The sequence below is a fragment of the Mesorhizobium sp. AR07 genome (genome assembly GCF_024746815.1).
Taxonomy (GTDB): Bacteria; Pseudomonadota; Alphaproteobacteria; order Rhizobiales; family Rhizobiaceae; genus Mesorhizobium.
Map to the genome: position 1 here is coordinate 5,359,780 of NZ_CP080525.1, position 114,583 is coordinate 5,474,362.

The window sequence follows — 114,583 nt, forward strand, 5'->3', positions numbered from 1 at the left end:
GCAGGTGTTCATCCAGCCGGTGGCAATCGTCTACACGCGCCTGCATGGGGTGCCGCTCGGCCGCCGACATCGGCCGCTTGCCGCCTGGATAGGCGACGAGGACCTCATGCCGCATCTCAAGGCGCTGCTCGCGGAAGGGGCTCTCGACGTCGAGGTGCATTTCGGCGAGCCGATCGCCTTTTCCAAGGGCTCGAACCGCAAGGAAACGTCGAAGCTGATGGAAAGCCAGGTGCGCGCGATGATGCAGGCGGCACTCGCCGATCCACGCCCGAGCCGCTAAAGCAATTCCAGGAAAAGTGTGAAACGGTTTTCCGTCCGGAATTGCGTCAAAACAAAAAGAGCAGCGCGTCCGCCGGAACGCATGACGATGACAGCGGAGAATCGTCTGTTTTTTGTCACGGAAAGGCGTTAGAAGCCGCCGGATGGACTTGAATACGATAGAGCGTGACGACATCGCCGCTGCGGCCAACGAGATGGCCGCGCCGGTTGCTGCAACCAGGAAGGTCTTCATCAAGACCTATGGCTGCCAGATGAACGTCTATGATTCACAGCGCATGGCCGATGCGCTGGCCGCCGACGGCTATGCGGCCACCGATGCCATCGGCGAGGCCGATCTGGTGCTACTCAACACCTGCCACATCAGGGAAAAAGCGGCCGAAAAGGTCTATTCCGAGCTCGGCCGCATCCGCGATATGAAGGCAGAACGTGCTTTGGCCGGGCGCGAGATGCTGGTCGGCGTCGCCGGCTGCGTGGCGCAGGCCGAAGGCGCCGAGATCATCCGCCGCTCGCCGGCCGTCGATCTGGTCATCGGCCCGCAGACCTATCACCGGCTGCCCGATGTGCTGGCGCGGGTGCGCGGCGGCGAAAAGATCGTCGAGACCGACTACGCCATCGAGGACAAGTTCGAACACCTGCCGCAGCCCAAGCGCGCCGAGGTCATCAAGCGCGGCGTCACCGCCTTCCTCACCGTGCAGGAAGGCTGCGACAAGTTCTGCACCTTCTGCGTCGTGCCTTATACAAGGGGCTCCGAAGTGTCGCGGCCGGTGGCGCAGATCGTCGCGGAGGCGCAGCGTCTGGCCGAAGCCGGCGTGCGCGAGGTGACGCTGCTCGGCCAGAACGTCAATGCCTGGCACGGCCAGGGCGAAAATGGCGAGGAGTGGGGCCTTGGCCGACTGCTGTTCAGGCTGGCCGAAATCCCCGGATTGGCGCGGCTGCGCTACACCACCAGCCACCCGCGCGACATGGATGACGAACTCATCGACGCCCACCGCGATCTGCCGGCGCTGATGCCTTATCTGCATCTGCCGGTGCAATCGGGGTCCGACCGCATCCTCAAGGCGATGAACCGCCGGCATTCGGCGAAGGACTATCTGGCGCTGCTCGACCGCATTCGTGCCGCCCGGCCCGACATCGCGCTTTCCGGCGACTTCATCGTCGGCTTCCCCGGCGAGACCGAGGCGGATTTCGAGGCGACCCTGGAACTGGTGCGCCAGGTGAACTACGCCTCGGCCTTCTCGTTCAAATATTCGCCGCGTCCCGGCACGCCGGGCGCGGAGATGGCCGACCATGTGCCCGAAACGGTCAAGGATGAGCGCCTGCAGCGGCTCCAGGCCCTGCTTCTGAAGCAGCAGCAGGATTTCGGCACAAGCCTGGTCGGCAGCACCATCGACACGCTGATCGAGAAGCCCGGCCGCCAGGCTGGGCAGAAGGTCGGACGCTCACCTTGGCTGCAGCCGGTTATTGTTGATGAAAAGGCCGGCGAAATCGGTGACATTATCCAGGTGCGAATCACGAAGACGGGCTATAACAGCCTGTTCGCCGAATTGGCCTGAGGGTCTTGGCAGATGAGGAGAGACGGTTGAGCGCAGCAGAGCTGAAGAACCTGCCCCCGGTACCGGCGTCTGGGGCTTCTGACATGGCGCACATCGTTCTGACTTTCGACAACAACAAGCTTGCCAGCGCCCTTTACGGCCAGTTCGACGAGAATCTGGCCAGGCTCGAGCAGAAGCTCGGCGTCGACATCCGCTCGCGCGGCAACCAGCTGACCATCAAGGGCTCGGCGTCGGCCGCCGAGCAGGCGCGCCGCGCCCTGGATAATCTCTACGGCATTCTGCAGAAGGGCGTCGATATCGGCCAGTCCGACGTCGACGGCGCCGTGCGCATGGCGATCGCCGCCGACGATCAGCTGACCTTGCCGACGCTGGAGCGCAAGGGCAAGGTCTCGGCCGCCCAGATCGCCACCCGCAAGAAGACGATCTATGCCCGATCGCTCAACCAGGACGCCTATATGCGGGCGCTGGAGCGGTCGGAACTGGTGTTCGGCATCGGCCCGGCCGGCACCGGCAAGACCTATCTGGCGGTGGCGCATGCGGCGATGCTGCTCGAGCGCGGCATGGTCGAGCGCATCATTCTGTCGCGGCCGGCGGTCGAGGCCGGCGAACGGCTCGGCTTCCTGCCGGGTGACATGAAGGAGAAGGTCGATCCCTATCTGCGTCCTCTCTATGACGCGCTTTACGACATGATGCCGGCCGACAAGGTCGAGCGCGCCATTGCCGCCGAAGTGATCGAGATCGCGCCGCTCGCCTTCATGCGCGGCCGCACGCTGGCGCATGCCGCCGTCATCCTCGACGAGGCGCAGAACACCACGCCGATGCAGATGAAGATGTTCCTGACCCGTCTTGGCGAGAATTCGCGCATGATCGTCACCGGCGATCCGACGCAGATCGACCTGCCCTCGAACACCAAATCGGGCCTGGTCGAAGCCTTGCGTGTGCTGGACGGCGTGGCGGGCGCGGTGACCGTGCGCTTCAACGATGGCGATGTCGTTCGCCATCCGCTGGTGGCGGAAATCGTCAGGGCCTACGACCGGGATGCCAAGCTGGCGCGCGGCCTCGGCGCCGAGAATTGATCTTGACGATGCGGCCTCATGCCTGAGGACAACATATCCGGCGGCGAGGCACTTGCCGTTCCCGTCGACATCGATATTTCGGTCGAAGCCGGCGACTGGCCTGATGAGGCAAGCCTGACGCGGCTGGTCGATCGCGCCGTCGCGGCTGCTTTCGCCGAAACCGGCGTGACGGGACGTTCCGAACTCAGCCTCGTTTTTTCCGACGACGCCCATATCCGTACTCTCAACGCCGGCTGGCGCGGCAAGGACAAACCGACCAACGTCTTGTCTTTCCCGGCTTTTCCGCTTGTGCAAGGCGGCCCGCTGCCGCCGATGCTGGGCGATATCGTGCTGGCCGCCGAGACCGTTGCGCGCGAAGCGGCACTGGAAAACAAGCCTGTCGAGAACCATATCACCCATCTCGTCATCCACGGCCTGCTGCACCTGTTGGGCTACGATCACGAGACCGACGCCGAGGCCGAGGCGATGGAAGCCATCGAGCGCGCAGCGCTTGCAAGGCTTGCCATTCCCGATCCCTACGCGTAACTACGTCTGACCAATTGACCGGACGACGATGAACGACAAACCAGAGACTGCCGCCCGCCCCGACGCCGGCAGTGCAACCAAGGCTTCCGATACGTCGGAAGAGGGATCAAGTCCGAGTACCGTTACCTCTGGTGCTGCCAGCGCCGGCAGCGCCGGCAGCGAAACATCGCCTGCCGGTCCCTCCCTGTTCGACCGCGTGCTGGGCCTGTTCCGGCAACGCAACGGAACCAGCCTGCGCGAGGAAATCGCCGGCGCGCTTGCCGAAACGACTAGCGACGCCGGCGCCTTCTCGCCCGGCGAACGCGCCATGCTCAACAACATCCTGCGCTTGCGCGAGGTGCGCGTCGAGGACGTCATGGTACCGCGCGCCGACATCCAAGGGGTCGAGATCACGACGACGCTCGGCGACCTCCTGGGTACCTTCGAACAATCCGGCCATTCGCGCATGCCGGTCTATTCCGAGACGCTCGATGATCCGCGCGGCATGGTCCATATTCGCGACGTGCTGGCCCACATCACCAAGATCGCGCGCGTCAAGAAGGGCCGTGCGACAAGGAAAACCCCCGTCGCAACGGTTCTCGATCTTGCCCAGGTTGACCTCGCGCGCACCATTGGCGACCTCAACCTGATCCGCCCGGTGCTGTTCGTGCCGCCGTCCATGCTCGCCTCCGACCTGATGGGCCGCATGCAGACGACGCGCACGCAGATGGCGCTGGTCATCGATGAATATGGCGGCACCGACGGTCTAGCCTCGCTCGAGGACATCGTCGAGATGGTGGTCGGCGACATCGAGGACGAGCATGACGACGATGAGCCGATGATCGTCCAGAGCGGTGACGGCGTCTTCATCGTCGACGGCAAGGCCGAGATCGACGACGTCGCCAAGATGATCGGCGAGGATTTCGCGGCCGGCGAACACGGCGAATATGTCGACACCATCGGCGGCATGATCTTCAACACGCTCGGCCGGGTGCCAGCACGCGGCGAAGTGGTGCAGGCCATCCCTGGCTTCGAGTTCCATGTGCTCGATGCGGATCCGCGCCGCGTCAAGCGCGTGCGCATCGTTCAGAGCCAGAAGGCCGAGCGCCGCCGGCGCGCCGCACGCACCGAGCAGGCTTAAGCATGATGCCCGAAAAGTTGCAGACTTTTCGGACAAACATCATGCGACAACACCAGAGCATGATGCCGAAAAGTTGCAGACTTTTCGGATAGACATCATGCGACAAAACAAGAATCTAAGCGCTCGCGGATGACGGTCGAAGACCCCTTCAAGCATTCCACCCTGGGGTCCGGGGTGTTCTGCCGGGATCCATGGGCCGCGCTGGACTGGCTTGAGGCGGCCTTCGGTTTCGAGCGCAGCATGGTGGTCAGCGATGCCGAGGGCAGGCTCGTCCACGCCGAGATGCGGTTCGGCGACGGCTACATCATCGTCGATTCCGAATGGACCGACCACGTCGCCAGCCCGGCTTCGATCGCGGGCAAGAACACGCAATCGGTCTATATCAGGCTGAAGCATGGCCTGGACGCTCATTGTGAACACGCCAGGGCGAAGGGCGCCGAGATCATCCAGGAGCCTGCCGACCAGTTCTACGGCGAGCGCCAGTATCGCGCGCGTGATCCCGAGGGCCATGTCTGGACCTTCACCCAGACCATCCGCGCCGTTTCCCGTGAAGAGGCCGAGCAACTGAGCGGCCTGCGCATCGAGGGCTGGCACCGGTAGGGCGCTGGCAGCAGCTTGCATCACGGCCATCCATCCGGCGTTTGGAGCGCGGACCGCGGCCTGTTAAATCTTGCGTCCTGATTCGCGCGACTCGGAAGTATGCATGGAGCGCCTGGCCGGCCGGATAATTCTGCTTTGGGGTTGGCGGCGCGCGCTGGTGGCGTTTCTAGCTGGGGCGTTTGCCGTGCTTGGCCAGGCGCCTTACGACTTCTTCGCGGCCTGTTTCATTTCATTTCCCCTGCTGGTCTGGCTGCTCGACGGCGCAACCGGCGAAGCCACCGGCAGCCTGTTTCGGCGCCTGAGGCCGGCCTTCGCCATCGGCTGGTGGTTCGGCTTCGGCTATTTCCTCGCCGGCCTGTGGTGGATCGGCTCGGCGCTGCTGGTCGAGGCCGACAGCTTTGCCTGGGCGCTCCCCTTCGCTGTGGTCGGCATCCCCTTCGCGCTCGCCTTCTTTTACGGCTTTGCCGCAATGGTCGCCCGGCTGCTGTGGAGCAGCGACATCGGCCGCATCGCCGCCCTTGCCTTCGGCTTCGGGCTGGCGGAGTGGCTGCGAGGCTTCCTGTTCACCGGTTTTCCCTGGAATGCCGTCGGCTACGCGGCCATGCCCGTGCCGTTGCTGATGCAGAGCGTTTCGGTGACCGGCATGATCGGCATGAACGCGCTCGCGGTGTTCGTCTTCGCGCTGCCGGCGCTGCTGGCGGCGCGCCGGCATCTGCGCCTCGGCGCGGCGCTGTTCGTCATCCTCGCCGCCGCCCATGTCGGTTTCGGCTATGTCAGGCTTGCCGCTCCCGAAAAGCCGGCGACGCGCAGCCTGGATGTCCGCATCGTCCAGCCGGCCGTGGATCTGTCGGAAAAGTGGGACGCTTCGGTGCGCGACCGCATCTTCGCCACCTTGATGGGTCTATCGGCCAAGGCGCCGGTGTCAGGTCATGACAAGCCGCAACTGATCCTGTGGCCGGAAACCTCGGTGCCGTTCCTCTTCACCGAGCGCCCGGATGCGTTGACGGCGCTGGGCGACATGCTCGCACCCGGCCAGATGCTGATCGCCGGCGTCGTCCGCGAGGAGGGCGGCTCGACCGCGACTGCCGGCAGCCGCGACTACAACTCCGTGGTGGCGATCGACGACAAGGGCGAAATCGCTGACGCCGTCGACAAGGTTCATCTGGTGCCGTTCGGCGAGTATCTGCCTTTCGCCGATCTGCTCGGGCGTTTCGGCATCGGCCAGCTGGTTGCCGGGCCGATGAATTTTGCGGCCGGCAACGACCGGCACGCCATCATGCTGCCTGACGGCATCCGAGCGCTGCCATTTATCTGTTATGAGGTGATCTTTCCCGATCTCGTGGCAGTTGACGCAACGTCAGCACAGCTTATTGTGAACGTTACCAATGATGCATGGTTCGGCGACACGCCGGGCCCGTATCAGCATTTCAGGCAGGCCCAGATCCGTGCGGTGGAAAATGGATTGCCATTGTTGCGTGCCGCCAACAACGGCATCTCGGCCGTCGTCGACCCCAAAGGACGCATCGTCGATGCGCTGGCGATCGACTCACGCGGCGCCATCGATGCCCGTGTGCCGATTTCCGAAGAGGCGGTCATATCCCCCGGCCAGCGGCGCGTTAACGGAATGCTGATCATGTTGCTGTTTGCCATCGCCTCCGCACTCTTGAACGTAAGGCAAAGGCTACGGGTGAATTGACAGCCCGCACATTAGAAACTCATACTGTAAGCGCCTGAAATTTCTCGAAGTCGGTGGATCGTTCTGTTGGGGCAGTTGCCTCCGGCTTCGTTTGGGCAGGAAAAAAATAAAAAGCAGAGAAAAGCCGAAAAAATTCGGCGAGGAAAAAATGACAGAAGACAACAAGAAGAAACCGAATCCGATCGATATCCACGTCGGCAGTCGCATCCGGCTTCGCCGCAACATGCTGGGAATGAGCCAGGAGAAGCTGGGCGAAAATCTCGGCATCACATTTCAACAGATTCAGAAATATGAAAAGGGCACCAACCGTGTCGGTGCCAGCCGGCTGCAGGCGATCGCGTCCATACTCGGCGTGCCGGTCGCCTTCTTTTTCGAGGATGCGCCCGGCCAGGAGGCCGTGGCCGGCCGTGGCTTTGCCGAGGATGCGTCGATGGCTTTCGCCGTCGAATTCTGCGGCAGTCCCGAAGGTCTTCAGCTCAATCGGGCCTTTGTCAAGATCGCCGACGCCAAGGTGCGCCGCAGGATCATAGACCTCGTCAAGGCGCTCTCCGCCGACGATCCCGACTGATCCGCAATCCCGCTCGAACCGGCGGCACCCTGCCGCCGGTGGCACAAGATACCCAAGATAACTGCATCGACATTCATGCCAGAGCAGTGGCAACGCTTGACGAGCGGCGCTCTGCCCCGCTAACACGTGGCGCGCCAAAATCGGCAGCCTGCCGATCGTTTTTTCAAGAGGGGACACCCGTGACGCGGCAGAACTACTTCTTTACCTCGGAATCCGTTGCCGAGGGCCATCCCGACAAAGTCTGCGACCGGATCTCCGACGAGGTCGTCGATCTGGTCTATCGCGAGGCCAAGAAGACAGGCATGGACCCGTGGAAGGTCCGCGTCGCCTGCGAGACGCTGGCCACCACCAACCGCGTCGTCATCGCCGGCGAAGTGCGTGTTCCCGACACCCTGCTCAAGAAGGACAAGGCCGGCAACATTCTCAAGGATGCGGCCGGGCATTCGATCGTCAATCCGGCGAAGTTCAAGTCGGTCGCCCGCAAGGCGATCCGCGAAATCGGCTATGAGCAGGCCGGCTTCCACTGGAAGACGGCGAAGATCGAGGTCCTGCTGCACGGCCAGTCGCCCGATATCGGCCAGGGCGTCGACAACGCCTCCGACCGTCAGGGCGAGGAAGGTGCCGGCGACCAGGGCATCATGTTCGGCTATGCCTGCCGCGAGACGCCCGATCTGATGCCGGCGCCGATCTACTACAGCCACAAGATCCTCGAACTGCTGGCTGCCGCCCGTCACGAAGGCAGCGGCGAGGCCGGCAAGCTCGGACCGGACGCCAAGAGCCAGGTCACGGTCCGCTATATCGATGGCAAGGCCGCCGAAGCGACGCAGATCGTGCTGTCGACACAGCATCTCGATGCGAACTGGGATTCGAAGAAGGTCCGCAAGGTCGTCGAACCCTATATCCGCGAAGCGCTGGGCGACCTCAAGATCGCCGACAACTGCATGTGGTACATCAACCCGACCGGCAAGTTCGTCATCGGCGGGCCGGATGGCGACGCCGGGCTGACCGGACGCAAGATCATCGTCGACACCTATGGCGGTGCCGCACCCCATGGCGGCGGCGCCTTCTCCGGCAAGGACACGACCAAGGTCGACCGTTCGGCGGCCTATGCGGCGCGCTATCTCGCCAAGAACGTCGTGGCGGCGAAGCTCGCCGACCGCTGCACCATCCAGCTCTCCTACGCCATCGGCGTTGCCCAGCCGCTGTCGGTCTATGTCGACCTGCACGGCACCGGCAAGGTCGACGAGGCCAAGCTCGAGGAGGCGCTGCGCACCGTGATGGACCTGTCGCCGTCGGGCATCCGCCGCCATCTCGATCTCAACAAGCCGATCTACGCCAAGACGTCGTCCTACGGCCATTTCGGCCGCAAGGCCGGCCGGGACGGATCTTTCTCGTGGGAGAAGACCGATCTCGCCAAGGCGCTCAAGGACGCGGTCGCCGCCTGACAGCGGCGTCGCAAAGTCCGGCCCATGGACCCGAAGGACAGACCAAGCCGCGCGACCGAAGCATTCTTCGGTCGCCGGCGCGGCAAGACCATACGTCCGCAGCAGGCGGCCGCACTGGAAAGCGGTTTCGGGACATATCGGCTCGATCTGACGGCTGAACCGCCGGCGGATTTGAGCACGCTGTTTGAAGCGGATGTTTCGGCGGTTCGCCTGGAGATTGGCTTCGGCGGCGGCGAACATCTCCTGCATCGCGCGACCGAAGCGCCCTCGGTCGGCTTTATCGGCGTCGAGCCCTTCGTCAACGGCATGGCCAAGATGATGATGGCGGTGAGGGAGAAGCCACTCGCCAATCTCAGGGTCTATGACGACGACGCCACGCGGCTGCTCGACTGGCTGCCGCAAGCCTCGCTTGACGGCATCGATCTTCTCTATCCGGATCCCTGGCCAAAGAAGAAGCACTGGAAGCGGCGTTTCGTCAGCCCGGTCAATCTCGACCGTTTCGCGCGTGTGCTGAAGCCGGGTTCAAAATTCCGCTTCGCCTCCGACATCGACACCTATGTCAACTGGACCTTACTGCATTGCCATGCGCATGGCGCGTTCGCGTGGCAGGCCGCGGAGGCGGCGGACTGGCATCGACCTTACGACGGCTGGCCGGGCACGCGTTACGAGGCGAAAGCCATGCGTGAGGGACGGCGGCCGGCCTATCTCACCTTCATCAGAGCGTAAGCGCTCCCCGCTGCCTCCGGCATTGGCCGTGGCAACGGCGAGCGTCATCCGCTCGCCAAATTCTCAGAAACGGCCGATTCTGTTGAAGACGGCCGGATCCATGCCGAGCTTGCGCAGGTCGTCAGCGCGCGGCCTGCGGCTGGCTTCCACCGCACGCGAGGCGGCGACCGCGCTGCCAAACGTCGTGAAGAGATCGCCTATGGCGGATAAAATCCTGCGGTTGGTCATGGTCATGCCCTTTCGTAATCATCTTTGTGCAACGCAACATAGATGGGGATGCAATGTTGAGGCTCACAGAGGTGCCGTCGCATGGAGGCCATGCGCCTGGTGCAACGCTGGCGTGGCCACGGCTTTTGTCCGCTCAGGCAACGCGGGCTTGAAACACAGGCCGGGATCGTTTATATCAGCCTCAAATTCTTGGTCGGTATGACGAAGAGTGGGTCCACCCGGTCCCGCTCTTTTTTATTACCTGCCGATAGCTTCGAACAGGGATTCAATGACTGCAACGGCAAGCGAGGGCGACGACCGCATCATCCGCGAAAGCGGCATCGATGCGCGCATCGCGCTGATCGTCCAGCCGGTTCTGCGCGGCATCGGCTTCCGCCTTGTGCGGGTGCATCTGTCGGGCCAGAACGGGCTGACGCTGCAGATCATGGCCGAGCGCGAAGACGGCACCATGACCGTCGAGGATTGCGAAGAGGTCAGCCGCGCGGTGTCGCCGGCGCTCGACGTCGATGACCCGATCGAAAAGGCCTATCACCTCGAGGTCTCGTCGCCCGGCATCGACCGGCCGCTGGTCCGCAAATCTGATTTCGAGACCTGGACCGGCCATTTGGTCAAGATGGAGACATCGATCATCGTCGCCGACCGCAAGCGGTTCAAGGGCAAGATTGCCGAGGCCGGCGAACATGACGTGCTGATCGAGCGCGAAAAGGCTGCCTATGGCGAGGAGCCCACGGTGCGGGTCCCCTATGACGCGATTTCCGAAACGCGCCTGATCCTGACCGACGATCTCATTCGCGATGCCCTGTCGAAAGACAACAGGGCGCGCAAGGAAGCCAAGAAACGCCGCGGCGAACCCGACGACGATGCGCCAGAGGGTGCTGAAGAGGGTGCGGAAGCCGGCGCGGAAAACGAAACCGAACAGGAACTATGATTGAGCTGCCGGGCGCAAAGGTCCGGCAAACAGGCTCGGGAGAAAAACGATGGTTGTAAGCGCCAACAGGCTTGAACTGCTGCAGATCGCCGATGCGGTCGCGCGTGAAAAGTCGATCGACAAGTCGATCGTCATCGCTGCCATGGCTGATGCGATCCAGAAGGCGGCGCGCTCGCGTTACGGCCAGGAGACCAACATCCGCGCCGACATCAACCCGAACACCGGTGAGATGAAGCTGCAGCGGCTGATGGAAGTGGTCGAGAAGGTCGATGACTACGCCACGCAGATCGCCATTTCCTCGGCGCGCGAGCGCAATCCCGACGCCCAGCTCGGCGACTTCATCGCCGAACAGCTGCCGCCGATGGATTTCGGCCGCATCGCCGCCCAGTCGGCCAAGCAGGTCATCGTGCAGAAGGTGCGCGAGGCCGAGCGCGACCGCCAGTATGACGAGTACAAGGACCGCATCGGCGAGATCGTCAACGGCACCGTCAAGCGTGTCGAATACGGCAATGTCATCGTCGATCTCGGCCGTGGCGAAGCAATCATCCGTCGCGACGAACTGATCCCGCGCGAGAACTACAAATACGGCGACCGTGTCCGCGCCTACGTCTACGACGTGCGCCGCGAGCAGCGCGGCCCGCAGATATTCCTGTCGCGCACCCATCCGCAGTTCATGGCCAAGCTGTTCACCATGGAAGTGCCGGAAATCTATGACGGCATCATCGAGATCAAGGCGGTCGCCCGCGACCCGGGTTCGCGCGCCAAGATCGCCGTCATCTCGCGTGACAGTTCCATCGATCCGGTCGGCGCCTGCGTCGGCATGCGCGGCAGCCGCGTCCAGGCCGTCGTCGGCGAACTGCAGGGCGAGAAGATCGACATCATTCCGTGGTCGCCTTCGGCCGCCTCCTTCATCGTCAACGCGCTGCAGCCGGCGGAAGTCGCCAAGGTCGTGCTCGACGAGGATGCCGAACGCATCGAAGTCGTGGTTCCCGACGACCAGCTGTCGCTGGCCATCGGCCGCCGCGGCCAGAACGTGCGGCTTGCTTCGCAGCTGACCGGCTGGGATATCGACATCCTGACCGAAGCCGAAGAATCCGAGCGTCGCCAGAAGGAATTCGTCGAGCGTTCGTCGCTGTTCATGGAAGCCCTCGATGTCGACGAGATGGTCGGCCAGGTGCTGGCCTCGGAAGGCTTCACCAGCGTCGAGGAAGTCGCCTATGTCGATTCCGGCGAGATCGCCTCGATCGACGGCTTCGACGAGGATACCGCTTCGGAAATCCAGACCCGCGCCCGCGAGTATCTGGAGAAGATCGAAGCCGAGCACGACGACAAGCGCAAGGCGCTTGGCGTCTCGGACGAGCTGCGCGAAATCCCCGGCATCACCACCGCCATGATGGTGACGCTCGGCGAGGACGGCGTGAAGACGATCGAGGATTTCGCCGGCTATGCCGCCGACGACCTGACCGGCTGGAAGGAACGCAAGGACGGCGAGACCAAGGTATTCCCAGGCGTGCTGGCCAATCACGGCGTCGCACGCGCCGATGCCGAGCAGATGGTTCTGGCTGCCCGCCTCAAGGCCGGCTGGATCACCGAAGACGAGCTTGCGGCCGAAGAAGTCTCGGCTGACGAAGCCGTTGGTGCGTGAGGTGAAACCGCATCGCACCGAACCCGCCCCTGGACGAGATGAACGATCGCACCTGCATCGTTACACGCAAACAAGCCGAACCGGATGAACTGATCCGTTTCGTCGTCGGCCCGGATTCGGCCGTCGTTCCCGACATCAAGAGAAATCTGCCCGGCCGTGGTTGCTGGGTGAGCGCCGACCGCCTACATATCGACAAGGCTGCGGCGAAGAACCTTTTTGCCCGCGCCTTCAAGGCACAGGTGATCGTGCCGCCCGATCTCGGCGGCATGGTTGACGGGCTGCTTTCCAGATACGCTCTGGGCATGCTTGGTCTTTCCCGCAAGGCAGGCGCGATTGCGCTGGGCGCCACCAAGGTAGAGAGCGCGGTGCGCGGTGGATTGGCGCTTTTCGTGCTTCACGCGACCGAGGCGTCCGACGACGGCGTGCGCAAGATCAGCCAGGCGCGGCGGGCGACAGTCCATCTCGGCGGCCCCGCTATCCTTGCCTACAAACTTTTCTCCGAGGCCGAGTTGAGCTTGGCATTGGGGGGTACAAATGTGATACATGCTGCCGTTCTCGCGGGAGACGCGGGCAGGGCGGTCCAGAAGCGCATGGTTGCGCTCGACCGGTATCGGGGCGGTTCCCCGGACGATCTGGCAATGCTTGCGGCTGTTGCTGACGAAGATGATGCCGCAGAGGATATGGAATGAGCGATACGAAATCGGGTGACGACAATACGCTGAGTGTGACGCCGAAGAAGACCTTGACGCTGAAGCGCCCCGGTATGGAGCAGGGCACTGTGCGCCAGAACTTCTCGCACGGCCGCACCAAGCAGGTCGTCGTCGAAACCAAGAAGCGCAAGTTCTCGATGCCCGGCGACAAGCCGGAGCCGGTTGCCGCCCCCGTCTTCACACCGAAGCCGGCGGTCGTGGCAGCACCCGTCGTGCAGGAAGCGCCCAAGGCGCCCCCGCCCCCGCCGCCTCCGCCGCTTCCGGTCGAACGCAGCGGCATGGTGCTGAACGAACTGTCGCGCAGTGAAATGGAAGCCCGCCGCAGGGCGCTCGAAGGCTCGAAGGTGCGCGAGGTCGAGGACCGTCAGCGCGCCGCCGAGGACGCCAAGCGCCGCGCCGAGGACGAAGAGCGCCGCAAGCGCGAACGCGAGGAATCCGCGCGCCGTCAGGCCGAGGAAGAGGCGCGGTTGCAGACCGAGGCCGAGTCCCGTCGTCGCGCCGAGGAAGAGGCGCGCCGCCGCGCGCCGCTGGCCGCTGAATTGGCGACAGTCGACGACGAGGAAGAAGCCAAGCCGAAGCGGCCCGGCGTCGGTGCGCCGGTGCGCCGCCTGGTCACGCCCGAAGTGGCGCGCCCGGCCAAGCCGACCAAGAGCGAGGAAGACCGACGCCGTGGCAAGCTGACGCTGAATTCAGCATTGTCCGACGAAGACGCACGGGCTCGTTCGCTGTCGTCGATGCGTCGCCGCCAGGAAAAATTCAAGCGCGCGATGCACAATGAGCCGCGCGAGAAAGTCATGCGCGAAGTGATCCTGCCCGAGACCATCACCATTCAGGAACTGGCGCAACGCATGTCCGAGCGTGCGGTCGACCTGGTCAAGTTCTTCATGAAGCAGGGCCAGATCCTGAAGCCGGGCGATGTCATCGACGCCGATACGGCGGAGCTGGTTGCCACCGAATTCGGCCACACGGTCCGCCGCGTCGCCGAGTCCGACATCGAGGAAGGCCTCTTCAACATCGCCGACAATGCCGAGGACCTGGTGACGCGTCCGCCTGTCGTGACGATCATGGGCCACGTCGATCACGGCAAGACCTCGCTGCTCGACGCCATCCGCAACGCCAACGTCGTCTCCGGCGAAGCCGGTGGCATCACCCAGCATATCGGCGCCTACCAGGTCGAGAAGAACGGTCACAAGATCACCTTCATCGACACGCCCGGCCACGCCGCCTTCACGGCGATGCGTGCTCGCGGCGCCCAGGCGACCGACATCGCCATCCTGGTGGTGGCGGCCGACGACAGCGTCATGCCGCAGACCATCGAATCGATCAGCCATGCCAAGGCGGCCGGCGTTCCGATCATCGTGGCGATCAACAAGATCGACAAGCATGATGCCGATCCGCAGAAAGTGCGCTCTGAACTGCTGCGCCACGAGGTCTTCGTCGAATCCATGGGCGGTGAAGTGCTGGACGTCGAAGTGTCGGCGACCAAGGGCACCAATCTCGACAAGCTGCTCGAAGCGATCCTGCTGCAGGCCGAAATCCTCGACCTCAAGGCCAATCCGGATCGTACCGCCGAGGGCGTCGTCATCGAAGCCCAGCTCGACAAGGGCCGTGGCCCCGTCGCCACCGTGCTGGTGCAGACCGGCACACTGATGCCGGGCGACATCCTTGTTGCCGGCAACGAATGGGGCCGGGTGCGCGCGCTGGTCAACGATCGCGGCGGGCAGATCAAGGAAGCACCGCCGGCAATGCCGGTCGAAGTGCTTGGCCTGCAGGGAACCCCGCAGGCGGGTGATCGCTTCGCCGTGGTCAACAACGAAGCCCGTGCCCGCGAAATTACCGAATACCGCCAGCGCCTGGCGCGCGAGAAGGCGGTGGCCAAGCATGCCGGCCAGCGCGGTTCACTCGAGCAGATGATGTCGCAGTTGCAGACGAGCGGGCTGAAGGAATTCCCGCTGGTCATCAAGGGCGACGTGCAGGGCTCGATCGAGGCGATCAACGCGGCGCTGGACAAGCTCGGCACCGACGAAGTGCGTGCGCGCATTGTGCACGCCGGCGCCGGCGCCATCACCGAAAGCGACGTGTCGCTGGCGGAGACTTCGGGTGCGGCGATCATCGGCTTCAATGTCCGCGCCAACGTCCAGGCGCGCGCCGCGGCTGTGGCCGCGGGCATCGAGATCCGCTATTACTCGATCATCTACAATCTCGTGGATGACGTGAAGGCGGCTCTGTCGGGCCTGCTGTCGCCGGAGCGTCGCGAAACCTTCATCGGCAATGCCGAGATCCTCGAGATCTTCGACATCACCAAGGTCGGCAAGATCGCCGGCTGCCGTGTCACCGAAGGCAAGGTCGAGCGCGGTGCGGGCGTGCGCCTGATCCGCGACAACGTCGTCATCCACGAAGGCACGTTGAAGACCCTGAAGCGCTTCAAGGACGAAGTCTCGGAAGTCCCCGGCGGCCAGGAGTGCGGCATGGCCTTCCAGAACTACGAGGATATGCGCGTCGGCGACGTCATCGAGTGCTTCCGCGTCGAGATGGTGACCCGGACACTGTAGCGTTGGCATATGGAGCAAGAACGGAGCCTTGAGTTCAGCTTTGTTCTGTCTCCCGCCGATTTTTCGGCTGCCCACTCAAGGGCGCAGAGCGAACGTCGTCTCCGCGCCATGAGGAGCTTGAGTTACCATTTTCTCGTCGGCATTCCGCTCATGCTGGCCACAAATATTCTCGACGGTTCCGGTGCTCTGGCCGGAATCCTGGGAGTTGTTGGCATGATGATTATCGTCACAGGCATCATGACCAATCTCAGTCCCATTCTGGCGAGAAAGGGAGAGGTTGCTGATTTCGAGCCCGAGCCCACCTTGATCCGAGTGAGCACCACCGGCATATCAAAGCATGTCGCAGATTCAGAAACCCGCATTGGCTGGAGATCCGTAGACAAAATTACCCTGACCGAATTCGGCATCGGCTTCCTGATGCAAGAAGGCGGCTGGCTTATTCCGATGAGCGCGTTTGGGTCCGAGTCCAGTATGAAAGCCGGGTACGACAAGATCGTGTCAGTCATGGCCTCTGGACAGGCTGACCAAGATACAGAGCATTCCGAGCCACGGACGTTGCATTAGTGGCAAACCCGCGATCTTGGCTCCTAGTGGGTAGCCAAGCCGGGTCAACAGCGTTAAGTGGACGATTTATGGCGGTTCGATCCCGCGCGAAGGAAGAGTTTTCATGCCAAGATCAACAACTGCTGGTCCAACCCAGCGCATGCTGCGCGTCGGCGAACAGGTGCGCCATGCGCTTTCTGAAACCCTGCAGCGCGGCGACATCATCGATCCGTTGATAGAGAACGCCGTGGTTTCGGTTTCGGAAGTGCGCATGTCTACCGATCTGAGGGTCGCCACCGCTTTCGTCTCGCCACTCGGCGCCAAGGATACCGACGCGGTGGTCGAGGCGCTGAACAAGCATGCGAAATTCATCCGCGGCCGCGTTTCCGGCGCGCTGCGGCAGATGAAGTTCATGCCGGAGTTCCGCTTCAAGCTCGACACCTCCTTCGACAATTTCGCCAGGATCAACGACCTCTTGAAATCGCCCGAAGTGGCGCGCGATCTAGGCCCTGAAGATCAAAGCAAAGACGACAACAAGGACACCGAATAGTGGCGCGTCGCGGCAAGAAGAAAGGCCGGCCGATCTCGGGCTGGCTGGTCCTGGACAAGCCGGTCGGCATGGGCTCGACCGAAGCCGTCTCCAAGATCAAATGGCTGTTCCAGGCCGACAAGGCCGGCCATGCCGGCACGCTCGACCCGCTCGCCTCCGGCATGCTGCCGATCGCGCTTGGCGAGGCCACCAAGACCGTGCCCTACGTGCAGGACGGCGCCAAGATCTATCGCTTCATCGTTGCCTGGGGGCAGGAGCGTTCGACCGACGACCTCGAAGGTCCGGTGACGAAGGAGTCCGGCCTGCGTCCGTCGCAAGCCGAGGTGCTGGCGCTGCTGCCGAAATACACCGGCGTCATCATGCAGACGCCGCCGCAATTTTCGGCCATCAAGATCGCGGGCGAACGCGCCTACGACCTTGCACGCGACGGCGCGACGGTCGACATACCCCCGCGCGAGGTCGAGATCGGCCGGCTCGATATTGTCGAGCACAACGCCGACCATACGGTTTTCGAGGTCGAGTGCGGCAAGGGCACCTATGTGCGCTCGCTGGCCCGCGACATGGGCCGCGATCTCGGCTGCTTCGGTCACATTTCCGAACTGCGCCGGATCGAGGTCGAGCCGTTCACACCGGAGGATTTCGTCACCATCGCCGAGCTGGAAGCCGCTCGCTTCGGCGCGCCGGGTGAAGCCGACCCAGACGCGACGGACGCCGCTGAAGCGATAGAAGCGCCGATCGACTTCGACGCCATCGATGCGCTTCTGGTCGATACATCGGCGGCCCTCGACTGCCTGCCGCAGATCGCCATCAGCGACGATGCGGCGACGAAGATTCGCCTCGGCAATCCGGTCATCATTCGCGGCCGTGACGCACCGGTGGAAGCCGAAGAAGCCTGCGCCACGGCACGCGGCAAGCTGGTTGCCATCGGTGCCATCGAGCAAGGCATGTTCAAGCCCAAGCGGGTCTTTGCCGGGTGACGGCCAAAGCAATTGCAGGAAAAGTGAGAAACGGTTTTCCGTCCGGAATTGCGACAACGCAAGGTTCTAACCTCACGTCGACTTTACGCTTGAGGGGCATATGGCAAAGGCCGAGGCGGTGAAAAAGCGGGCGCCGGTGAAGACACGGCGGCCGCCGGTAGGCGCGTCGCCCGGCACGCTGATCGCCGACCCGACGGCGCGACGCTCGGAACTGCGGCTGACCCTGATCTCGCCGCAGAAGTTCAAGACCATCGAAAATGCCAGCATCGACGACCTCAACACCCATTGCGACAAGTGGCCGGTCATCTGGCTCGACTGCACCGGTCTCGCCAACATTTCGCTGATCGAGGAGATCGGCCGCATTTTCAGCCTGCATCCGCTGGCGCTGGAGGACGTCGTCAACACCGGCCAGCGGCCGAAGGTCGACTTCTTCGAGGACCATGCCTTCGTCGTCGTCAGGATGATCGACGATGTCACGTCACACCGCTATGAGCAGATCGCCGTCTTCTTCGGCAAGAACTTCGTCGTCACCTTCCAGGAACGTGAAGGCGATCCGTTCGATCCCGTGCGCAAGCGCATCGAAAGCTCGGCGCCCAACCGGCTGCGCGCGCGCGGCGCCGACTATCTCGCCTACGCGCTGATCGACGCCATCGTCGACAGCTATTTTCCGCCGATCGAAGCCGCCGGCGACGTGGTCGACGGCATCGAGGACGAAATGCTGCACACGACGCACAAGCATCAGATGCGGCAGCTGCATGAATTGCGTCGCGACACCAATGTGCTGAAGGGAGCGCTGTGGCCGATGCGCGATGCGCTGGCGACGCTGATCCGCAACGACGTGCCCTATGTGAAGGCCGAGACCAAGGTCTTCCTCAACGACACGCTCGACCATTCGCTCAGGTTGATCGAACTGGTCGAAACCCAGCGCGACATGCTGACCGGCCTGATCGAGATGCATCTGTCGCTGAGCCAGGCGCGTACCAACGAGGTCATCAGCTATCTCACCATCGTCTCGGTCATCTTCATGCCGCTCACCTTTCTGGTCGGTGTGTGGGGCATGAATTTCGACCCCGGGAGCTCACCATGGAACATGCCGGAGCTGAAGGCCTACTATGGCTATCCGGCATCGTTGCTGTTCATGGCGCTTGTCGCATTTGGGCTGATCGCCTTCTTCAAAGGGAAGAAATGGCTTTAACTGGGATAAAACCGGCCATTTCGACCTGAAAAGCCGGCTTGTGAATTGGGCTGGTGTTTTCCGGGGAATTGCACTATATGCGCCGCAGCATAGCGCTCAGACGCTTTGCTTGCACCGGCCCCTGCTGGACGACATCCCGGCTGAGGGCGACCCGTTTCCTCAAACAGATAAGGAAAAACACGATGTCGATTACTGCCGAGCGTAAACAGGAATTGATGGGTGAATTCGCAACCGCCAAGGGCGATACCGGGTCTCCGGAAGTCCAGGTGGCCATCCTTTCCGAGCGCATCAAGAACCTGACCGACCATTTCAAGGACCACAAGAAGGATAACCATTCCCGCCGTGGTCTACTCGCTCTCGTCTCTCAGCGCCGCAGCCTGCTTGATTATCTCAAGCGCAAGGACGACGCGCGCTACCAGACGTTGATCGAGAAGCTCGGTCTGCGCCGTTGACGAATTGACCGGCGGGCTTTCTTCGGAAGGCCCGCCGGTCGCGCATTCTGCCAGTCGTATCGACTGGCCAGACCCGGTTTCGAGCGTGCAGAGGGCCACTCGAAACCGCCCATGGACGGTCATGGGGCAGGATTGCAGGACGCTCGCGCGCTCGCCGCGCTGAAATCACCCGAGCTTCCCGTTGTCTTGCCCGTGGCTGCCCGAGAAAGGAAGCCAGGGAAAGGGCATCCGCGCACCGTGAAACGGCGCGGCCCTTTCCGCTTATTAAGGACAAGACATGTTCAATCACCACAAAGTGGAAATCGAATGGGGCGGCCGTCCGCTCATCCTCGAAACCGGCAAGATCGCGCGTCAGGCTGATGGCGCGGTGCTCGCGACCTACGGCGAGACCAAGGTTCTCGCCACCGTCGTTTCGATGAAGGAGCCGAAGCCCGGCCTCGATTTCTTCCCGCTGACCGTCAACTACCAGGAAAAGACCTACGCCGCCGGCAAGATTCCGGGCGGCTATTTCAAGCGTGAAGGCCGTCCGAGCGAGAAGGAAACGCTGGTTTCCCGCCTCATCGACCGCCCGATCCGCCCGCTCTTCGCCGCAGGCTACAAGAACGACACGCAGATCGTCGTCACCGTCGTCCAGCATGACCTCGAGAACGATCCCGACATCCTGTCGATCGTCGCCACCTCGGCGGCGCTGACCCTTTCGGGCGTTCCCTTCATGGGCCCGATCGGCGGCGCCCGCGTCGGCTACATCAACGGCGAATACGTGCTCAACCCGCATGTCGACGAGATGCAGGAATCCAAGCTCGACCTCGTCGTCGCCGGCACCACCGACGCCGTGCTGATGGTCGAGTCCGAAGCCAAGGAACTCGGCGAAGAGCTGATGCTCGGCGCCGTGATGTTCGGCCACAAGGGTTTCCAGCCGGTCATCGACGCCATCATCAAGCTGGCCGAAGTCGCCGCCAAGGAGCCGCGCGACTTCACCGCGCCGGACTATTCCGCGCTTGAAGCCGAGATGCTGAAGATCGTCGAAGGCGAACTTCGCGATGCCTACAAGAACACCGACAAGCAGAAGCGCTACGCCGCCGTCGACGCCGTCAAGGCCAAGGTCAAGGCCGCGTTTGCTCCGGCCGAAGGCGAAGACGCCAAGTACACGTCCGAGCAGATCGGCACCGTGTTCAAGGAACTTCAGGCCAAGGTCGTGCGCTGGAACATCCTCGACACCGGCTCGCGCATCGATGGTCGCGACCTCAAGACGGTCCGCAAGATCGTCTCCGAAGTCGGTGTCCTGCCACGCACGCACGGTTCGGCGCTGTTCACCCGCGGCGAGACCCAGGCGCTGGTCGTTGCCACGCTCGGCACCGGTGAGGACGAGCAGTACGTCGATTCGCTGACCGGCATGTACAAGGAGAAGTTCCTCCTTCATTACAACTTCCCTCCCTACTCCGTCGGCGAAACCGGCCGCATGGGCTCGCCGGGCCGCCGCGAAATCGGCCATGGCAAGCTCGCATGGCGCGCCATCCGCCCGATGCTGCCGAGCGCTGACCAGTTCCCCTACACGCTGCGCGTCGTCTCGGAGATCACCGAGTCCAACGGTTCGTCGTCGATGGCCACTGTGTGCGGCACCTCGCTGGCGCTGATGGATGCCGGCGTGCCGCTGGCCAAGCCCGTCGCCGGCATCGCCATGGGCCTGATCAAGGAAGGCGAGCGCTTCGCCGTGCTCTCCGACATTCTTGGCGACGAGGATCATCTCGGCGACATGGATTTCAAGGTCGCCGGCACCGCCAACGGCATCACCTCGCTGCAGATGGACATCAAGATCGATGGCATCACCGAGGAGATCATGCAGATCGCGCTCGGCCAGGCCAAGGACGGTCGTCTGCACATCCTCGGCGAGATGGGCCACGCGCTCTCCGGCGCGCGTTCGGAACTCGGTGAGTTCGCGCCGCGCATCGAAGTCATGCACATCCCGACCGACAAGATCCGCGACGTGATCGGTTCGGGCGGCAAGGTCATCCGCGAGATCGTCGAAAAGACCGGCGCCAAGATCAACATCGAGGACGACGGCACCGTCAAGATCGCTTCGTCGAACGCCAAGGAGATCGAGGCGGCGAAGAAGTGGATCCACACCATCGTCGCCGAGCCGGAAGTCGGCGAGATCTACGAAGGCACGGTCGTCAAGACCGCCGACTTCGGCGCTTTCGTCAACTTCTTCGGTCCGCGTGACGGCCTCGTCCACATTTCGCAGCTTGCCAACGACCGGGTCGCCAAGACCTCGGACGTCGTCAAGGAAGGCGACAAGGTCTGGGTCAAGCTGATGGGCTTCGACGAGCGCGGCAAGGTCCGCCTGTCGATGAAGGTCGTCGACCAGGCCACCGGCAAGGAACTCGCCCGTGACAAGAAGACCGAAGGCGAAGAAAACGCCGCCTGATCGGTCCGGGATCATAAATCGAAGCGGGCGCGACGTATGTCGCGCCCGCTTTCATTTGTCGCCCGTTTTCATTTTCAGATTGTCAAGACAGGCCTCGAGATCGAACAATGTCCACCGAGCCGCTGAAGACGCTTTTTCATCCCTTTGAGGCCGAGGCTGTTCCTTTGCCGGGAAAGGGCGCGCGCGCCCTGTTTCTCGGCGCCGAACCGGGTTTTCGCCTGTCCGAAGGCTTTGAAGCCGCGCTGCACCTCGCGCAAGGCTTCAGGCCGTCTTTTCGGGCGCTGCAGGCGTCTGGCTTCATCGTCACCGCGCAAGCGGAAGGCGACGACTTCGATATGGCACTCGTGCTTGCCGGTCGGCATCGCGGCTTGAACGAATTGCGCATCGCCGAGGCGCTCGAGCGCGTGGCTCCGGGTGGATTGGTCGTCGTTGCCGGCGGTAAGGATGAAGGCATCGCCAGCCTGCGCAAGCGCATTGACGAGCTTGTGCAGCTCGAGGGCCACCTGCCGAAATATCACGGCATCGCCTTCTGGTTTCGCCGTCCTGCCGATCTGGCCGCCGCGCAAGACCTGCGCGCCGCCAATCCCGATCTGCTGGTTGAAGGCCGGTTCCGCACCGCGCCCGGCATGTTTTCCTTCGACCGGATCGATACCGGCTCGAAATTGCTGGTCGAGAACCTGCCCAATGATCTGCGCGGCAGCGTTGCCGATTTCTGCGCCGGCTGGGGCTATGTGGCCGCCGAGATCGCGGCCCGATCACCGGGCATTTCGGCGCTTGACCTCCATGAGGCCGATTTCGCCTCGCTCGAAGCCGCGAAGCTCAATCTGGCGGGGGGTAGACAGTCGATCGCCAGGGACTACTTCTGGACTGACCTGCTGAAGGAACCGGTCGAGAAGCGCTACGACGCGATCGCCATGAACCCGCCCTTTCACCGCAGCCGCGCGGCCGAGCCCGAGATCGGCGCAGGCATGATCCGCGCGGCGGCCAAGGCGCTGAAACCCGGTGGGCGGCTGTTCATGGTGGCCAACCGCCAGCTTCCTTACGAGCCGGTGCTGTCGGCCGCTTTTTCGAGCCATGCCGAGTTCGCCCGCGACGGCATGTTCAAGGTGCTTGTCGCGCGCCGTTAAACCACTCGGCAGCGCGTTCAATGCAGATTGGCGACGCGTCGGACCTCGTCGGTGACATGCGCGTCGCCAACCCTGATCTTGAGCGGCGCTGGCCGGCCGAACAGGTAGCCCTGCACCACTTCGCAGCCGGCTGCCCGAAGCAGCGTCGCCTGGCTTTCGGTCTCGACGCCTTCGGCAATGATGCTGACGCCGAGCGCGCGCGAAAGCCCGACGATGGTCGAGACGACCGCGCCGGAACTGGAGTCTGTATCGAGGCGGCTGACGAAGGAGCGGTCGATCTTCAGCTTGCCGAACGAGAAGTCGATCAGATAGCTCAGATTGGAATAGCCGGTGCCGAAATCGTCGACGGCGACCGAGATGCCCATCTCCGCGAGCTGCTTCAGGATGGTGGCGGCGCGGTCGCGGTCCTGCATCATCGCCGTCTCGGTCACCTCCAGCTCCAGCCTCGACGGCTTGATGCCGGTGCTCGTCATGGTGTCGCGCACGATGCCGACGAAGTCCTTGGTCATGAACTGCACGGGCGAGATGTTGACGGCGACGAAGCAATCGTCGGGCAGATGGCGGGCGTCGCTGCAGGCCTTGCGCAACACCCATTCGCCGATCGGCCCGATCATGCCGGTTTCCTCGGCGATCGGGATGAACTCCATCGGCGGGATCATGCCGCGTTCGGGATGGCGCCAGCGGATCAGGGCTTCGTAGCCAACGATGCGGCCGGTCGGGAGATCGAGCTGCGGCTGGTAGTGAAGGTCGAAGTCACCGCGCTCGAAGGCGACGTGCAGCTCGGACTCGACCCACTGGCGGTGGTCGGCGACCCTGCCCATTTCGGCGTGGAAGACCGACCAGTTGCCGACGCCGCTGGCGCGCGCATTCTGCAGTGCCAGATTGGAGCGGCGCAGGATGAGGACGGGATCGATGCCGTCCTTTGGCATCGCCACGATGCCCACCGACAGGCTGACCGATTGCAGGCGCGTGCTGAGCTCATAGGGCTCCATCATCTCGTCGATGAGCCTCTCGATGGCGCTTTCCAGCGACCCGGGCACCTGATTGTCGGGGAGCAGAATCGCGAATTCGCCGGCGCCGATGCGTCCGATCATCGCGCGCTGCGGCACGCAAGTCTTCAACCGCTTGGTGAAGGCGCGGATCAGCTCGTCACCCTGGCTGTAGCCGATGGCGTCGTTGATCTGCTTGAACCGATCGATGTCGATGTCGATGAGGAACATCGGTTCGCCGGTCCGGCCGGTCGCGCATGCCGCCTCGGCAATCTTGCCGACCATCGCCGGGCGTGCCAGCAGGCCGGTCAGCTTGTCGAAATGGGTCTCCGTGTAGACGAAATCCGCCGATTCATCGACGCCGGCGAAGAAGGACATCGCGGCCAGCGACGCCGCCAGCGCGCAAAGGGCTGCCATCACCGCAGCCATCATGTCGATCGGTATGCCGGCAAAACCATCGCCGAGACCGTGCTTCAGGCCCCAGAGTCCGAGGACGAAACTGCCAAGGCCCGAGCTTGCTATGGTGAGCAGCCGGAACACCGGTGTTCGCTTCGGGTTGCTGACGGCGGGCATGGAAAGGTCCCCAGAGTACAGGGCCTTCTAACGGACATGTCCTTAAAATGCGTTTCCGTGAATGCGTCTAATTTTATGGGAAGGAAAGTATTTCTTGAGCTGACTACTCTCGCCCGCCATCGGTCTGCTTCAATTCATCAAGCGTCGGCATGGAAACGATGTGATAGCCGGAATCGACATAGTGGATTTCGCCGGTAACGCCGGAAGACAGATCGGACAACAGATAAAGCGCTGAGCCGCCGACCTCGTCGATGGTCACGGTGCGGCGCAGCGGCGAGTTGCGCTGCTGGTAGGAGAACATGTGACGCGCGTCGGAAATCCCGGCGCCGGCGAGCGTGCGCACCGGTCCCGCCGATATGCCGTTGACCCGGATGCCGCGTGGACCGTAGTCGTTGGCGAGGTAACGCACGCTGGCCTCCAGCCCGGCCTTGGCGACGCCCATGACATTGTAGTTCGGCATGACGCGGACCGACCCCGCATAGGTCAGCGTGATCATCGACCCGCCGTCCTGCATCAGGGCGGCAGCGTGGCGGGCGACCTCGGTGAAGGAATAGCAGGAGATCACCATGGTGCGGACGAAATTGTCCCGGCTGGTGTCGGCGTAGAGGCCTTTCAGCTCGTTCTTGTCGGAAAAGCCGATGGCGTGGACGATGAAGTCCAGTCCGCCCCAGGCGTTGCCCAGCGTCTCGAAGATGGCGGCGACCGAAGCACTGTCCTCGACGTCGCACGGCACGACCAGCGAGGCGCCGAGCTTGTCGGCGAGCGGCTTGACCCGGCGCCCGAAGGCGTCGCCCTGATAGGTGAAGGCGAGCTCCGCCCCATGTTCGGACAATTTCCGGGCGATGCCCCAGGCGATCGAATGGTCGTTGGCGACCCCCATGACAAGCCCGCGCTTGCCCTTCATCAATCCGTCCATGGCCCCCAATCCTTATGCAAAATACAAAAACGCTGGCCTTATGCGGAATAGCGCTGGAAAACGAGCGTTGCGTTGGTGCCGCCGAAACCGAACGAATTTGATAAAACAGTGTCGATCTTGGCGTTGTCGATGCGCTTTCGCACGATCGGCATGCCCTCGAATTCGGGGTCTAGGGTCTCGATATGGGCGCTTTCGCCGATGAAGCCGCCCTGCATCATCAGGATCGAGTAGATGGATTCCTGCACGCCGGCAGCACCCAGCGAATGGCCGGTCAGCGATTTCGTCGACGTGATGTAGGGCATCTTCTCGCCGAACACCTCGCGGATCGCGCCCATTTCCTTGGAATCGCCCACTGGCGTCGACGTGCCATGGGTGTTGATGTAGTCGACCGGCGTGGAAACCGTGGCCATCGCCTGGCGCATGCAGCGGACCGCGCCTTCGCCGGATGGCGCCACCATGTCATGGCCGTCCGAGGTTGCGCCGTAGCCGACGATCTCGGCGTAGATCTTGGCGCCGCGCGCCTTGGCATGCTCCAGCTCTTCCAGCACCAGCACGCCGGCGCCGCCGGCGATGACGAAGCCGTCGCGATTGGCGTCATACGCGCGGGAAGCTGTCGATGCCTTGTCGTTGAACTTCGACGACATGGCGCCCATGGCGTCGAACAGGTCCGACATCGTCCAGTCGAGGTCCTCGTGGCCGCCGGCAAAGACCATGTCCTGCTTGCCCCACTGGATCAGTTCGTAGCCATTGCCGATGCAATGCGCCGAGGTCGAGCAGGCCGACGAGATCGAGTAATTGACGCCGTGGATCTTGAACCAGGTGGCAAGCGTTGCCGATGCCGTCGACGACATCGCCTTCGGCACCGCGAACGGACCGATGCGCTTGGGACTGCCGTTCTTCAGCGTGATTTCGGCGGCTTCGACGATGGTGCGGGTGGATGGTCCGCCCGATCCCATGACGATGCCGGTGCGTTCATTGGTGATGTCGCTCTCGCCCAGCCCCGCATCCGCGATCGCCTGATCCATGGCGACGTGGTTCCAGGCCGCACCTTGCGATAGGAAGCGCATCGCACGGCGATCGATCATGGCGGAGGGATCGAGCGTCGGCGCGCCCCAGACCTGGCAGCGGAAGCCATGTTCGGCGAAGGAATCGGAGAAGCTGATGCCGGATCTGGCGTCATGCAGCGAGGTCTGCACCTCGTTGGCATTGTTGCCGATCGACGACACGATGCCGAGGCCTGTGACTACGACACGTCTCATTCGCAACTCCTTCCAGGGGGCCGCCGGGGATGCCGGTCAGCTGACCGCCGACTGCTTGGACAGACCGACCTTCAAATCCGTTGCCGCGTATATGGGTTCACCGTCCGCCTTCAGCCAGCCATCGGCGATGCCGAGCACCAGCCGGCCACGCATCACGCGTTTGAAGTCGATACCGTATTCCACTTTCTTTACCGCCGGCGTGACCATACCCTTGAATTTGACCTCACCGGTCGACAGAGCCATTCCCTTGCCGGGTTCGCCGAGCCAGCCAAGATAGAATCCCGTCAACTGCCACATGGCGTCGAGGCCGAGGCACCCCGGCATGATCGGATTGCCGATGAAATGGCAGGCAAAGAACCACAGGTCCGGCTTGATGTCGAATTCCGCGCGGATGAAGCCCTTGCCGTGGGCGCCGCCCGTCTCGCTGATCTCTGTGATGCGGTCGAACATCAGCATGGGCGGATAGGGCAGCTGCGCATTGCCCGGTCCGAACAGTTCGCCGCGGGCGCAGGCCAGCAATTCGTCGTAGTCGTAGCTGGATTTCGAACCCGCCATCAATCTCGTCCCCATATTGTCGCGGGCTATCGGGCGCCCTTGTCGTTGGTTTCCTAACACAATCTGTTTCAGGCCGGAAACCGGCGTTTGCGCTTAACCTGCCCGTCCGCCTGGGTCAATGCGCGCTATTGATCGCTTTCGGCCGACAGAATATATGTCGTTTGAGGTCCGGTTTCGGCAGACGTCCATTTTTTTGCCATTCTGGGCGTGTCTTGGGGCGGAACTGTGGGGTTCGACGAGAAGATGGACCTGGACGGCCGGAAGGAAAATGTCGCTGTGGACAAGCGGGTTCGTGAAGCCGGCCTGAGGCCGACGCGCCAGCGCATTGCGCTGGCCGACCTGCTTTTCGCCAAGGGCGACCGTCATCTGTCGGCCGAGGAACTGCACGAGGAGGCGGTCGCCGCCGGTGTGCCGGTGTCGCTCGCCACCGTCTACAATGCCCTTCACCAGTTCACCCAGGCGGGACTGCTGCGCATCCTCGCCGTCGAGGGTTCCAAGACCTACTTCGACACCAACACGTCCGATCACCACCATTTCTACATCGAAGGCGAAAACCGCATATTCGACATCGCCAGCGGTCCGGTGACGGTTGCCAACCTGCCGGAGCCGCCGGAGGGGATGGAGATCGCCAATGTCGACATCGTGGTGAGGCTGCGCCCCAAACGCCGCGAATGACCGGCGAGGCCAGAATAAACGGCAAGGCCAGAATAAACGGCAAGGGATGAAGCCCCTCGAACTGACAATCCGGCTCGAATGGGTCGTCGTGGCGGTGGCTGCCGTCGTCTTCTACGCCTCAACCGGCATCTCCTGGTGGCTCTTCGGATTGCTTATCCTGGCGCCGGACCTGTCGATGTCAGGCTATCTGGCGAGGCCGCGCGTCGGCGCCATTGCCTACAACGCCCTGCACATCCTGATCGTACCCGTGCTGCTGCTGCTCGCCGGACACCTGTCCGGCAACGCGACCGCGATGGCGGTTGCGTTGATCTGGATCGCCCACATCGCCATCGATCGTGCACTGGGCTACGGCCTGAAGCTGTCAACCGGCTTTCAGGATACCCATCTCGGCCGCATCGGGCGCTGAATTGCGACAGCCAATCTTGGACGGATCGCGGTCAAAAGGCTAAAAGACCAGTCCCAAAAATCAGTCCTTGACCCGTTCGCCGGGATAGGCGCCCCAGACAAGAGACTGGGCAAGCCAGCCGGTGTGGCCATCGAACGTCATTTCACACCACTGGCCGTCGCAGGATTTGATCGTGCCCATGACGCCGGGCTCGACCATCGCGATCACCCTTGCGTCCTTGTCAGGGCTGTAGAGGACATCGACCTGGGCGCCCTTGCCGCGCTGCCACGGTGCGACGATTGCCGTGCGCCGGCCCGACAGCAGCGACTGGTTGATCCAGCCTTCCGAACCGTCGGCATCGCGCACGCGGCGCCATGTGTCGAATTCCTGGATGACCTCCATCGGCAGGCCAGCCTTCATGTACATCCAGTCGACCGAATAGTTGGCGCCGGGGCCGACGCGCGAGTTGACGCGGCCGGATTTCAGGCTGACGAATCGCGGCAACGGCAAACCGCTCGGCCCGAGCGTGACGACGCTCTGGGCAGGTGCTGCCGCACCCTGCGCCGCGGCAAGCGGAGAATAAAGCAGAGCGCCGAGAAATGCTGCGCTGAGGGTCAGGCGAAGCGACGCGAAACCAGACACTTTCGTTCCTTTCGGCGCTTGCCTTGGCGCCCCTTTTTCTTTGTCTTCGGCGGCACCGCTTGTTACATGGGGGTATCGACACCGCGACCGGCTTTCAGTTTCGCCGGTCTTGGTTAAAGAGGTCTCAACGAGATCGGGGTACGAGGAAACAATGGCAGGCAAAAAGAAGCCTCTCGTCGTCATCACGCGAAAGCTGCCCGACCCGGTCGAGACCCGCATGCGCGAACTGTTCGATGCCCGGCTGAATGTCGAGGACAGGCCGATGACACAGCCGGAACTGGTTGCGGCGGTCAAGGAAGCCGACGTGCTGGTGCCGACGGTGACCGACCAGATTGATGCGGCGCTGATCGCCCAGGCCGGCGACAATCTCAAGCTGATCGCCAATTTCGGCAATGGCGTCGACAAGATCGATGTCGCGGCCGCAGCCAAGAAGGGCATCACTGTCACCAACACGCCCAATGTGCTGACCGAGGATACCGCCGACATGACCATGGCGCTGATGCTGGCGGTGCCGCGGCGGCTGGTGGAAGGCGCCAATGTGCTTACCGGTGACAAGAAATGGGCCGGCTGGTCGCCGACCTGGATGCTCGGCCGGCGCATCTGGGGCAAGCGGCTCGGCATTGTCGGCATGGGACGCATCGGCACCGCGGTCGCCAGGCGGGCCAAGGCCTTCGGCCTGTCGATCCACTACCACAACCGCCACCGCGTGTTGCCGGCGGTGGAAGACGGGCTGGAGGCGACCTACTGGGAAAGCCTCGACCAGATGCTGGCCCGCATGGACATCATTTCGGTCAATTGCCCGTCGACGCCGGCGACCTTCCATCTGCTTTCGGCGCGGCGGCTGGCGCTGCTGCAGCCCACGGCCTACGTCGTCAACACGGCGCGCGGCGACATCATCGACGAAGAAGCGCTGGTCAAGATGATCCAGGACGGCAAGCTCGCCGGCGCCGGCCTCGACGTCTACGAGCACGAGCCGGCACTGAACGGCAAGCTGCTGAAGCTCGCCGCCAAGGGCAAGGTCGTGCTCCTGCCGCATATGGGCTCGGCGACGCTCGAAGGCCGCATCGACATGGGCGAGAAGGTCATCATCAACATTCGCGCCTTCGTCGACGGCCATCGCCCGCCGGATCGCGTGCTGCCGTTCAGAGCATGATCCCGAAAAGTGGAGACCGGTTTTCGGAAAAGATCATGCTCAAACAAGAAATAGAACCTGACGCCGTCGCGGCGTAACGTTCTGCGGCGTTTCGAATGGAAGACCAGACTTACGCAAGCACCTTGCGCATGGTGATCGAGGTCGGCCTGATATAGCCCTCATGCGCCGTCCGTTCGGTCTCGTGAAAGCCGAGGCGGGCAAAGGCCGCGTGGTTTCCGGTCAGCTCGATCCGCGTTTGAAGCTCGAGGGCCGCCTTGCCGCGGCCACGGGCAAGATCTTCGACCGCCCGCATCAGCCGCCGGCCAAGGCCTTGTCCCTGGCAATCCGGCGCGACGGCGAGCTTGCCGACATAGAATTCCGCTACCCTTTCAAGGGCAAAGACGCAGCCGACGATCCTGTCGCCCTTGAGCGCAAGGAAACCGGTCTCCCGCAGCACCCTGTCGCGCAGTGTCTCGGCGGTCAGCAGGTGCGCCGAGGAGGGCGGGTCGATGACGCCGTCCATGGCGGCGAAGGCATCCATGATCAGCGCGAGCACGTCGTTCCAACGGTCGAAATCGGCCGGGATCCGCGTGATGGAAACAGCTTCGGTCCGGTCCACGGGATCAGTTTCTCTTGTAGCGGATGGTGTCGAAGCGCGCGGCCAGCGCATCATAGAGCAGCAGCCGGCCGACCAGCGGCTCGCCGATGCCGGTGATCAGCTTGATCGCCTCCATCGCCTGCAAAGTGCCGACGACGCCGGTCAGCGCACCGAGCACGCCGGCTTCGGCGCACGACGGCACCAGCCCAGGCGGCGGCGGTTCGGGAAACAGATCGCGATAGCCGGGGTTGGGCCTGCCGTCCTTGCCGTCTTCGAATGGCTTCAGCACTGTCACCGAACCATCGAAGCGTCCGACCGCGGCATGCACCAGCGGTTTCCTCTCGCTCGTGCAGGCATCGGCCACTGCATAGCGGGTTTCGAAATTGTCGGAACCGTCGACGACGACGTCATAGCGGGCGACGAGGGCAGGGGCGTTGTCCGTGGTCAGCCGGAATGTGTGTGTTTCGACTGATGTGTTGGGATTGATGCGGGCGATTGCCGCCTTGGCGCTGTCGGTTTTCAACATGCCGACAGTGTCGGTGCCGTGAATGACCTGGCGCTGCAGGTTGGAGAGCGAAACGATGTCGTCATCGACCACGCCGAGCGTGCCGACGCCGGCGGCGGCAAGATATTCAAGCACCGGCGCGCCCAGCCCGCCGGCGCCGATGACCAGAACCCGCGCCCGCTTCAGTCGCTGCTGGCCGGCGCCGCCGATCTCGGGCAGCACGATGTGGCGGGCATAGCGTTCGATCTCGTCGGCGGTCAGGGCGGCAGTGCTCATTGCCGGACCATATAGCGGCCGAAAAACCTTGTCAGGAGACAAAGATTTAGACCGTTGGCCCAACCGTACCGTGGTCGACCGTCAGGAATTGCGCACGCCCCTTCAGACTGGAAAAAAGCGCTGCATCGGTTCCCGTCATGAACGCCTGGCAGTTCAGCTCTTCCAGAATCGAGAACAAGGCTGCGCGCCTGCCGCTGTCGAGATGGGCGGCGATCTCGTCGAGCAGCAGGATCGGCGTCATGCCAGACATTTCGCCGGTCAGCCGGGCATGCGAGAGGACGATGCCGACCAGCAGCGCCTTCTGCTCGCCTGTCGAACAGAGTTCGGCCGGCATCCCCTTGGGACGATGCCGAACCACCAGATCCGACCGGTGCGGGCCATCCAGCGTGCGCCCGGCGGCACGATCGCGGTCACGACCCTCGGCAAGCGTGCGGCGAAACCGCTCCTCGACATCGACCGCCGGCGCAGCGGCAATTTCGGCCTCCAGGTCACCCGAAAGGCCGATATCGGCCTGCGGAAACGGACCCGTATCGGGCAACCTGTCGATCATCGCGGCCAGCAGGCGCACCATCTCGGCGCGTGCGGCGGCGATCGCGACGCCGGTTTCGGCCATTTGTGTCTCGATCGCGTCGAACCAGCGGTCGTCCCGAGAACCTTCGGTAAGCAGACGGTTACGACCGCGCATCGCCTTCTCGTAGTCGATCGCACGTTGCCCGTGGCCGGGGTCGATCGCCAGCACCAGCCGGTCGAGAAAGCGCCGGCGATCCGCGGCCGGTCCGGTGAACAACGCGTCCATCGCCGGTGTCAGCCAAACCACGCGCAGCCATTCCAGCATGTCCTCGGCCGAACGCGCCGAAGCCCCATTGATACGTACCCGCCTGCCGCCTTCCCCGGCGCCGTCGCCACCGGAAATGCCTGTGCCGATCTCGACCTGGCCGTCAGGTCCGTCGAGCCGGGCATGCAGGGCAAAGCCGCCGTCGCCGCCTGCTCGCGCGACATCGGCATAGGGCGCACGGCGCAAGCCACGTCCCGGCGTCAGAAAGGAGATCGCTTCGAGCAGATTGGTCTTGCCGGCGCCGTTGTCGCCGGAAAAAATCACGGCGCCCGGCGCCAGATCGATCGCCAGTCCCGCGTAATTGCGAAAATCAGTAAGTGTAAGCTTACTTATATGAGTTTGTGCCGGCAACCGCTATCCGCCTATAGGGCGGTTCGTCGTTTCACGGAAACGCAGAACCATCGTTCTCGCTGCCGGTCCCGTCGCGGAGCCGGATTGGTGACGCCGCGCCGGCTACACCCGCATCGGCATCAGCACATAAAGTGCGGTCTCGTCGGCCATGTCGTGGATCAGCGTCGGCGAGCCGGCGTCGGCCAGCATGAATTTGGCCTCCGTGCCGGTCAGCTGCGCGGCAACGTCGAGCAGGTATTTGGCGTTGAAGCCAATCTCGATCGGATCGGACGAATAGTCGGCGGCCAGTTCCTCGGTGGCGCTGCCGGAATCCGGATTGTTGACGGCAAGCGTCACCTGACCCTCGCTGATCGACAGCTTCACTGCGCGGCCGCGTTCGGAGGAGATGGTCGAGACGCGATCGACAGCGGCAGCGAAACTCTGGCGGTCGATGATCAGCTTCTTGTCATTGCCGGTTGGAATGACCCGCTGATAGTCCGGGAAGGTGCCGTCGATCAGTTTCGAGGTCAAAACCACGCTGCCGATGGTGAAGCGGATCTTGGTGTCCGACAATTCGGTGGTCACGGCAACGTCCGGATCGTCGACCAGCTTCTGCAGCTCGCTCACCGTCTTGCGCGGAATGATGATGCCCGGCATGCCCTCGGAACCCGCCGGCGCGTCGATCTCGGCGCGCGCCAGACGGTGGCCGTCGGTCGCCACCGAGCGCAGCTTCAGCTTGCCGCCGACCTCATGCGTGTGCAGGTAGATGCCGTTCAGGTAGTAGCGCGTCTCTTCGGTGGAGATGGCGAACTGGGTCTTCTCGATCAGGCCTTTCAGGGCAACCGAGTCGAGACGGAAGATATGCGAGAAGGAGCCGGCCGAAAGCTCGGGGAAGTCCGATTGCGGCAGGCATTGCAGGCGGAAGCTCGAACGGCCCGACGTCACCGTCATGGCGTTGCCGTCCTCGTCCGTCTTCAGCATCACCTCGGCGCCATCGGCGAGCTTGCGCACGATGTCGTAGAGCAGATGTGCGGGAACCGTGGTCGCCCCGCCGCGCTCCACCTTGGCGGGCGTTGCTTCCGTCACCTCCAGGTCGAGGTCGGTCGCCTTCATTTCGAGGCTGGCGCCCTCGGCGCTGAGCAGCACGTTGGACAGGATCGGTATGGTGTTGCGCCGCTCGACCACACGGTGGACGTGGTTGAGTGCCTTCAGGAGATTTGACCGTTCCAGGATAACACGCATGACGAAACAGGCTCGCTTGAATGAATGACGGGTCACCAGTGAGCGGCGCCCCGCGAAAGGTCTGAACAGGCTCAGAATCTGCGTAAACTGACAGGAAAAAACCAGCAAACGCAAGCCCGCGCCACCGGTTCGGGCCGGCTACGCGGGCTTTCTGGGGATAAAGGGCACGAAGTCCGCGAGCCGTTGTCGTAAAACCGAAATCCGTATCGCTTCCAGACCACGCGACGAGCCCATTCCGGGTTCAGGGCCGCACTGGCAAGCCCTTGAATTCCGGTGCTGTTCTGGTTTCCTCCCCCAGACCGGTCAGGCCTGGTCGTTGATCAACCGCCTCAACAGCTCGAGTTCCTGCGCCAGCGTGTTGTCGTTGCCGGAAAGGTCCTCGATCTTGCGCACGGCGTGCAGCACCGTGGTGTGATCGCGGCCGCCGAAACGCCGTCCGATCTCGGGCAGCGAGCGCGGCGTCATCACCTTCGACAGGTACATGGCGACCTGTCGCGGCTTGACGATGGTGCGCGTGCGCCGGTTGGACAGCAACTCGGTCTTCGACACGTTGTAGTGACGCGCGACGATGCGCTGGATGTCCTCGATACGGACCCGTTTCGGCTCGCCGGTGCGATAGATGTGGCCGAGGATCTCGTCGATCCGATCGATGGTGATCTGCGGTTCGAAGGATTGACGGAACAGCAGCTGATTGAATGCGCCTTCCAGTTCGCGTCCGCTGCCGGTCACGGTGCGGGCGACGTGATTGATGATTTCTTCTGAAATATTGAGCGACGCGTCATCGACCCTGGCCGTGGCAAGGCGCAATTTGAGCATGCCAAGGCGCATGGCGAAATCGGGCGCCGACATTTCAAGCGCCACGCCGCCATTGAGGCGCGAACGGACCCGCGGTTCGAGCGATTCCAGTTCCGACGGCGGCCGGTCGGCGGCAACGACGACCTGCTTGGCGCTGTCGAGCAACATGTTGATCAGGTGGCAGAATTCATGCTGGATCGACTTGCCCTGCAGGAACTGCATGTCGTCGATGATCAAGAGGTCGATATCGCGCAGCTGTTCCTTGAGCGTCAGCGCATTGTTGTCGCGGATGGCGGTGGCAAAGCGCCACATGAAATACTCGGCTGTGAGATAGACGACGCGCGACTTGGGATTCTGCTTCAGCGATTCCGCGGCAATTGCCTGCAACAGATGCGTCTTGCCGAGCCCGACGGTCGCGTGAAGGAAAAGCGGATTGAAGCGCACCGCGCTTGATTGCGATTCCGCCACTGCCTTGGCGGCGGCGAAGGCCACCCGGTTCGATGGTCCCTCGATGAAGGAGCCGAATGTGTAGCGCGGATCAAGCGGTGATCCCAGCACATTGTGCCGGAATTCGCTCTCGACCGGTGTACCCGGACGCGGAGCCGGTGCACGCTCTGCCCGGCCGGGGCTGACGGTGCCGGCGGCGAGCGCCGTCTGCGTCTGCCGCGTCATCTTGGCCCGCGTCGGGGCCACCTCCGGCTCGGCCTGGCTGCGCCCCTGGCGGGTCGCCGTGCGCACGACGATCTCGATCTTGAGGAGATCGGCATCCTCCTGCTTCCATAGTTCGGAGATGAGGTCGAGATAGTGACCGTTGATCCATGAGCGCAGGAAAGCGGTGGGCACCGAGATGCGGATGATCCCCTTGGAAGCCTCCGCGACCTTCATGCGGCCGAACCAGCTCGAATAGACTTCGGTTCCCAGGCGCGCCTTCAACTGGGTCTTGACCCGGTCGAACTTCTGTTCCGCGTCGCTGGAGACCGCCATGTCGTTTGCTCCGATCAAAGTTCCAGGAAATGGGAGGTCGCCCGTAAGCTCCCTTTCGATGCCGCTCTGCATGATCTTTTCCTTGTCCTTCCGTACCTGTTTTCCACCGGGGATGCGCCTCCTGCATCCGTGTTCCGGCAACTGCGTCTTCGCTGCGATGTCCGCTGCCGCCGCCGGCAAATGACCTCGCCCAATATCCGGGGGAACCGGTGCCGGCCCATGGAAGCCAGTCCGCGTTGGGTATGTCCGGGCAACACGACGCCGCCCGGCGAAAAGGGCGCCGGCGCGCTGTCTACCTGCCATGTTTAGTTACGCCAGTCCCCTGCGTATCGAAAAAGACAAACCAAACCCGTCCACGGACTTGATCCGTGTTGCAAATCCCGCCAAATTAAGCTGGCAAATTCAGGCTGGGTTGAGGGCCAGAGGCCCGCCCCTTTCGATAGACCCACATTACCGAAATCGCTGTGGATAGGGCAAGTCCACCTCTAACTGATTTTTAACGAATCTGGTTACTGGAGCGGGGTTCGAGTGGCGTGCCGTAACGGCACATTTTGAGAAAGCCATTGGGATTCAAACTCTTTTCCGGCGAATATGAAAGAGCCGGCGCGGCGCGAAACTTTTTCAAATAATTCGCTTGACAGCTACTTCTCCCCCATCGCCTCGGCTCGATGTGAACAAGCTGTGGATGACTATCCGCAACTATCTGAAAAATATAAATTATTTCTGAGGGGGGAGTTTTTTTGGTGAACCTTTTTCAGGGATACCGGCGATCAGCCGGCATGGCCGTGCCGGCAAAGCATTTCGAACAGCGAAATCCGCACTGGACACCCGTTTCCGGGCATTCTTTTTAAGTGCTTGCCGGCAAACGAAAAAACCCGGCACGATCGGCCGGGTTCGAAGAACGTCAATCCAGGAAATGTATGTTAGGCCGACAGGACCTTGACCCGCTGGGCCAGTCGCGACACCTTGCGGGACGCTGTGTTCTTGTGGATCACGCCCTTGGTTGCAGCGCGCATCAATTCCGGCTCCGCGATCTTGAAGGCAGCCTGTGCGGCAGCCTTGTCGCCGGAGGCAAGTGCCTCTTCGACCTGACGGATATAGGTGCGGACTCGCGAGCGGCGGTTCTTGTTGATCGCCGCGCGGCGTACGATCTTGCGCGTTGCCTTTTTGGCCGAGGATGTATTGGCCATGATGCCTCTCTTCTGATCTGGTCGGCGCATGCGGGATGCCGCAGGGCGCAAAAAACAAACGGGCAGCCACGGGGCCGCCTCGGTTGGTGCGGCTTATAGTTCAGCTTTTCCGGCGCGTCAACATTGCCTGGCCTTCTTTTTGGCGGCCATCGGTCTTCTTCTTCGCGGCCAAAGGATTGGCGTCAGCGGTTGCGGAAATTCGGCTTCCGTTTCTCGGCAAAGGCGGCCATGCCTTCCTTCTGGTCTTCCAGTGCAAACAGCGAGTGAAACAGTCGGCGCTCGAACCGCAATCCCTCGGCAAGGGTCGTCTCAAAGGCGCGGTTGACGGCCTCTTTTGCCATCATCACCGACGGCAGCGAGAAATCGGCGATCTTGGCTGCCGCCTTGAGCGCCTCCTCGACAAGCTCGCCGGCGGGCACGACCCGCGACACCAGGCCCGAACGCTCGGCTTCGGCCGCATCCATCATCCGCCCGGTCAGGCACATGTCCATCGCCTTCGACTTGCCGACGAAGCGGGTCAGCCGTTGCGACCCGCCCATGCCTGGAATGACGCCGAGCGTGATCTCCGGCTGGCCAAACTTTGCACTGTCGGCGGCGATGATGAAATCGCACATCATCGCCAGTTCGCAGCCGCCGCCGAGCGCATAGCCGGCCACCGCCGCGATGACAGGCTTTCGTGCCCGCGTAAACTCTTCCCAGCCGACGAAGAAGTCTTGGCTGTAGGCGTCGACATAGGAGATCGACTGCATCTCCTTGATGTCGGCGCCGGCGGCAAAAGCCTTTTCGGAACCGGTTATGACCATGGCGCCGATTCCGGCATCGGCACTGAAGCCGTTCACGGCTGCCACCAGTTCGGCCAGTATCTGGGAGTTCAGCGCGTTGAGCGCCTGCGGCCTGTTCAGCGTGATCAGCCCGACCTTGCCGCGCGTCTCGGTGATGATCGTCTCATAGGCCATGACTTGCTTCTCCTCGCTCCACCGTAATCTAGCTAGCTGTGGAGCCTCAACAGGTTGTCCGGGGTTAGATCGAGGCGACTGATGGGTGGTTTGGACTTTAGGCTGCCGTGTGGGCGATGCCAATTGTATCTGTGCAGCCAGACAGGCAGTTCGGCGGCGCGGTGATCTGAAGTCGGATAAGCGATGGCATAGGCCCATTCGCGCAGCGCCGTCTGGATGAAGCGCTCGGCCTTGCCATTGGTCTTGGGCGTGTAAGGCCTTGTCCTGACGTGCTTGAGACCGAGATCGCGGCAGGCCTTGGCGAAGGCCTTCGATCTGTAGCAGGAGCCGTTGTCGGTCATGACGCGGGCTATCGCGACGCCGAGGCTGGCGTAGTAGGCGACCGCCGCTTTGAGGAAGGCGATGGCGCTTTCTTTTTTCTCGTCGGGCAGGATCTGCGAGAAGGCGATGCGGGAGGCGTCGTCGATGCAGACATGGACGAACTCCCAACTGCTGCCGCGCGAGCTGGCATTGCCGGTGCGCTTGCCGGTAATGCGATGACCGATGCGCTCGAAACGACCGAGCTTCTTGATGTCGATATGGATCATCTCGCCGGGATGCTCGCGCTCGTAGCGTCGGATCGGCTCGGCCGGTTCGATATCCCTGAGCCGCGACAGTCCGGCACGCTTGAGAACGCGGCTAACGGTGGCGGGCGAGACGCCGACCTCATGGGCGATGTGCTTGCCGGTCCAACGTTGCCGCCGCAGCGCCATGATGCGCTCGGCGATCAACGCAGCGGTGGCCTGTGGCATATGGGCGGGCCGCGAGGAACGGTCGATCATGCCGGCCCGCCCTTCGGCCTTATAGCGCTCGACCCAACGCGCCACGATCTTGGCCGACACGCCGTAGACGCGCGCCGCATGGGCTTTGGAAAAAGCCCCTTCTATCACCGACAGCGCCATCTCCTCTCGACGCAGCGGCGTGAGACGGGCATTCTTGTGGATGTTCATTCGGACCCTCCGGTGAGTGCTGAAGCCTGGTAACTCCAGTCTCTCCGGTCCGGTCCGAATGGACAACCTCCCGAAAGCTCACAGCTAGCTTACCGCTGACACGTCCGGCAATAGAAGGTCGATCGGCCGCTCTGCACGATCCGCTCGATGTGGCCGCTGCAGCCGGGCTTCGAGCAGGGCTCACCTTCACGGTCGTAGACGGCGAAGGAATGCTGGAAGTAGCCCAGCGATCCGTCGGTCTGCATATAGTCCCTGAGCGAGGACCCGCCGGCCGCGATCGCATCTGATATCACTGAGCGAATGGCTTCGGCGAGACGTTCGCTTTGCGCCTCGGCCTTCTTTCCGGGCTTGGCGATCGTGCCTGCCTCGCGCAGCGGCGACAGGCTGGCGCGCCACAGCGCCTCCGACACGTAGATGTTGCCGAGCCCGGCGATCAGCCTCTGGTCGAGAAGCGCTGCCTTGAGCGGTGATCGCCGGCCTTTCATCAACGAGGCAAGCAGTGCGCCGTCCAATGTATTGCCGGTCGGCTCAACGCCCAATCCGGCCAGCATCGGATGCGCGTCCGGCGGCCCTTCGGCAAACAACATGAAGCCGAAGCGGCGCGGATCATTGAAGATCACGCGCGATCGTGCGCCGACCGGTGATAAGACATGGAAGACGACGTGGTCGTGGTTGGCGCTCTTCGAGCGGTCGTGCTGGAAGACCCCCGGCATGTCGCTGCCATCCGCCGTCTCGAGGCGGAATGAACCCGACATGCCGAGATGGCAGATCAGCACCGGACCGCCGTCAAGGTCCATCGTCAGATACTTGGCCCGGCGGCCGAGCGCGGTGATTGTCTTGCCGGTCAGCCGCTGCGAGAATTTCTCGGGAAAGGGAAAGCGCAGATCCGCTCGGCGCGCCTCGACACGGGTGATGGTGGCGCCTTCCAGAACCGGCTGGAGCCCACGCCGGACCGTTTCGACCTCCGGCAATTCAGGCATGACCGCCAATCGTTGTATGGAAAGAGGTGCCGTGACCGCCGCGTGCCAGCCCAAGATGCTCGGCCACGGTCTCGCCGATGTCGGCGAATGTTGTTCTCAAGCCTATGTCGCCGCCCTTGAAACCCGGCCCGGTGCCGATCACCGGAATGCGTTCACGCGTATGATCGGTACCGGGCCAGGTCGGATCGTTGCCGTGATCGGCTGTCAGGATGAGAAGATCGCCCTGCCGCAGCCTTGCAAAGGCCTCCGGCAGTCGCCGGTCGAAGGCCTCGAGCGCGGCAGCATAACCTGCAACGTCGCGGCGATGACCGAATTCGGTGTCGAAGTCGACGAAATTGGCGAAGACGAGGTCGCCGTCGCCGGCATCATCCATCGCGCCCAGCGCTTCGTCGAACATGGCCATGTTGCCCGCCGCCTTGCGCACTTGCGAAATTCCGCGATGGGCGAAGATGTCGCCGATCTTGCCGACGGCGATGACGCGGCTGCCACGCGCCGTCAGCCGATCGAGCAGCGTCGGCTCCGGCGGCGGCACGGCGTAGTCATGGCGGTTGTACGTCCGCACGAAGGTGGCGGTGGTTTCGCCGACGAACGGCCGCGCGATAACCCGTCCGATCCTTAGGGGATCGACCAGCCTGCGCACCACCTTGCAGAATTCATAAAGCCGCTCCAGGCCGAAATAGACTTCATGCGCGGCGATCTGCAGAACGGAATCGACCGACGTGTAGCAGATCGGCTTGCCGCTACGGATGTGCTCCTCGCCGAACCGCTCGATGACCTCGGTGCCCGGCGCATGACAGTTGCCGAGAATGCCCGGCACCTTGCCCTCGCGAATGATCGCCTCGGTCAGCTCGGCCGGAAAGGCCGGAACCGTATCCGGGAAATAGCCCCAGTCGAAGCGCACCGGCAGGCCGGCGATTTCCCAATGACCTGATGGCGTGTCCTTGCCGCTCGAAACCTCCTGAGCGGCACCATGGAAGGCCGTGGTGAGCAAATCCGTCCCGCTGCTGGCAAAGCCCAGTCCCGTCGCGGTTTCGGCAGCCTTGCCAAGCCCGAGCGAGGCCATATGGGGAACAAACAGCGGTCCGCTGCGAAGCCCTTCGCGATCCGCGCGGCCTTCGGCGCAGGCCTCGGCGATGTGCGCGAATGTGTTGGCGCCGGCGTCGCCATAGCGGTCGGCGTCTTCAGCGCCGCCGATGCCGAAAGAGTCCAGAACGAAGAGGAATGCGCGCGCCATGGAGTCTTTGTTGCCAGTTTGAACGAGCAGACATAGGGTTCCGCGACCGCATTGGCAATTCGGAAACCAAACCGCAACGGCTAAGCCGATATTCTGATGCATGTCGCCCAAAAGTGCACAACGGTTTTTGGGATAACGACATGCACAAACAACAAGTGCATGTCGCCCAAAAAGTGTGAAGCCGTTTTGGGCGACATGCACAATCTGAGGATATACCGCAACGGCGTTGGCATGGGCATGGATCGAGGAAAACAGACGGCGGTTTTGCCATGAGGGTTGCGCTGAAGGCGCCTGCTGCCCTCATGCTGGTGCAGGTCGCGCTCTGGTCCAATCCGGCGCATGCCGACTGGCGCGACGATATCGGCACGTTTCGCATCGGCATCGTTGCCGAGCCCGGCGCCGGCAACACCGTTCCCGGGCTGGCACGGTTGACCGACGCCTACACCAAGGCCTTGGGCATGAAGGTCGAGTTTGTCGTTGCCCGCGACTACGCCGCGCTGATCGAGGCGCAGGCCAATGCCCGCATCGAATACGCGATCTATTCCGCGACCGCCTATGCAACGGCGTCGCAACGCTGCGGATGTATCGAGCCGCTCGTGGCTCCGATCGATTCCGACGGCGCGATCGGCATCCGCTCCGTTCTGCTGACGCGGGACGGCAAGCTGCCTGACCTCGCGCCAATGGAGAGCCATCGCATTGTCATGGCGCCGTCCGACAGCGCCGGCGGTTCTCTCTTGCCACTGGCGGCGTTGACCGCGGAAGGCCGCAAGGTCGCGGAAGATGCGCCGTTTCTGGTCCATGCCGATTCGGCCGCGGCGGCGGAAACGATGCTGGTCGATGGCAAGGCCGATGGCCTGTTCGGTTGGGTGACGGCCGCTGCCGACGGTCAGCCGAAAGCATCGGGCACACAGGCGAGGCTCCAAGCGGCAGGGCTTTCGGGAGCGACACTCAGGGTCGTATGGACGTCGGGCCTGCTGAGATATGGCCCCCATGCCGTCCGCAGCGATCTCGACCCGGAAGCCAAGCGCCGGCTCACCGTGTTCCTCACCAATCTCAAGTCGATGACGCCAGACGTCTACGACCTCCTGGAATCGAAGCATTCCGGCGGCTTCGCTGTCGTCGCGCCAAAGGATTACGAGGTGGCTGCTTCTATGGTGCGCTTCGTCTCGGGCCGCGGCGCACCGCAATAAGGTGCGCGGCGATCTTGGGCAACGACATGCATAAAACCAAAGCTTGAAGCGCGTCGACTGAATCCGTTTCACCGCGACGCGCTTCGGACAGGCTCGGTGAACCGCTCAGAGCAATTCCAGGAAAAGTGTGAAACGGTTTTCCGTCCGGAATTGCGTTAAAACAAAGAGATAGAGCGGTTCGCCGTTTCCGTGAAACAGTGAACCGCTTGGCGGTCTCGGCTCAACAGTCCGTGCAAGTGACCGCCGCGCTTCTGCGCGGACGCAGATAGTAGGTTTCGCTCATATTTATGTTGTTGAAAGCCGTGGTCAATCCAAGCTTCTGTTGGCTTCCCGGCGACCAGCTGATGACCGGCGTGTAGCCGAGAGTGCTGTCGACGCGGATGAGGAAGGTGCCGGCGACCTTGAGTGTTGCTGGAACCGTGGTGGCGGTAGGGCCGGCGCTGGCGACGCCATTGACCAGCTTGCGCGACCACGCCACCTGCACCAGCGGCGTCGCGTCGCTCGTGACCTGTATTGCCGTGACGGTGATGCTCGGGGCCGAGCGGTTGTAGGGCTGAAGGGTGACTGCGCCGATCGCCATGATGGCGTCGATATCCGCCTTGGCGACGGATGTCTGCTGCGTGACGAGATCAGCCACCATGCTGCCGATACGACTGACCTTCTTGCTGGTCTCGATGGCTTGTGACGCTTCCATGGTCACGAAATACATGATCAGCAGAATAGGCATGATCAAGGCGAATTCGACCGCCGCGATACCACGGCGATCCGACCCGAATCGAATTGCCTTACGCCAAATTCCCGTAGTCCTGAGATGTGCCCCCGCACGCATCATGCCCATTGCCCTTTTTTCTTTTTTGCTGCTCGCGCATCCGCCTCGAACTCAATTGCCGAACGGCTCGTTCTGCCAGGTTATCGACGCGAAATGCAGAGTTTTGTTACCACCCATCGACTGAGCCAACAGATCGGTCATGATCGGCCATTTGTAGAAGACACGCAGCATGTTCTTCGATTCCGCCGGCCCCGGCGCAACAGTAAAGGACTGCGTGGCGTTGCCGTTCGTCAGGATGACTTGGCCCCCCTGAATCTTGAAGCCGGCCAAGGCCGCGTCGGCGAACGTGGTATATTGGCGAAGATCAACGTCCAGCTGAGTGGGACAATCCTGAGAGACGATGATCTCCAGCTTGTCGCAGATCATGTTCTTCAAATTGTCTCCGGCGACGTCGGCGGCCCTCAGCTGGCCGGTGCGCAGCTTGCGCGCGACGTCGTCGGTGATATTGGCCATCACTTCCTGGCCGGCAAATGCGATGCAGCTTTCCAGAATGGCAAAGACAAGCAGCGCGAATGGGATTGCAAGGATTGCGAATTCAATGGCCGTGCTGCCGCGCCGGTCGCGAAGGAAGCGGGAGAAAAACCTCGGGCGTCTCGCCTGGTGCTCGTCTGTGGGGCCGACTTCCTTGCTCATACCTGATCCTGCCGATCTCTATGCGGTCTCGGAAGGAGTATTAGCGCAAACCAATTGAGGTCCGGTTTGAATGATCGTTAAAGTCGGCGCAGGCGTCTTAACCAGCCGATAACCTGAACGGCATTCGACCGCGCTATCCTATCGGCTGACAACTCATCTCGGCTTCGGAGGATTTTTCCGCTTCGCTCTTGTAGGAGCTTTCGCAATAGGGCGTGCAGGACATGGTCTGTATTTCGGCACGCCGATAGATACGCACGGACGAAGCGGCCTGCCGCACCACTGTAACCTGCTCGTCGACGATCGGACTACCGTCCGTATCGAGCACGACGAGATTGGTGACGCCGAAGCCCTTGCCGGTCAGCACGACCGTCGAGGCGTCCTGTACGGAAGCGTCGGCGATTGCCGGGTTGCCGACCACGATCGTGTCGGCGGGGCGCGACAGTTTGACGATCTTGGCCTGGTTCATCGTGACCTCGATGCCGGCGCCGGCCATGGCGGGCGCGACGAAGGTCGCGGCGGCAAGAAGCGCGGCAATCAGGATTGACGATCTCGGCTGGGCCATTGAGGCGCTCCACGCAAGCAGACTGATCAACGGAACATGAAGGAGATTGGTGAACCAACGGTTAAGCGGTCACCCTGATGGAAGGCGCGAGGCCCGACATGATGCCCGTATGGTGCGGTCGGCTTGGGATCAGACCACCGCCAACCCGGTGTTTGGACCGGAGACATCGCGAACGGGTGTGCGGGGACATCGCGAACAGTTTTGCGCAATTTGCGCCAGGGGGTTCGGGATGCCCGTTCGGGAGACAACAGCGCGCTGTCTCCGGCCCAAACACCTGGGAAGGGGCCAGCCAGCACTTAGTCCGAAGTTAACCACGCAATATGCTCGAACTGGGAAAGGAATCAGTAAGGCTGTTTATTAAGCCGATCGAAAGAGCTTCTCCCTAGATTGGCAGTATCCGATCAACCATCACAGAAGTTGACGGAAGTGCTGTAACACGTGGAGTAGGAGCTCTCGAATGTCTAATCTCATCGCACGTTTTGTGAAGGACGAATCCGGCGCGACCGCTATCGAATATGGTCTGATCGCCGCTCTCATCGCGCTCGCTATCATCACTGGCGCTGGCGCGCTCGGCAATGCACTCAACACCAAGTTCCAGGCTATCGGAAACACCTTGAACAGCAGCGGCAGCTAATCTGCCGTATAGCTGAGCGCTCAGCGCTCGGATTGCGTTCTGGAGAAGGGCTGCCGTGTGGCGGCCCTTCTCTATTCCGCGGCCAATACCAGTCGTCTTTTCGTTCCGGGCCTCATCAATCGTTAATCGAACATACCTAGATTGAGCCCCGTGGAATTCGGACAATAGGCATAGCCCCGATGCTTGAAGCCCTGATCTTCGTCGTCTTTCCGTTCTGCATGCTGTTTGCCGCGATCTCCGACATGCTGTCGATGACGATCGCCAATCGCGTGCCGGTGCTGCTTGTCGTTGTTTTCGCGCTGGTCGCGCCGTGGACGGGTATGGGATGGGCGGCCTATGGCGGGCATTTTGCCGCCGGCGCCCTGGTCCTGGCCGTGACGTTCGGCCTGTTCGCAATGGGTGGCATGGGCGGGGGCGATGCCAAGCTTTTGGCCGCTACCGCGATGTGGATGGGTCTCAATGTGCATCTCGTCGAGTATCTTGTGGCCTCGACAATCATCGGCGGCCTGCTGACGATCGCCATCATACTTTACCGAAAATCGCTGATTGCGGCTGTTACCGGCCAAAATCCGTTTCTGCGCCATTTTGCCGACGAGGCGAACGGCGTTCCCTACGGCATCGCGCTTGGCCTTGGCGGGCTGCTGACCTATCCGGATTCGCCTTTGATGGTGTGGGCGCTGACAAGGCTGGCGACCTGAACGCGATCTGATTTCCGTTACCCTGACCGGCGTTGCCGCACCGGCCTAATCTAGCAGGCCGGAGTCGGCCATTTTGTCCGATCGGCGCATAGTCCGGCCAATTTATGTAAACCTTAAATTAATCACGATCGTAAGCATTGCATTAACCTTGTTTTGACGATTGCCGCTGCAAAGTCCGGCTTGGCTACGTGGTTTGCCAGGGCGAGGGTTCGGACAGATGCCAGCATCGCGATTGATAATTCTGAGCGTGGCGGTGGCCGCGGCGGGTGGCGCTGGCTATGTCGCGAAAAACATGGTGGCGCTGCCACCTCAGATCGTTGTCGATTCCGGCCCCAAAGGCCCGGCGGTGGCTCTGCAGGACGTGCTTGTGCTCTCGGGCGATGTTCCGATGGGCAACCCGCTCGAGAACAACATCGCCTGGCAATCCTGGCCCGCCGACGGCATCAACGCGAACTTCATCACCCGCACCGTCGAACCCGAAGCGCTGGAGAAGCTGAAGGGTTCCGTTGCCCGTGTGGCTATGTACGCCGGAGAGCCTCTGCGGCGTTCCAAGCTGATCGGCGAGGGGCAGAGCTTCATGTCGTCGATCCTGCCTTCCGGCATGCGGGCGGTCGCCACGGCCATCTCGGCCGACACCTCGGCCGGCGGCTTCATTCTTCCCAACGATTTCGTCGATGTCATCATGACCCGCAGGGGCGATGCCGCTGCCGGCGGCGCCGCCAGCTTCAACACCGAGACCATCCTCAAGAACATCCGCGTCCTGGCAATCGACCAGACCATTCAGGAGGACGAGCAAGGCAAGAAGACGAGGGTGGGCCAGACCGCCACGCTGGAACTGACACCGCGTCAGGCGGAGATCATCACGGTTGCCCAGCAGATGGCGGATCGCCTGACCTTGGCGCTGCGGGCGGTTGCGGACACCCAGGAAAAGAATCTGGGTGAGGCCGACTATCTCGTTTCCGGCAATGGCCGCAGGGGAACGGTAAGGCTGATCAAGTCGGGCGAAGTTTCCGAAGTAGGGGCAAGGAAATGAGGCTAAGTGGTAAACTGCCGGCAATCGTAGCCGCGGCATTCGGCCTGCTGCTCGTCGGAACGAATGTGCAAGGCGTTGTCGAGGCGAAGAACGCGCGGGTCACGGCATCGACCGCCACCCAGCACGTCAAGCTCGGCCTCAACAAATCGGTGGTCATCGACCTGCCGAGCGATGCCTACGACATTCTCGTCGCCAACCCGGCGGTTGCCGATGCGGTGACCCGCACCTCAAGGCGCATCTATCTGTTCGGCAAGGCGGTCGGCGAGACGAACATCTTTGTCTTCGGTCCCAATGGCGAGCAGATCGTCAGTCTGGACCTGGCCATCGAACGCGACGTTGCCGGCCTCGAGGACTATATCAAGCGCTTCATTCCGACGTCGGCCGTCAAGGTAGAACTGCTGAACGACAACGTCATCCTGACCGGAACGGTCGACACGCCGCTGGACGCAAAACGCGCGCAAGACCTGGCGACGATCTTCGTCTCGGGCGGTGAAGCGACGACGGGACAATATTCGCAGACCGCGGCCGGCGGTTCGTCCCAGAGTGGCGTCGCCATCAACAACCCGGACCAGGAGCGCCGCACCAGCAAGATCGTCAACCTGCTCCAGATCATCGGCGACGATCAGGTGACGCTGAAGGTGACGGTCGCCGAAGTCAGCCGCTCGGTGATGAAGCAGCTCGGCGTCAATATGGTTGGCAGTGGCGGCAGCAACGGCATCAGCTACGGCGCAATCAGCGACAATTTCACCGGCCTCGGCAAGCAGCTGTCGAATTCGGGCTTCAATATCGGTGCCTCGGGGTTGCAGGCCTATATCAACGCCATGGAGCAGTCCGGTGTCATGAAGACATTGGCCGAACCCACCTTGACCGCCGTATCCGGCGAGAAGGCGACCTTCAAGGTCGGTGGTGAATACAACATGGTGAGCGGCGTCACCGCGAACGTATCCACCGATAACCAGACTGGCCTGAAGAACTACACCCTCGACAAGATCGAGTACGGCATCGGCCTGGAATTCCAGCCGGTGGTGTTGTCTCCCGGCCGCATAAGCCTGAAAGTCAGAACCTCGGTTTCCGAGCCGACAACGGAAGGGTCTGTGGCGCTCTCCTCAGGCGTGACGAGTCCCGGCACGAATGTCCTGTCGCTGCGCAAGCGCCTTGCCGATACGACGGTGGAATTGCCCTCAGGTGGCTCCATGATGATCGCCGGTCTGGTTCGCGACGATGTCAGGCAGGCCGTCAACGGCTTACCCGGACTGACAAAGATTCCCGTGCTCGGCGCGCTTTTCCGCAGCAGGGATTTCGTGCGCAACGAGACCGAGCTCGTCATCATCATCACCCCCTATCTGGTGAAGCCGGTGGCGCGCAACGATCTTGCCAAGCCGGACGACAATTTCAACGCTGCCAGCGATGGCGCCGGCATGTTCCTTGGCCGTGTCAATCGCGTCTACGGCACCATGCAGACAGACAAGCCCAACGGCCGTTATCACGGCGTTGTCGGCTTCATCTACAAGTGAGCGGGGAAGCGGACATGTCTCAGTCAGCATTGAAGGCAAGGACCTTCGCTACAACGATGCGCGCCGGTCGTTTGCGGATCCGCCAGCGGGCCGTCCCAGCCTTGGCGGTTGCGGTAGTGGCTTTGTTGGCCGGTTGCGCCCAGCGCGACAGCATCACGGTTGGCGCCATTCCGGACGATTATCGTACCAACCATCCGATCGTGATCGCGGAGAAGAATCAGAAGCTCGACCTGCCGGTCGGTGCCGGTGACCGTGGCATGACCGGCTCCCAGCGCGATACGCTCCTTGGCTTTCTGGACGGCTATGACAAGAGTGCCGCCCCGACGCTGACGATCCAGGTCCCGAGCGGGTCGGCCAACGAGATCGCCGCGACGGCGGCCGCTCGCGATTTCGCCCGGCTCGCAATCGCCAGCGGCGTCAAGCGGAACCGGATCGTTGTCACCTCTTATCAGGCCGCTTCGAACGAGATATCGTCGCCGGTTCGCGTCGCCTATGTCTCGGTGAGGGCCCAGACCGACAAATGCGGGCGCTGGCCCGATGACCTGACCGATACGTCGGAAAACAAGCATTATGCCGACTTCGGCTGCTCCTATCAGAACAATCTTGCCGCTCAGATGGCAAATCCGGCCGACCTGCTTGGTCCGCGCAAGCCTTCCACCATCGATGCCGAAAATCGCGGAGCGGTGATCGATAAGTACCGCGCAAGAGGCATTTCAACTGAGTTCCTCGGCAGTTCGGCAGTGACGTACTGAGCCGCCAGTCTCGGATACAACAGGCCACGGGAAAGAGTATGACGATGAGCAACCTTGCCTACGACGCCCCGGTGGATGGCAGCGATACCTCGCAGCAGGACATCGCCGCGATGCAGGCATTGCGGCCGATCCCGCGCATCTCGATTCAGGCATTCTGCGAGACCGAGGGCGTTGCCAATCCGGTCGAGCGCGCCGGCGAGGACCGCCGTATGACGAAGGCGCATCTCAAGGTCCATATGGGCGGTGTCCCGACAGCCATCGAATTCTACCAGTCGGCGCCAACGCCCAACCTGATCCTGCTGGAATCGCGCAGCGAGCCGAAGCAACTGCTGGAGCAACTCGCCCAGCTCTCGGAATACTGCGACCCGACCTCGAAGGTGGTGGTGATCGGTCACTACAACGATGTCGGTCTCTACCGAGAGCTTATCCGCTCCGGCATTTCCGAATATGTGATCGCACCGGTGTCGATGGCAGACATCGTCAGCGTGGTGTCGTCGATTTTCATTGACCCGGAAGCCGAGCCGCTCGGCCGCTCGATCGCCTTTGTCGGCGCCAAGGGCGGCGTCGGCTCCTCGACGATTGCCCACAATGTGGCCTGGGCGATGTCCTCCCTGTTCAAATCCGAGGTGGTTGTCGCCGATCTCGATCTCGCTTTCGGCACGGCCAACATCAATTTCGACCAGGATCCGGCGCAAGGCATCGCCGAGGCGGTGTTTTCGCCGGAACGCATCGATGAAGTCTATCTCGACCGGCTGCTGACCCAGTGCGCCGAGCACCTGTCGCTGCTGGCAGCGCCTTCGACGCTCGAACGGGTCTATGACTTCGATCCGGAAGCCTTCACCCAGCTCATCGACACCGCCCAGCGCAGCGTGCCGCTGCTGGTGCTCGATGTCCCCCATGCCTGGACGGGCTGGACCAAGAACACCCTGGTCAAGGCCGACGAGGTCGTCATCACGGCGACGCCGGAGCTGGCCAATCTGCGCAACACCAAGAACCTGGTCGACATGTTGAAGCGGCTTCGTCCCAACGACCCGCCGCCGAAGCTGATCATCAACCAGACCGGCGTTCCCAAGCGCCCGGAGATTTCACCGTCCGATTTCGCCGAGCCGCTCGGCCTGTCGCCGATGTCGGTCATTGGCTTTGATCCATTGCTGTTCGGCAATGCCGCCAACAATGGGCGCATGCTTGGCGAAATGGATGCCAAGAACTCGGTTGTCGCAATGATCAACGAAATCGCGCATGTGCTGACCGGGCGTAGTGAAATCAAGGCTAAGAAGAAGGCGGGGCTCGGCAATCTGCTCGGCAAACTCTCGCGCAACAAGAAGTGACGTTTCAGCGGCGGAATCGGTAGCGGATCATGTTTGGTAAAAGAGGCAGCGACGACGGAAACCGGTTCACGCCGGAATTTCGCCAGCCAGCACCGGCCCCCGTTGCGCCGGCGGCCGCAAGTTCCGCGGACACGGCGCTTCTGGCCCGGCCCGCGGCTGCGCCAAGCGCCGCTGTCGCGCCGCCGGCGCGCCGCGCGATCGAGGCACCGCCATCGGCGCCGGAACTGAAGCGGGTCCAGCGCGAAAAGAGCGAAACCTACTACGACACCAAGAGCCAGGTTTTCTCCGCGCTCATCGACACGATCGACCTGTCACAGCTCTCCAAGCTTGATCCCGAAAGCGCACGCGAGGAAATCCGCGACATCGTCAACGACATCATCGCGATCAAGAATTTCGCGATGACGATCGCCGAGCAGGAAGAACTGCTCGAGGATATCTGCAACGATGTGCTCGGTTATGGGCCGCTCGAGCCGTTGCTCGCACGCGACGACATCGCCGATATCATGGTCAACGGCTCCAAGAACGTCTACATCGAAGTCAATGGCAAGGTCGAACAGACCGGCATCCGCTTTCGCGACAACCAGCAGCTCCTCAACATCTGCCAGCGCATCGTCAGCCAGGTCGGCCGCCGTGTCGACGAATCCAGCCCGATCTGCGACGCGCGTCTTCCCGACGGGTCCCGCGTCAACGTCATCGCGCCGCCGCTCTCCATCGACGGTGCCACGCTCACCATCCGCAAGTTCAAGAAGGACAAGCTGACGCTCGATCAGCTGGTCAAGTTCGGTGCCATTTCACCGCAGGGAGCCGAAGTTCTCAAGATCATCAGCCGTGTTCGCTGCAACATCGTCATCTCGGGCGGTACCGGCTCGGGCAAGACGACGCTGCTTAACTGCCTGACCAACTATATCGACCGCGAGGAGCGCGTCATCACCTGCGAGGACTCGGCCGAGCTGCAATTGCAGCAGCCGCACGTCGTGCGCCTCGAAACCCGCCCGCCCAACCTGGAGGGCGAGGGTGAGGTGACGATGCGCGACCTGGTCAAGAACTGCCTGCGCATGCGGCCCGAGCGCATCATCGTGGGTGAAGTGCGCGGACCCGAAGTGTTCGACCTTCTGCAGGCGATGAACACCGGCCATGACGGCTCGATGGGAACGATCCACTCGAACAGCCCGCGCGAATGCCTGAACCGTATCGAATCCATGATCGCCATGGGCGGGTATTCGCTGCCGCAGAAGACCGTGCGCGAAATCGTTGTCGGCTCCATCGACGTGATCATCCAGGCGGCGCGCCTGCGCGACGGATCGCGTCGCATCACCCACATCACCGAGGTGATCGGAATGGAAGGCGACGTCATCATCACGCAGGACATCGTCCTCTACAACATCAAGGGTGAGGACGCCAATGGAAGGCTGCTGGGAGAGCATGTATCGACCGGCATCGGTCGCCCGCATTTCTGGGATCGGGCGCGCTATTATGGCGAGGAGCAGCGCCTCGCCGTGGCGCTCGAGGCGATGGAGAAACGCGCTGACTGAGGCGTCTGGAAGCGTGAGGGTTCTGGCCAATGTTTGGAATTGACGGCACAGTACTGGCGTTTGTCGTGCTCGCCGGCTTCAGCGCCGGCGCGGTCGCCTATGCATTCCTGTTCAACCAGATCAGCAACGAGAAACAGGTCGGCAAGCGGCTCGAGACGATCAAGACCGCCGAGACGGATCGCTCCGTCGTCAATGCCTCGCGCGACCGCGTGGCGGAAGCCGCCAAGCGGCGCAAATCGGTTCAGGATTCGCTGAACGAACTCGACGCGAAGCAGAAGACCAAGGACAGCGCCGTCAAGAAACCGCCGCTGAAAGCCCAACTCCGTCAGGCCGGCCTGAAGACCACCGTCGAGCGCTTCTATATATATTCCGCCATATGCGGCTTCGCTTTGACGATGGCCGCCTATGTGGTCGGAGCGCCGCTGATCGTCCTGCCGGGCGTGCTGCTGGCCGGGGGGCTGGGCCTGCCGCGTTGGTTCGTGTCGTTTTGTCGCGCCCGCCGGGTCAAGAAATTCCTCAACGAATTTCCGAATGCGCTCGATATCATCGTGCGCGCCGTCAAATCCGGCCTGCCGCTGAACGATGCGGTGCGCCTGATCGCCAATGAATCTCTCGAACCCGTGAAGAGCGAGTTTCGTCGCATCGTCGATTCACAGCAGATGGGCTTGTCGATCCCCGACGCGACCTTGCGCATGCCCGAAACCATGCCTTGCACGGAGGCAAGTTTCTTTGGCATCGTCATCCAGATCCAGTCGCAGGCCGGCGGCAATCTTTCCGAGGCGTTGGGCAATCTTTCGCGCGTGCTCCGCGATCGCAAGAAAATGAAGGCCAAGGTCCAGGCGCTGTCGATGGAAGCGAAGGCGTCCGCCGTGATCATCGGCGCTCTGCCCTTCATTGTCGCCTTTCTCGTCTACCTGTCGAGCCCGAACTATATGATGCCGCTGTTCGTCACCAGCGTTGGACACCTGATCCTTGGGTGCTCGGCAGTCTGGATGTCGATCGGCATCTTTGTGATGCGCAAGATGATGAACTTTGAAGTCTAGGATCGTGGCATGACCGACCAAGTCATCAAATCACTGACGGACCCCAGCCTCCTGATCGCGCTGCTGGTCGGCCTCGCCGTGTTTGCGACCGTGTTCACCCTGCTGCCGGCGTTCGGCGGAAACCAGCTCAAATCGCGCATGAAATCGGTCGCGCTGGAACGCGATGAGCTGCGCGCCAAGCAGCGCGCCCGGCTTGCCGTCGAGGCGGATCGCCGTCGCAAGGGCCTGCGCGAGGAACAGTCGATTGGCATGCGCAACGTTGTCGACCGGCTCGATCTGAGGCGCGCGCTCGCCGATGAGGGCACGTTGCAGAAACTCAAGGTGGCCGGGTTTCGTGGGCAGAATCCGCTGACGCGGTTTCTTTTCTTCCGTCTCGTGCTGCCTTTTGTCGGCTTTGCGTTGGCCTTGGTCTACATATTCGTGCTCGGAGGAATGGCCGAGAAGCCATTGGTCATCAGGCTGTTCGTCTGCATCCTGGTTGCCTATGGCGGATTCTACGCACCAGTCGTCTACGTCAACAACCGCGCCACCAAGCGCAAGCAGTCGATCCAGTTGGCATGGCCAGATGCACTCGACCTGATGCTGATCTGCGTCGAGTCGGGCATGTCGGTGGAAGCAGCCCTGCGCAAGGTCGCCGACGAGATCGGCGCGCAATCGGTGGCGCTGGCGGAAGAATTCATCCTCACCAACGCCGAGCTTTCCTATCTGCAGGAGCGCAAGCAGGCCTACGAGAACCTGGCAAGCCGCACCGGCCTGGAATCGGTCAGGTCGGTGTCGCAGGCACTTGTCCAGGCCGAGCGTTACGGCACGCCCGTGGCGCACGCACTGCGCGTGCTGGCCGCCGAAAGCCGCGACCAGCGCATGAATGCGGCCGAGAAGAAGGCCGCGGCCTTGCCACCGAAGCTCACCGTGCCGATGATCCTGTTCTTCCTGCCGGTGCTTTTTGCCATCATTCTAGGCCCCGCCGGCATTCAGGTCAGCCAGCGCGGCATCTTCGGCGATCGTTCGGCACCAGCATCGACTGCGCAATAGAGGCGAGGCACGTCCCCGCACGAACATGTGAAGAAGCCGCGCTGCAACACAGCGCGGCTTCTTCATTCCGGGGCTTTTTGGGATTGTCGCCTCAGTTGGTCGCCGGCTTTGACTTGTCCTGGTCCTTGAGCTGGCTCCAAGCATTCTGCTGAGCCAGCATTTGGCGCAGATAGGCGACGTTTGCCTGCGCCTGATCGGGCGAGAGTTCCTGCGAGGCGATCTTCTCGGCTTCGTCGAAACGGCCCTGCAGGCCGACGACCAGCGCCAGGTTCTGGCGCACCCGGCTGTCCGCGTTCGGCTGTTGCGCTGCGGAGCGCATATAGGTTTCGGCGGTGCGCAGGTCACCTGCCAATACATAGGACATGCCGAGATTGGAGAGCACCGACGGCTCGTTCGGCTTGAGTTCGAGCGCCTTGCGGTAAAGCTGGCGCGCGTCGTCCTTATGGCCGAGCTGGTCGAGAATGGCCGCTTCGGCCGATACCAGCCTCCAGTCGGGATATTCCGGTGTCTGCGCGCGGCGCACGGCGTCCAGCGCGGCCTCGAACTGGCCATTGGCGGCCAGCGCCTTGCCGTAGGAGGCGAGCACGTCACGATCCTTCGGCATTGCGATCGCCAGCTTGCGCATCACGGCGAGCGACTGGTCGGCGTCACCGTCCATCTGCAGCGCCGCCGCATAATTTGTCGCTATGCGCTTGTCGTTGGGGTTCCTGGCGTAGGATTGACCAAGTGCCGTCGTCGCATTGTGCAGTTCCCCCGCCGACATGGTTTCCAGCGGCTTGCCGCCGGTGCGCCCGATCGAGCCGGTGGTGAATTTGTCGGTTCCGCAACCGGCGACACCCGCCGCGAGCGCCAGCATGAGGGCGGTGGTGATGAGCCGTTTTCCCCTGGCATTGATCGTGCGGTTGGTCGGCATCGGCACCGGGCCTCCATTCATGCGCGGCCATTGCGTGACCGTCTTCCCTCTCGCAGAAATATTCTGTTAACCCTAACGGACGGTTAAGAACGGCGACTCAAGGGCCGCCGCACGGAGAACATCGAATGCCTGTCGAACTCGTCGAAAAGAAATTGCAGAGCGCACTGCCGGTCCATCTGGTTGCCAGGGACGGCCTGGAGACGGCCGGTCTTGCGCCAGCCGCCATCGCCTGGGCCACGGCCAACGGCTTTTCAGGTGAGGCAGGCAGAACCCTGATCGTGCCCGGTGAAAACGGAGCGCTTGGCGGCGCCTTGTTCGGTGTCAGTGACGGCGAGGGCGCGCTCGCTCTTGGCGCATTGTCGAGAGCCTTGCCGGAAGGCGACTGGCGTTTCGCCGCCGCGCCGGCCGAGCCGGAACTCGCGATATCAGCGCTGGTGTTCGGCGGCTATGTCTTTACCCGTTACGGCAAGAAACCCGGCAAGGCGCTGCGCTTCGAGCTGCCGGCCGGCGTCGATGCCGGGCGCGTTCGCCGCATCGCCGATGGCGTCTTCCTGACCCGCGATCTGGTCAACACACCGACCAGCGACATGGGTCCCGATGAGCTGGAGAAGGCGGTGCGGACCCTGGCCGGAACGCACAATGCCGAAATCTCGGTGGTGAAGGGCGACGATCTCCTCAGCGGCAATTTCCCGATGATCCATGCCGTTGGCCGTGCCTCGACCGGCGCACCGCGCCTGATCGACATGACATGGGGGCAGCAAGGCGCGCCGAAGGTGACGCTGGTCGGCAAGGGCGTCTGTTTCGACACTGGCGGTCTCGACATCAAGCCGTCGTCCGGCATGCTGCTGATGAAGAAGGACATGGGGGGTGCCGCCAATGTGCTTGGCCTGGCTTCGATGATCATGGCCGCCGGTCTGAACGTGCGCCTGCGCGTGCTTATCCCCGCGGTCGAAAATTCGATTGCCGGCAACGCCTTCCGGCCCGGCGACGTGCTGGCGAGCCGCAAGGGCATCACAGTCGAGATCGGCAATACGGATGCCGAGGGACGGCTGGTGCTGGCCGACGCCCTGGCGCTGGCCGACGAGGAGGAGCCGCGGCTTCTGGTCGACATGGCGACGCTGACCGGGGCAGCCCTTGTCGCGCTCGGCCCCGACCTGCCGCCATTCTATACCGAAGACGAAGCGCTGGCGTCCGACCTGGCGTCGGCTTCCGTCGCGGCCGAGGATCCGCTGTGGCGCATGCCGCTGTGGCGGCCTTACGATGCAAAACTGTCGTCCAAGATCGCCGACATCAACAACGTTACATCGGACGGTTTCGCCGGCTCGATCACGGCGGCACTGTTTCTCAAGCGCTTTGTCGAAAAGACCGCGGGCTGGGCGCATTTCGACATCTTCGCCTGGAACCCCACCGACCGTCCGCATGGCCCCGCCGGCGGCGAGGCGCAAGGCATTCGCGCGCTGGAGCGGATCATCTCGAAACGCTACGGCTGACCATGATCCCGAAAAGTGGGAACCGGTTTTCTCGGACAAACGGAAACCGTTTGTCCAGAGATCATGGTCCAATAAGAAGGTAGCGACTGAAACGGAACCGAAACAATTTGCCGTCATGCTGCTCGGATGTCGATTGCGATGCGCCCGAGCCAGGCCTTGCGACTGTGGCAGCAAGTGATGCTGTCGCAGGTGCGCGACGACGCGCCCGACCTGACCATACGCCAGACGGCGATCCTGTTCACCATCTATCTCGATCCGCCGCCGCACACGGTGCGCGGGCTTGCTGCCCGCCTCAATGTCACCAAGCCGGTGATCACCCGTGCGCTCGACACGATGGGCGCGTTGAAACTGGTGTCACGCCATCGCGACGAGCTCGACAAGCGCAATGTGCTGATCAGGCGCACGGTCGAAGGCGCGCTCTTTGTCGAGCGCTTCGGCGATGGTATCATCGCCAAGGCCCATGAACTGCCGATCTAAAGCATGATCCCGAAAAGTGGGAACCGGTTTTCTCGGACAAACGGTTTCCGTTTGTCCAGAGATCATGCTCAAACAAAGTAAAGCAGAGTTACCGATTTGACCGCTAGGGATGCCCGCCTTCACGCCTTCCGTTCCGACCTTGCCGATGCCAGGCTGAAGGGGTCGGTTGTCGCCGACCGATTTGTCGCCGGACGGCCGGCGCGGATCACCGCTTCGGTGGCAGACATACGCAAGACGCCGCGGCCGGATGCCGGCGTCAACACGCAAGCCCTGTTCGGCGATGATGTCCTCGTCTTCGAGGTCGCCGAGGGCTGGGCCTGGATCCAGGCCGAACGCGACGGCTATGTCGGCTATGTCGCCGATACCATGCTGGGCGGGCGGGACCATGCGGCGACCCATATCGTGTCGGTGCCGCGCACCTTCCTCTATCCCGGGCCCGATCTGCGGTTTCCGATCGCGGGACAATTTTCGATGGGATCGACGGTGACGGTGACCGGTGCCGCCGAAACGCGCGCCACGCATTATGCCGTCCTGCCCTCCGGCGAGGCGATCATCGCGGGTCATCTGCGGCCAATCGATGATGTGGCCGCCGACTATGTTTCGACGGCCGAGATGTTTCTCGGCACCCCCTATCTCTGGGGTGGTGCTTCGGGCTTCGGCATCGACTGTTCGGGCCTCGTGCAACTGGCGTTGCGCATGGCCGGCAGCGACGTGCTGCGCGATACCGACATGCAGGCCGCTTCCATCGGCGGGCCGCTCGATCCAGGCCCGGACTATGTCGGGTTGCGTCGCGGCGACCTGGTGTTCTGGAAAGGCCATGTCGCCGTCATGACCGACGCCGATACGATGATCCATGCCAATGGCCACACCATGCTGGTGTCGCGCGAAGGGCTGAGGGAGGCGATCGCCCGCATCGGCTATCTCTATGGCGGCCCGACAGGGTTCCGGCGGCCGTAAGCTTCTTCCTTCTCCCCGTTCACGGGGAGAAGGTGCCCGAAGGGCGGATGAGGGGCAGCGCGACTCCTCGATCGTTGGCGCTGCCCCTCACCTGCCTGCCGGCATCCTCTCCCCGTAAACGGGGCGAGGGGGCGCTCTCCTCGAAGATTTCGCCAATCTCGGATGGCGCAGAATGGCGCTTCGATCCCCTTTTGTTCCGATTCTTCTTGGCGATTGCCCGTGGCCGCGCTACCTCTGGCGCGTGACAGAGCAGCCGCGCCTTGCCGAACAGAATGCCACCGTGGCCCTGCCCGAACCATTCATCAGATGGTTCGGCGAAAAGGGCTGGTCGCCGCGCGCCCATCAGATCGAATTGCTGGCGAAGGCCCAAGCGGGCCAGTCGGTGCTGCTGATTGCGCCAACCGGCGCCGGCAAGACGCTGGCCGGCTTCCTGCCATCGCTGACCGAACTGGCCAACCGGCCAAGACGAAAGCCAGGCCAGGCGCATCGCGGTATCCATACCCTCTACATCTCGCCGCTGAAGGCGCTGGCCGTCGACATCGAGCGCAATCTCGGCAAGCCGGTGGAAGAGATCGGGCTGCCCGTCACCATCGAGACGCGCACCGGCGACACGCCGGCGCACAAGCGCCAGCGCCAGAAGCTGGTGCCGCCCGACATTCTGCTGACCACGCCCGAGCAATTGGCGCTGCTGATCGCGGCGCCGGATGGCAGGCGGTTCTTCGAGGACCTGCGCTTTGTCGTGCTCGACGAACTGCATTCGCTGGTGACGTCGAAGCGCGGGCATCTGCTGGCGCTCGGCCTGGCGCGGCTGCGCGTCTACGTGCCAGGCCTACAGACGATCGGTTTGTCGGCAACGGTCGCCGAGCCCGATGAATTGCGGCGCTGGCTGGTCGGCCAGAATCCGCCAGGCGCCATGGCCGGCCTGATCACCGTGGCGGGCGGGGCGAAGCCCGACATCTCCATTCTTGACTCACGAGAACGTGTGCCGTGGTCCGGCCATTCGGCCCGCTACGCCATTCCCGAAATCTACGAAGCGATCAAGCAGCACCGCACGACGCTGCTGTTCGTCAACACCCGCAGCCAGGCGGAATTGCTGTTCCAGGAACTGTGGCGGGCAAACGAGGACTCGCTGCCGATTGCCTTGCATCACGGCTCGCTCGATGTCGGCCAGCGTCGGCGGGTCGAGAAGGCGATGGGCGAGAACGCGCTGCGCGCCATCGTCGCGACGTCGACGCTCGATCTCGGCATCGATTGGGGCGATGTCGATCTGGTCGTGCATGTCGGCGCACCGAAGGGCGCCAGCCGGTTGGCGCAGCGCATCGGCCGTTCCAACCACCGCATGGACGAGCCGTCCAAGGCGATCCTCATTCCGGCCAATCGCTTCGAGGTGCTGGAATGCCGGGCAGCACTCGACGCCAATTATCTCGGCGCACAGGACACGCCGCCGCTGATCAATGGCGCGCTCGACGTGCTGTCGCAGCATGTGCTCGGTGTCGCCTGTGGCGCGCCCTTCGATGCTGACCATTTATTCGAAGAAGTGCGCAGCGCCGCGCCCTATGCCGGGCTGGCGCGCGAGACCTTCGACCGTGTCGTCGATTTCGTCGCCACCGGCGGCTACGCGCTGAAGAATTACGAGCGCTACGCCCGTATCCGCAAGACGGTCGGCGGGCTGTGGCGCGTCTCGCATCCGCGCATCGCCCAGCAATACAGGCTGAATGTCGGCACCATCGTCGAAATGCCGGAGCTCAATGTTCGCTACGTCAAGCAAGGTCGTGGCATGACTGGGCGCGGCGGGCCGGTACTGGGCAAGATCGAGGAATATTTCGCCGAGACGCTGCGGCCCGGCGACAATTTTCTGTTTGCCGGCAAGGTGCTGCGCTTCGAGGGCATCCGCGAGAACGAATGCGTCGTCTCCAACGGCGCCGGCGCCAACATCATTGTGCCGTCCTATGCCGGCGGCAAGTTTCCGCTGTCGACCTATCTCGCCGATCAGGTGCGCGGCATGCTCGCCGATAGCGACCGCTGGCAGGCGCTTCCCGAACAGGTCGCCGACTGGCTGCGGCTGCAGAAGGAAAAGTCGGTGCTGCCGAAACGCAGCGACCTTCTGGTCGAAACCTTTCCACGCGGCAACCGGCATTACATGGTCGCCTATCCCTTCGAGGGCAGGCTGGCGCACCAGACGCTCGGCATGCTTTTGACGCGGCGACTGGAGCGCGCCAACGCGCGGCCACTCGGCTTCGTCGCTACAGACTATTCGCTGGCCGTCTGGGCGCTGGACGACATGGCGGCACTGTTCAAGGCCAAGAAGCCGTCATTGGCCGCTCTGTTCGACGAAGACATGCTGGGCGACGATCTCGAGGCCTGGCTGAACGACAGCTGGATGCTGAAGCGCACCTTCCGCACCTGCGCGGTCATCGCCGGACTGATCGAGAAGCGCTTTCCCGGCCAGGAGAAGAGCGGACGGCAGGTGACGGTCTCGGCCGACCTGATCTACGACGTGCTGCGCAGCCACGAACCGGACCATATCCTGCTGCAGGCGACGCGCACCGATGCGTCGGCCGGGCTGCTCGATGTCAGCAGACTTGCCGAGATGCTCTCGCGTGTGCGCGGTCGAATCATGCATAAGCATCTGGATCAGATTTCGCCGCTGGCCGTCCCGATCATGCTGGAGATCGGCAAGGAATCGGTGAATGGCGGCGCCAACGAGTCCTTGCTGATGGAAGCCGCCGATCTGGTCGAGGAGGCCATGGGCCAACGATGAGACTGATTTCGAGATGAATTTTTCGCTGGCGCGGACACCGCTGATCGCCGAGGCCGACCTTGTCGGCATCGCCGGCGAGCGCGCCGTCTGCGACCCGCGCGGCGTGCTCTATTTTCCCGATCTGCGGCTTCTGGCCGTTTCCGACCTGCATCTCGAAAAGGGTTCGTCGCTGGCGCGGCGCGGCGCGCTGATCCCGCCTTACGACACCGGCGCCACCTTGCTGCGATTGCAGGCGGTCATCGCTGATTATCAGCCATCCATCGTCATCAGCCTGGGCGACTCCTTTCATGATGGCGGCGGCGCCGAGCGCATGCATGCGAGCTTCCGCGAACGGCTGGAAACGCTGATATCAGGCCGGGACTGGTTCTGGGTTGCCGGCAATCATGATCCGGAAGCCCCCGCCGACCTGCCCGGCGAGACGGTGCGTGAACTCGCCATAGGGTCACTGCTGTTCCGGCACGAGCCGTCGAAGGAGCGCGTCGAAGGCGAAATAGCAGGCCATCTGCACCCGTGCGCGCGCATCGTGCAGCGCGGCCGTTCGGTGCGGCGGCGCTGCTTTGCCGGCGATGGCGGCCGCATGATCATGCCGGCCTTCGGCGCCTATACCGGTTCGCTCAACGTGCTCGACCGCGCTTATGCCGGGCTGTTCCGCCCGGACACGCTGATGGCTTATATGCTCGGCGCTGAGCGCATTTTTGCGATTTCCCGCTCGATGCTGCGGCCCGGCTGAAATCAGCGTCCGTAATAGAGCATGACCGTGTGCTTCGCCTCGGCGAAGAACAGCCAGCGTTCGACCAGCATGCCGGCGAACTGCGCGATGGCGGCAAGAACCGACAGCATCGCCGCGAAGGGCCACCACGGCAAGGCGAAGGTGGCTGCGAGCAGCAGGACTGGCAGGGCGAAGGCCAGACCCTGCGTGATCTGGCGCAGTCGCGCGCCGTGCTTGCGCGCGATGCGGAAACCCATTTCCTTGAGCAGATAGTTTTCCTCGGTATGCGGCCATTCCAGCGACCGCACCGTGCCGCCGGCCAGCCCGGTTGCGGTGTTGGCGGTTGTCGCGATTTCCAGCGCATCATTGTGTCGCCAGGTCGCCAACTTCCAGCCCCAGCCAAGCAAGGTCAGCAACACGCACGCTCTCAGAAGGAAGTTGCTGCCCATGGTAAATCCCTGCAGCAGCGCGTTCAGCAGCACGCTGCCGGTCATCGCCGAGAAGATGAGATAGCCGGGCAGGGTGAAGCGGCTGTGCCACTGGGCGATCGGCTTGAGCGATGCATAGATCATGCCGGTGGTGCAGACGGTGACGACCGCGCCGATGGCCGCCAGCAATCCGGCCGCAGCCACCCAGCCGCCAGTGCGGCCGAGCAGCACCCAGCCGATGCCGAACAGCCCCGCCGGGATAAACGTGATGACCGAGGCAACGCCTTCGCGCGACAGCCAGGAACTGCGCCATTGCGAGAAGGCCCGCCAGGCGCGTTCGGGCCTGCCGAGATGGCCGGTCGACGACAAAAGGCCGGCCGCGATCAGGCCGAGTGCCAGCCCCATGCCGATGAAGCCCAGCCAGAAGTCGGGCGGGATGATCTGGAAACCTCCGAGCACGCCCAGCAGCGCCAGCAGCCCATAGCCGGCGCCGGTGGCGGTGGTGAAAAAGACGACGGAGGCGGCTGGATGCATGGATGTCAGTTCGAAAGCATGCGGTCGACCCAGCCGAGGAAGCCGCCTTCGGCACGTACCGGCTCAAGCGCCTTCGCCGGCACCGATGCGGCGCGTTGGGTGTGGGCGCGCGGCGGCAGGTATTTGTTGGTCGGGTGATAGCCGAGTTCCGGCATCAGGTCGACGCCGCCACGCTCCGCAACCAGTTGCGAGACGGCTGACAGGGGATCGCCGAGGTCGCCGAAATGCCGGGCGCTGGTCGGGCACGCGGCGACGCAGGCCGGCACGCGATCTTCCTCGGCCAGATTGTCATTGTAGATGCGGTCGACGCACAGCGTGCACTTCTTCATCACGCCGACATCGGTGTCGAATTCACGCGCGCCATAGGGACAGGCCCAGCTGCACAATTTGCAGCCGATGCACTTGTCCTCGTCGACCAGCACGATGCCGTCCGAGGCCCGTTTGTAGGAAGCGCCGGTCGGGCAGACGGTGACGCAGGCCGGCGTCTCGCAATGCAGGCAGGAGCGTGGGAAGTTGACCGTACGCCCGCCCATCTCGGTGGTGTGCTCGTAGCTGTGCACGCGGTTGAACCAGACGCCGTCGACATGGCCGCCATAGGGGTCGATGTCGGTCAGCGGCGCCATGTGGCCGCCGGTGTTCCATTCCTTGCAGGCGGTGACGCAGGCCTGGCAGCCGACGCAGGTGTCGAGGTCGATGACGAGGCCGAGCTTCTTGCCGCTTTGACTTGGCAGACAGGTCATTCGGCCGCCTCTCTTTTCAGCCGGAATTCAGCGCCGAAACGGAGCTTGTCGGGCGCGGGCTCGAAATGCGGTGGCTGCCGGAAACGTTCGAACTGCGGCTCGGTGAAGCCGGCTTCCTCGGCCGCGCATTTGACGATGCGCACGCGCAGGTCGAACCATGCCGCCTGACCGGTGACCGGATCGGAATTCGAATAGCGTTTGCCGTTGGCGTCGGCCGAGGTCCGGTCGCCGATAATGTGGTTGAGCAGGAAGCCGCGATTGGATTCGGCGGCATCGTCCTTCAGCCCCCAGCTGCCCCGCCGCTTGCCGATCGCATTCCAGGTCCAGACCGTGCTTTCGTTCACGCCGTCGACCAGCTTGATCTGCCCCTTGACCTTGCCGTTGATGCTCTCGATCCACACCCAGTCGTCATCGACCAGGCCGAGATCCGCAGCGGTTTGCTGATGCACGAACAGCCGGTTCTGGCTGGTGATCTGCCTCAGCCACGCATTCTGCGATCCCCAGGAATGGTACATGTGCATCGGCCGCTGCGTCAGTGCATGCAGCGGATATTTTTGCAAATCGACGGCCGCTTCCTCGAACGGCATGTACCAGAACGGCAGCGGGTCCATATAAGTCTCGATGCGCTGGCGGTCGCCCTCGGGCGGCAACACACGGCCATGGCCGCGTGCGGCGAGGCGGAAGCGCTGCAAAGGCTCGGAATAGAGCTGGAAGACGATCGGCTCCGCCTTGGGGATGAAGCCCATCTGCACCGCGAAGTCGAGATAGGAGCGGTTGGCCATCTTGTAGTAGCGCTGGTCTTCGGAAAAATCATGGTGCCAGAAGCCGCCATTGTCGATGTAGCGCTGCAACTGGTTTGGATTGGCCGTGCCCTTGCCGATCGAGGTGCCATCCTTGCCGCGCCAGCCGGCGAGCGGACCGACACCGGGCGTGCGCTCATGATTGACGATGTAATCGGCATAGTCGGCATACTTGGCCGCGCCATCGTCATTGACGAAGCCGGGCAGGCCGAGCCGCGCGCCGAGTTCGATCAGCACCGACTGGAACGGCCTGACATCGCGGTCCGGCTCGACGACGGGATGGCGTATGGCGTCGCCCGGTCCGTCGGCATGGCTGATCGGCCGGTCGAGCAGGCTGATGCAATCATGGCGCTCGAGATAGGTGGTGTCCGGCAGCACGAGATCGGCGAACGGCACGGTCTCGGAATAATAGGCGTCGGAATAGATGATGAAGGGGATCTTGTAGTTGCCCGCTTCGTCATGGTCGGTCAGCATGGCGATGGTCTCGACGGTGTTCATCGAGGAATTCCAGGCCATGTTCGACATGTACATCAGCAGCGTGTCGATCGGGTACGGATCGCCCGCCCAGGCATTCCGAATGACGGTGTGCATCAGACCGTGCGCGGCCAGCGGCGCGTCCCAGGAATAGGCCTTGTCGATGCGAACAGGCGTGCCGGCCTCATCGACCAGCAGGTCGTCCGGCCCGCAGACGAAACCGAGCGGCATGCCGTCGAGCGGCGTCATCGGCTTGACGGTCTTGCCTGAAGGCCTCGGACCCGGCGGCGCCGATCTGGGGTAGGGCGGCTTGAAGCGGAAGCCGCCTGGAACATCCACTGTGCCGAGCAGCACCTGAAGCAGATGGATGGCGCGGCATGTGTGAAAGCCGTTCGAATGGGCGGAGATGCCGCGCATCGCATGCATCGCGACGGGCCGCCCCCTGATCGTCTCGTGCCGTCGCCCGGCCCAGTCGGTCCACGCCACCGGCAGTTCGATCGTCTGTTCGAAGGCGACATGCGCGAGTTCGGCGGCGATCCTGCGGATCGTGCCGGCGGCAACGCCGCAGCGTTCCGCGACCGCATCCGGCGCATGGCTCTCATCGAGATAGCGGTCGGCGATGAGCTGGAACACCGGGACGCAGCGGCGGCCGTCGACGGTGAAGCTGCCTGTCAGCGCTGGCTTCGCGTCGGCATCGGTGGCGCTGACAGGTGTCTTCGCTACTCGGCCCCAGGCCAGCAAATTGCCGTCGCCGTCGCGGACGAACAGCCCGTCATCGGCCGCGCCTGGTTCCTGGACGACGAGGACGTGGGCATTGGTGTAGCGCAAGAGATAGTCGAGATCGACGCGGCCGGCCTTCAGCAGTTCGTGGATGAGGGCGAACACGAACAGGCCGTCGGTGCCGGGCCGGATGCCGATCCAGTCGTCGGCAATGGCATTGTAGCCGGTCCGGCACGGATTGATCGAAACCACCTTGGCACCGCGCGCCTTGAGCTTGCCGAGGCCGATCTTGATCGGGTTGGAATCGTGATCCTCGGCGACGCCGAACAGCATGAAGTATTTCGTGTTGTCCCAGTCGGGTTCGCCGAACTCCCAGAACGAACCGCCGATCGTGTAGAGGCCGCCGGCCGCCATGTTCACCGAACAGAAGCCGCCATGGGCGGCAAAATTCGGTGTGCCGAACTGGCTTGCCCACCAGCCGGTGAGCGATTGCGACTGGTCGCGGCCGGTGAAGAAAGCGAGTTTTTTCGGATCGGTCCGGCGGATGGCCGAGAGCCGTTCCGTCGCGATCGAGAAGGCTTCCTCCCACTCGATCTCGCGGAATTCGCCCGAGCCGCGCGGGCCGGTGCGCTTGAGCGGCTTCTTCAGCCTTGCCGGGCTGTAATGCTGCATGATGCCGGAGCTGCCCTTGCCGCAGATCACGCCGCGATTGACCGGATGGTCCTTGTTGCCGTTGATGTAGCGGACCCTGCCGTCCTTGATGTGCACGTCGATGCCACAGCGGCAGGCGCACATGTAGCATGTGGTCTTGGCGATGCTGTCGGAAATGCTTGGCGATGTGTCGACGCCGTCGCCTTCATCGGGCGCGCTGGTATCGGCAAGCGGGCGTTGCGATGGGGCCGAATTCGCGCCGCGCGGCGCTCCGTGCATCATGATCCGGTGGTGCCCGCGCGGCCGGCCGATTTGGCTCGCGTCTTCGGCCCGGGGCCGCGCATGTAATGTTCTTCCGGGTGGTACCTGTCGCCGGCCAGCCGCCGCCGGATGCCGCGGGTCCAATGGGCAAGCAGGGATCTGAACCGCCCGATCATTTTAGTCTCTGCCATCCAATGGCGAATTTTTTCTAACTTCGCTCGAAAATGTAGAATAAAGCTATCGATCTGTCTAATCAGTTGTTCTTGTAAATTCGATCGATATTGGTTCTTAATGCAGGTATGACCCTGGACCAGTTGCGGATTTTCGTCGCCGTCGCCGAGCGCGGCCATATGACCAAGGCGGCCGAGCTGCTGGGCATTTCCCAGTCGGCCGCGTCGGCCGCCATTCGCGCGCTTGAAGAGCAGCACGGCGTTCATCTGTTCAACCGCGTCGGCCGCAACATCGAGCTTGCCCAGACCGGACACCGGTTCCTGCCCGAAGCCAAGGCCGTGCTCGAGCGAGCGGCGGCGGCGCGCAACGTGCTGGAGCATGTCTCGCAGACGGTCACCGGCAGCCTTTCGATCGCTGCCAGCCAGACCATCGCCAGCTACTGGCTGCCGCGCCGGCTGGCTTCTTTCCACGAAGCCTACCCCGCCGTCAGGCTGAGCGTCACCATCGGCAACACCAGGCAGGTCGAGGCCAATGTCCTCGATGGCGCGGCGGACCTCGGCCTGGTCGAGGGGCGCACGGAGTCAGACATATTGCGCCGCGCCAAGGTCGACGTCGACAGGCTGATGCTGGTCGTCGCCAGCTCCCATCCGGAGATCGCCGAAGTCTCGCAGGGTCGGCCCGACATCAAGGGGCTGCGCTGGATCATCCGTGAGGGTGGTTCGGGCACACGCGAGGTGCTGGAGGATCTGGCGCGCCGCGAAGGAATTTCTCTCGCCGACCTGCAGATATTCCTGGTGCTGCCCAGCAACGAGGCGATTCGCCAGGCGGTCGAGGCGGGAGCCGGCGCCGCCATCATTTCGGAGCTGGTTGTGGCGCGCGCCGTCGCCGAGGGCAGTCTCAGATCCGTGCCGCTGGAATTGCCGAAGCGCGACTTCGCCATGATCACCCATCGCGATCGCCAGGCAAGTCTGGCCCAGATGGCGCTCAAGGCGCATCTCGGCGCCGATGAAACTGTGCCCGCCGGCCCGTGAGGGGCAGCGTCAGCCGAACTTCCGCTGGGCGTCGAGCGCAAGGCCAAGCCCGACCGAGCCGAACATGTCGCCATCGATGACGGAAGCCTGCGGCACCAGCGACAGGATCTCTCGTCTTGCCAGCGGGATCGCGGTCGATCCGCCGGTCAGGAACACCGCGGTGACGTCGGATGGCTTGACCTGGGCGTCGCGGATGGTCTGCCCGACCGTGGCGGTGACCCGCTCGATGTCCCTGGCAATCGTGGCGTCCAGCCCACTGCGCGTGATCTCGGCGGCGAACGCCGCGTCCGGCAGCTTCACCGCGACTTCAGCGGACGATCTGTCGGTCAATTCGATCTTGGCGTTTTCGACCAGTGCTGCCAGTGCATGCCCATAGCGATGCTCGACGATATGGATGAATCGGTCGACCAGGTCGGCACGCACCGCTTCGTAGCGGATCTGGCGCAGATGCGTCATCGCCTTGGCGGTGTAGACCAGGTTGATGCGCTGCCACGTTGCGAGATCGATGAAATAGCTGGCCGGCAGGTTGCGCTTGCCGTCCTTGGTCGCGGAGAGGTAGCCGAGCTGCGGCATCACATGGGCAATGCTCAGCAGCCGGTCGAAATCCGTGCCGCCGATATGGATGCCGCGGCTGGCCAGGATGTCGTCCTTGCGGTCGAGCGACCGCGAGCGCTGCGGTGAGACGCGCACGATCGAGAAATCCGACGTACCGCCGCCCATGTCGATGATCAGCGCCAGTTCCTCGCGCGTCACCTTCTGCTCATAGTCGAGCGCCGCCGCGATCGGCTCGAACTGGAAAGCGATGTGCTTGAAGCCCTGGGCACGCGCGGCGTTTTCGAGTTCGCGTTGCGCCTTCGCGTCGGCTTCGGCATCGTCGTCGACGAACTGCACCGGCCGGCCGAGCACCACGGTCTCGACCGTGTCACCGGCATCCGCCTCCAGCCTCTTCTTGAGATGGCCGAGGAACAGGCCGACTATCTCCATGAAGCCGATCGATCGCGCCTTGATGCGGGTCTTTTCGTGAGCGAGCGAACTGCCGAGCACGCTCTTCAGCGAGCGCATCAGCCGGCCTTCGATGCTGTCGGTGTAATTGGCGATGGCCTGGCGGCCGAAACAAATGCGGTTGTCCTCGAAATTGAAGAACACGGCGCTGGGCAGCGTGACCTGGCCGTCTTCAAGCGCGACGAGACGCGGCTGCCCGTCGCGGATCACGCCGACGGTAGAGTTTGAAGTGCCAAAGTCGATACCGCCGAATGCTGGTCGCATGGCAAATTCCCTGATTTGGTCTTTTGGGGAGCGGCGGCTCGTGTCCGGCCGGCCGGGGGCGTGCTCTAACGCATGACACCGGAAAGGGAAACCTTTTTCGGAAAAACCGTCCGGCGCCTAATCCTTTCGGAAGATCACCCTTCCGAGCCAACCCGTCAGCATGGCCAACGATATGGCGAAGACGCCGTAGAGAAAGGAATAGTCGTGCGCGACACGGAAGATCGATTGCTCGAAACCGGATTTGCGGATTTCGAGCTGGGCCGAGCTTTCCTTGATGAACAGGCCGCTCTTGAACAGGAAGGCGCGCGCCTTGTGGGTGCCGACCGGCACATTCGGTGCCAGCCTGACCGTGGCGCGGAACAGGTTCTGCGACAGGAATTGCACGCCGCCGACATTCTCGCTGTAGAGGCCGGTCGCCGACTTGCGTTCGCGCAGTGCCGCGGTGAATTCCTCGATGGTCGCCGGGCTGCCGCCGGCATCGGCGGGTTGCATGTAGAGGTTGGAAGCGCCGAGCGACAGCTGCTTGTAGCTGTTCGGTTCGGTGATGTCCTGCAAAGGCCGCGTCGTCGCCACCGAATAGGACATCGGCACGTTCTCGAAGGTTTCGGAGTCCAGATTGACCCAGACGCCGAGCACCCGGTCCTTGCGGCGCACCACCACCGGTCGCGGCGGGCCTTCGAGCACGACGATGACATCGTAGCGGCCCTGGCGGGCGACGAGCGGATCGGCGTTTTCCAGCGAGCCGAAGATCGTCAGGTCGGCGCCGGAAAAACCGGCGGTGATCGACACCGCATCGGTGGACAGGCCGATCTGGATCCCTTCCGTCAGCGGCGTCTGCGCCTTCGCGGTGGCGGCAAGCAACGACAGGAGAATGGCGGCTGCGAACGCTCTTGGGCCCGTCATCAGTTGAGGCCCGCGCCGGACAGCGAATAGAGGTTGGGCGGGGTTACGAACAGATCGATGGCGAGCCGGATCGCCACTGCCAGCACCAGCAGCGCCAGCAACGCCCTGAGCTGTTCGCCGCGCAGCCTCTGCCCGGCCTTGGCGCCATATTGCGCACCCGCAACGCCGCCCGCCATCAGCAGGAAGGCCAGCACGACGTCGACCGTCTGGTTGGTGGTGGCGTGGACCAGCGTCGTGTAGGCGGAGGTGAAGATGATCTGAAACAGCGAGGTGCCGATGACGACGTTGGTCGGCACTTTCAAGAGATAGATCAGCGCCGGCACCATGATGAAGCCACCGCCGACACCCATGATCGACGACAGGAAGCCGATGCCGGCGCCCAGGCCAAGCACCGGGATGACGCTGACGAACAGTTTCGAGGCCCTGAACCGCATCTTCAGCGGCAAGCGGTGGATCCAGTTGTGCTGGCCGGATTTCTTCAGCACCGGTGCCGCGCCGCTGCGCGTGGCGCGCAGCGCATTGATGCTTTCGACCAGCATCAGCCCGCCGACGGTGCCCAGCAGCACGACGTAAAGCAGCGAGATGAACAGGTCGAGCTGGCCGAGCCTGCGCAGGAAGGCGAAGACATAGATGCCGCCGGTGGAACCGACTATGCCGCCGGCCAGCAACACGGCGCCGAGCTTGAAGTCGAGCGTGCCTCGCTTCATGTGCGAAAGGACGCCGGAGACGGAAGAGGCGATGACCTGGTTGGCGCCGGTGGCGACCGCGATCGCCGGGGGGATGTTGTAGAAGATCAGCAGCGGTGTGATGAGGAAGCCGCCGCCGACGCCGAACATGCCCGACAGGAAGCCCACTGCCGCACCCATGGCCAGCAGGACGAAGACGTTGACGGAAATTTCCGCGATCGGGAGATAGATGCCCACCCGTCAGTCTCGATCAGTTCTGCCTGTCGGCGAATGCAACCGTTGCGGGCATCTTGGCCCGACAAGCCAATTCGTTCTTGCGCCGGAGGTGCCGCGAAGTCAAACCGCGTAGCATTGCCGAAACAAAAAACATCTCAATCAGTTAACAGGCAAATGTGTGGCAAGGGCGTCGTGGAAGCGACGCATCTGCCGTTATTTGCGCGCCAGCAGGGCCTTGACCAGTTCTTCATCGACCGCGCCGGTCGCCGGCAGCTTGTTGTCGGTCTGGAAAGCCATGATAGCGATCTTCGTCTTCTGGCCCATCTTGCCGTCGGCGCCGCCTGCGTCGTAGCCGTTCTTGTTGAGAATCCGCTGGATGTTCTGGACGGCCTTCTTCATGTCGATGCTGGCGGTCGTCTGCGGTGTGCCGTCCTGCCAGGATTCGGGAATGTCGGCCGAATTGGTTGCGGCATCCAGCGGCTTGGCCTTCCACAGTTCGGCCGCGGCACGGGCGCGTTCGAGCTGTTCGGGCCGCAGCGCGTTGGCGATCTCGTCGCGCTTGGCCGCGGCATCCTTGTCGCCGGTCTTGGCGACGAGCGCGAACCATTTGTACGATTCCTCGAGGTTCTGCTTCATGCCGACGCCCTTGGCGGCCAGGATGCCGAGATTGAACTGGCTGTCCTTGACGCCGACGTCCGCCGCCGCCTGGAACCAGTGCGCGGCCGATTCATTGTCTGTCACGCCATCCGCTGCCATGGCGAACAGCACGGCCAGATTGTGCATGGCGCTGGCATTGCCCTGCTCGGCGGCGAGCTGGTACCAGGTCTTGGCTTTCTTGATGTCGCGCGCGACGCCGATGCCCTTCTCGTAGAAATTGCCGATGCGGTACTGGGCCGGCGCGAAGCCGAGTTCCGCTGATTTCTCGTACCATTTGGCGGCTGCCGCCATGTCTTCCTTGACGCCGCGCGACTCGGCATAGCGCGAGCCGATCTCGAACAGCGCCTTGGCGTCGCCATTGCCGGCGGCATCGCGCAAGGCGACCGGGCCGGCGTTGGTGGGAATGTCGATCTTGGCCGTGGCCGCCACTGAGGAAGCGTCGGCCGGCGGCACAGCGCCGGTAGTGTCCTTGGCGGTGGTAGGCTCAACTGCCATCGGCTGGGTGCCGGTATCAGCATCGCTCGCTTGCGCGTCAGTTCCGGCAGTCGGAGCCGAAGCTGTCGTGTCGAGCGTCGCCGCGCTCGCATCGGCGGGCGTGGCCGAAGCGACAGGCGCGGGAGCCGGTTCGGCGGTCGGCGCGGCGTCCATCGACGGCTCGACGGCTGGTGGCGTCGCCATCGCGCTTTGCGTCGCCATCTCGTCCTTGGTCACCGGCTGGGATGGCTCGGCCTGTCTGACGTCATGGGCTGGCGAGGCTTCGACTGCCGAGGCCTGAACGTCCGTCTTGGGTTGGCTGGCACTGTCGACCGAGGCGGTTTGCACCGGTTGCGAGGCGACGACCGGCGCGGCATCGTTGCTCGCCACCTGCGCCGGATCGGCGAAGAAGGCCTTGCCCAGCTGCAGGCCGCTCAGCGCCAGCAGGATCGCGGTTGTCCCCATCAGGATCGGCTTGCGCCTCGTCTTGAGCAGGTCGCCGATCCGCAACGCCTTCACCGGTCCGGTCATCGTCGACTGGCGCTTGAGCGCATCGGCCTCGGCGGCCGCGGCCTGCGCCGCGCGCCGTGCGGCGGCGATGAAATCCGACTTCGCGGCGTCGGTGTCGTTGGGCTTGGCCGGTTGGCCGCGCTCGTCACGCACGCGCTTCATGATGGCATTGAGGTCAGGCGCGCCGGAGCCGGGCTCCAGCGGCCGGTTGGCCATTTTCGGGTCGAGCGGTTCGTCGAGGTCGACGCTCGGTGTCGAGGCACTCGGCGCCGAGCCGGCCAGCGGCGGAACGTCCGCCTCCTTCTTGCCCCTGAATGCCCGTGCCAGCCCGCCAAACATCGATTTGCGACCGCCTGCCTGTCCGCTTTTCTCGGCGATCGTGTCGGAACCGAGCGCCGCCATCGCAGCGGCAGCGGCGGCCTCGGCAGGTGTGCGCGTGCCCAGGTCGCTACGCGTGCCCAGGCCCCCATGCGTGCCCAGGTCGCCGCGCGGTTCGTTGCGTAAAATGGCGGCGGCGCGGCCATCGAGATCGGCCATGTCTCCGGTCAATGGCATCGGCTGGTCGATATCCATCGACGGCGCGTCGACGGCGATCTTGGAGGACCGTGCGCGGCGCTTGCCGGCCGCCTCGTCCGGTCGCACGTCGAGGAGTTCGCTGACCGCTTCGGCCGGCTCGCCGGGGTCCAGCGACCCCAGCCGGTCGACGATCTTGAGCAACGTGTCGTGGATGGCCTCGAACGTTCTCGAATTGCGCTCGTCCGAGCGCCGCGTCAGCGTCTCGAGCGTCTTCAGGTCCTGGGCCAGGCCGGAAACGGCTGTGGTGTTGGCGCTCGAACCGGCCAGCGAACGCACCGCGTTCTCGGCCGCTTCGCGCGCCGCGCCGAGGATGGAATCGCGGGTTCCGGCCAGCGACTTCTCGATCTCGTTGAGACGCGGGCTGATGTCCTCGAATTCCGGCAGCGGCATGCTGGGCCTGGAAAGATGGGCAGTCAGGCCGGCGACCTGCGCCTCCAGGCTGCGGATCAGCGCCGGATCGATGCCGGCCACCTGCGCGGCCGATGCATCCAGCCGGCTTGAAATGTCTTCGAGCCGGCTTTCCAGGCCACGGATCGCCGCTTCGCCCGCGGGATCGGGGACGCGCGTTTCGATGCGCTTGGCCAGCGCGGTGAAGCGGGCGTCGATGGCTTCCATGATGCCGGCGCTGTCGACTTGCGGCATGCGCTGGTCCAGCCTGTCGGCAACCTCGTCAAGCCGGCGTTCGAGATCGCGAAACAGCATGTTGCCCTGTTCGATGGCGTCGCCCTGGCGGCGTTCCATCATGCCGGACAACACGTCGAAGCGTTGCTCCAGCCCATGGAAGATGTAGTCGGCGTCGGGCATGGCAGGCGCCTGGTCGATCTTGTCGGCGATGAGCGCGATCTGCCTGGCCAGGCGCTCCATCGCCTGTTCGGGCAAATTGGCGCGGCCGGCGAGCTCGTCGACCCGGCTCGACAGCGTGCTCAGCCGGTCCATGACCGCATTGCCCGGGCGATCCTGCGCCACTTCCTCGATCTGCTGGGCAAGCGAGTCGATGCGCTTCTCGATGCGCTCGAAAGCCTCGTGGTCGAATGAATTGGCTTGCGCCGCGACGGTCGAGGCAACGATGGCGCGGGAAATCTCGTCCAGCCGCTCGTCGATCATGCCAAGCGTGTCGCTGCCACGATTGTCCTGCTGGCTGGCGAAGTGATCGACGGCGCCGGCAAGCGTGCGCACCTTTTCCTCGAGCGAGCGCATCGACAGCGATTCCGGCAGATTGTTGACGGCGTTGCTGATCTGGTCCAGCCGGTCGGTCAGAACAGACAGGCCGGTGTCGTCCGAGCGCTTGCGCTGGTCGGCGTCGACGCGGTCTTCGAAGGCCGACCAGCGGCGATCGAAATCGTCCCAGCGGCGGTCGACCTTCTGCACGCTCTCCTCGCGCGCCAACGTGTCGAGCGCGGCTTTGACCTGCTCGAGCTCGAGCCTCAGCATGTTGACGCTTCTGTCGTCGCTCTTCTCGGCCAGTGTCTGGATGGCGCCGGAGAGCCGTTCGAACTCAAGGCCGAGTTCGGCGCTGCCCTTGGCCGAGGCGCCAGGCTTGGCGCCCGATTGGAAAGCCCGCTCGATGTCCTTGCGCAGCGCTTCGAATTCCCGCTGCAGTCCGGCCGTCATCTGGTGACGCAGTTCCTCGCGCATGCCGCGCAACTCGCCAGCGATCTTGCCGACCATGGCAACGCCGTCTTCCTGGCCGCGGACGCGATCGATGTCGCGGGCGATGGCCTGGTAATTCTGCTCGAAAGCGGCGGCGGGCTGCATCGGGCTTTTCGGGCGCGGTGCCGGCTGCGGATCCTCGTACCAGCGCTGCTGGCCGGACGGTTGGCCAGAGGGTTGGCGAGCGGGTTGGCCAGACGGTTGGCCAGCGGGATAGCGCGCCTCAGTGCCGTATTGGCGGGGCTCGGGACGTGCCATCGGGTCCTCGCGCGTGCGCTCCAGCCGCTGCTCCAGCGTTTCGAGGGAACGGTTCAACTGCTCGAGCGTGGTCTGCGGCCTGCGCTGCCTGCCGGCGTTGAGAGTGTCGAGATAGGACCGCTTGCTGTTCATCGGTGCGTCCGTCTTTCAGAATGGCTGGCTCGCGGCCAGCGCCCCCAAAGTCCCTGCCGGAACGAGGCGACCGGCGGCCATGCCGCAGTGGAAGACGAGCTTCCCGGGTTCTCACCCGCGCTCCGAAAAACCGTGAAAAATTCGATACAGGATAAACACGGGTAGCCGACGCGCCCACATTTCGCCCAACGTGGTAAACAACGCGTTAACCAAACTTAAGAAATTGCAAGGGTGTGATTGTTGCCCTGACGGTGCGGCATAAAGCTCGGCTTTCAGAACGCCCTTGCGTCATGAGGCGGCTATCGGTATAGAATTGACGTAAACGTAAACGGCGCATCGAGCGTGCTGTTTGCGATTTGTTTGTTGAAACCACGACAGGAAGCACGCCCCCGCTTCCAGTCAGGCGACGAAGGTCCAGGACCGCGACGCCACCAGACGGGGAAAGCCAGTGACCATGAAGCTTATCTCGGCCGGCGAGACCGCGGCCAATACCAACACTATGTCAGTCGAAGCCGGCGAGGACCTTGTCCGCATCGGCGAGATGGCCAAGAAGTATGGCGTGACGCTGCGCACGCTGCGTTTCTATGAAGACAAGGGCCTGCTCAACCCGCAGCGCGACGGTTCGACCCGTCTCTACACGCGCCGCGACAAGGCCCGGCTGAAGCTGATCCTGCTTGGCCGCAAGGTCGGGTTCTCGTTGCGCGACGTCAAGCAGATGATGGACCTCTACGATCCGACCGGTTCCAACACCAAGCAGTTGCGGTTGGCGCTGGACAAGTCGGAAAAGCAGCTTGCCCGCCTGCAGAAGCAGCGGGCGCTGATCGACGACGCCATCAACGAGCTGAGCGGTTCGATGTCGGCGGTACGCCAGATGCTGGCCGAGCGTTCGGCACCGCAGGCGAGCGTCGCCGGCTAAGCAGAGCTGCTGATTTCCGACCATCAAAGCCGCGTAGCCCTGCCGCTCGGCTTTTCGTTGTTCCCCGGTTGCTTGCCACGCAGCTCTTCGGATTGCTTTGCACTGGCTTGCGCGTCGCCGCGCCGCTACGTTCGTTGTGTGTGGTGGGCGGAAATCTTGTCGCATCGAAAAAATTGACGTTTACGCAAACGTCAATTTTTGCTATCCCCGCTTCGACATTGGCCCGCTAGCCGCGCACGGCTTGATTTCGGGGCCAAATCCGCATGGTGGAGGAAAAGCATGCCGATCTACAGGGCTCCGGTCCAGGACACGCTGTTCGTGCTCAACGAGGTGCTGGGCTATCAGCGCTACTCGAACCTTCCCGGATTTTCCGACGCCACGCCCGACGTGCTGGAGGCGATCCTCGCCGAAGGCGCCAAGCTCGCCGAAAACGTAATGCATCCGCTGAACCGTGTCGGTGACATGGAAGGCTGCGTCCGTCACGACGACGGCTCGGTGACGACGCCGAAGGGCTTCAGGCAAGCCTTCGACCAGTATCGCGAGGGTGGCTGGATGGGTCTGGCCGCGCCGGTCGAGTTCGGCGGCCAGGGCCTGCCCTATGCCGTGCATACCGCCGTCGCCGAATACATGGTGTCAGCCAACATGTCGCTGATGATGTATCCGGGCCTGACGCAAGGCGCGATCGCGGCGATCATCACCCACGGCACCGACGAGCAGAAGGCGACGTGGTTGCCGAAGATGATCGAAGGTGCCTGGACCGGCACCATGAACCTGACCGAGCCGCATTGCGGCACCGATCTCGGCCTGTTGCGCACCAAGGCTGTGCCGAACGGCGATGGCACCTACAAGATCTCAGGCCAGAAGATCTTCATCTCGGCCGGCGAGCACGACATGTCGGACAACATCGTGCATCTGGTGCTGGCCCGCATCGAGGGCGCGCCGGAAGGCGTCAAGGGCATCTCGCTGTTCATCGTGCCGAAGCTCATGCTCGACGCTTCGGGCAATCCGGGCGACAGGAACACCGTCTCCTGCGGCTCGATCGAGGAGAAGATGGGCATCCACGGCAATTCGACCTGCGTCATGAACTATGACGAGGCCGAAGGCACGCTGCTCGGTGAAGCCAATGGCGGCTTGAAGGCGATGTTCACGATGATGAACGAGGCGCGCCTTGGCGTCGGCCTGCAAGGGCTGTCGCTGTCGGAGATCGCCTACCAGAACGCCGTCGCCTACGCCAAGGACCGCTTGCAGGGCCGCTCGCTGTCGGGGCCGAAGGCACCGGACAAGAAGGCCGATCCGATCATCGTCCATCCCGACATCCGCCGCGGCCTGATGACCATGAAGGCCTTCAACGAGGCCGGCCGCGCGCTGGCGCTGTGGACGGCGATCAAGTCCGATATCGCCCACCGCTCTGACGACGACAAGGACCGCCAGGCCGCCGACGACTACACCGGCCTGATGACCCCGGTGGTCAAGGGTGTGCTCACCGATAAGGGCTTCGACCACGCCGTCATGGCGCAGCAGGTGTTCGGCGGTCATGGCTACATCGAAGAGCACGGCATGAGCCAATTCGTGCGCGATGCCCGCATCGCCATGATCTATGAAGGCGCCAACGGCATCCAGGCGCTAGACCTCGTCGGCCGCAAGCTCGGTTTGAATGGCGGCCGCGCCGTGCAGGCCTTCTTCAAGGAGGTCAGCGAATTCTGCGAGGAAAACCGTTCCGACGAGAAGATGGCGCCGTTCACCAAGGCGCTGAAGAAGGGCCTCAACGATTTGCAGGCGGCGACCATGTGGTTGCTGCAGAACGGTATGGCCAAGCCCGACAATGCCGGCGCCGCCTCGACCGATTTCATGCATCTCTTCGGCCTTGTGGCGCTGGGTTACATGTGGGCGCAGATGGCCAAGGTGGCGCTTGGCAAGGCGGACGCCAACGGCTCCCAATCTTCCTATGAAAACAAGGTGGCCTTCTACGACAACAAGGTCGTGACGGCGCGCTTCTTCATGGAGCGGATCATGCCGGAGACCGGCGCTCATCTCGCCCGCATTTCGAGCGGTGCCGACACATTGATGGCCCTGCCGGCGGAAGCGTTCTAAGCTCGACCGGCCGGCACCGCCGGCCTTGTCTGTCGATACGCGGAGGAAATCGTGGCGACAAATCCCGCCGAAGTGCTCTCTTTGCCAAGGCCCGCCTGGGCTGCGGATGAGGTCGGCATGCTCTACGACATGGCACAACGCTTCATGTCGGAGGAAATCGCGCCGCGCTACGACGAGTTCGAAAAGAACGAGATGGTCGACCGCGAGAGCTGGTTGAAGGCGGGAGCTGCCGGTCTGCTCTGCGCCTCGATGCCGGAGGAGTATGGCGGCTCGGGCGGTACGTTCGCGCATGAGAGCGCCATCATCGAGGCCATCGGCCATGTCGGTGTCGACGGTTTCGGCATCGGCCTGCACAATTCGATCGTCGCCCCCTACATCCTCCATTACGGCTCCGAGGAGCAGAAGAAGAAATGGCTGCCGAGACTGGCGACCGGCGAACTGATCGGCGCCATCGCCATGACCGAGCCCGGCGCCGGCTCCGACCTGCAGGGCGTCAAGACGCGAGCCGAGAGGGATGGCAATCAGTACAAGATCAACGGTTCCAAGACCTTCATCACCAATGGCCAGCTTGCCAACTTCATCATCGTCGTCACCAAGACCGATCCGGAGAAGGGCGCCAAGGGCACCTCACTGATCGTCGTCGAGACCGATGAGGTCGAAGGTTTCCAGCGCGGCCGCAACCTCGACAAGATCGGGCTGAAGGCCAACGACACGTCGGAGCTGTTCTTCAACGACATGCGCGTGCCGACCTCCAACCTGCTCGGCCACGAAGAAGGGCAGGGCTTTGTCCAGCTGATGCAGCAATTGCCGCAGGAGCGGCTGCAGATCGGCACCGGGGCGATTGCCATGATCGAGCGGGCGCTGGCGCTGACCATCGACTACGTCAAGGAGCGCAAGGCGTTCGGCAAGGCGATCATCGACTTCCAGAACACCCAGTTCAAGCTGGCCGAGCTGAAGACCGAGGCGACCATCGGCCGTGTCTTCTACAATGATTGCGTGACCCGTCACATCGCCGGCGGGCTCGACCCGGTGACCGCGTCGATGGCCAAATACTGGCTCAGCGACCTGCAGGGAAAAGTCGTCGACGAATGCCTTCAATTGCATGGCGGCTATGGCTACATGAATGAATATCCGATCGCCCGCATGTTCCGCGACGCTCGCGTCCAGCGCATCTACGGCGGCACCAACGAGATCATGAAATTGCTGATCGGACGCTCGCTCTGAGCTGCGTTCGATAAACCCAAGGAGCAAGAAAATGGCTGAGGCTTATGTCTATGACGCGGTGCGCACGCCGCGCGGCAAGGGCAAGAAGGACGGATCGCTGCACGAGGTGCCGGCGGTGCGGCTTGCCGCCAAGACGCTCGAGGCGTTGCGCGACCGCAACGGGCTCGACACCGGCACTGTCGACGACATCATCTTCGGCTGCGTCGATCCGGTCGGCGAGGCGGGCTCGGTCATTCCGCGCGCCGCCGCCTTCGAGGCCGGCTACGACACCAGGGCGCCCGGCATGCAGATCTCGCGCTTCTGCGCCTCGGGCCTCGACGCCATCAATTTCGGTGCTGCCAAGATTGCGCAGGGTGCCGACGAGATCGTCATCGCCGGCGGCGTCGAATCGATGTCGCGCGTCGGCATGGGTGCCTCCGGTGGCGCCTGGTTCATGGACCCTTCGGTCGGCCTGCCCGGCTGGTTTGTGCCGCAGGGCATCTCGGCCGACCTGATCGCCACCAAATACGGCTTCTCGCGCGACGACGTCGACGCCTATGCGGTCGAGAGCCAGAAGCGCGCGGCAAAATCCTGGGCCGATGGCCGCTTCAAGAAATCCGTCATTCCGGTCAAGGACCAGAACGGCCTGACCATCCTCGACCATGACGAGCATATGAGGCCGTCGACCGACATGCAGTCGCTGGCCTCGCTCAACCCGTCCTTCGTCATGCCCGGCGAAATGGGCGGCTTCGATGCCGTCGCGGTGCAGAAGCACCCCGAGGTGGAAGAGGTCAACCACGTCCACCATGCCGGCAATTCGTCCGGCATCGTCGATGGTGCAGCCGCCGTGCTGCTCGGCTCGAAGAAGGCCGGCAAGGCGATGGGCCTGAAGCCGCGTGCCCGCATCCGCACTTTCGCCAACATCGGCTCCGAGCCGGTGCTGATGCTGACCGGTCCGGTCGACGTCACCGAGAAGCTGTTGAAGCGGGCCAAGATGAAGCTGTCCGACATAGACCTGTTCGAACTCAACGAGGCTTTTGCCTCGGTGGTGCTGCGCTACATGCAGGCCTTCGACATCGAGCACGACAGGATCAATGTCAATGGCGGCGCCATCGCCATGGGCCATCCGCTCGGCGCCACCGGCGCGATGATCTTCGGCACGGTGCTGGACGAACTCGAGCGCCGCGACCTCAACACCGCGCTGATAACGCTGTGCATCGGCGCCGGCATGGGCACCGCAACGATCATCGAACGCGTCTGACGGGGAGAGAAAACATGAGCTTCACCAATTTCACCCTCGACATCGACGCCGATGGCATTGCGCTGGTCACCTGGGACATGCCTGGCCGCTCGATGAATGTCTTCACCGAAGAGGCGATGCTGGAACTGAACGCCATCGTCGACACGGTGGCTGGCAATGCCGCCATCAAGGGCGCGGTGATCACCTCCGGCAAGGACACCTTCTCGGGGGGCGCCGACATCACTTTGCTGCAGAAGATGCTGACGACCTTCGCCACTGACAAAGGCAAGGACGCGGAAAAGGCGACCAAGGCACTGTTCGATAATGCCGGCACCATGACCGGCCTGTTCCGCAAGCTGGAAACTTGCGGCAAGCCGTGGGTGTCGGCGATCAACGGCACCTGCATGGGCGGCGCTTTCGAACTGTCGCTCGCTTGCCACGGCCGTGTCGCCGCCGATAGCGACAAGGTCAGGATGGCGCTTCCCGAAGTGAAGATCGGCATCTTCCCGGGCGCCGGCGGCACCCAGCGCGTGCCGCGGCTGACCGATCAGCAGCAGGCGCTGCAGATGCTGACCTCCGGCCAGACGCTGTCACCGCAAAAGGCCAAGTCGATGGGCCTGATCCATGAGATCGCCGAGCCGGCCAAGCTGATCGACACTGCCAAGGCGATGATCAGGAACGGCCTGAAGCCGGTGGCGCCTTGGGACGAGAAGGGCTTCAAGCTGCCCGGCGGCCCGATCTATTCGCCCGCCGGCGCCAATCTGTGGCCGCCGGCCATCGCCATCCTGCGTCGCGAGACCTATGGCAATTATCCCGCGGCCGCCGCGATCCTGAAATGCGTCTATGAAGGCCTGCTGGTGCCGTTCGACACCGGCCTGCGCATCGAGCAGCGCTATTTCACCGAGATCATGCAGACCAGGGAAGCGGCGGCGATGATCCGCTCGCTGTTCGTCTCGCTGCAGGAGCTGAACAAGGGCGCGCGCCGCCCGGCCGGCGTGCCGGAAACCAAGTTCAAGAAGATCGGTATTCTCGGCGCCGGCTTCATGGGCGCCGGCATCGCTTATGTCACCGCCAAGGCTGGCATTCCGGTGGTGCTGCTCGACCGCGACATGGAGTCGGCCGCCAAGGGCAAGACGCATTCCGACAGCCTGGTCTCGGATCAGGTGAAGAAAGGCCGCGCCAAGCCTGAGGAGAAAGACAAATTGCTGTCGCTGATCACGCCGACGGCCGACTATGCCGACCTTGCCGGCTGCGACCTGGTGGTCGAAGCGGTGTTCGAGGATTCCGCCGTCAAGAAAAACGCCACCGAACAGGCGGAAGCGGTGCTTAAAGCCTCGGCGATCTTCGCGTCCAACACCTCGACCATCCCGATCTCGTCGCTGGCGAAGAATTCGGCGCGGCCGAAGAATTTCATCGGCATCCACTTCTTCTCGCCGGTCGACAAGATGATGCTGGTCGAGATCATTTTGGGCAAGAAGACCGGCGACAAGGCGCTGGCCACGGCCATCGACTTCGTCCGTGCCATCAAGAAAACGCCGATCGTCGTCAACGACACGCGCGGCTTCTACGTCAACCGCTGCGTGCTGCGCTACATGTCGGAAGCCTACAAGATGCTGATCGAAGGCGTGCCTGCGCCGATGATCGAGAATGCTGCGAAGGCCGCCGGCATGCCGGTCGGCCCCCTGGCGCTCACCGACGAGACGGCCATCGACCTGGCCCAGAAGATCATGAAGCAGACCATGCGCGATCTCGGCGACAACGCCGTCGACCAGAAGCAGATGGCGCTGATCAACACCATGGTCGACGACCATGGCCGCTTCGGCCGCAAGAACGGCAAGGGCTTTTACGACTATCCCGCCAAGCCCACCAAGAAGAGGCTTTGGCCGGGCCTGAAAGATCTCTATCCGCAACTCGCGCCCGAGAAGGTCGATTATGAAGAGCTGCAGCAGCGGCTGCTGGTGACCATTGCGCTGGAAGCGGCCCGGGTGATGGAAGAGGGCATCGTTACCGACCCGCGCGAGGCCGATGTCGGCTCGATCCTGGCCTTCGGCTTCGCGCCCTACACCGGCGGCGCGCTGTCCTATATCGACGGCATCGGCGCCAAGGCATTCGTCAAGATCGCCAAGGGCCTGCAGAAGAAGTACGGCACCGAGTTCAAGGCGCCCAAGCTTCTGCTCGACATGGCCGAGAAGGGCGAGACCTTCTACCAGCGCTTCGATCCCTACGCCAAGAGCGAGGCGAAGAAGGCGGCGTGAGCCGGCCTTGGACTGTGGACAAGATGGTGGCCCGGGGTTAGAACGGGGAAGGTATTTTTTCCTGTTTTGAAGGAGAGCAAGAAGTGCTCTCGCATGATCGCGTCTGGGCTGCCATCGATGCTCTTGCCGAGCGCTATTCGCTGTCGGCCTCGGGTCTGGCCAAGCGCGCGGGGCTCGATTCGACCGCCTTCAACAAATCGAAACGGCTGTCGTCGGATGGCCGGCCGCGCTGGCCCTCGACCGAATCGCTCGCCAAGATCATCGAGGCGACGGGCGCTTCGCTCGACGAATTCACCGGGCTGATCGAAGGCCGGGCCGGGTCCGGCCACGCCGCCTCGGTCGCCCGCAGGCGCTCGGTGCCGTTGCTCGGCTTTGCCCAGGCCGGCGCCGGCGGCTTCTTCGACGATGCCGGCTTTCCGGCCGGGCAGGGCTGGGATCTGGTCGAACTGCCGGCGCAATCGACCGAAAGCTCCTATGCGCTGCAGGTGCAAGGGGATTCCATGCTGCCGCTCTACCGCAATGGTGATGTCCTCATCGTCGAGCCGGGAGCCGCTACCCGCAAGGGTGACCGCGTCGTCGTCAAGACAACCGCCGGCGAGGTGATGGCCAAGGTGCTCGACCGCCTGACCGTCAAGTCGGTTGCGCTTGTCTCGCTCAATCCCGATCATCCCGACCGTGACATTCCCATGCGCGATGTCGAATGGGTGGCGCGGATTGTCTGGGCAAGCCAGTAGGGCCGGCCGGTGCGGCTCCCTCATCTTGCCCTGGCGGTTCTGATGGTCCCGGTGATGGCGGCCATCGTCGTCGCTGGTGGACGCACGCTGAAGGGAAGTGAAAGCGCGATCACCGTGGATCAGGTTGATCCGGGCGCCGATACGGTGCCCGAAGAACCGCCGACCTCCGCCATATCAGCTCCGCAGCCTGCAAAGCCGGAGGCGCACTCCAGGGCCATCGATCCCGAGCTTGTCGCGCCGCCGGAATTGCCCACCGGGGAACTTGAACGTGTCGAGCCGCGCGCGCCTCTGAGCAAGCTGGCGCTGGCCGTGCCGCCCAAGCCGAAAATGCCTGACGACTGGAACGGCACAAAACTGTTCCAGCCGGTTGCGCCGGCCGCCGGCCTGATCGACGCGAAGGGCTATTCGGTCGCGGTTTCCGGCGTCGACATCGTCAGGCAGGACGAGACCTGTAGCGATGACGGCAAGTCCTGGCCGTGCGGCGTCCGGGCGCGCACCGCGTTCCGTGCCTTCCTGCGCGGCCGCGCGGTGGTCTGCACCGTGCCACCCGACGGTGGCCGCGATCTGATCTCCGCCGAATGCCGGATCGGCAAGCAGGATGTCGGTCAATGGCTGGTCGAAAACGGTTGGGCGCGTGCCACAAAGGGCGGTCCCTATGTCGAAGCCGGCGACAAGGCGCGCACCGCGAAGAAAGGCATTTTCGGATCGGCGCCGAACCTGTCCGGCATGCCGGCGATGCCGGCCGCACCGAGCCCGGCGCCTCAGGCGCCGAGTTCGATCCTGGAAGAGGTCGACGGCGTTCTCAAGCCAACTGACCAGCCAACGCCCGCTCAATGAGCGCGCGCGTCTCGGCAATGCCGTAGAGCGCGGCGAACGAGCCGAAGCGCGGGCCGCGCTCCTGGCCGATCAGCACCTGGTAGATCATCTGGAAGAAGGCGCCCGATACGCCGGGGCCGCCCTCCGGGCTCTGTTTGGAATGATCCTGATAGCGTTCGATCTTGCGCGCGACGTTGAGCGAAGCGTTCTGGATCGCTTCGCCATTGGCGCCCGCCGGCAGATCGCCAAGCGCCTTGTCGAGCGCTTGCAGCGCCTCGCGCTCGACCTCGTCGGCCGGGCGGAACGTTTTCGTCGGCTTCACGAAATCGTCGAAATAGCGGATCGCATGGCCGACCAGCTGGTCGAGCTCGGGATGCGTCTTCGGTGTCACGTCCTGCGTATGGCGCGAGATGAAGCCCCACAGCACGTCCTTGTTCTGCGCGTTGGAAGCGCTGACCAGGTTGAGCAGCAGCGAGAACGGCACCGGCATGTCGATGGCCGGCGGGTTGCCGTCATGCATATGCCAGACCGGGTTGCCCAGCCGCTCCTTCCAATCCTGCCGGGGATACGCGGCAAGGAAGGTGTAATACTCGTCCACGGCCCTCGGGATGACGTCGAAATAGAGTTTCTTGGCCTGACGGGGCCGCTGGTACATATAGAGCCCGAGGCTCTCGGTCGGCGCATAGGTCAGCCACTCGTCGATGGTCAGTCCGTTGCCCTTCGACTTCGAGATCTTCTGGCCGTTTTCGTCCAGGAACAGTTCATAGACGAAATGCTCCGGCGCGCGCCCACCCAGAATGTTGCAGATGCGGTCATAGACGATCGCATTGGTCTGATGGTCCTTGCCGAACATTTCGAAATCGACGCCGAGCGCTGCCCAGCGCATGCCGAAATCCGGCTTCCATTGCAGCTTCACCCTGCCGCCGGTGATCGAAAGCGTGGTCTCGGTGCCTTCGTCGTCGAAGGTGATGGTGCCGGCCTTGGCGTCGACATGCTTCATGGGAACGTAAAGCACGCGGCCGCTCTTCGGCGAAATCGGCAGGAACGGGCTGTAGGTCGCCTGCCGCTCGGGTCCGAGCGTCGGCAGCATCACCGCCATGATCTTGTCATAGCGTTCGGCGGCGCGCAGCAGCATCGCGTCGAAGCGGCCCGATCTGTAGTATTGCGTCGCGCTGGCGAACTCGTAGTCGAAGCCGAACGTATCCAGAAAGCGGCAAAGCATCGCGTTGTTGTGATCGGCAAAGCTCGCATAGTCGTCGCCGAACGGATTGGGAACCGACGACAGCGGCTTGTGCAGATGCGGCTCGAGCGCGGCGCGATCCGGCACGTTGTCGGGTATCTTGCGCATGCCGTCCATGTCGTCGGAAAAGCACAGCAGCTTGGTCGCAACCTTGTCCTGCGTCAGCACGCGGAAGGCGTGCCGCACCATCGATGTGCGCGCCACCTCGCCGAACGTGCCGATATGCGGCAGGCCGGACGGTCCGTAGCCGGTCTCGAACAGGATGGTTTCGGGAAATTCGGCGCCCTTGTAACGCTCGATGATCTTTTTGGCTTCCTCGAACGGCCACGCCTTGCTCTCGTTCGCCGCCGCCAGCAGCTCGGGATTGAGATCGATGATGTTTGATCCCGCCATGTCACTGTTTTCCAAATCAGTCACTGTTTCCAAGTCATTCGCCGGCCCAATCATTCGAAGGCGGGCCAACGCCAAGGATTTTTCAACCGGTCTCTAGGCGTGCGTGGCCGGAGCGTCAACGCGTGCGGCGCTTTTTCCTTGCGGCCCGGATGCCGCGTTCCTACCTTCGGAGCCCGTTCAAGGAGTAGAGAATGCCGTTGCCGACGCCGCATGAAGCGCTGATCTACCTGATGGTCATCACTTCGGCCTCCGATCGCGACATGACCGATGTCGAGCTGGCACGGATCGGCGACGTCGTCCGCTCCTGGCCAGTGTTCGAGGATTTCAACCACGGCCGGCTGGTTGGCGTTGCCCAGGCCTGTCAGAAGATGCTGCATGAAGCGGACGGGCTGGAAGGCGTTCTTGCGCAAATTGCCGATGTCCTGCCGGAGCGTTTGCGCGACACCGCCTATGCCGCCGCCTTCGAGGTGGCCGCCGTCGATCTCGAAATGCGCATGGAAGAAGTGCGGGTGCTGCAGCTCATCCGCCGTCAGCTCGATCTCGACAAGCTGACGGTCGCCGCCATCGGCCGCGCCGCCAAGGCGCGGCTGCGCACGCTCACCTGATGGCCAAGTGTTGCATCTGGATCAGAAAAAACTGACCGGGACCGGATCAGAAAAAACTGACCGGGACCGGATCAGAAAAAGCTGACCGGGAAATAGCGCAGATAGAATTCGGCGAACGTGCCTTTCATTGAAATCTCCTGCAGCGCGTAGTCGAGCGCGGCGGCCAGCGCCGGATTGTCCGCCCTGGTGGCGATGGCCATGCCCGAACCCAGATATTCAGGCGCCAGATAGGGACCGCCGGCAAAGCGGCAGCAGCCCGCTGCATCCGAGCCCTCCAGCCAGAAGGCCAGTCGCATGCCGTCGCCGAAGGCGGCGTCGAGCTTGCTGGCCTTGAGATCGTTGTAGAGATCTTCCGGCCTGTCGAAGGGGACGACCTGAACGGTGTTGAAATAGTCGCGCAGCATGCGCTCATGCGCCGAGCCTGATATCACCCCGACACGCTTGCCGCGCAATTTGTCGAAGACCGGTTCGGTCAGCGCCTTGCTCTTCGGCATGACGAAGCGGGCCGGAAACTGCAGGTAGGAGCGCGAGAAGGCATAGGTCGCGCGCGATTCCGGCGTTGCGGCGATGCCGGCGATGATCGCCTCGCCTTCGCCCTTCTGCAGCGCTCCCTCCAGCTCCGCCCAGGGCAGGGCCTGGATCTGGCATTTGTCGACAATGCCGAGCTCGGCGCAGATGGCGCGCGCCAGATCGATGTGGAAACCGGACAGTTTTCCAGCACCGTCAAGGAAATTGAAGGGCGGGAAATCTGTCGTCGTCAGGAAGCGCAGCCGGGGCAGCGCCGAAAGGTCCGGCTTCGGCAGCCGCTCCTTGGCATCCCACAGCACCGGAACCTGCGGCTCGGCGGCGCGTGCGCCACCGGCGATCGACAGCGCTCCGATCAGCATCGACGCAAGCGCGAAAGACCTCCATTGGAACGCCAAGATAAAACTCCACCGCAGTCGTGCTCGGATCGGTTTTGGTACGAAAATGACACAGGTACAATGCTTTTTGATTTCAACAGGCAGATTTCGGGATATGCTTTAGGCGGCTTGCAAATAGCAGTGGCCGCCTTGGTGGGGGGACCAAGGTCGAGAACCACAACCGGAAACGAGCGCTTTGCAATCCGTGGTCGGTAGCCAAGTGCCAATCAGGCACGGACTGTCGATCTCAATGGATAAGGCAACATGGGGTTGATGTTGCGATGGGTCAGTTCGATCGCACGTTGGAATTCATAGATCAGCTGCAGCACGCCGGAACGGCGGCGGCAGTCTGCGAAAAGTTGCTTGGGGTCACCTCGGATTTCGGCCTCACCGCGCTGATGGCGGGAACCGTGCCGCGGCCCGGCACGCCGACCGGCCAGCAAAAGCAGCATGTGCTTCTCTGCGATTGGCCTGTTGAATGGCTGGAGCGCTACGTGGCGCGCAACTATGTCGATCATGACCCGGTCGTCAGCCATATGAAACAGCTGCAGGCGCCATTCCAGTGGAGCGAAGCCTCGCAGGGCGCCCGCATCGACAAAAGCAGCGGCGAAGTGATGGGCGATGCCGGTGCGTTCAAGTTGCGCGACGGACTGGCCTTCCCGCTGATCACGCTCGACGGCGAGATCGTCATGGTGTCGCTGGGCGGCGAGGCAGTCGAATTGTCGGCGGCCGAGTTCGGCCTGGTGTCGCTGGTGTCGACCTATGCGGTCGGCCGCGCCATGCAGCTCCACACGATGGCCAGCAAGACCATCGATCATATCGTGCTGACGCCGCGCGAACGCGAATGCCTGCAATGGGCCGCCGTCGGCAAGTCTGAATGGGAGATTTCGCAAATCCTCGGCATCTCCGAACACACGTCGGAGAAACATCTTCTTAACGCCAAAAGCAAACTTGGCGCCGTCAACCGGGTTCAGGCCGTCGCGGAAGCGATAAGGCGCGGCTACATTAGTTAGGTCGGCCGTGCCGGCCTAGCAATTCCAGCCTACGCGATCACGCAATTTTCTCATCGAAGCACGGCCGTATCTTCCTCTGAAACCAGGAGATGACGGAATGCTTTATTCTCTTACAACCCAAGAATTGATGGAACGTCCCGACCTTTGGGAGGCCGTCCATCGCCTGCGCTACAGGATATTCGTCGAGGAGATGGGATGGGATGATCTCAGGCGCCCCGACGGGCTCGAATGCGACCAGTTCGATCATGACGAAGCCGTCCATCAGATCGTCATCAGAGGCGATGAAGTCGCAGGCTACCAGAGGCTTTTGCCGACGACGCGAGGACATCTTCTGACCGAGGTGCTGACCGATCTCTTCGAGGGAACGCCGCCGTCCGGACCGAGCATCTACGAATTGACCCGCTATGCAGTCGCTCCCGGGTACCGCGATGGTCGTCGCGGTGTGTCGACTGTCGGCACCGAACTGATCGCCGGCTTCGTCGAGTGGGGGCTGAAGCGCAACGTCAACCAGATGATCATCGAGTTCGAGCCGATGTGGGTGCTGCGCGCATTGCAGCTGCATTTCCTGGCGACCCCGCTGGGCTATCAGCGCACTTATGGCAACCAGCAGGTCGTCGCAACACTGCTTACCTTCAACGAGCATACGCTTGATGTGGTGCGTTCGCGCCGCAATCATTTTGCCCCTGTGCTTGCCAGGGGATATCCCGATATGCTCGGGCAAAGGCGCGCGTCATGAGATCGGAGACAGTCACGGGCGCACACCCGCAACCTGAGCTACGCAACCACACGCTGATCGTCACCGTATCGTCGAGTGACGGCCGGCCGGTGCTGGACAGAAGAGCTTATGAAAGCCTGGCGAAGACCTTCCACGAAGCCGCCGACAATGAGGAGGTGCGCGTCGTCGTGCTGCGCGGGCTGGCAGGCTGCTTCTGTCTCGGCGGCGATTTTTCCGAATTCCTCGACGCCACCAAGCACCAAAAACTGATCGCCGCCGTCACCGACCTGTTCCGCACGCTGGCGACGTTCCCGAAACCCATCCTTGCCTGCGTCGATGGCGATGCCGTCGGCGTCGGCTGCACCATCCTGTTCCATTGCGACATGGTGATCGCGTCGGATGAAAGCACGTTCCGGGTGCCGTTCGTCGATTTCGGCCTGGTGCCGGATGCGGCGACCAGCATCCTGGCGCCGCAGAAGCTCGGCTATGCCGGTGCGTTCCGCTTCTTCTGTCTCGGTGACACGCTTCGCGCCGAAGACGCCAGGCAGCTTGGCCTGGTCGCCGAGATCGTGCCGGGCGGCAGCGTCGAGGAAGCGGCCCTCGGCCGGGCGAGACAGCTTGTGAAGAAGCCGGTCGCCGCCTTGCTGCAGACGCGCGGTCTGCTCAAGGGCAACACCGCCGAACTGTGCGAGCGCATCGATCAGGAGATTTCGCTCTTCCAGCAGGCGCTGCAGGACGACACCACGCTGCGGCGCCTGCAGCGCATCGCCCGGCTGGCGGCTTAAGAGGTCCCGCCGATAGGCCTCGATGAACAGAGCGCCGCGCGGCCTGCTGGCTGCGCGGCGCAAAAGCGTCAGTCCTGTTTTCCCAGAAACGACGGCCCTTCGCCGATGATCTTCTTGTCTTCCTTGCCGACGATGTCGAGATCGCGGCCGTCATAGGGCAGCGACAACAGGATGCGCCGCATGACCGCCAGCCGTGCGCGCCGCTTGTCATTGGCCCGCACGATGACCCACGGCGCGAATTCCTTGTGGGTGCGCTCGAACATGGTGTCGCGGACTTTGGTGTAGTCGTCCCACTTGGTGATGCCGGCGACGTCGATCGGCGAAAACTTCCAGCTCTTCAGCGGGCTGTAGCGGCGGTCGTGGAAGCGCTCGAGCTGCGTTTCCTGGCCGATGTTCAGCCAGAACTTGAAGAAGTGGATGCCTTCGTTGGCGATCATCCGTTCGAAATGCGGCGTCTCGTCTAGAAACTGCTCATGCTGTTGCGGCGTGCAGAAACCCATCACCGGCTCGACGCCGGCACGATTGTACCAGGAGCGGTCGAAGGTGACGAATTCGCCCGATGTCGGGAAATGGTCGACATAGCGCTGGAAGTACCACTGCCCCTGCTCGGTCGGGGTCGGCTTGGTCAATGCAACGTTGCGCGCGGTACGAGGGTTCAGATATTGGCGCAGCACGAAGATGGTGCCGCCCTTGCCGGCGGCGTCGCGGCCCTCGAACAGCGCCATCACCCGCTTGCCGGTCGACTGCAGCCATGCCTGCGCCTTGACCAGCTCGATCTGTAATTTCTCGAGCGTCTGGTCATACTCGTCGCTCTTCATCTTCTTGTCGTAGGGATAGCCGCCGGCGGTCAGCTTGTTGGCCTCGACCCAGTCCGGCAACGTCGGATTCTCGATGTCGAACTCCCGCTCCTTGCCGTCGATGCTGATCTTCAGCGGACCCGAAGTCGGCGCGGCGGGAGTTTCCTTGGCTTTTTTCATCGAGACGAACCCTTTCCTGCTTCCGGACTCATGCTATTGGGAGCCACGACAGCGTCGCGCGTCCGTTTGGACGCGCAAAGGACGCTGTAGCACTTTGATTTTGCGCATGATCCTTTCCAAAAATCGATTCCCGATTTTTGGGATCATGCGCTGGGCCGGTCCAGCGCGAAGTTACCAGTAGCCCGACCGGCGAAGCGCAAGAATGCGGGGGCGCGTATGGCTGAGCCGGGCGCGGATGAGAAGGCGATGGCGCAAACCCTGGCTGTCCGGCTGTGGGGCAGCCGTTGGCTGCTCGCGGCCGGTGTCGTCGCCATTCTGATCGCCTTTGCCAGTGCTTCCGCCTACGTGCTGGTGCCGGCGCTGCTCTTGCTGCTCGCCGCGGCAATGCTGCCGGTCGCCGGCACGCGCCAATCGGCCCAGGGTGCCGCGGCGATGGAGGCAATCGGTTTGCAGCGGCTCTCCGGCGAATATCTTGCGGCGGCCGTTGCCGATCCGCTGATCATCTTCGACCGGGCCGCCAGCATCGTCCATGCCAATGCCGCCGCCTTCGCCGCTTTCGGCGGGATTGCGCCTGGTCTGTCGTTGTCGCTGAAATTCCGGGCGCCGGAAATGCAGGCTCTGCTGGACGGCGTGCTGTCGGGCAATGTCGCCTCGAATGTCGTCGATTACACGGAAAAGCTCCCGGTCGAACGGGCTTACCGGGTCAGCGCGTCCTCGGTCGGCCACGGCACCGATCTCTATGTGCTGGTGTTCAAGGACCAGAGCGAAGCGCGCAGGATCGACCGCATGCGCGCCGACTTCATCGCCAATGCCAGTCACGAACTGCGCACGCCGCTTGCGTCCATCGCCGGCTTCATCGAAACGCTGCGCGGACCGGCCCGCAACGACCCGGCGGCGCGCGATCAGTTCCTGCAGATCATGCAGAGCCAGACCGGTCGCATGGCGCGTCTGATCGACGATTTGTTGTCGCTGTCGCGGCTCGAGATGAAGCCCTATCTGAAGCCGGGCACCGAGGTCGACCTGCGCGAGACGGTCGACAGCGTCATCGATTCGCTTGGACCGTTGGCCAGGGAAAACAGCGTTGCCATCGAGCGCGATTACGCCGACGGGCCGCTTGATGTGGCCGGCGATCGCGACGAGCTTTTCCAGGTTTTTGAAAACCTCTTGGAAAACGCCTGCAAATACGGGCAGTCGGGCGGCCGTGTCGTGGTGTCGATCGCGCGCAGCGGTGCCGGCTCGGAGCCGGGCATCGACGTGACCATCAGGGATTTTGGACCCGGCATTCCCGAGGAACACATTCCGCGCATCACCGAGCGCTTCTATCGCGTCGATGTCGAAACCAGCCGCACCCAGAAGGGCACCGGCCTTGGTCTGTCGATCGTCAAGCATATCCTGACGCGTCACAACGCCCGGCTCTCGATCAAGTCCGAGGTCGGCAAGGGCGCTGCCTTCTCGGTTCATTTGCCGACGCACGGATAACGCCCTAGTTTTCCACGGGACCGTTTCTTTTTTCTGTCATCCGGCTAGCGTATCAGCGGGGATTCGAGGAAACGACTCAAAGTCAAAACACACGTGGGAAGGCATTCGTCCATGCAGTCCGTGCATATTATGAGCGCCTATGATGAGGAGTTGAAATATCTGTCGAAGCGCATCGCGGCGATGGGTGGCCACGCCGAGCGCATGGTCGAGCAGGCAGTCGCGGCCCTCGTCAATGCCGATCCGGGGCTGGCCCAGAAGGTCATTCGTGATGACGCGGTGCTGGACGAGGGGCAGCGCGAGATCGACGACAAGGCGATCATCATCATCGCCAAGCGTCAGCCGATGGCGACGGACCTGCGCGAGATCGTCGGCGCCATCCGCATTTCCGCCGACCTCGAACGGGTCGGCGACCTTGGCAAGAACGTTGCCAAGCGAGTGGTCGCCGTCATCGACGGACGCCAGCCGACCAGCCTGTTCCGCGGCATCGAGGCCCTGGCCAATTTGGCGCTGACCCAGCTCAAGGAAGTGCTCGACGTCTACGCATCGCGCTCGGTCGACAATATCGGCTTCGTGCGCGACCGCGACGACCAGATCGACGCCATGTACACATCGCTGTTTCGCGAATTGCTGACCTACATGATGGAAGATCCGCGCAACATCACGCCTTGCACCCATCTGCTGTTCTGCGCCAAGAACATCGAGCGCATCGGCGATCACGCCACCAACATTGCCGAGACCATCTACTACATCGTCACCGGTGAGCAGATGCCGGCCGAGCGCCCGAAGGGCGACAAGACCGACAAGATCAGCGTTTCCGCGACGCCGCCGGTTGATTGAACGGCAGTAGGGCAGTAGGGCAGTAGGGCAGTAGGGCAGTAGGTTAAGAAAACGCCTCGCGAGCGCGGTTCAAAACATACTGCCCTACTGCCTTACCCCCTATTCCCTTACCTGCTCCGCCGCCGCTCCGATGCCGGCTGGAAAGCCAGGCGGGCGTGGTACTTGCAGTAGGGACCGGTCTCGGCGGCCTCGTTGCCGCAGAAATGGAAGTCCTCTGAAAGCGGATCGCCGTTCGGCCATTTGCAGGTCCGTTCGGTCAGCTCGACGAGCTGCAGGTGCCGCGAGATCGGCAGCACGACATTCTCGACCGGGCGGATGTAGTGGCGCGCCACCGGTTCGGTGTCGAACTGCGTCTGCAACGCCGTCGCGCCGATCGATGTCGTGACATGGCGCGCAGCGGTTGCGGCGCGCGATACCGATTTCTGAACGGTCGATCCTTGCGCCGCCTTCTTCTGGCGTGCCGGCGTGGCGGTCGAACGACCGCGGCCCGACAGTTTCAGCCGGTGCACCTTGCCGATGACCGCATTGCGGCTGACCCCTCCAAGCTGCGCAGCAATCTGGCTTGCGCTCAGACCCTCCGACCACAGTTTCTTGAGAAGTTCTACCCGCTCGTCAGTCCAGTTCATGAGACCGCGCTCCTGCTAAGCGTGCGGCAATCGGAATCCATTCCCGACCCGGCAACATTTGCCGGGGCAGACACCACATATATCTGGTGATTAGGTCCGCCGCACGAAATCTAGTTATTTCTCGACTACAACTACCTTATGCGCTGACTCGGTGACAAGAGTCCCAAGTGCAACACGAATCGGTTTTTTCGGTTTTCCCCAACTTGCCCGGTCGCTTATGAGCCGGCGTCTCGTCAGGGGGCTTGCCGCGCGCCACTACGCGACGTTTTCGTTGACTTCATGGCCGAAAAACACGATAAGCCGCAAAGGCCGCCGCTTTGGCGGCTTTTTTGATTTTCCGGTACCGGAGACGCATATAATGAGCGGTTCGGCGCTTTACGAGACCTTTGCTCGCGCACCCCTGGCCTTCGATCACGGGGAAGGCACCTGGCTGGTTACCGACAAGGGCGAGCGATATCTCGATTTCGCCGGCGGCATCGCCGTCAATTCGCTGGGCCATAGCCACCCGCATCTGGTCGCGGCACTCACCGAGCAGGCCGCCAAGCTGTGGCATGTCTCCAATCTCTATGAGATTCCGGCGCAGAGCCGGCTCGGCGAGCGGCTGGTGGATGCCACCTTCGCCGACAAGGTGTTCTTCACCAATTCCGGCGCCGAGGCGCTGGAATGCGCGATCAAGACGGCGCGGCGCTACCAATTCGTCAAGGGACACCCCGAACGTTTCCGCATCATCACCTTTGAAGGCGCCTTCCATGGCCGCACGCTGGCGACCATCGCTGCCGGCGGCCAATACAAATATCTCGAAGGCTTCGGACCCAAGGTCGAAGGCTTCGACCAGGTCGGCTTCGACGACATCGACGCTGCCGAAAAGGCGATCACGCCGGAGACGGCGGCGATCCTGATCGAACCGGTACAGGGCGAGGGCGGCATCCGTCCGGTGCCGACGCAATCGCTGAAGCGGCTCCGGCAGTTGTGCGAGCAGCACGGCCTGCTCTTGATCTTCGACGAGGTCCAGTGCGGCATCGGCCGTACCGGCAAGCTCTTCGCGCATGAATGGTCCGGTGTCACGCCTGACATCATGGCGATCGCCAAGGGCATTGGCGGCGGCTTCCCGATGGGCGCCTGCCTTGCCACCGACGAAGCAGCAGTCGGCATGACAGCCGGCGTGCATGGCACCACGTTCGGCGGCAATCCGCTGGCCATGGCGGTCGGCAACGCTGTGCTCGACGTCGTGCTGGAAGACGGTTTCCTGGAAGATGTCCAGCGCAAGGCACTGCTGATGAAGCAGGGACTGGCGGCGGTTGCCGATGAGTTTCCCGAGGTCATCGAGGACATCAGGGGCACCGGGCTGATGCTCGGCCTCAAATGCGCCATGCCCAACACCAAGGTGAACATGGCATTGCGCGACCAGCACCTGCTGGCGGTTCCGGCCGGCGACAACGTCATTCGCCTGCTGCCGCCGCTCACCGTCACCGACGCCGAGATCCACGAAGCGCTCAACCGCATCCGCGCCGGCGCCAAGGGCCTTGTGGAGGCGATCGCCTCCGCCGCAGCGAAGTAAATTCGAAAGATCCTGATGAGCCCTCGTCATTTCACCGATCTTTCCGCCGTTTCCGAAGGCGATCTGCGCTTCATGCTGGACGACGCGGTGGTGCGAAAGGCTCGCCTCAAGGCCGGCGAACGGACCAAGCCGCTCGAAGGCAAGGTGCTGGCGATGATCTTCGACAAGCCGTCGACGCGTACGCGCGTGTCCTTCGACGTCGGCATGCGCCAGCTCGGCGGCGAGACCATCATGCTGACCGGCACGGAGATGCAGCTTGGCCGCTCCGAGACCATCGCCGACACCGCCAAGGTGCTGTCGCGCTATGTCGATGCGATCATGATCCGCACCACCTCGCACGAACGTCTGCTCGAACTGACCGAGAATGCCACCGTTCCGGTGATCAACGGGCTGACCGACGACACCCATCCCTGCCAGCTGATGGCCGACATCATGACCTTCGAGGAGCATCGCGGCCCGGTCGCCGGCAAGACCATTGCCTGGACCGGCGACGGCAACAATGTGCTGCACTCCTTGCTCGAAGCCTCGGCGCGGTTCCGCTTCAACCTCAACGTCGCCGTTCCCGAAGGCAGCGAACCGGCACGGACGCATATCGACTGGTCGCAGGCGCATGGCGGCAAGCTGCACTTCACCCGCTCGCCCGAGGAAGCCGTGGACCAGGCCGATTGCGTCGTCACCGATTGCTGGGTGTCGATGGGCCAGGAGCATCGCGCCCGCGGCCACAACGTGTTCTCGCCCTATCAGGTCAACGCCAAGCTGATGGCGAAGGCCAAGCCGGATGCCCTGTTCATGCACTGCCTGCCGGCGCATCGCGGCGAAGAGGTGACCGACGAGGTCATCGACGGACCGCATTCGGTGGTCTTCGACGAGGCCGAGAATCGGCTCCATGCCCAGAAGGCCGTGCTCGCCTGGTGTCTCGGCGCTTGATCTGAGGGAGTGTGATGCCTATTTGCGCCGCATCACGCAAATCAAGCGCGTTTCGACGCATGCGCCCCGGAGGGCGGCATGGCCGCGCCCCGGAGCTTTGTCATGTTGGAAACCTATCAAGTGACTGAACATCACCCCAAACTCGGCGAATTCGGCTACGCTGGCGACGATCACGTCGTGCCCTTCGAGGTTGGCCCGCTCGATGTGCGCGGCCGCACCGTTCAGCTCGGGCCGATGCTCGACGCCATCCTCACCCGCCACGACTATCCCGAGCCGGTCGCCCGCCTGCTGGCGGAAGCCTGTGTGCTGACGGTGCTGCTTGGCACGTCGCTGAAGTTCGAGGGCAAGTTCATCCTGCAGACCCGCACCGACGGGCCGGTCGACATGCTGGTGGCGGATTTTACCACGCCTTCGGCGCTGCGCGCCTATGCGCGCTTCGACGCGGACCGGCTGGAGGCGCTGGTCGCTGCCGGCGAAACCTCTCAGCAGACGCTGCTCGGCAGTGGCGTGCTGGCGCTGACCATCGACCAGGGCGCTCACACGCAGCGCTATCAGGGCATCGTCCAGCTCGATGGCGAAACGCTGGAAGACGCGGCACGCACCTATTTCCGTCAGTCGGAGCAGATTCCGACCGATCTCAGGCTCTCGGTGGCCAAGCTGTTGACGCCCGGCCCCGGCGGCGCCCGCGAGCAGTGGCGCGCCGGCGGCATCCTGGCGCAGTTCCTGCCGCAGTCGCCCGAGCGCATGCGCGTCCCGGACCTGCCGGGCGGTGACGGCGATCCGCGCGAGGAGATCCACGATCCGGCTGACAATTCCTGGCAGGAGCTGCTGGCATTGCTCGGCACCATCGAGCCGACCGAACTGATCGATCCGACGATCGGCGCCGAGCGGCTGCTCTACAGGCTGTTCCACGAGCATGGCGTGCGCGTCTTCGGCGGCGTTCCCGTCGCTGACCAGTGCTCATGCTCAAGAGACAAGATCCGCGGCATCCTCGAGGGTTTTTCGGCGCAGGAGATCAAGGACAGCACCGAGGATGGCGGCATCCATGTCGCCTGCGAATTCTGCTCGAAACAATACGACTTCGATCCGGCGGAATTTGCGGCAGCTCAGTGAGATAATCCTTCTGCCCTTGCGGGCGGGGCAATCGCATATGGATTCTTGCGAAGAAGGACCCCCACCCTAACCCTCCCCACAAGGGGGAGGGAACGCTACCGCGTGCTTTTACTTCCTCTTTGGCCTCGAAACGCAGGTAATTTGCCGAGGTCATCGCCAACGGAAGTCTCCCTCCCCCTTGTGGGGAGGGTTAGGGGTGGGGGTACTTCATAGAGCGAGGCCTCAGCTTCCCATATGCGATAGCCCTGCCGTTCGCGGGGAGAAGGTACCGGCAGGCGAATGAGGGCAGCGCCAACTTTCGGCGACCGCATGCGGGTTTTAATTCACCGTGCGCCGCGTGCCCGGCAGATCGAGCGAGAAGGCGGGGATGGCGATGTCAAAGGTCTCGCCCCGCTTGTTGCGCATCGTGTAGCGCCCGACCATGATGCCGGACGGTGTCGAGAGCGGACAGCCCGACGTGTATTGATAGCTGTCGCCGGGATTGAGCTCGGGCTGGTCGCCGACGACGCCCGGGCCGCGCACCTCCTCGACTCGGCCGGTGCCGTCGGTTATGTGCCAATAGCGCGACAACAACTGCACGAACTCGTCCGACTGGTTGTCGATGGTGATGTGGTAGCCCCAGACATAGCGGTTCTCGGCCGGATCCGAGCGATCCTCCAGGTAGAACGGCCTGACCTGCACTTCGATGTTGCGCGTGACGGCGCGGTACATAAGCGGCTCCAAAACAATCCGGTAACTTTCGGCGCTCCACGCTGGCTGGTCAACGGTGCGCGTCCTGTCATTGCGGCCTCAAAGGCAGGTGCCGGCAAAGAATGTCATTTAAGTGACACAGGACAATGATGGTGTGCACCGATCAGTGCCGCGCGACTCGGGCGCTCTGTCGAACTGTTGAAATCGGTCGTCATGCGGCCGGTTTTTCTGGAGTGACCGGATCTCGATGGAACTCACTCTCATAGCCGCCACGCTTTCAACTGCTCTCATCCTCTCCAATCTCGCCAGCATCCTGCTCGCCGCTTCGCGCCTGAAGCGCCGCCACACCATCGCGTCGCCGGCCGGCAAGTCGCCGCCGGTGTCGATCGTCGTGCCGTCACGCGGCGTCGAGCCGTTCACGCAGGAGACGCTCGAGCGTGCCTTCTCGCTCGACTGGCCGCGTTACGAACTGATCTTCTGCGTCGCCCATGCCGACGATCCGGTGGTCAGGCTGATCCGCGCCGCCATCGTCCGTTTTCCCATGGTACCGGCTCGGCTGCTGTTCGGCGATGACCGCATCAGCGCCAATCCGAAGCTCAACAATTGCGTCAAGGGCTGGGAAGCCGCGCGGCACAACTGGGTCATCCTGGCCGATTCCAACGTGCTGATGCCGAGAGACTACGTCCAGCACCTGATGGCGGCATGGCGGCCAAACACCGGCCTTGTCTGCTCGACGCCGATCGGCTCGCGGCCGGCCGGCTTCTGGGCCGAAGTCGAATGCGCCTTTCTCAACACGCTGCAGGCGCGCTGGCAATATGCCGGCGAGGCGCTCGGCCTTGGCTTTGCCCAAGGCAAGAGCATGCTCTGGAAGAAGCCGATGCTCGACGCCAGCGGCGGCATCCGTGCGCTTGCCGCCGAGATCGCCGAGGACGCCGCCGCGACCAAGCTGGTCAATAGCCTCGGCCTGCGCGTCAATCTCGTCGCCTCGCCCTTCGAGCAGCCGCTCGGCCGGCGCAAATTTGACGAGATCTGGTCGCGCCAGGCCCGTTGGGCGCGCCTGCGCCGCGTCACCTTCCCGCTGTTTTTCGCACCCGAAATCCTGACTGGCGCGGTGGTGCCGCTTGCGCTTGCGCTGGTTGCGGCGGCAAGCGCCAGCGTCAGCCTCTGGGCAACCGCCATTGCCGTGCTGGCGGCTTTCTACCTTCCGGAGTGCGCACTGGCCTGGTCCAAGGGCTGGTACCTGTCGCCGCGCATGGTCGCGGCGACAATGGTGCGCGACATGATCCTGCCGGCGATGTGGGCGCGGGGCTGGCTCGGCGGCGCCGTCGACTGGCGCGGCAACGCGATGACCATTGGCACCAAGGCGGCCGAGCTGGAAGAGACGCCGTCCGGTGCCTGAAAGCCAAAGGCCTCTTATTTGGCCTTCAGCGCCTGTTCGATGTCTTCCAGAAGATCGTCCGTATCCTCCAGGCCGACAGACAGTCTGAGCGTGCCCGGCCCGATACCGAGTTCGGCACGCGCCTCGTCGCTGAGGTTCTTGTGCGTCGTCGTCGCCGGATGGGTGATCAGGCTCTTGGCATCGCCGAGATTGTTGGAAATCAGCACGATGTCGAGCGCGTTCTGCAGGGCGAAGGCCGCCTGCTTGCCGCCCTTGACGTCCATGCAGATCAGCGTCGAGCCGCCCGACATCTGCTTCTTGACGATATCAGCCTGCGGGTGGTCGGCGCGGCCGGGATAGATGACGCGGGCGATTTCCGGCCGCTCGGCCAGGAAATCCGCGATCTTGCCAGCGCTTTCCGTCTGCTGGCGCACGCGCAGCGGCAACGTCTCCAGGCCCTTCAGCAGCGTCCAGGCATTGAACGGCGACAGGCTGGGGCCGGTGTGGCGGAAATAGTCGTGCAGGTTCTCGTCGATCCACTTCTTGTCCGACAAGACAACGCCGCCGAGACAGCGCCCCTGGCCGTCAATGTGCTTGGTCGCCGAATAGACGACGATATGCGCACCAAGCAGCAAGGGCTTCTGCTGCAGCGGCGTGGCAAAGACATTGTCGACGATCAGCCGCGCGCCGATCGAATTGGCAAGCGAGGCGACCGCGGCGATGTCGACCACCTCCAGCGTCGGATTGGTCGGGCTTTCCAGGAAGAACAGCTTGGTGTTCGGCTTGACCGCCTTTTCCCAATTGGCGATGTCGGTGCCGTCGACCAGCGTCGCCTCGATGCCGTATCTCGGCGCCAGCGTCTCGACCACCCACCGGCAGGAGCCGAACAGCGCGCGTGCCGCCACGATATGGTCGCCGGCCTTGGCGCTGCACAAGAGCGCGGCCGTCACCGCCGCCATGCCGGACGCCGTGGCGCGCGCGTCTTCCGCGCCTTCGAGCGCGCACATGCGCTTTTCGAACATGTCGACGGTGGGGTTGGCGTAGCGCGAATAGATGAAGCCCGGTTCTTCGCCCTTGAAGCGGGCTTCGGCGGCCTGCGCGGTTTCGTAGACATAACCCTGGGTGAGGTAGATCGCCTCGGATGTTTCGCCGAAACCGGAACGCAGGGTTCCGCTATGGACGAGTGCTGTTTGAGGCTTCCAGTTACGCTTCTTGGTGCTCATCGCTTTTGTTCCAGACACAAAAAAACCGGCCGCGAAAGTCGCAACCGGTCCATACGGCCTTGCGGCCCGACGGTCCTTTAGCGACTTGTTTAACGTGGCTGCAAGCCGACCGGCCAAATCACCACGGGATAACGACCCTTTAGACCCGCGCCACGCTTGCGTCAATTGCCGGCTTCATTAAGAGGTTTGTACCAAGCAGGTTCCGCAAAAGTGTTCCACGGTTTTGCGGCAAGACCCTGCGACAAGACAATCGCCTGGCGTAGGAGCGGAGGCCTTGCGGCAGACAGGCATTCTTCCCGATCAGGACATTTCGGCGCTCTTCCAGTCGGGCGCGCTGAAGTCGCCGCGCGCGCTCGATGCCGACCAGATCCAGCCGGCGAGCCTTGATCTCAGGCTCGGCGACAAGGCGTGGCGGGTGCGAGCCTCGTTCCTGCCGGGCCCTAACCACAAGGTCAGCGAAAAACTCGACCGGCTGAAGCTGCATGAGATCAGTCTTGCCGACGGAGCCGTGCTGGAAACCGGCTGCGTCTACATCGTGCCCTTGCTCGAAAGCCTGGCATTGCCGGCGGACATTTCGGCCTCGGCCAATCCGAAGAGCTCGACCGGGCGGCTCGACATCTTCACCCGCGTGATGACCGACCGCGGCCACGAGTTCGACAAGATCGCCGCCGGCTATCACGGCCCGCTCTACCTGGAAGTCAGCCCGCGCACCTTCCCGATCGTCGCGCGCACCGGTTCGCGCCTGTCGCAGATACGCTTCCGCACCGGCAATGCGCTGCTGTCGGAAGCTGAACTGCACGAATTGCATCGCGCTGAGATGCTGGTCGCTACCGAGCCGCCGAACATTTCAGGTGGCGGCATCGCCCTGTCGATCGATCTCAACGGCGATAAAAATGGGCTTGTCGGCTATCGCGGCAAGCATCACACCGGTCTCGTCGATGTCGACAAACGCGCGGCACAGGAGGTCGTCGACTTCTGGGAGCCGATCCACAAGAGCGGTGCCGGCGAACTGGTGCTCGATCCCGACGAGTTCTACATTCTCGTCAGCCAGGAGGCGGTGCATGTGCCGCCGCTCTACGCCGCCGAGATGACGCCCTTCGATCCGCTGGTCGGCGAATTCCGCGTCCATTATGCCGGCTTCTTCGATCCGGGCTTCGGCCACTCGGCGTCCGGCGGCACCGGCAGCCGGGCGGTACTCGAAGTGCGCAGCCATGAAGTGCCATTCATCCTCGACCATGGCCAGATCGTCGGCCGGCTGGTCTACGAACATATGCTGAAGCGGCCGCAGGCGCTCTACGGCACCGACCTCGGTTCCAACTACCAGGCGCAGGGCCTGAAGCTGTCCAAGCATTTCCGCCCCGCGCGCTGAACCCCATTCCCGCCAGGCAATATACTTGCCTGCGCTGGCTCGCCATGCTTGGCTGCCTTGCTGGTCGTCAACTGACAGCGTTCAAGGGGAATCAAGAAAAATGCAGATCTCGAAATGGATCCTATCGGCGGCAGGCGCTGCCATGCTGGCGATCGCGGCCGGCTCTTTCTCGGCGCAGGCGGCGGAGAAACTGAAAATCGGCACCGAGGGCGCCTATCCGCCGTTCAACACCATCACCGCGGACGGCAAGGTCGTCGGCTTCGACATCGACATCGCCAATGCGCTGTGCGCGCAGATGAAGGTCGAGTGCGAAATCGTCACCCAGGACTGGGACGGCATCATTCCCGCGCTGCAGGCCAAGAAATTCGATGCCATCATCGCCTCGATGAGCATCACCGAGGAGCGCAAGAAGCAGGTCTCCTTCACCAACAAATACTACACGACGCCGCTGGCGCTGGTGGCGCCGAAGGATAGCACTCTCACCTCGACCGAACCGGCGGCGCTTGCCGGCAAGACGGTCGGCGCCCAGGCTTCGACCACGCAGGCCGATTATGCGCAGAATGCCTATGGCAAGGCGGGTGCGGAGGCAAAACTCTATCCGACACAGGAAGAAGCGATCACCGACCTGACGAATGGCCGGCTTGACGCTGTGATCTCGGACAAGTTCGTGCTGATGGACTGGTTGAAGAAGGCAAGCGACGGCTGCTGCAAGCTGGTCGGCGACGTCAAGGGCACCGAGACGCAAGCCGGCATCGCCGTGCGCCTGGAAGACACCGCACTGCGCGACAAGCTCAACGCCGCTATCGACGCCATCGTTGCCGACGGCACCTACAAGAAGATCCAGGCCAAGTATTTCGACTTCGATATTTATTGAGGTTCGAGCTGCCGATCTCAGGGGAATGGCATCTGAATTCTTGCGAAGAAGGACCCCCACCCTAACCCTCCCCACAAGGGGGAGGGAATGCTGCCGCGCGCCTCTATCCATCATACTCGGCGTCGAACTTGGGTGGTTTACCGAGATCAGTGTCTACGAGAATCTCCCTCTCCCTTGTGGGGAGGGTTAGGGGTGGGGGTATTCGTAGGGCGAAAACCTCGGCTTCCCAATAAGCGATGGCCCTGCCCACGAGGGGGAGATCACGCTGTCAAAGCGCCTTCACCGCCACCTTCACCGGCTGCTCGATCTCAAGCGGATTGCGCAGCGGCAGGCCGAAATCCTTGGCCCCGATCTCGAACACATCGCCGGCCTCGGTCTTGACGCCGTCGGCGAAGGACAGCGTCGCGGTGCCGAACATGTGCACATGCACGTCGCCCGGCTGGCGGAAGGCTGCATATTTGAAGTGGTGGTGTTCGAGATTGGCAATGGTGTGCGACATGTTCGCTTCGCCCGACAGGAACGGCTTTTCCCACAGCACCTCGTTGTCGCGATAGATGCGCGAGGTGCCCCTGATGTCGGCAGGCAGGTCGCCGATCAGGATCTCCGGTCCGAACGAGGCGTTGCGCAGCTTGGAGTGGGCGAGGAACAGATAATTCACGCGCTCGGTGACGTGGTCGGAAAACTCGTTCGACAAGGTAAAGCCGACGCGGAATGGGGCGCCGTCGTCGCCGATGACATAGATGCCCGCGACCTCGGGCTCTTCGCCGGCATCCTTGGCGAAGGCCGGTGACAGCAATGCGGCACCTGGCGCCACCGCCATCGTGCCGTTGCCCTTGTAGAACCATTCCGGCTGCACGCCGATCTGGCCTTTCGCCGGCTTGCCGCCTTCCAGGCCCATGCGGAACATCTTCATGGAATCGGTCAGCTGTTCCTCGCCGTCGGCGCTGAGCTTCTTGTGCATGGAATCGCGCGTCGCGGCCGAACCGAGATGGGTCAGACCGGTGCCGGTCAGATGCAGGTGCGCCGGATCGGGATGATTGATCGGCGACAGCAGTCGCCCCTTCTTGTAGGCGGCGTCCAGATCGACCGTTTCGCCAAGCCCCTTGCGTTCGATCAGCGCAACGAGGCCGACGCCGGTGCGGGCGGCCTCCATCGCCAGCGAATAGACGCTGCGGGCGCCATTGATGACCCGGGTCTTGCCGCCATTGCGGGCAACGACGCGGATGGTCTCGGCGTCGTCGAGGATCTGGGAGATCAGCATGATGTACCCTCTCTCATTTGCCTTGGCCTGGCTGCTTTGGGCAAACCTTGGCTGGCGCGGCCCGGACCTGGTCCGCGCCACGGGTTGAACTCTTCGTCCGGATTGCGCTCGCGAGCCCGGTCCCGAGGGACTTCTTGACGCCGGCGGGTTGCCGGCGGCGCCGCGATCGTATGCCTCCTGCTTGCCTCGCCTAAAGCCTGTTCAAGCCTTGTTCTTGTTGTAGACGTCGAAGATCACGGCGCCGAGCAGCACCAGGCCCTTGACCACCTGCTGCCAGTCGACATTGACGCCCATGATCGACATGCCGTTGTTCATGACGCCCATGATAAAGCCGCCGACCACCGCGCCGATGACCTGGCCGACGCCGCCCATCGCCGAGGCGCCGCCGATGAATACGGCCGCGATCACGTCGAGCTCGCTGCCCAGACCCGCCGCCGGCACCGCCTGGCCAAGCCGCGCCGCGATGATCAGGCCGCCAAGCGCCGAGAGAACACCCATATTGACGAACACCATCAGGGTCAGCCGCTCGGTGTTGATGCCCGACAGTTGCGCCGCCTTGGGATTGCCGCCCATCGCGTAGATGCGGCGGCCGATGGTCATGCGCTTGGTGACGAAGACGAACAGCGAGATCAGCACGCCCATCACGAGCAGCACCACCGGCAGGCCCCTGTAGCTGGCGAACTCATAGACCAGGAACAGCGCCAGCGCGCTGGCGACCAGCGTCTTGATGACAAACAGGGTGAAGGGCTCGGCCTCATAACCATGCCGTTCGCGTTTGCGTCGCGTCCTCAGCCCGAAATAGGCATAGGCCAGCACGGCGATCAGGCCCAGCACGACCGTCGTCATGTGCAGCGTCAGGCCGCTGCCCATAATGGTCTTTCCGGCCGCGTTCACCGTCGGCGGGATCAGTGTCAGCGGGCCGATGACATCCGGGATGAAGCCGGAACTCAACGCCTTGAAGCCGTCCGGAAGCGGTCCCACCGAGGATCCGCCGCCCAGCAGTGCCTGGCAGATGCCGCGGAAGATCAACATTCCGGCCAGCGTCACGATGAAGCTCGGTATTCGGTGATAGGCGATCCAGTAGCCCTGCGCCGCGCCGATCAGGCCGCCCACGATCAGGCAAATGATTGAAACCACCAGCGGATTGCTGAGCGGTCCGAGCTGCCAGATGACCATCATGTTTGCCGCCAGCGCGCCGATGAAACCGGCGACCGATCCGACGCTGAGGTCGATATAGCCGGACACGATCACCAGCAGCATGCCCAGCGCCATCACGATGATGAAGGAATTCTGCTGCACCAGGTTGCTGAGGTTGACCGGCTTGAATAGCGTTCCGGACGTGGTGAACTGGAAGAACAGCATGATGACGATCAGCGCGATAATCAGGCCGTATTCGCGCAAATTCGTTGTCAGCGCCGAGACAGCGATGCGTGGGCGCTGTTCTTCGACGACGGTGCCCTGCGGGGCGGGTGCGCTTTCGGTGCTCATGCTGCTTTTCCTTCTCCCCGAACGATGGCGCGCATTATTTTTTCCTGGCTAGCGTCCGCCGCGGGCATTTCTCCCACAATGCGCCCTTCGTTCATGACGTAGATGCGGTCGGTGATTCCGAGCAGTTCTGGCATTTCCGACGAGATGACGACGATCGCCTTACCCTCGGCGGCGAGGCGGGCGATGATCGTGTAGATTTCGTACTTGGCGCCGACATCGATGCCGCGCGTCGGCTCGTCGAGGATCAGCACTTCCGGGTCGGCGAACAGCCATTTCGACAGCACCACCTTCTGCTGGTTGCCGCCGGAAAGATTGCCGGTCATCTGATAGACGCTCGAAGCGCGGATATTGGTCTTCTTGCGATAGTCGTTGGCAACGGCGAGCTCGCGCATGTCGTCGATCACGCTGTGGCGCGACACGCCGCCGAGATTGGCCAGCGTGATGTTGTGCTTGATATGGTCGATGAGGTTGAGACCGTAGGTCTTGCGGTCCTCGGTGACGTAGGCGATTCCGTGCTCGACCGCCTTGCTTACCGACGAAACATCGACCTGCTTGCCCTTGAGCAGCACCTCGCCGGTGATGCGACGGCCATAGGATCGGCCGAACAGGCTCATTGCGAATTCGGTGCGGCCGGCGCCCATCAGCCCGGCAATGCCAACGACCTCGCCCTTGCGCACGTTGAGGTCGATACCCTTGATCACCTGCCGCTCGGCATGGATCGGATGATAGACCGACCAGTTCTTCACTTCGAACACGACCTCGCCGATGTTAGGCTCGCGCGGCGGATAGCGGTCGTCAAGCGAGCGGCCGACCATCGAGGTGATGATGCGGTCTTCCGAGATGTCCTTCTTGGCCAGCGTCTCGATAGTGCGCCCGTCGCGGATGACGGTGACCTTGTCGGCGACCCGGTTCACCTCGTTGAGCTTGTGCGAGATCAGGATGGAGGTCATGCCTTGCCGCTTGAATTCGAGCAGAAGGTCGAGCAGCGCCTGGCTGTCCTTCTCGCTGAGCGATGCCGTCGGCTCGTCGAGGATCAGCAGCTTGACTTCCTTGCTCAGCGCCTTGGCGATCTCGACCAGCTGTTGCTTGCCGACGCCGATATTGGTGATCAGCGTCTTGGGGTCCTCCTTGAGGCCAACCTTCTTCAACAGGGCGCTGGTGCGCGCCTCGTTGGCATTCCAGTCGATGACGCCATATCTGGCGTGCTCGTTGCCGAGGAAAATGTTTTCGGCGATCGACAGCATCGGCACCAGCGCAAGTTCCTGGTGGATGATGACGATGCCCTTGTGCTCGCTGTCGTGGATGCCCCTGAACTGGCATTCCTCGCCGTTAAAGATGATCTGGCCGTCATAGGTGCCGGAGGGATAGACGCCCGACAGCACCTTCATCAGCGTCGACTTGCCGGCGCCGTTCTCGCCGACCACGGCATGGATCTCGCCTTCCTCGACGCTGAGATTGACGTTCGACAGCGCCTTCACGCCGGGGAACGTCTTGGTGATGTCGCGCATCTCCAAAATCGTCGAGGCCATGGGGACTACCGCTCCCTGAGAGGTCGGCAAACACTGCCGGCGAGGTCGGTAACAATACCGGGCCCGCTGGTGAACGAAAAGGGGCCCTGCGTTGCGCAGGACCCCTGGCTTTGCAACCGGAATTACTTCAGGTCTGCGGCCTTGATGTAGCCGGAGTCGACGACCAGCGCCTGGTAGTTCGACTTGTCGACTTCATGCGGCGTCAACAGGATCGAGGGAACGACCTTGACGTCGTTGTTGTAGGTCTTGGTGTCGAGGCCGTCGGGCTTGCCGCCCGAGAGCACCTTGTCGACCAGACCGACAGTCGCCTTGGCCAGGTCGCGGGTGTCCTTGAACACGGTCGAGTACTGCTCGCCCGAGATGATCAGCTTGACCGAGGCGGTCTCGGCGTCCTGGCCGGTCACGATCGGCCAGGGCTGAGCGGCCGTGCCGTAGCCGACAGCGCGCAGCGAGGCGGTGATGCCGCGCGACAGGCCGTCATAGGGCGACAGAACGCCATCGACGCGGCTGCCGTCCGAATAGTTGGCCGACAGCAGATTATCCATGCGCGCCTGGGCGGTGGCAGCGAGCCAGCGCAGCGTGCCGACCTTGTCCATGCCGGTCTGGCCGGACTTGATCTTGATCGAGCCATTGTCGATCAATGGCTGCAGGACGGAAATCGCACCATTGTAGAAGAAAAAGGCGTTGTTATCGTCGGGCGAGCCGCCGAACAGTTCGACGTTCCAGGGCTTGGTGTTCGGGAAGCGCTCCTTGAGGCCCTTGACCAGGGAATTCGCCTGGATCACGCCGACGCCGAAATTGTCGAAGGTGGTGTAATAGTCGACATTGGCTGTCTTCTTGATCAGGCGGTCATAGGCGATCACGACGACGCCGGCATCAGCGGCCTTCTGCAACGCGTCCGACAGGGTGGTGCCGTCGATCGAGGCAATGATCAGCGCCTTCGGGCCCTTGGTGATTTCGTTTTCCAGCTGGCTGAGCTGGTTGGGGATGTCGTCCTGCGCGTATTGCAGGTCGACGGTGTAGCCCAGAGCCTCGAGCTGGGACTTGACGGCGTCGCCATCGTTGATCCAGCGCTGCGAGGTCTTGGTGGGCATCAGCACGCCGACGAGGCCCTTGTCGGCCGCGTAAACGGCGGTGGCCGACATGGCCGCGATGCTGACTGCCAAGGCGGCGGCTAACGTCTTGATGATTTTCACTTAACTCTCCCTGGTTGATGGACGCGGCACCCCGGGGGTCGCGGCCCGCGCAATCGTGCAGTAGCGCCAAGGCACTGCTGCCGTCATATCGATCTCCGGTATCCTCCCATGGCTCCGAGGCGCTGATTTCAATCGATACGATTTTTATCGTCAGCGACCGTCGCGTCTCGGAACGCGCGAAGGTTGCGACCCCTTGCCATAACTGTCAAATGCGATCTGTGATGGTTGCTATATCATCATTGGTATGTGTTATTGAGACAAGACAGGCCGGTGCGGCTACCCGCCAGCCGCGGCAGAGGCAAGGAGAGGCGATGGCGGCGCTACGGAATCCGACTGTGGTTTCAAACGGTTACAGCGAGATGCCCGGCGATGGCGAAACCTTGCTGCGCAGCGGTCTCAGCTTGCGTCACATGCGCATGATCGTCGCGCTCGACGACCATGGCCGGGTGAGCGCGGCGGCGCAGGTCATGAACATTTCGCAGCCGGCGGCCTCGCGCATGATCAGCGAGATGGAGGCCGTCCTTGAGGTCAAGCTGTGCGAGCGGCTGCCGCGCGGCATCACCTTGACACCCTACGGCAAGGCGCTGGCCAGGCGCGCGCGCTCGATCCTGCTGGAGATGCGCGAGGTCGACCGCGAGATATCCGAGCTCAAGGCGGGCAAGGGCGGTTCGGTGTTCCTGGGCTCGGTGACGGCGCCGGCGATCGAGCTGGCGGTGCCCGCAATTCGCGAAATCCGCCGCATCTATCCGCGCATCGAGATCACCATGCAGGTCGAGACCTCCAACGTTTTGGCACGCGAACTGATCGCCACGCGCCATGATTTCATCATTGCGCGCATCCCCGACGATCTCAATCCGCGGCTGTTCGAGTCGCGTGTCATCGGCGTCGAGAAGGCCTGCCTGATCGTGCGCCGCGGCCATCCGCTCACCAAGGGCAAGGCGGTGGGGCTGGAAGAGACCGCCGCCTATGACTGGGTTTTCCAGTCGGGCGGTTCGCCCTTGCGCCAGGCGATGGAGAGCAATTTCCTCAACCGCAACATCGCCTTGCCGGACCGCATCCTCAACACCAGCTCGCTGCTCCTGACCCTGGTCATGGTCGCGCAGTCCGATGCCATCGCGCCGGTGTCGGTTCAGGTGGCGAAATTCATCCAGAATCCCGACGGGCTGGCCGGCGCCATCGATGTCGTCCAGACCGAGTTCGACATCGAGGTGAGACCCTACAGCCTCATCACGGTGAAGAACCGCGTGCTGTCGCCGGCCGCCAAGATGCTGCACGATTTCATTCTGCGAGAGGTGGGATGACGGCTGGAGCGGGTAGCGGGAATCGAACCCGCGCGTTCAGCTTGGGAAGCTGGGTGTAATGCCTATATTTCAGTGGTTTAGCTGTAAAACAGGTCGGTTTTTCACCAGAAACTATCCAATGAAATCAATGGCGCTGTAAAACCGGTAAACACCCCCTGTGGCATAGCCCAAGCCCAACTTGGGCAGCAGCTACACTGGCCGCACGACGGCACCCGCCGGCATCCGGCCTTCAGCCAGAAGCGGTGCCAGGAATACGTGTAGGCCATCGATGATGGCAGCGAAGTTTCAGGCGCCGCCGTCTCGCGCCCCCGCGTCAGGAAAGCCCCGCCACTGACCGCTCACCTGTTGCGAAGGCAACGCTCAGCCCTGACGGGATCTTAGCCAGCCTGGCGGTTTGGGCTCGCTCAAAAGTTAAGCTAATCGGGAGGAACGACGCTCCCTCGAAGCTGAAGGTCCTCCCGACCATCCACAGGTCGTAGAAGTCCTTCATGCGGGTATTGGCGACGCCACGCTTACCACGGCCTCAAACTTTTCCGCAACGACCGTCTCCGGCGGGTATGCGCGAAGGCGAGGCGGTGGCGAGCCGAGCAGGGCGGGGTATTCAAGCTAGGCCGGTGCCGGCGTTACCACGTCACCGAAACCGACGTCGATGCCGCCCTGGCGGCGCACAGGTGCGCCGGCAATCGTCACGGCTGACACGAACGCCGGCATACTCCGCGTCATTGCGGCTCGGCTCGGCAGTAAGTCCAGCGATGTCGAACTCGACGCCGTCATCCCGCACAGGTGTCGAGCAGAATTTACCCGTCCTTCGAGATCCGGAAGCATGTGGGACGAACTGCCGGTGACGACTATGGGACGTTACGATCGCGGCGAAGGCGGCTGCGATTGGACGTTTGCTGCGGTATGAGTTTTGAACATCGGCATAGTCGGTGGAAGGACGATTCCATCGCTGGCGCTGTTGGCGGATGCAAATTCCGGGGACCGCGTGCCAGCCAACGGAACGGCTTCCAAAAATAAACCTTCTGCCTTCGGCGGCTCCGACCGACGGAACGCTATAGAGCAATTAGGAAGGCTCGGTCAGGGCCGTCCTACACGCAGGCACTTCGCCTGCTCTTGAAGGAGATCGATCTTGGCTTACGACCCAGGAGCATTCGCGAAACGGTTAGAGGACCTTATCACAGCCCGGAATCTAATAATGCCAGGTCTTCTTCAGCGCGAGCACGAACTCCTGACCAAGAAGTGGTTCGACTATCGGTTTCTGTCGCCTCTCGACGCCACGCTGCTATTTGGTGAAATCTATCGAAAAGCCTTGCGTGCGTTTGTCCGTGCCAACATCGATCGCGAGTTGTCGGAGCATGTCGATGGGGTCAAGGCGAACCCGCCTTCCGAACCTGCCGGCTGGTTCACGCAGCTTTGGATCGCAAGGCAAAGGGCGGACGAACTCGGCGTGCCCTATGATCAATTCATGGAGTTCTCATTTCATTTTTCGGGTAGGAGGACTCGATCACGGAACCCCCTACCTTTGCAGCTTCATGCAAACGATAGGACGAAAGTCGCTTGGCATGCCCAGTTCGAAAAGTTCAAACTCGACCGAGGGCCTTTTTCCGTATGGCCAGGGTCTGACCTGGCTCAGTATCAAATCGACCATGATCGCGGTCTCCCGGCGCAAACAAACTTCCGCGAGGTCCTGATCGCGGTTGTTCAAAACAACGCGAAGCGCTGGTCGGACGTGATAGCCCGTCACTGTCTTTCTCAGAGGCAACTGCCACTTCGCACTGTGCTTCGGATCATGCCAGCCGACCAGCGTCGCAACTCGCTCAAAACAGCTGTTGACGAAACGAGGAGCGGGATGTGGGGAACTCGAAACTCCGTCAAACCGGATGACGCCGAATTTCTGCAGAGCTGCTTAGGTATGCAGAACTCTTCAACAGAACATTCTCTTCAATGCTGCTCCTGTCCAGACCGCATCAGATGCAAGCTTATTGCCACCAAGATAGACGCCCTCGCGAAACGTCGATTTGGATCGGCTTCACCGGTGCTCGATGCGCGTCGGGCAGCAGGTGCGGCCAGAGTCGCGAAACACCGTGCCAAGATGGCAGTCTCTCGAACCGGAGGAAATGTGAGAGGGTGTGTGTAACGCTTCCCTAATCTTTCTTTCTTCCTTACTTACTTACCTACTTACTTATTCCTTTAGGGGGGCGTTACATGGATAGCATGCTCCGGTCCAGAAAGAATTCAGCACGTGAGTCGTTACGCGACGGCACTGTCGTTGATTTCTTGAATTCTCGAAAAGAGCTGCGCCACACGACCTTCGTCGAACACCTGCTCCGGTCCCGTAGGCGCAACGTCGGTGAAGGGTGGCTCATAGAGCAGGCTTGGGTCCATCGTGCCCTGGTCGGTCAGGTGCTCGATGATCATGCCTACGAACTCGATCTGCGCGGCCGACGCTATCCCTGCGGACAGGAACTCGCCAAAGGCTTCCGAGACGGCTACGCGGTCCAGCCCGACCAACGAGCGCACAAACCCACCGAAGCCCCGGCTGGTCTCGCGGGCGCGCTCGATATCTCCAGCATTCCCGACGCCTGCGTCCAACAGCATCTTTTCCAGTTCGGCCAGGTCGCTGGTCGTAAGCGGTTTGCCCTGCCTCAGTTTGTGCAGCACGAGGTGGTCCTCATGCTTCCTCAGGAAGTGGCGTGCCTTCTGCTTGAAACGCGTAAAATCCGCCTCGCCAACCTGCGGTAGGTCAATCTCCTCACCAGTCCCAATCTCGTCGGCGAAGTTCGAATAGACAATGGCCTTACGGCCCTTTTCGATGTGCTGGATCAGATTGCGCAGGCGCAGCCGCACCAGCTCCAGCAATGGAACGGCAATGCCCTCCCACCACTCGGCGGTCTGGATCTCCTCGATGAGCGCGGCCTGGGCTGCGATGCCCGGAATGGCCGTCTGGTCTTCAAGGGCGGATGCAATGTCCAGAAGCTGTTTCTTCAACGTGTCGAAACGCTTCGAGCCTTTCAGCAGCGCAAGCTCCAGCTGGAACATCACCAGGTCGAAGCGCTTCGCTTCCTCGGTCCCGAGTTCACGAGACGACGGAAGCGGCGCAATGTCGCCCACCAGTTCGTCGCGCGCCTCGTCATCAATGTCATTCCAGGCCTGGTCGGCCTGGTATTTCTCGACCGTGCGACGCTTCTGGCGCACGATGAAGTTCTCCAGGTTCAGGCCAGCGACGGTGTCGCGCAGAACGGCTAGTGCGCTGGTGCGCACCTCTTCCACGCTCGGCGGATCTACCCGATTGCCGGGCGCCTCGTAAGGTTGCTGCTCGGGCGCGGCAAAGCCGCCGGCCCTGCCATCGTTCTCATTCAATGCACGCACAAGATCGAGCCGGGCAGCGAACAGGCGGGTCGAAAGGGACTTTGCAGCGCTCGCTTCCTTGATCTCCGGATTGGCGCCAAAGAATTCGAGATTCTGGCAATAGTCGAAGACGCGGAAGAATTCCTTGTCCTGGCCGGGACCGAACAAGTCGGGGCAGAGACGCGTGCCGCGGCCCATCATCTGCCAGAACTTCGTCTTCGACCGAACCTGCTTGAAGAAAACGAGATTGACCACCTCTGGCACATCAATGCCGGTGTCGAGCATGTCGACAGAGATGGCGATATGCGGAGCCTTGTCCTTCTTCGAGAAGTCGTCGATCAGCGTCTGCGCGTAGGCGCCGCTCTCATAGGTGATGACGCGGGCAAAATGTCCAGCAAGCGAAGGATAGGCCGCGTTGAAGCGAGCTTCGATATAAACAGCATGCGCCTGGTTCTTGGCGAAGATGATGGTTTTGCCGAGCCGATCACCGCCTTCGACCTTCAACCCGTTCTGCATCAGGTGCGCGATAACCTGGTCGACGGTGTCCTGGTTGAAAAGGCGCTTGTTCACCTCGGTCGCCTCGACCATATCGGGGATTTCGTCCTCGCCCCATTCCAGCAAGTCCCACTGGTCCTTCTCCTCTTCGGAGAGATCGTCGTAGCGCAAGCCGGAGCGCACGATCTTCAGCGGCACGGAGATCGCCACAGGCGGCACTAGATGGCCGTCGGCGACAGCTTCTTCGAGGCTATAGGCGTCGGTCGGCACGCCGTCTTCCAGGTCGAACAGCGAATAAGTGTTCTTGTCGATCTCGTCCTTGGGCGTCGCCGTCAGCCCTACGAGGAAGCTGTCGAAATACTCGAAGATAGCGCGATAGCGCTGGTAGACCGAGCGATGCGCCTCGTCGATGATGATGAGGTCGAAATGGCCGGGGCCGAACTTCGCCTTGCCCTCCTGCCTGCCATCGATGAGGTTCATCATCGTCGGATAGGTCGAGAGGAACACGCGGCCCTCGCTGGTGCGTTCGGTGACCAGATTGACTGGCGCCGAATCTGGCAAATGCGCCTTGAATGCGCCGGCGGCCTGGTTCACCAGCGCGACACGGTCGGCGAGGAACAGCGCTCGTTTCACCCAGCCGGCGCGCATCAGCAGATCGACCAGCGCGATCACCGTGCGCGTCTTGCCTGAGCCGGTGGCCATCACCAGCAGTGCCTTGCGCTCGCCCTCGTCCTCGAAGGCCTTGGCGATGGCACGGATGGCGCGTTGCTGGTAGGGCCGCCTGTCGCCGGCGATCTTCGTGTTGAGCTTCGTCTCGGCGAGCTTCTTTCGGCTCGTGCGACGCTGGATCAGGAGCTCCAACTCGTCACGCTTGTAGAAGCCGCCGATTTGGCGAGGCGGATAGCGCACATCGTCCCATATCCAGTGCTCATAGCCGTTCGAGTAGAAAATCACCGGTCGCTGGCCGTAACGCGCCTCCAGCCTGTCGGCATAGAGTTTTGCCTGCTGCTGGCCCTGGCGCGCATCCTTGCGCGTGCGCTTGGCCTCAACTAGTCCGAGCGGCTTGCCGTCGGCGCCCCACAGCACATAGTCGACGAAGCCGACGCCTTCATTGTTCGGCATGCCTTCCACGCGGAATTCGAGATCTTCCGGCTTGTCGAGCGCCCAGCCGGCTTCGCGCAGCAGCAGATCAATGTAGCGGTCGCGCGTCTCAGCCTCGTTGTAGTCATGTGTAGACGGCGTCGCCTCGGCGGCATGCCGGGCGGCTGCCACTTCGGCACGCAGGCGCTGCAATTCGGCGTCTAGGTTCTGCCGGTCGGAAAGCAGCTTGGTCAACTCGCCGCCCTTGGCGTCGAGTTCGGCTTGCTGCGCCTTCAGATGCGCGAAAGCCTTCTTTAGCGTCTCGTCACGGCGCGCCAGCAACGAGGCGTCGAAGGAGAGACCCTCTGGCGGCTTAGCCTTGCGCGCATAGGTGCGCGCCAGCCAGAAACAGACGTGGAACAGTTCCTTGACCGCGCCAGCAGCATCGCCTGGTCGGATGGTCTTTTCCTCGTGCACGGCGCGATTGCGCAGCGTGTTGATGAACTTTGCCTTGGCGAACACGGCCTCGCCTGCTGCGCGGCGAAAGCTCGGCTCGTGGAGCAGTGCCGAGATGTTATCCTGATAGGGCAGCTTCAGGCCAGGGTCGGCGCGGAACGCCCATTTGACGGCGAGCTCAACTGTCTTGCCGGCGAAGAACGCCGCTGCCGTCGGCGACACGCCCGCCTGCCGCTCAGCCTCCACTGCAGCCTCGTGGACCGTTGGAAACTCAGTAGCAAGGAA

General features: G+C 62.9%; 99 protein-coding genes and 1 riboswitch (2 of these 100 running past the window's edge). Of the genes, 61 read left to right on the forward strand and 38 right to left on the reverse strand.

All coding sequences use genetic code 11. The features are described from left to right. From olsA to trmB, 10 genes are all read left to right on the forward strand, one after another. Positions 1-280: the end of a lyso-ornithine lipid O-acyltransferase gene (gene olsA / locus BPNPMPFG_RS26835; RefSeq protein WP_258591609.1), read on the forward strand. It extends 521 nt beyond the left edge of the window; only the last 280 of its 801 coding nucleotides appear in the window; the start codon falls outside the window, past its left edge; its stop codon occupies positions 278-280. Positions 281-422: 142 nt separating this feature from the next. Continuing rightward, positions 423-1,832 carry a tRNA (N6-isopentenyl adenosine(37)-C2)-methylthiotransferase MiaB gene (miaB, locus tag BPNPMPFG_RS26840; RefSeq protein ID WP_258591610.1) on the forward strand — a complete coding sequence of 470 codons (1,410 nt, stop codon included), beginning with the start codon at positions 423-425 and terminating at the stop codon, positions 1,830-1,832. Positions 1,833-1,915: 83 nt separating this feature from the next. Further along, positions 1,916-2,908 (forward strand): PhoH family protein, encoded by a 993-nt coding sequence (locus tag BPNPMPFG_RS26845; protein ID WP_023758127.1) that lies wholly within the window; start codon positions 1,916-1,918, stop codon positions 2,906-2,908. An 18-nt stretch (positions 2,909-2,926) separates the two neighbouring features. Further along, positions 2,927-3,433, forward strand: a complete 507-nt coding sequence (gene ybeY, locus BPNPMPFG_RS26850; protein ID WP_258591611.1) for an rRNA maturation RNase YbeY — start codon at positions 2,927-2,929, stop codon at positions 3,431-3,433. Positions 3,434-3,461: 28 nt separating this feature from the next. Then, positions 3,462-4,553, forward strand: a complete 1,092-nt coding sequence (locus tag BPNPMPFG_RS26855; RefSeq protein WP_258591612.1) for a hemolysin family protein — start codon at positions 3,462-3,464, stop codon at positions 4,551-4,553. Positions 4,554-4,682: 129 nt separating this feature from the next. Next, positions 4,683-5,153, forward strand: a complete 471-nt coding sequence (locus BPNPMPFG_RS26860; RefSeq protein WP_258591613.1) for a VOC family protein — start codon at positions 4,683-4,685, stop codon at positions 5,151-5,153. A gap of 103 nt (positions 5,154-5,256) precedes the next feature. Beyond that, positions 5,257-6,849: an apolipoprotein N-acyltransferase gene (gene lnt / locus BPNPMPFG_RS26865; protein WP_258591614.1), complete on the forward strand. Its 1,593-nt coding sequence runs from the start codon at positions 5,257-5,259 to the stop codon at positions 6,847-6,849. A 148-nt stretch (positions 6,850-6,997) separates the two neighbouring features. Next, entirely contained in the window at positions 6,998-7,417 is a 420-nt protein-coding gene (locus BPNPMPFG_RS26870) for a helix-turn-helix domain-containing protein (protein WP_258591615.1), read from the forward strand. A gap of 179 nt (positions 7,418-7,596) precedes the next feature. Next, entirely contained in the window at positions 7,597-8,862 is a 1,266-nt protein-coding gene (metK, locus tag BPNPMPFG_RS26875; RefSeq protein WP_258591616.1) for a methionine adenosyltransferase, read from the forward strand. 24 nt (positions 8,863-8,886) lie between these two features. Next, the gene (gene trmB / locus BPNPMPFG_RS26880) at positions 8,887-9,588 is read left to right on the forward strand and encodes a tRNA (guanine(46)-N(7))-methyltransferase TrmB (RefSeq protein WP_258591617.1); all 702 of its coding nucleotides are present in this window, start codon (positions 8,887-8,889) and stop codon (positions 9,586-9,588) included. Between the two features lie 63 nt (positions 9,589-9,651). On the opposite strand, the gene BPNPMPFG_RS26885 is transcribed toward trmB, so the two are convergent. After that, positions 9,652-9,822 (reverse strand): hypothetical protein, encoded by a 171-nt coding sequence (locus BPNPMPFG_RS26885; protein ID WP_258597097.1) that lies wholly within the window; start codon positions 9,820-9,822, stop codon positions 9,652-9,654. A 262-nt stretch (positions 9,823-10,084) separates the two neighbouring features. On the opposite strand from BPNPMPFG_RS26885, the gene rimP reads away from it, so the two are divergent. The 11 genes from rimP (at position 10,085) to BPNPMPFG_RS26940 (ending at position 22,920) form a co-directional block, all read left to right on the forward strand. Continuing rightward, positions 10,085-10,744 (forward strand): ribosome maturation factor RimP, encoded by a 660-nt coding sequence (rimP, locus tag BPNPMPFG_RS26890; protein ID WP_258591618.1) that lies wholly within the window; start codon positions 10,085-10,087, stop codon positions 10,742-10,744. Positions 10,745-10,793: 49 nt separating this feature from the next. Further along, complete coding sequence (nusA, locus tag BPNPMPFG_RS26895) at positions 10,794-12,389, forward strand: transcription termination factor NusA (RefSeq protein ID WP_056584870.1); 1,596 nt, start codon at positions 10,794-10,796, stop codon at positions 12,387-12,389. Between the two features lie 38 nt (positions 12,390-12,427). Further along, positions 12,428-13,078, forward strand: a complete 651-nt coding sequence (locus BPNPMPFG_RS26900) for an RNA-binding protein (protein WP_258591619.1) — start codon at positions 12,428-12,430, stop codon at positions 13,076-13,078. Continuing rightward, complete coding sequence (gene infB, locus BPNPMPFG_RS26905; RefSeq protein WP_258591620.1) at positions 13,075-15,651, forward strand: translation initiation factor IF-2; 2,577 nt, start codon at positions 13,075-13,077, stop codon at positions 15,649-15,651. Before BPNPMPFG_RS26900 ends, infB begins: the two co-directional genes overlap by 4 nt. A 9-nt stretch (positions 15,652-15,660) precedes the next feature. Further along, positions 15,661-16,215 (forward strand): hypothetical protein, encoded by a 555-nt coding sequence (locus BPNPMPFG_RS26910; protein ID WP_258591621.1) that lies wholly within the window; start codon positions 15,661-15,663, stop codon positions 16,213-16,215. Between the two features lie 103 nt (positions 16,216-16,318). Next, the gene (gene rbfA / locus BPNPMPFG_RS26915; RefSeq protein WP_258591622.1) at positions 16,319-16,744 is read left to right on the forward strand and encodes a 30S ribosome-binding factor RbfA; all 426 of its coding nucleotides are present in this window, start codon (positions 16,319-16,321) and stop codon (positions 16,742-16,744) included. Then, entirely contained in the window at positions 16,744-17,721 is a 978-nt protein-coding gene (gene truB / locus BPNPMPFG_RS26920) for a tRNA pseudouridine(55) synthase TruB (RefSeq protein WP_258591623.1), read from the forward strand. The genes rbfA and truB overlap by 1 nt, the downstream gene beginning before the upstream one ends. 100 nt (positions 17,722-17,821) lie before the next feature. Then, positions 17,822-18,916 carry a magnesium/cobalt transporter CorA gene (gene corA, locus BPNPMPFG_RS26925; protein ID WP_258591624.1) on the forward strand — a complete coding sequence of 365 codons (1,095 nt, stop codon included), beginning with the start codon at positions 17,822-17,824 and terminating at the stop codon, positions 18,914-18,916. 77 nt (positions 18,917-18,993) lie between these two features. After that, the gene (rpsO, locus tag BPNPMPFG_RS26930) at positions 18,994-19,368 is read left to right on the forward strand and encodes a 30S ribosomal protein S15 (RefSeq protein ID WP_274533684.1); all 375 of its coding nucleotides are present in this window, start codon (positions 18,994-18,996) and stop codon (positions 19,366-19,368) included. A gap of 277 nt (positions 19,369-19,645) precedes the next feature. Then, the gene (gene pnp, locus BPNPMPFG_RS26935; protein WP_258591625.1) at positions 19,646-21,793 is read left to right on the forward strand and encodes a polyribonucleotide nucleotidyltransferase; all 2,148 of its coding nucleotides are present in this window, start codon (positions 19,646-19,648) and stop codon (positions 21,791-21,793) included. A 107-nt stretch (positions 21,794-21,900) separates the two neighbouring features. Further along, positions 21,901-22,920 carry a class I SAM-dependent methyltransferase gene (locus BPNPMPFG_RS26940; protein WP_258591626.1) on the forward strand — a complete coding sequence of 340 codons (1,020 nt, stop codon included), beginning with the start codon at positions 21,901-21,903 and terminating at the stop codon, positions 22,918-22,920. Between the two features lie 17 nt (positions 22,921-22,937). On the opposite strand, the gene BPNPMPFG_RS26945 is transcribed toward BPNPMPFG_RS26940, so the two are convergent. From BPNPMPFG_RS26945 to fabA, 4 genes are all read right to left on the reverse strand, one after another. Further along, positions 22,938-24,482, reverse strand: a complete 1,545-nt coding sequence (locus BPNPMPFG_RS26945; RefSeq protein WP_258591627.1) for a putative bifunctional diguanylate cyclase/phosphodiesterase — start codon at positions 24,480-24,482, stop codon at positions 22,938-22,940. A gap of 103 nt (positions 24,483-24,585) precedes the next feature. Next, complete coding sequence (fabI, locus tag BPNPMPFG_RS26950) at positions 24,586-25,398, reverse strand: enoyl-ACP reductase FabI (RefSeq protein WP_258591628.1); 813 nt, start codon at positions 25,396-25,398, stop codon at positions 24,586-24,588. A 38-nt stretch (positions 25,399-25,436) separates the two neighbouring features. Beyond that, on the reverse strand, positions 25,437-26,657 hold the full coding sequence (fabB, locus tag BPNPMPFG_RS26955) for a beta-ketoacyl-ACP synthase I (RefSeq protein WP_258591629.1): 1,221 nt from the start codon (positions 26,655-26,657) through the stop codon (positions 25,437-25,439). A 36-nt stretch (positions 26,658-26,693) separates the two neighbouring features. After that, complete coding sequence (gene fabA / locus BPNPMPFG_RS26960) at positions 26,694-27,212, reverse strand: 3-hydroxyacyl-[acyl-carrier-protein] dehydratase FabA (protein WP_258591630.1); 519 nt, start codon at positions 27,210-27,212, stop codon at positions 26,694-26,696. A 243-nt stretch (positions 27,213-27,455) separates the two neighbouring features. Here fabA and irrA point away from each other — a divergent pair, with 243 nt between their 5' ends. Beyond that, positions 27,456-27,887 (forward strand): iron response transcriptional regulator IrrA, encoded by a 432-nt coding sequence (gene irrA / locus BPNPMPFG_RS26965; protein ID WP_258591631.1) that lies wholly within the window; start codon positions 27,456-27,458, stop codon positions 27,885-27,887. Between the two features lie 46 nt (positions 27,888-27,933). Further along, positions 27,934-28,293 carry a DUF4260 domain-containing protein gene (locus BPNPMPFG_RS26970; protein WP_258591632.1) on the forward strand — a complete coding sequence of 120 codons (360 nt, stop codon included), beginning with the start codon at positions 27,934-27,936 and terminating at the stop codon, positions 28,291-28,293. A gap of 60 nt (positions 28,294-28,353) precedes the next feature. Here BPNPMPFG_RS26970 and BPNPMPFG_RS26975 read toward each other — a convergent pair whose 3' ends face one another. Further along, the gene (locus BPNPMPFG_RS26975) at positions 28,354-28,914 is read right to left on the reverse strand and encodes an SH3 domain-containing protein (RefSeq protein WP_258591633.1); all 561 of its coding nucleotides are present in this window, start codon (positions 28,912-28,914) and stop codon (positions 28,354-28,356) included. 151 nt (positions 28,915-29,065) lie between these two features. Between BPNPMPFG_RS26975 and BPNPMPFG_RS26980 the strand changes: the two genes are divergently transcribed. Then, complete coding sequence (locus BPNPMPFG_RS26980) at positions 29,066-30,067, forward strand: 2-hydroxyacid dehydrogenase (protein WP_258591634.1); 1,002 nt, start codon at positions 29,066-29,068, stop codon at positions 30,065-30,067. Positions 30,068-30,176: 109 nt separating this feature from the next. On the opposite strand, the gene BPNPMPFG_RS26985 is transcribed toward BPNPMPFG_RS26980, so the two are convergent. From BPNPMPFG_RS26985 to BPNPMPFG_RS27030, 10 genes are all read right to left on the reverse strand, one after another. Next, the gene (locus BPNPMPFG_RS26985) at positions 30,177-30,665 is read right to left on the reverse strand and encodes a GNAT family N-acetyltransferase (RefSeq protein WP_258591635.1); all 489 of its coding nucleotides are present in this window, start codon (positions 30,663-30,665) and stop codon (positions 30,177-30,179) included. 4 nt (positions 30,666-30,669) lie between these two features. Beyond that, entirely contained in the window at positions 30,670-31,425 is a 756-nt protein-coding gene (locus tag BPNPMPFG_RS26990) for a molybdopterin-synthase adenylyltransferase MoeB (RefSeq protein ID WP_258591636.1), read from the reverse strand. 46 nt (positions 31,426-31,471) lie between these two features. After that, the gene (gene recF, locus BPNPMPFG_RS26995; RefSeq protein WP_258591637.1) at positions 31,472-32,611 is read right to left on the reverse strand and encodes a DNA replication/repair protein RecF; all 1,140 of its coding nucleotides are present in this window, start codon (positions 32,609-32,611) and stop codon (positions 31,472-31,474) included. A gap of 102 nt (positions 32,612-32,713) precedes the next feature. After that, complete coding sequence (gene dnaN, locus BPNPMPFG_RS27000; RefSeq protein ID WP_258591638.1) at positions 32,714-33,832, reverse strand: DNA polymerase III subunit beta; 1,119 nt, start codon at positions 33,830-33,832, stop codon at positions 32,714-32,716. 303 nt (positions 33,833-34,135) lie between these two features. Continuing rightward, positions 34,136-35,611, reverse strand: coding sequence for a chromosomal replication initiator protein DnaA (gene dnaA / locus BPNPMPFG_RS27005; RefSeq protein ID WP_258591639.1), 1,476 nt, complete (start codon positions 35,609-35,611; stop codon positions 34,136-34,138). 923 nt (positions 35,612-36,534) lie between these two features. Next, on the reverse strand, positions 36,535-36,801 hold the full coding sequence (rpsT, locus tag BPNPMPFG_RS27010; RefSeq protein WP_013533694.1) for a 30S ribosomal protein S20: 267 nt from the start codon (positions 36,799-36,801) through the stop codon (positions 36,535-36,537). A 182-nt stretch (positions 36,802-36,983) separates the two neighbouring features. After that, entirely contained in the window at positions 36,984-37,757 is a 774-nt protein-coding gene (locus BPNPMPFG_RS27015; RefSeq protein WP_258591640.1) for an enoyl-CoA hydratase, read from the reverse strand. 32 nt (positions 37,758-37,789) lie between these two features. Next, positions 37,790-38,746, reverse strand: a complete 957-nt coding sequence (locus BPNPMPFG_RS27020; protein ID WP_258591641.1) for an IS481 family transposase — start codon at positions 38,744-38,746, stop codon at positions 37,790-37,792. Between the two features lie 89 nt (positions 38,747-38,835). After that, positions 38,836-39,726, reverse strand: coding sequence for a bifunctional DNA-formamidopyrimidine glycosylase/DNA-(apurinic or apyrimidinic site) lyase (gene mutM, locus BPNPMPFG_RS27025; protein WP_258591642.1), 891 nt, complete (start codon positions 39,724-39,726; stop codon positions 38,836-38,838). Further along, positions 39,719-40,960, reverse strand: a complete 1,242-nt coding sequence (locus BPNPMPFG_RS27030; RefSeq protein WP_258591643.1) for a phosphopentomutase — start codon at positions 40,958-40,960, stop codon at positions 39,719-39,721. Before BPNPMPFG_RS27030 ends, mutM begins: the two co-directional genes overlap by 8 nt. 269 nt (positions 40,961-41,229) lie before the next feature. Here BPNPMPFG_RS27030 and BPNPMPFG_RS27035 point away from each other — a divergent pair, with 269 nt between their 5' ends. Next, complete coding sequence (locus BPNPMPFG_RS27035) at positions 41,230-42,150, forward strand: phosphate/phosphite/phosphonate ABC transporter substrate-binding protein (RefSeq protein WP_258591644.1); 921 nt, start codon at positions 41,230-41,232, stop codon at positions 42,148-42,150. 220 nt (positions 42,151-42,370) lie between these two features. Here the strand turns inward: BPNPMPFG_RS27035 and BPNPMPFG_RS27040 are convergent, their stop codons facing one another. From BPNPMPFG_RS27040 to BPNPMPFG_RS27050, 3 genes are all read right to left on the reverse strand, one after another. Beyond that, positions 42,371-42,982: a TadE/TadG family type IV pilus assembly protein gene (locus BPNPMPFG_RS27040; RefSeq protein ID WP_258596945.1), complete on the reverse strand. Its 612-nt coding sequence runs from the start codon at positions 42,980-42,982 to the stop codon at positions 42,371-42,373. 48 nt (positions 42,983-43,030) lie between these two features. Further along, positions 43,031-43,612, reverse strand: coding sequence for a TadE/TadG family type IV pilus assembly protein (locus BPNPMPFG_RS27045; protein WP_258591645.1), 582 nt, complete (start codon positions 43,610-43,612; stop codon positions 43,031-43,033). Between the two features lie 133 nt (positions 43,613-43,745). Further along, entirely contained in the window at positions 43,746-44,174 is a 429-nt protein-coding gene (locus BPNPMPFG_RS27050) for a pilus assembly protein N-terminal domain-containing protein (protein WP_258591646.1), read from the reverse strand. 457 nt (positions 44,175-44,631) lie between these two features. On the opposite strand from BPNPMPFG_RS27050, the gene BPNPMPFG_RS27055 reads away from it, so the two are divergent. The 9 genes from BPNPMPFG_RS27055 (at position 44,632) to BPNPMPFG_RS27095 (ending at position 53,740) form a co-directional block, all read left to right on the forward strand. Next, positions 44,632-44,808: a Flp family type IVb pilin gene (locus tag BPNPMPFG_RS27055; RefSeq protein ID WP_258591647.1), complete on the forward strand. Its 177-nt coding sequence runs from the start codon at positions 44,632-44,634 to the stop codon at positions 44,806-44,808. Between the two features lie 179 nt (positions 44,809-44,987). Beyond that, the gene (locus BPNPMPFG_RS27060) at positions 44,988-45,506 is read left to right on the forward strand and encodes an A24 family peptidase (protein WP_258591648.1); all 519 of its coding nucleotides are present in this window, start codon (positions 44,988-44,990) and stop codon (positions 45,504-45,506) included. 217 nt (positions 45,507-45,723) lie between these two features. Then, positions 45,724-46,539: a Flp pilus assembly protein CpaB gene (gene cpaB, locus BPNPMPFG_RS27065; protein ID WP_258591649.1), complete on the forward strand. Its 816-nt coding sequence runs from the start codon at positions 45,724-45,726 to the stop codon at positions 46,537-46,539. Next, positions 46,536-48,053, forward strand: coding sequence for a type II and III secretion system protein family protein (locus tag BPNPMPFG_RS27070; protein ID WP_258591650.1), 1,518 nt, complete (start codon positions 46,536-46,538; stop codon positions 48,051-48,053). Before cpaB ends, BPNPMPFG_RS27070 begins: the two co-directional genes overlap by 4 nt. Positions 48,054-48,067: 14 nt before the next feature. After that, on the forward strand, positions 48,068-48,805 hold the full coding sequence (locus tag BPNPMPFG_RS27075) for a CpaD family pilus assembly protein (RefSeq protein WP_258591651.1): 738 nt from the start codon (positions 48,068-48,070) through the stop codon (positions 48,803-48,805). A gap of 44 nt (positions 48,806-48,849) precedes the next feature. Then, positions 48,850-50,133, forward strand: coding sequence for a CpaE/TadZ family protein (locus BPNPMPFG_RS27080; RefSeq protein ID WP_258591652.1), 1,284 nt, complete (start codon positions 48,850-48,852; stop codon positions 50,131-50,133). 29 nt (positions 50,134-50,162) lie between these two features. Beyond that, positions 50,163-51,665, forward strand: a complete 1,503-nt coding sequence (locus BPNPMPFG_RS27085) for a TadA family conjugal transfer-associated ATPase (RefSeq protein WP_258591653.1) — start codon at positions 50,163-50,165, stop codon at positions 51,663-51,665. Between the two features lie 29 nt (positions 51,666-51,694). Beyond that, complete coding sequence (locus BPNPMPFG_RS27090; RefSeq protein ID WP_258591654.1) at positions 51,695-52,708, forward strand: type II secretion system F family protein; 1,014 nt, start codon at positions 51,695-51,697, stop codon at positions 52,706-52,708. A gap of 9 nt (positions 52,709-52,717) precedes the next feature. Then, positions 52,718-53,740 carry a type II secretion system F family protein gene (locus BPNPMPFG_RS27095; RefSeq protein ID WP_258591655.1) on the forward strand — a complete coding sequence of 341 codons (1,023 nt, stop codon included), beginning with the start codon at positions 52,718-52,720 and terminating at the stop codon, positions 53,738-53,740. Between the two features lie 91 nt (positions 53,741-53,831). On the opposite strand, the gene BPNPMPFG_RS27100 is transcribed toward BPNPMPFG_RS27095, so the two are convergent. Then, a complete protein-coding gene (locus BPNPMPFG_RS27100; protein ID WP_258591656.1) occupies positions 53,832-54,653 on the reverse strand; it encodes a tetratricopeptide repeat protein in 822 nt (273 codons plus the stop codon). A gap of 125 nt (positions 54,654-54,778) precedes the next feature. Here BPNPMPFG_RS27100 and BPNPMPFG_RS27105 point away from each other — a divergent pair, with 125 nt between their 5' ends. From BPNPMPFG_RS27105 to pdeM, 5 genes are all read left to right on the forward strand, one after another. Beyond that, positions 54,779-56,143 (forward strand): leucyl aminopeptidase family protein, encoded by a 1,365-nt coding sequence (locus BPNPMPFG_RS27105; protein WP_258591657.1) that lies wholly within the window; start codon positions 54,779-54,781, stop codon positions 56,141-56,143. Between the two features lie 126 nt (positions 56,144-56,269). Beyond that, complete coding sequence (locus tag BPNPMPFG_RS27110; RefSeq protein WP_258591658.1) at positions 56,270-56,620, forward strand: MarR family winged helix-turn-helix transcriptional regulator; 351 nt, start codon at positions 56,270-56,272, stop codon at positions 56,618-56,620. Positions 56,621-56,716: 96 nt separating this feature from the next. Further along, the gene (locus BPNPMPFG_RS27115) at positions 56,717-57,577 is read left to right on the forward strand and encodes a C40 family peptidase (protein WP_258591659.1); all 861 of its coding nucleotides are present in this window, start codon (positions 56,717-56,719) and stop codon (positions 57,575-57,577) included. Positions 57,578-57,818: 241 nt separating this feature from the next. Next, on the forward strand, positions 57,819-60,338 hold the full coding sequence (locus tag BPNPMPFG_RS27120) for a ligase-associated DNA damage response DEXH box helicase (RefSeq protein WP_258596946.1): 2,520 nt from the start codon (positions 57,819-57,821) through the stop codon (positions 60,336-60,338). Between the two features lie 13 nt (positions 60,339-60,351). Next, on the forward strand, positions 60,352-61,068 hold the full coding sequence (gene pdeM / locus BPNPMPFG_RS27125) for a ligase-associated DNA damage response endonuclease PdeM (RefSeq protein ID WP_258591660.1): 717 nt from the start codon (positions 60,352-60,354) through the stop codon (positions 61,066-61,068). Positions 61,069-61,070: 2 nt separating this feature from the next. Here pdeM and BPNPMPFG_RS27130 read toward each other — a convergent pair whose 3' ends face one another. The 3 genes from BPNPMPFG_RS27130 to BPNPMPFG_RS27140 are packed head-to-tail and all read right to left on the reverse strand — an operon-like array spanning position 61,071 to position 65,676. Further along, positions 61,071-62,009, reverse strand: coding sequence for a dimethyl sulfoxide reductase anchor subunit family protein (locus BPNPMPFG_RS27130; protein ID WP_258591661.1), 939 nt, complete (start codon positions 62,007-62,009; stop codon positions 61,071-61,073). Between the two features lie 5 nt (positions 62,010-62,014). Beyond that, positions 62,015-62,749 (reverse strand): 4Fe-4S dicluster domain-containing protein, encoded by a 735-nt coding sequence (locus BPNPMPFG_RS27135; RefSeq protein ID WP_258591662.1) that lies wholly within the window; start codon positions 62,747-62,749, stop codon positions 62,015-62,017. Further along, on the reverse strand, positions 62,746-65,676 hold the full coding sequence (locus BPNPMPFG_RS27140) for a molybdopterin oxidoreductase family protein (protein WP_258591663.1): 2,931 nt from the start codon (positions 65,674-65,676) through the stop codon (positions 62,746-62,748). Before BPNPMPFG_RS27140 ends, BPNPMPFG_RS27135 begins: the two co-directional genes overlap by 4 nt. Before the next feature lie 278 nt (positions 65,677-65,954). On the opposite strand from BPNPMPFG_RS27140, the gene BPNPMPFG_RS27145 reads away from it, so the two are divergent. After that, positions 65,955-66,857, forward strand: coding sequence for a LysR substrate-binding domain-containing protein (locus tag BPNPMPFG_RS27145; protein ID WP_258591664.1), 903 nt, complete (start codon positions 65,955-65,957; stop codon positions 66,855-66,857). Between the two features lie 9 nt (positions 66,858-66,866). On the opposite strand, the gene BPNPMPFG_RS27150 is transcribed toward BPNPMPFG_RS27145, so the two are convergent. From BPNPMPFG_RS27150 to BPNPMPFG_RS27165, 4 genes are all read right to left on the reverse strand, one after another. Then, positions 66,867-68,123, reverse strand: coding sequence for an Hsp70 family protein (locus tag BPNPMPFG_RS27150; RefSeq protein ID WP_258591665.1), 1,257 nt, complete (start codon positions 68,121-68,123; stop codon positions 66,867-66,869). A 117-nt stretch (positions 68,124-68,240) separates the two neighbouring features. Next, positions 68,241-69,026, reverse strand: a complete 786-nt coding sequence (locus BPNPMPFG_RS27155) for a TIGR02186 family protein (RefSeq protein ID WP_258591666.1) — start codon at positions 69,024-69,026, stop codon at positions 68,241-68,243. Next, the gene (locus BPNPMPFG_RS27160; protein WP_258591667.1) at positions 69,026-69,949 is read right to left on the reverse strand and encodes a sulfite exporter TauE/SafE family protein; all 924 of its coding nucleotides are present in this window, start codon (positions 69,947-69,949) and stop codon (positions 69,026-69,028) included. Before BPNPMPFG_RS27160 ends, BPNPMPFG_RS27155 begins: the two co-directional genes overlap by 1 nt. Before the next feature lie 192 nt (positions 69,950-70,141). Next, entirely contained in the window at positions 70,142-74,185 is a 4,044-nt protein-coding gene (locus BPNPMPFG_RS27165) for a peptidoglycan-binding protein (RefSeq protein ID WP_258591668.1), read from the reverse strand. A gap of 454 nt (positions 74,186-74,639) precedes the next feature. Here BPNPMPFG_RS27165 and BPNPMPFG_RS27170 point away from each other — a divergent pair, with 454 nt between their 5' ends. The 7 genes from BPNPMPFG_RS27170 (at position 74,640) to BPNPMPFG_RS27200 (ending at position 83,461) form a co-directional block, all read left to right on the forward strand. Beyond that, positions 74,640-75,101: a MerR family transcriptional regulator gene (locus BPNPMPFG_RS27170; RefSeq protein WP_258596947.1), complete on the forward strand. Its 462-nt coding sequence runs from the start codon at positions 74,640-74,642 to the stop codon at positions 75,099-75,101. 279 nt (positions 75,102-75,380) lie between these two features. Next, a complete protein-coding gene (locus BPNPMPFG_RS27175) occupies positions 75,381-77,192 on the forward strand; it encodes an acyl-CoA dehydrogenase (RefSeq protein ID WP_258591669.1) in 1,812 nt (603 codons plus the stop codon). 51 nt (positions 77,193-77,243) lie between these two features. Then, entirely contained in the window at positions 77,244-78,416 is a 1,173-nt protein-coding gene (locus tag BPNPMPFG_RS27180) for an acyl-CoA dehydrogenase family protein (protein WP_258591670.1), read from the forward strand. Between the two features lie 31 nt (positions 78,417-78,447). Then, positions 78,448-79,656, forward strand: a complete 1,209-nt coding sequence (locus BPNPMPFG_RS27185; RefSeq protein ID WP_258591671.1) for an acetyl-CoA C-acetyltransferase — start codon at positions 78,448-78,450, stop codon at positions 79,654-79,656. A gap of 14 nt (positions 79,657-79,670) precedes the next feature. Further along, on the forward strand, positions 79,671-81,890 hold the full coding sequence (locus BPNPMPFG_RS27190) for a 3-hydroxyacyl-CoA dehydrogenase NAD-binding domain-containing protein (RefSeq protein ID WP_258591672.1): 2,220 nt from the start codon (positions 79,671-79,673) through the stop codon (positions 81,888-81,890). Positions 81,891-81,973: 83 nt separating this feature from the next. Then, positions 81,974-82,624: a S24 family peptidase gene (locus BPNPMPFG_RS27195; protein WP_258591673.1), complete on the forward strand. Its 651-nt coding sequence runs from the start codon at positions 81,974-81,976 to the stop codon at positions 82,622-82,624. A gap of 9 nt (positions 82,625-82,633) precedes the next feature. After that, positions 82,634-83,461, forward strand: a complete 828-nt coding sequence (locus BPNPMPFG_RS27200; protein ID WP_413776808.1) for a thermonuclease family protein — start codon at positions 82,634-82,636, stop codon at positions 83,459-83,461. On the opposite strand, the gene BPNPMPFG_RS27205 is transcribed toward BPNPMPFG_RS27200, so the two are convergent. Then, positions 83,427-85,073, reverse strand: coding sequence for a lysine--tRNA ligase (locus tag BPNPMPFG_RS27205; protein ID WP_258591675.1), 1,647 nt, complete (start codon positions 85,071-85,073; stop codon positions 83,427-83,429). The two genes, BPNPMPFG_RS27200 and BPNPMPFG_RS27205, sit on opposite strands and share 35 nt — an antisense overlap. Before the next feature lie 191 nt (positions 85,074-85,264). Between BPNPMPFG_RS27205 and BPNPMPFG_RS27210 the strand changes: the two genes are divergently transcribed. After that, positions 85,265-85,678, forward strand: a complete 414-nt coding sequence (locus tag BPNPMPFG_RS27210; protein ID WP_258591676.1) for a tellurite resistance TerB family protein — start codon at positions 85,265-85,267, stop codon at positions 85,676-85,678. Between the two features lie 71 nt (positions 85,679-85,749). On the opposite strand, the gene BPNPMPFG_RS27215 is transcribed toward BPNPMPFG_RS27210, so the two are convergent. Further along, positions 85,750-86,601 (reverse strand): ABC transporter substrate-binding protein, encoded by an 852-nt coding sequence (locus tag BPNPMPFG_RS27215; protein WP_258591677.1) that lies wholly within the window; start codon positions 86,599-86,601, stop codon positions 85,750-85,752. Between the two features lie 260 nt (positions 86,602-86,861). Here BPNPMPFG_RS27215 and BPNPMPFG_RS27220 point away from each other — a divergent pair, with 260 nt between their 5' ends. From BPNPMPFG_RS27220 to BPNPMPFG_RS27230, 3 genes are all read left to right on the forward strand, one after another. Then, positions 86,862-87,593 (forward strand): helix-turn-helix transcriptional regulator, encoded by a 732-nt coding sequence (locus BPNPMPFG_RS27220; RefSeq protein WP_258591678.1) that lies wholly within the window; start codon positions 86,862-86,864, stop codon positions 87,591-87,593. A 97-nt stretch (positions 87,594-87,690) separates the two neighbouring features. Further along, positions 87,691-88,329, forward strand: a complete 639-nt coding sequence (locus BPNPMPFG_RS27225; RefSeq protein ID WP_258591679.1) for an acyl-homoserine-lactone synthase — start codon at positions 87,691-87,693, stop codon at positions 88,327-88,329. Further along, complete coding sequence (locus tag BPNPMPFG_RS27230; RefSeq protein ID WP_258591680.1) at positions 88,326-89,093, forward strand: enoyl-CoA hydratase-related protein; 768 nt, start codon at positions 88,326-88,328, stop codon at positions 89,091-89,093. Before BPNPMPFG_RS27225 ends, BPNPMPFG_RS27230 begins: the two co-directional genes overlap by 4 nt. 68 nt (positions 89,094-89,161) lie before the next feature. Here BPNPMPFG_RS27230 and ppk2 read toward each other — a convergent pair whose 3' ends face one another. After that, positions 89,162-90,070, reverse strand: a complete 909-nt coding sequence (gene ppk2, locus BPNPMPFG_RS27235; protein WP_258591681.1) for a polyphosphate kinase 2 — start codon at positions 90,068-90,070, stop codon at positions 89,162-89,164. A gap of 216 nt (positions 90,071-90,286) precedes the next feature. Here ppk2 and BPNPMPFG_RS27240 point away from each other — a divergent pair, with 216 nt between their 5' ends. Beyond that, a complete protein-coding gene (locus tag BPNPMPFG_RS27240) occupies positions 90,287-91,549 on the forward strand; it encodes an ATP-binding protein (protein WP_258591682.1) in 1,263 nt (420 codons plus the stop codon). A gap of 111 nt (positions 91,550-91,660) precedes the next feature. Next, a complete protein-coding gene (phoU, locus tag BPNPMPFG_RS27245; RefSeq protein WP_258591683.1) occupies positions 91,661-92,386 on the forward strand; it encodes a phosphate signaling complex protein PhoU in 726 nt (241 codons plus the stop codon). Positions 92,387-92,493: 107 nt separating this feature from the next. On the opposite strand, the gene BPNPMPFG_RS27250 is transcribed toward phoU, so the two are convergent. Then, positions 92,494-93,012, reverse strand: coding sequence for a GcrA family cell cycle regulator (locus tag BPNPMPFG_RS27250; RefSeq protein WP_258591684.1), 519 nt, complete (start codon positions 93,010-93,012; stop codon positions 92,494-92,496). A gap of 358 nt (positions 93,013-93,370) precedes the next feature. Between BPNPMPFG_RS27250 and BPNPMPFG_RS27255 the strand changes: the two genes are divergently transcribed. From BPNPMPFG_RS27255 to BPNPMPFG_RS27265, 3 genes are all read left to right on the forward strand, one after another. Continuing rightward, positions 93,371-94,570: an aspartate aminotransferase family protein gene (locus tag BPNPMPFG_RS27255; RefSeq protein ID WP_258591685.1), complete on the forward strand. Its 1,200-nt coding sequence runs from the start codon at positions 93,371-93,373 to the stop codon at positions 94,568-94,570. A 15-nt stretch (positions 94,571-94,585) separates the two neighbouring features. Beyond that, the gene (gene argF, locus BPNPMPFG_RS27260; RefSeq protein WP_258591686.1) at positions 94,586-95,497 is read left to right on the forward strand and encodes an ornithine carbamoyltransferase; all 912 of its coding nucleotides are present in this window, start codon (positions 94,586-94,588) and stop codon (positions 95,495-95,497) included. Between the two features lie 78 nt (positions 95,498-95,575). Then, complete coding sequence (locus BPNPMPFG_RS27265; RefSeq protein WP_258591687.1) at positions 95,576-96,610, forward strand: Hsp33 family molecular chaperone; 1,035 nt, start codon at positions 95,576-95,578, stop codon at positions 96,608-96,610. A 318-nt stretch (positions 96,611-96,928) separates the two neighbouring features. Here BPNPMPFG_RS27265 and apaG read toward each other — a convergent pair whose 3' ends face one another. Further along, on the reverse strand, positions 96,929-97,321 hold the full coding sequence (gene apaG, locus BPNPMPFG_RS27270) for a Co2+/Mg2+ efflux facilitator ApaG/CorD (protein WP_258591688.1): 393 nt from the start codon (positions 97,319-97,321) through the stop codon (positions 96,929-96,931). Positions 97,322-97,547: 226 nt separating this feature from the next. Here apaG and BPNPMPFG_RS27275 point away from each other — a divergent pair, with 226 nt between their 5' ends. After that, a complete protein-coding gene (locus BPNPMPFG_RS27275) occupies positions 97,548-98,699 on the forward strand; it encodes a ceramide glucosyltransferase (protein WP_258591689.1) in 1,152 nt (383 codons plus the stop codon). A 14-nt stretch (positions 98,700-98,713) separates the two neighbouring features. Here the strand turns inward: BPNPMPFG_RS27275 and BPNPMPFG_RS27280 are convergent, their stop codons facing one another. Further along, positions 98,714-99,901 carry an O-succinylhomoserine sulfhydrylase gene (locus tag BPNPMPFG_RS27280; protein WP_258591690.1) on the reverse strand — a complete coding sequence of 396 codons (1,188 nt, stop codon included), beginning with the start codon at positions 99,899-99,901 and terminating at the stop codon, positions 98,714-98,716. Positions 99,902-99,958: 57 nt separating this feature from the next. Then, positions 99,959-100,036, reverse strand: a riboswitch (SAM riboswitch). Positions 100,037-100,175: 139 nt separating this feature from the next. Here BPNPMPFG_RS27280 and BPNPMPFG_RS27285 point away from each other — a divergent pair. Further along, positions 100,176-101,270, forward strand: coding sequence for a 2'-deoxycytidine 5'-triphosphate deaminase (locus BPNPMPFG_RS27285; RefSeq protein WP_258591691.1), 1,095 nt, complete (start codon positions 100,176-100,178; stop codon positions 101,268-101,270). A gap of 100 nt (positions 101,271-101,370) precedes the next feature. Next, on the forward strand, positions 101,371-102,144 hold the full coding sequence (locus tag BPNPMPFG_RS27290) for an ABC transporter substrate-binding protein (protein WP_258591692.1): 774 nt from the start codon (positions 101,371-101,373) through the stop codon (positions 102,142-102,144). A gap of 268 nt (positions 102,145-102,412) precedes the next feature. Here BPNPMPFG_RS27290 and araD1 read toward each other — a convergent pair whose 3' ends face one another. The 4 genes from araD1 to chvE all read right to left on the reverse strand — a co-directional run bounded on the left by araD1 (position 102,413) and on the right by chvE (position 107,618). After that, positions 102,413-103,405 (reverse strand): AraD1 family protein, encoded by a 993-nt coding sequence (gene araD1, locus BPNPMPFG_RS27295; protein ID WP_258591693.1) that lies wholly within the window; start codon positions 103,403-103,405, stop codon positions 102,413-102,415. Between the two features lie 201 nt (positions 103,406-103,606). After that, entirely contained in the window at positions 103,607-104,893 is a 1,287-nt protein-coding gene (gene mmsB, locus BPNPMPFG_RS27300) for a multiple monosaccharide ABC transporter permease (RefSeq protein WP_258591694.1), read from the reverse strand. Continuing rightward, complete coding sequence (gene mmsA / locus BPNPMPFG_RS27305) at positions 104,890-106,422, reverse strand: multiple monosaccharide ABC transporter ATP-binding protein (protein WP_258591695.1); 1,533 nt, start codon at positions 106,420-106,422, stop codon at positions 104,890-104,892. The genes mmsB and mmsA overlap by 4 nt, the downstream gene beginning before the upstream one ends. A gap of 122 nt (positions 106,423-106,544) precedes the next feature. Then, positions 106,545-107,618, reverse strand: coding sequence for a multiple monosaccharide ABC transporter substrate-binding protein (chvE, locus tag BPNPMPFG_RS27310; protein WP_258591696.1), 1,074 nt, complete (start codon positions 107,616-107,618; stop codon positions 106,545-106,547). Positions 107,619-107,929: 311 nt separating this feature from the next. Here chvE and BPNPMPFG_RS27315 point away from each other — a divergent pair, with 311 nt between their 5' ends. Both BPNPMPFG_RS27315 and BPNPMPFG_RS27320 read left to right on the forward strand, forming a co-directional pair. After that, positions 107,930-108,919, forward strand: a complete 990-nt coding sequence (locus tag BPNPMPFG_RS27315; RefSeq protein WP_258591697.1) for a LysR family transcriptional regulator — start codon at positions 107,930-107,932, stop codon at positions 108,917-108,919. Positions 108,920-110,114: 1,195 nt separating this feature from the next. After that, positions 110,115-111,056, forward strand: a complete 942-nt coding sequence (locus BPNPMPFG_RS27320) for a hypothetical protein (RefSeq protein ID WP_258591698.1) — start codon at positions 110,115-110,117, stop codon at positions 111,054-111,056. Between the two features lie 113 nt (positions 111,057-111,169). Here the strand turns inward: BPNPMPFG_RS27320 and BPNPMPFG_RS27325 are convergent, their stop codons facing one another. Further along, positions 111,170-114,583, reverse strand: partial view of a DEAD/DEAH box helicase family protein gene (locus BPNPMPFG_RS27325; protein WP_258591699.1) — the 3' portion only. Its footprint extends 15 nt past the window's final position; only the last 3,414 of its 3,429 coding nucleotides appear in the window; the start codon falls outside the window, past its right edge; the stop codon is at positions 111,170-111,172.

Excerpts from the sequence above, each read along its gene's own strand:
- miaB (WP_258591610.1), top strand. The coding sequence starts at position 423 with ATGGACTTGAATACGATAGAGCGTGACGACATCGCCGCTGCGGCCAAC.
- BPNPMPFG_RS26845 (WP_023758127.1), top strand. The coding sequence starts at position 1,916 with ATGGCGCACATCGTTCTGACTTTCGACAACAACAAGCTTGCCAGCGCC.
- ybeY (WP_258591611.1), top strand. The coding sequence starts at position 2,927 with ATGCCTGAGGACAACATATCCGGCGGCGAGGCACTTGCCGTTCCCGTC.
- BPNPMPFG_RS26855 (WP_258591612.1), top strand. The coding sequence starts at position 3,462 with ATGAACGACAAACCAGAGACTGCCGCCCGCCCCGACGCCGGCAGTGCA.
- BPNPMPFG_RS26860 (WP_258591613.1), top strand. The coding sequence starts at position 4,683 with ATGACGGTCGAAGACCCCTTCAAGCATTCCACCCTGGGGTCCGGGGTG.
- lnt (WP_258591614.1), top strand. The coding sequence starts at position 5,257 with ATGGAGCGCCTGGCCGGCCGGATAATTCTGCTTTGGGGTTGGCGGCGC.
- BPNPMPFG_RS26870 (WP_258591615.1), top strand. The coding sequence starts at position 6,998 with ATGACAGAAGACAACAAGAAGAAACCGAATCCGATCGATATCCACGTC.
- trmB (WP_258591617.1), top strand. The coding sequence starts at position 8,887 with ATGGACCCGAAGGACAGACCAAGCCGCGCGACCGAAGCATTCTTCGGT.
- BPNPMPFG_RS26885 (WP_258597097.1), bottom strand. The coding sequence starts at position 9,822 with ATGACCATGACCAACCGCAGGATTTTATCCGCCATAGGCGATCTCTTC.
- rimP (WP_258591618.1), top strand. The coding sequence starts at position 10,085 with ATGACTGCAACGGCAAGCGAGGGCGACGACCGCATCATCCGCGAAAGC.
- nusA (WP_056584870.1), top strand. The coding sequence starts at position 10,794 with ATGGTTGTAAGCGCCAACAGGCTTGAACTGCTGCAGATCGCCGATGCG.
- BPNPMPFG_RS26900 (WP_258591619.1), top strand. The coding sequence starts at position 12,428 with ATGAACGATCGCACCTGCATCGTTACACGCAAACAAGCCGAACCGGAT.
- infB (WP_258591620.1), top strand. The coding sequence starts at position 13,075 with ATGAGCGATACGAAATCGGGTGACGACAATACGCTGAGTGTGACGCCG.
- BPNPMPFG_RS26910 (WP_258591621.1), top strand. The coding sequence starts at position 15,661 with ATGGAGCAAGAACGGAGCCTTGAGTTCAGCTTTGTTCTGTCTCCCGCC.
- rbfA (WP_258591622.1), top strand. The coding sequence starts at position 16,319 with ATGCCAAGATCAACAACTGCTGGTCCAACCCAGCGCATGCTGCGCGTC.
- corA (WP_258591624.1), top strand. The coding sequence starts at position 17,822 with ATGGCAAAGGCCGAGGCGGTGAAAAAGCGGGCGCCGGTGAAGACACGG.
- rpsO (WP_274533684.1), top strand. The coding sequence starts at position 18,994 with ATGCGCCGCAGCATAGCGCTCAGACGCTTTGCTTGCACCGGCCCCTGC.
- pnp (WP_258591625.1), top strand. The coding sequence starts at position 19,646 with ATGTTCAATCACCACAAAGTGGAAATCGAATGGGGCGGCCGTCCGCTC.
- BPNPMPFG_RS26940 (WP_258591626.1), top strand. The coding sequence starts at position 21,901 with ATGTCCACCGAGCCGCTGAAGACGCTTTTTCATCCCTTTGAGGCCGAG.
- BPNPMPFG_RS26945 (WP_258591627.1), bottom strand. The coding sequence starts at position 24,482 with ATGCCCGCCGTCAGCAACCCGAAGCGAACACCGGTGTTCCGGCTGCTC.
- fabI (WP_258591628.1), bottom strand. The coding sequence starts at position 25,398 with ATGGACGGATTGATGAAGGGCAAGCGCGGGCTTGTCATGGGGGTCGCC.
- fabB (WP_258591629.1), bottom strand. The coding sequence starts at position 26,657 with ATGAGACGTGTCGTAGTCACAGGCCTCGGCATCGTGTCGTCGATCGGC.
- fabA (WP_258591630.1), bottom strand. The coding sequence starts at position 27,212 with ATGGCGGGTTCGAAATCCAGCTACGACTACGACGAATTGCTGGCCTGC.
- irrA (WP_258591631.1), top strand. The coding sequence starts at position 27,456 with ATGGACCTGGACGGCCGGAAGGAAAATGTCGCTGTGGACAAGCGGGTT.
- BPNPMPFG_RS26970 (WP_258591632.1), top strand. The coding sequence starts at position 27,934 with ATGAAGCCCCTCGAACTGACAATCCGGCTCGAATGGGTCGTCGTGGCG.
- BPNPMPFG_RS26980 (WP_258591634.1), top strand. The coding sequence starts at position 29,066 with ATGGCAGGCAAAAAGAAGCCTCTCGTCGTCATCACGCGAAAGCTGCCC.
- BPNPMPFG_RS26990 (WP_258591636.1), bottom strand. The coding sequence starts at position 31,425 with ATGAGCACTGCCGCCCTGACCGCCGACGAGATCGAACGCTATGCCCGC.
- dnaN (WP_258591638.1), bottom strand. The coding sequence starts at position 33,832 with ATGCGTGTTATCCTGGAACGGTCAAATCTCCTGAAGGCACTCAACCAC.
- dnaA (WP_258591639.1), bottom strand. The coding sequence starts at position 35,611 with ATGGCGGTCTCCAGCGACGCGGAACAGAAGTTCGACCGGGTCAAGACC.
- rpsT (WP_013533694.1), bottom strand. The coding sequence starts at position 36,801 with ATGGCCAATACATCCTCGGCCAAAAAGGCAACGCGCAAGATCGTACGC.
- BPNPMPFG_RS27015 (WP_258591640.1), bottom strand. The coding sequence starts at position 37,757 with ATGGCCTATGAGACGATCATCACCGAGACGCGCGGCAAGGTCGGGCTG.
- BPNPMPFG_RS27020 (WP_258591641.1), bottom strand. The coding sequence starts at position 38,746 with ATGAACATCCACAAGAATGCCCGTCTCACGCCGCTGCGTCGAGAGGAG.
- mutM (WP_258591642.1), bottom strand. The coding sequence starts at position 39,726 with ATGCCTGAATTGCCGGAGGTCGAAACGGTCCGGCGTGGGCTCCAGCCG.
- BPNPMPFG_RS27030 (WP_258591643.1), bottom strand. The coding sequence starts at position 40,960 with ATGGCGCGCGCATTCCTCTTCGTTCTGGACTCTTTCGGCATCGGCGGC.
- BPNPMPFG_RS27035 (WP_258591644.1), top strand. The coding sequence starts at position 41,230 with ATGAGGGTTGCGCTGAAGGCGCCTGCTGCCCTCATGCTGGTGCAGGTC.
- BPNPMPFG_RS27040 (WP_258596945.1), bottom strand. The coding sequence starts at position 42,982 with ATGATGCGTGCGGGGGCACATCTCAGGACTACGGGAATTTGGCGTAAG.
- BPNPMPFG_RS27045 (WP_258591645.1), bottom strand. The coding sequence starts at position 43,612 with ATGAGCAAGGAAGTCGGCCCCACAGACGAGCACCAGGCGAGACGCCCG.
- BPNPMPFG_RS27050 (WP_258591646.1), bottom strand. The coding sequence starts at position 44,174 with ATGGCCCAGCCGAGATCGTCAATCCTGATTGCCGCGCTTCTTGCCGCC.
- BPNPMPFG_RS27055 (WP_258591647.1), top strand. The coding sequence starts at position 44,632 with ATGTCTAATCTCATCGCACGTTTTGTGAAGGACGAATCCGGCGCGACC.
- BPNPMPFG_RS27060 (WP_258591648.1), top strand. The coding sequence starts at position 44,988 with ATGCTTGAAGCCCTGATCTTCGTCGTCTTTCCGTTCTGCATGCTGTTT.
- cpaB (WP_258591649.1), top strand. The coding sequence starts at position 45,724 with ATGCCAGCATCGCGATTGATAATTCTGAGCGTGGCGGTGGCCGCGGCG.
- BPNPMPFG_RS27070 (WP_258591650.1), top strand. The coding sequence starts at position 46,536 with ATGAGGCTAAGTGGTAAACTGCCGGCAATCGTAGCCGCGGCATTCGGC.
- BPNPMPFG_RS27075 (WP_258591651.1), top strand. The coding sequence starts at position 48,068 with ATGTCTCAGTCAGCATTGAAGGCAAGGACCTTCGCTACAACGATGCGC.
- BPNPMPFG_RS27080 (WP_258591652.1), top strand. The coding sequence starts at position 48,850 with ATGAGCAACCTTGCCTACGACGCCCCGGTGGATGGCAGCGATACCTCG.
- BPNPMPFG_RS27085 (WP_258591653.1), top strand. The coding sequence starts at position 50,163 with ATGTTTGGTAAAAGAGGCAGCGACGACGGAAACCGGTTCACGCCGGAA.
- BPNPMPFG_RS27090 (WP_258591654.1), top strand. The coding sequence starts at position 51,695 with ATGTTTGGAATTGACGGCACAGTACTGGCGTTTGTCGTGCTCGCCGGC.
- BPNPMPFG_RS27095 (WP_258591655.1), top strand. The coding sequence starts at position 52,718 with ATGACCGACCAAGTCATCAAATCACTGACGGACCCCAGCCTCCTGATC.
- BPNPMPFG_RS27100 (WP_258591656.1), bottom strand. The coding sequence starts at position 54,653 with ATGCCGACCAACCGCACGATCAATGCCAGGGGAAAACGGCTCATCACC.
- BPNPMPFG_RS27105 (WP_258591657.1), top strand. The coding sequence starts at position 54,779 with ATGCCTGTCGAACTCGTCGAAAAGAAATTGCAGAGCGCACTGCCGGTC.
- BPNPMPFG_RS27110 (WP_258591658.1), top strand. The coding sequence starts at position 56,270 with ATGTCGATTGCGATGCGCCCGAGCCAGGCCTTGCGACTGTGGCAGCAA.
- pdeM (WP_258591660.1), top strand. The coding sequence starts at position 60,352 with ATGAATTTTTCGCTGGCGCGGACACCGCTGATCGCCGAGGCCGACCTT.
- BPNPMPFG_RS27130 (WP_258591661.1), bottom strand. The coding sequence starts at position 62,009 with ATGCATCCAGCCGCCTCCGTCGTCTTTTTCACCACCGCCACCGGCGCC.
- BPNPMPFG_RS27135 (WP_258591662.1), bottom strand. The coding sequence starts at position 62,749 with ATGACCTGTCTGCCAAGTCAAAGCGGCAAGAAGCTCGGCCTCGTCATC.
- BPNPMPFG_RS27140 (WP_258591663.1), bottom strand. The coding sequence starts at position 65,676 with ATGATGCACGGAGCGCCGCGCGGCGCGAATTCGGCCCCATCGCAACGC.
- BPNPMPFG_RS27145 (WP_258591664.1), top strand. The coding sequence starts at position 65,955 with ATGACCCTGGACCAGTTGCGGATTTTCGTCGCCGTCGCCGAGCGCGGC.
- BPNPMPFG_RS27150 (WP_258591665.1), bottom strand. The coding sequence starts at position 68,123 with ATGCGACCAGCATTCGGCGGTATCGACTTTGGCACTTCAAACTCTACC.
- BPNPMPFG_RS27155 (WP_258591666.1), bottom strand. The coding sequence starts at position 69,026 with ATGACGGGCCCAAGAGCGTTCGCAGCCGCCATTCTCCTGTCGTTGCTT.
- BPNPMPFG_RS27165 (WP_258591668.1), bottom strand. The coding sequence starts at position 74,185 with ATGAACAGCAAGCGGTCCTATCTCGACACTCTCAACGCCGGCAGGCAG.
- BPNPMPFG_RS27170 (WP_258596947.1), top strand. The coding sequence starts at position 74,640 with ATGAAGCTTATCTCGGCCGGCGAGACCGCGGCCAATACCAACACTATG.
- BPNPMPFG_RS27175 (WP_258591669.1), top strand. The coding sequence starts at position 75,381 with ATGCCGATCTACAGGGCTCCGGTCCAGGACACGCTGTTCGTGCTCAAC.
- BPNPMPFG_RS27185 (WP_258591671.1), top strand. The coding sequence starts at position 78,448 with ATGGCTGAGGCTTATGTCTATGACGCGGTGCGCACGCCGCGCGGCAAG.
- BPNPMPFG_RS27190 (WP_258591672.1), top strand. The coding sequence starts at position 79,671 with ATGAGCTTCACCAATTTCACCCTCGACATCGACGCCGATGGCATTGCG.
- BPNPMPFG_RS27205 (WP_258591675.1), bottom strand. The coding sequence starts at position 85,073 with ATGGCGGGATCAAACATCATCGATCTCAATCCCGAGCTGCTGGCGGCG.
- BPNPMPFG_RS27210 (WP_258591676.1), top strand. The coding sequence starts at position 85,265 with ATGCCGTTGCCGACGCCGCATGAAGCGCTGATCTACCTGATGGTCATC.
- BPNPMPFG_RS27220 (WP_258591678.1), top strand. The coding sequence starts at position 86,862 with ATGGGTCAGTTCGATCGCACGTTGGAATTCATAGATCAGCTGCAGCAC.
- BPNPMPFG_RS27225 (WP_258591679.1), top strand. The coding sequence starts at position 87,691 with ATGCTTTATTCTCTTACAACCCAAGAATTGATGGAACGTCCCGACCTT.
- BPNPMPFG_RS27230 (WP_258591680.1), top strand. The coding sequence starts at position 88,326 with ATGAGATCGGAGACAGTCACGGGCGCACACCCGCAACCTGAGCTACGC.
- ppk2 (WP_258591681.1), bottom strand. The coding sequence starts at position 90,070 with ATGAAAAAAGCCAAGGAAACTCCCGCCGCGCCGACTTCGGGTCCGCTG.
- BPNPMPFG_RS27240 (WP_258591682.1), top strand. The coding sequence starts at position 90,287 with ATGGCTGAGCCGGGCGCGGATGAGAAGGCGATGGCGCAAACCCTGGCT.
- phoU (WP_258591683.1), top strand. The coding sequence starts at position 91,661 with ATGCAGTCCGTGCATATTATGAGCGCCTATGATGAGGAGTTGAAATAT.
- BPNPMPFG_RS27250 (WP_258591684.1), bottom strand. The coding sequence starts at position 93,012 with ATGAACTGGACTGACGAGCGGGTAGAACTTCTCAAGAAACTGTGGTCG.
- BPNPMPFG_RS27255 (WP_258591685.1), top strand. The coding sequence starts at position 93,371 with ATGAGCGGTTCGGCGCTTTACGAGACCTTTGCTCGCGCACCCCTGGCC.
- argF (WP_258591686.1), top strand. The coding sequence starts at position 94,586 with ATGAGCCCTCGTCATTTCACCGATCTTTCCGCCGTTTCCGAAGGCGAT.
- BPNPMPFG_RS27265 (WP_258591687.1), top strand. The coding sequence starts at position 95,576 with ATGGCCGCGCCCCGGAGCTTTGTCATGTTGGAAACCTATCAAGTGACT.
- apaG (WP_258591688.1), bottom strand. The coding sequence starts at position 97,321 with ATGTACCGCGCCGTCACGCGCAACATCGAAGTGCAGGTCAGGCCGTTC.
- BPNPMPFG_RS27275 (WP_258591689.1), top strand. The coding sequence starts at position 97,548 with ATGGAACTCACTCTCATAGCCGCCACGCTTTCAACTGCTCTCATCCTC.
- BPNPMPFG_RS27280 (WP_258591690.1), bottom strand. The coding sequence starts at position 99,901 with ATGAGCACCAAGAAGCGTAACTGGAAGCCTCAAACAGCACTCGTCCAT.
- BPNPMPFG_RS27290 (WP_258591692.1), top strand. The coding sequence starts at position 101,371 with ATGCAGATCTCGAAATGGATCCTATCGGCGGCAGGCGCTGCCATGCTG.
- araD1 (WP_258591693.1), bottom strand. The coding sequence starts at position 103,405 with ATGCTGATCTCCCAGATCCTCGACGACGCCGAGACCATCCGCGTCGTT.
- mmsB (WP_258591694.1), bottom strand. The coding sequence starts at position 104,893 with ATGAGCACCGAAAGCGCACCCGCCCCGCAGGGCACCGTCGTCGAAGAA.
- mmsA (WP_258591695.1), bottom strand. The coding sequence starts at position 106,422 with ATGGCCTCGACGATTTTGGAGATGCGCGACATCACCAAGACGTTCCCC.
- BPNPMPFG_RS27315 (WP_258591697.1), top strand. The coding sequence starts at position 107,930 with ATGGCGGCGCTACGGAATCCGACTGTGGTTTCAAACGGTTACAGCGAG.
- BPNPMPFG_RS27320 (WP_258591698.1), top strand. The coding sequence starts at position 110,115 with ATGCCAGGTCTTCTTCAGCGCGAGCACGAACTCCTGACCAAGAAGTGG.